This is a genomic window from Nocardia sp. NPDC004860 (assembly GCF_040609015.1).
Classification (GTDB): domain Bacteria; phylum Actinomycetota; class Actinomycetes; order Mycobacteriales; family Mycobacteriaceae; genus Nocardia.
Map to the genome: position 1 here is coordinate 1 of NZ_JBEXJI010000007.1, position 115343 is coordinate 115343.

The 115343-nt window shown below is 66.1% G+C and carries 107 protein-coding genes, 7 tRNA genes and 2 pseudogenes (1 of these 116 running past the window's edge); 44 read left to right on the top strand and 72 right to left on the bottom strand.

All coding sequences use genetic code 11. The features are described from left to right. Positions 1–435, top strand: a 435-nt coding sequence (locus ABZV44_RS15970) for a transposase (protein WP_354836583.1), incomplete at its 5' end; no start/stop codon positions are given. A 105-nt stretch (positions 436–540) separates the two neighbouring features. On the opposite strand, the gene ABZV44_RS15975 is transcribed toward ABZV44_RS15970, so the two are convergent. From ABZV44_RS15975 to ABZV44_RS15990, 4 genes and pseudogenes are all read right to left on the bottom strand, one after another. Beyond that, positions 541–837 carry a transposase gene (locus ABZV44_RS15975; RefSeq protein ID WP_354836585.1) on the bottom strand — a complete coding sequence of 99 codons (297 nt, stop codon included), beginning with the start codon at positions 835–837 and terminating at the stop codon, positions 541–543. Between the two features lie 71 nt (positions 838–908). Further along, positions 909–1182, bottom strand: a pseudogene (locus tag ABZV44_RS15980) (IS3 family transposase); the annotation flags it as partial. 254 nt (positions 1183–1436) lie between these two features. Beyond that, positions 1437–2342, bottom strand: coding sequence for an aminoglycoside phosphotransferase family protein (locus tag ABZV44_RS15985; RefSeq protein WP_354836586.1), 906 nt, complete (start codon positions 2340–2342; stop codon positions 1437–1439). Further along, positions 2339–3655, bottom strand: a complete 1317-nt coding sequence (locus ABZV44_RS15990; RefSeq protein ID WP_354836587.1) for an XRE family transcriptional regulator — start codon at positions 3653–3655, stop codon at positions 2339–2341. The genes ABZV44_RS15985 and ABZV44_RS15990 overlap by 4 nt, the downstream gene beginning before the upstream one ends. Before the next feature lie 215 nt (positions 3656–3870). Here ABZV44_RS15990 and ABZV44_RS15995 point away from each other — a divergent pair, with 215 nt between their 5' ends. The 3 genes from ABZV44_RS15995 to ABZV44_RS16005 are packed head-to-tail and all read left to right on the top strand — an operon-like array spanning position 3871 to position 6439. Then, positions 3871–4626, top strand: a complete 756-nt coding sequence (locus ABZV44_RS15995; RefSeq protein WP_354836588.1) for an AAA family ATPase — start codon at positions 3871–3873, stop codon at positions 4624–4626. Then, positions 4623–5762, top strand: a complete 1140-nt coding sequence (locus tag ABZV44_RS16000) for a radical SAM protein (RefSeq protein ID WP_354836589.1) — start codon at positions 4623–4625, stop codon at positions 5760–5762. Before ABZV44_RS15995 ends, ABZV44_RS16000 begins: the two co-directional genes overlap by 4 nt. Then, on the top strand, positions 5723–6439 hold the full coding sequence (locus ABZV44_RS16005) for a hypothetical protein (RefSeq protein ID WP_354836590.1): 717 nt from the start codon (positions 5723–5725) through the stop codon (positions 6437–6439). The genes ABZV44_RS16000 and ABZV44_RS16005 overlap by 40 nt, the downstream gene beginning before the upstream one ends. On the opposite strand, the gene ABZV44_RS16010 is transcribed toward ABZV44_RS16005, so the two are convergent. The 29 genes from ABZV44_RS16010 to ABZV44_RS16150 all read right to left on the bottom strand — a co-directional run bounded on the left by ABZV44_RS16010 (position 6436) and on the right by ABZV44_RS16150 (position 35678). Continuing rightward, positions 6436–7362, bottom strand: a complete 927-nt coding sequence (locus tag ABZV44_RS16010) for a PfkB family carbohydrate kinase (protein ID WP_354836591.1) — start codon at positions 7360–7362, stop codon at positions 6436–6438. The two genes, ABZV44_RS16005 and ABZV44_RS16010, sit on opposite strands and share 4 nt — an antisense overlap. 5 nt (positions 7363–7367) lie before the next feature. Continuing rightward, entirely contained in the window at positions 7368–7832 is a 465-nt protein-coding gene (locus tag ABZV44_RS16015; protein WP_354836593.1) for an NUDIX domain-containing protein, read from the bottom strand. Positions 7833–8860: 1028 nt separating this feature from the next. Beyond that, positions 8861–9748, bottom strand: a complete 888-nt coding sequence (locus ABZV44_RS16020; RefSeq protein ID WP_354836595.1) for a DUF4913 domain-containing protein — start codon at positions 9746–9748, stop codon at positions 8861–8863. Next, the gene (locus ABZV44_RS16025) at positions 9745–11595 is read right to left on the bottom strand and encodes a TraM recognition domain-containing protein (RefSeq protein ID WP_354836597.1); all 1851 of its coding nucleotides are present in this window, start codon (positions 11593–11595) and stop codon (positions 9745–9747) included. The genes ABZV44_RS16020 and ABZV44_RS16025 overlap by 4 nt, the downstream gene beginning before the upstream one ends. 64 nt (positions 11596–11659) lie before the next feature. Further along, positions 11660–12946, bottom strand: a complete 1287-nt coding sequence (locus ABZV44_RS16030; RefSeq protein WP_354836599.1) for a hypothetical protein — start codon at positions 12944–12946, stop codon at positions 11660–11662. Next, positions 12943–13980 (bottom strand): hypothetical protein, encoded by a 1038-nt coding sequence (locus ABZV44_RS16035; protein WP_354836601.1) that lies wholly within the window; start codon positions 13978–13980, stop codon positions 12943–12945. Before ABZV44_RS16035 ends, ABZV44_RS16030 begins: the two co-directional genes overlap by 4 nt. A gap of 68 nt (positions 13981–14048) precedes the next feature. Beyond that, positions 14049–15008 (bottom strand): hypothetical protein, encoded by a 960-nt coding sequence (locus ABZV44_RS16040; RefSeq protein ID WP_354836603.1) that lies wholly within the window; start codon positions 15006–15008, stop codon positions 14049–14051. A 25-nt stretch (positions 15009–15033) separates the two neighbouring features. After that, positions 15034–15957 (bottom strand): hypothetical protein, encoded by a 924-nt coding sequence (locus ABZV44_RS16045; RefSeq protein WP_354836605.1) that lies wholly within the window; start codon positions 15955–15957, stop codon positions 15034–15036. A 55-nt stretch (positions 15958–16012) separates the two neighbouring features. Then, a complete protein-coding gene (locus tag ABZV44_RS16050) occupies positions 16013–16918 on the bottom strand; it encodes a hypothetical protein (RefSeq protein WP_354836607.1) in 906 nt (301 codons plus the stop codon). A 77-nt stretch (positions 16919–16995) separates the two neighbouring features. After that, positions 16996–17970, bottom strand: a complete 975-nt coding sequence (locus ABZV44_RS16055) for a hypothetical protein (protein WP_354836609.1) — start codon at positions 17968–17970, stop codon at positions 16996–16998. Next, entirely contained in the window at positions 17967–18842 is an 876-nt protein-coding gene (locus ABZV44_RS16060; protein WP_354836611.1) for a hypothetical protein, read from the bottom strand. Before ABZV44_RS16060 ends, ABZV44_RS16055 begins: the two co-directional genes overlap by 4 nt. Before the next feature lie 61 nt (positions 18843–18903). Further along, complete coding sequence (locus ABZV44_RS16065) at positions 18904–19893, bottom strand: hypothetical protein (RefSeq protein ID WP_354836613.1); 990 nt, start codon at positions 19891–19893, stop codon at positions 18904–18906. After that, positions 19890–20423, bottom strand: a complete 534-nt coding sequence (locus ABZV44_RS16070; RefSeq protein WP_354836615.1) for a hypothetical protein — start codon at positions 20421–20423, stop codon at positions 19890–19892. Before ABZV44_RS16070 ends, ABZV44_RS16065 begins: the two co-directional genes overlap by 4 nt. Before the next feature lie 20 nt (positions 20424–20443). Further along, on the bottom strand, positions 20444–20860 hold the full coding sequence (locus ABZV44_RS16075) for a hypothetical protein (protein WP_354836617.1): 417 nt from the start codon (positions 20858–20860) through the stop codon (positions 20444–20446). A gap of 131 nt (positions 20861–20991) precedes the next feature. After that, positions 20992–22110: a C40 family peptidase gene (locus ABZV44_RS16080; RefSeq protein WP_354836619.1), complete on the bottom strand. Its 1119-nt coding sequence runs from the start codon at positions 22108–22110 to the stop codon at positions 20992–20994. A 3-nt stretch (positions 22111–22113) separates the two neighbouring features. Next, positions 22114–23766 carry a hypothetical protein gene (locus ABZV44_RS16085; protein ID WP_354836621.1) on the bottom strand — a complete coding sequence of 551 codons (1653 nt, stop codon included), beginning with the start codon at positions 23764–23766 and terminating at the stop codon, positions 22114–22116. A 53-nt stretch (positions 23767–23819) separates the two neighbouring features. After that, complete coding sequence (locus ABZV44_RS16090) at positions 23820–25292, bottom strand: SCO6880 family protein (protein WP_354836623.1); 1473 nt, start codon at positions 25290–25292, stop codon at positions 23820–23822. Then, the gene (locus ABZV44_RS16095; protein WP_354836625.1) at positions 25289–26725 is read right to left on the bottom strand and encodes a hypothetical protein; all 1437 of its coding nucleotides are present in this window, start codon (positions 26723–26725) and stop codon (positions 25289–25291) included. Before ABZV44_RS16095 ends, ABZV44_RS16090 begins: the two co-directional genes overlap by 4 nt. Next, positions 26722–27528, bottom strand: a complete 807-nt coding sequence (locus tag ABZV44_RS16100; RefSeq protein WP_354836627.1) for a hypothetical protein — start codon at positions 27526–27528, stop codon at positions 26722–26724. Before ABZV44_RS16100 ends, ABZV44_RS16095 begins: the two co-directional genes overlap by 4 nt. A gap of 19 nt (positions 27529–27547) precedes the next feature. Continuing rightward, positions 27548–28189 (bottom strand): hypothetical protein, encoded by a 642-nt coding sequence (locus ABZV44_RS16105; RefSeq protein ID WP_354836629.1) that lies wholly within the window; start codon positions 28187–28189, stop codon positions 27548–27550. Positions 28190–28209: 20 nt separating this feature from the next. Next, on the bottom strand, positions 28210–28446 hold the full coding sequence (locus tag ABZV44_RS16110; protein WP_354836631.1) for a hypothetical protein: 237 nt from the start codon (positions 28444–28446) through the stop codon (positions 28210–28212). Next, on the bottom strand, positions 28440–29366 hold the full coding sequence (locus ABZV44_RS16115) for an alpha/beta hydrolase (protein ID WP_354836633.1): 927 nt from the start codon (positions 29364–29366) through the stop codon (positions 28440–28442). The genes ABZV44_RS16110 and ABZV44_RS16115 overlap by 7 nt, the downstream gene beginning before the upstream one ends. A 128-nt stretch (positions 29367–29494) precedes the next feature. After that, entirely contained in the window at positions 29495–29788 is a 294-nt protein-coding gene (locus ABZV44_RS16120) for a hypothetical protein (protein ID WP_354836635.1), read from the bottom strand. A 2-nt stretch (positions 29789–29790) separates the two neighbouring features. Next, positions 29791–30447, bottom strand: a complete 657-nt coding sequence (locus ABZV44_RS16125) for a hypothetical protein (protein WP_354836637.1) — start codon at positions 30445–30447, stop codon at positions 29791–29793. Positions 30448–30451: 4 nt separating this feature from the next. Then, a complete protein-coding gene (locus ABZV44_RS16130) occupies positions 30452–31078 on the bottom strand; it encodes a hypothetical protein (protein ID WP_354836639.1) in 627 nt (208 codons plus the stop codon). 198 nt (positions 31079–31276) lie between these two features. Further along, on the bottom strand, positions 31277–32815 hold the full coding sequence (locus ABZV44_RS16135) for a cutinase family protein (protein ID WP_354836641.1): 1539 nt from the start codon (positions 32813–32815) through the stop codon (positions 31277–31279). Positions 32816–32890: 75 nt separating this feature from the next. After that, positions 32891–33835: a lipase family protein gene (locus ABZV44_RS16140; RefSeq protein WP_354836643.1), complete on the bottom strand. Its 945-nt coding sequence runs from the start codon at positions 33833–33835 to the stop codon at positions 32891–32893. A 164-nt stretch (positions 33836–33999) separates the two neighbouring features. Further along, positions 34000–35244: a cutinase family protein gene (locus ABZV44_RS16145; RefSeq protein ID WP_354836645.1), complete on the bottom strand. Its 1245-nt coding sequence runs from the start codon at positions 35242–35244 to the stop codon at positions 34000–34002. Further along, positions 35241–35678, bottom strand: a complete 438-nt coding sequence (locus ABZV44_RS16150) for a hypothetical protein (protein ID WP_354836647.1) — start codon at positions 35676–35678, stop codon at positions 35241–35243. The genes ABZV44_RS16145 and ABZV44_RS16150 overlap by 4 nt, the downstream gene beginning before the upstream one ends. 1181 nt (positions 35679–36859) lie before the next feature. On the opposite strand from ABZV44_RS16150, the gene ABZV44_RS16155 reads away from it, so the two are divergent. After that, a complete protein-coding gene (locus tag ABZV44_RS16155) occupies positions 36860–37615 on the top strand; it encodes a helix-turn-helix domain-containing protein (RefSeq protein WP_354836649.1) in 756 nt (251 codons plus the stop codon). Positions 37616–39280: 1665 nt separating this feature from the next. Then, positions 39281–40957: a recombinase family protein gene (locus tag ABZV44_RS16160; protein ID WP_354837064.1), complete on the top strand. Its 1677-nt coding sequence runs from the start codon at positions 39281–39283 to the stop codon at positions 40955–40957. On the opposite strand, the gene ABZV44_RS16165 is transcribed toward ABZV44_RS16160, so the two are convergent. From ABZV44_RS16165 to ABZV44_RS16175, 3 genes are all read right to left on the bottom strand, one after another. After that, positions 40914–40988 (bottom strand) — tRNA-Val (locus ABZV44_RS16165). The two genes, ABZV44_RS16160 and ABZV44_RS16165, sit on opposite strands and share 44 nt — an antisense overlap. Before the next feature lie 62 nt (positions 40989–41050). After that, positions 41051–41206, bottom strand: coding sequence for a hypothetical protein (locus tag ABZV44_RS16170; protein WP_354836651.1), 156 nt, complete (start codon positions 41204–41206; stop codon positions 41051–41053). Positions 41207–41233: 27 nt separating this feature from the next. Beyond that, positions 41234–41698, bottom strand: coding sequence for a hypothetical protein (locus tag ABZV44_RS16175; protein WP_354836653.1), 465 nt, complete (start codon positions 41696–41698; stop codon positions 41234–41236). Positions 41699–42026: 328 nt separating this feature from the next. Between ABZV44_RS16175 and ABZV44_RS16180 the strand changes: the two genes are divergently transcribed. Both ABZV44_RS16180 and ABZV44_RS16185 read left to right on the top strand, forming a co-directional pair. Continuing rightward, positions 42027–42329, top strand: coding sequence for a hypothetical protein (locus ABZV44_RS16180; RefSeq protein WP_354836655.1), 303 nt, complete (start codon positions 42027–42029; stop codon positions 42327–42329). Between the two features lie 52 nt (positions 42330–42381). Continuing rightward, entirely contained in the window at positions 42382–42720 is a 339-nt protein-coding gene (locus ABZV44_RS16185) for a hypothetical protein (protein WP_354836657.1), read from the top strand. A gap of 58 nt (positions 42721–42778) precedes the next feature. On the opposite strand, the gene ABZV44_RS16190 is transcribed toward ABZV44_RS16185, so the two are convergent. Next, positions 42779–43111 carry a hypothetical protein gene (locus ABZV44_RS16190; protein WP_354836659.1) on the bottom strand — a complete coding sequence of 111 codons (333 nt, stop codon included), beginning with the start codon at positions 43109–43111 and terminating at the stop codon, positions 42779–42781. A 121-nt stretch (positions 43112–43232) separates the two neighbouring features. On the opposite strand from ABZV44_RS16190, the gene ABZV44_RS16195 reads away from it, so the two are divergent. Further along, complete coding sequence (locus tag ABZV44_RS16195) at positions 43233–44264, top strand: putative zinc-binding metallopeptidase (RefSeq protein ID WP_354836660.1); 1032 nt, start codon at positions 43233–43235, stop codon at positions 44262–44264. Positions 44265–44347: 83 nt separating this feature from the next. On the opposite strand, the gene ABZV44_RS16200 is transcribed toward ABZV44_RS16195, so the two are convergent. From ABZV44_RS16200 to ABZV44_RS16235, 8 genes and pseudogenes are all read right to left on the bottom strand, one after another. Next, positions 44348–48151 carry an ABC transporter ATP-binding protein gene (locus ABZV44_RS16200; RefSeq protein ID WP_354836662.1) on the bottom strand — a complete coding sequence of 1268 codons (3804 nt, stop codon included), beginning with the start codon at positions 48149–48151 and terminating at the stop codon, positions 44348–44350. After that, positions 48148–49494, bottom strand: coding sequence for an LLM class flavin-dependent oxidoreductase (locus tag ABZV44_RS16205; protein WP_354836664.1), 1347 nt, complete (start codon positions 49492–49494; stop codon positions 48148–48150). The genes ABZV44_RS16200 and ABZV44_RS16205 overlap by 4 nt, the downstream gene beginning before the upstream one ends. A 10-nt stretch (positions 49495–49504) precedes the next feature. After that, positions 49505–50230: an ABC transporter ATP-binding protein gene (locus ABZV44_RS16210; RefSeq protein WP_354836666.1), complete on the bottom strand. Its 726-nt coding sequence runs from the start codon at positions 50228–50230 to the stop codon at positions 49505–49507. Beyond that, on the bottom strand, positions 50206–51054 hold the full coding sequence (locus tag ABZV44_RS16215; RefSeq protein WP_354836668.1) for an ABC transporter permease: 849 nt from the start codon (positions 51052–51054) through the stop codon (positions 50206–50208). Before ABZV44_RS16215 ends, ABZV44_RS16210 begins: the two co-directional genes overlap by 25 nt. Beyond that, positions 51051–52088, bottom strand: a complete 1038-nt coding sequence (locus ABZV44_RS16220; RefSeq protein WP_354836670.1) for an ABC transporter substrate-binding protein — start codon at positions 52086–52088, stop codon at positions 51051–51053. The genes ABZV44_RS16215 and ABZV44_RS16220 overlap by 4 nt, the downstream gene beginning before the upstream one ends. A 165-nt stretch (positions 52089–52253) precedes the next feature. After that, the gene (locus ABZV44_RS16225) at positions 52254–53402 is read right to left on the bottom strand and encodes an ROK family transcriptional regulator (RefSeq protein ID WP_354836672.1); all 1149 of its coding nucleotides are present in this window, start codon (positions 53400–53402) and stop codon (positions 52254–52256) included. Next, positions 53402–54229 (bottom strand): NADPH-dependent oxidoreductase, encoded by an 828-nt coding sequence (locus ABZV44_RS16230; RefSeq protein WP_354836674.1) that lies wholly within the window; start codon positions 54227–54229, stop codon positions 53402–53404. The genes ABZV44_RS16225 and ABZV44_RS16230 overlap by 1 nt, the downstream gene beginning before the upstream one ends. Positions 54230–54291: 62 nt before the next feature. Continuing rightward, positions 54292–54473, bottom strand: a pseudogene (locus ABZV44_RS16235) (hypothetical protein); the annotation flags it as partial. Between the two features lie 147 nt (positions 54474–54620). On the opposite strand from ABZV44_RS16235, the gene ABZV44_RS16240 reads away from it, so the two are divergent. Both ABZV44_RS16240 and ABZV44_RS16245 read left to right on the top strand, forming a co-directional pair. Beyond that, positions 54621–55823, top strand: coding sequence for an LLM class flavin-dependent oxidoreductase (locus ABZV44_RS16240; protein WP_354836676.1), 1203 nt, complete (start codon positions 54621–54623; stop codon positions 55821–55823). A 12-nt stretch (positions 55824–55835) separates the two neighbouring features. Continuing rightward, positions 55836–57206 carry an NtaA/DmoA family FMN-dependent monooxygenase gene (locus tag ABZV44_RS16245; RefSeq protein WP_354836678.1) on the top strand — a complete coding sequence of 457 codons (1371 nt, stop codon included), beginning with the start codon at positions 55836–55838 and terminating at the stop codon, positions 57204–57206. Here the strand turns inward: ABZV44_RS16245 and ABZV44_RS16250 are convergent. Next, positions 57175–58416 (bottom strand): cytochrome P450, encoded by a 1242-nt coding sequence (locus tag ABZV44_RS16250; protein ID WP_354836680.1) that lies wholly within the window; start codon positions 58414–58416, stop codon positions 57175–57177. The genes ABZV44_RS16245 and ABZV44_RS16250 overlap by 32 nt on opposite strands. 366 nt (positions 58417–58782) lie before the next feature. Between ABZV44_RS16250 and ABZV44_RS16255 the strand changes: the two genes are divergently transcribed. Further along, on the top strand, positions 58783–59007 hold the full coding sequence (locus tag ABZV44_RS16255) for a hypothetical protein (RefSeq protein WP_354836682.1): 225 nt from the start codon (positions 58783–58785) through the stop codon (positions 59005–59007). Positions 59008–59130: 123 nt separating this feature from the next. Here ABZV44_RS16255 and ABZV44_RS16260 read toward each other — a convergent pair whose 3' ends face one another. The 5 genes from ABZV44_RS16260 to ABZV44_RS16280 form a co-directional block, all read right to left on the bottom strand. Then, positions 59131–60603 (bottom strand): serine/threonine-protein kinase, encoded by a 1473-nt coding sequence (locus tag ABZV44_RS16260; RefSeq protein WP_354837066.1) that lies wholly within the window; start codon positions 60601–60603, stop codon positions 59131–59133. Between the two features lie 23 nt (positions 60604–60626). After that, positions 60627–62126 (bottom strand): serine/threonine-protein kinase, encoded by a 1500-nt coding sequence (locus ABZV44_RS16265; RefSeq protein WP_354836684.1) that lies wholly within the window; start codon positions 62124–62126, stop codon positions 60627–60629. Next, positions 62123–63727, bottom strand: coding sequence for a serine/threonine-protein kinase (locus tag ABZV44_RS16270; RefSeq protein WP_354836686.1), 1605 nt, complete (start codon positions 63725–63727; stop codon positions 62123–62125). Before ABZV44_RS16270 ends, ABZV44_RS16265 begins: the two co-directional genes overlap by 4 nt. Positions 63728–63961: 234 nt before the next feature. Beyond that, the gene (locus ABZV44_RS16275) at positions 63962–65344 is read right to left on the bottom strand and encodes a wax ester/triacylglycerol synthase domain-containing protein (protein WP_354836688.1); all 1383 of its coding nucleotides are present in this window, start codon (positions 65342–65344) and stop codon (positions 63962–63964) included. A gap of 451 nt (positions 65345–65795) precedes the next feature. Next, positions 65796–66518: a hypothetical protein gene (locus ABZV44_RS16280; protein WP_354836690.1), complete on the bottom strand. Its 723-nt coding sequence runs from the start codon at positions 66516–66518 to the stop codon at positions 65796–65798. A 596-nt stretch (positions 66519–67114) separates the two neighbouring features. On the opposite strand from ABZV44_RS16280, the gene ABZV44_RS16285 reads away from it, so the two are divergent. The 5 genes from ABZV44_RS16285 to ABZV44_RS16305 all read left to right on the top strand — a co-directional run bounded on the left by ABZV44_RS16285 (position 67115) and on the right by ABZV44_RS16305 (position 73984). After that, on the top strand, positions 67115–67357 hold the full coding sequence (locus ABZV44_RS16285; RefSeq protein ID WP_354836692.1) for a hypothetical protein: 243 nt from the start codon (positions 67115–67117) through the stop codon (positions 67355–67357). 2478 nt (positions 67358–69835) lie between these two features. Then, entirely contained in the window at positions 69836–70351 is a 516-nt protein-coding gene (locus ABZV44_RS16290) for a hypothetical protein (protein ID WP_354836694.1), read from the top strand. A gap of 745 nt (positions 70352–71096) precedes the next feature. Continuing rightward, entirely contained in the window at positions 71097–71411 is a 315-nt protein-coding gene (locus ABZV44_RS16295) for a hypothetical protein (RefSeq protein WP_354836696.1), read from the top strand. 84 nt (positions 71412–71495) lie between these two features. Further along, entirely contained in the window at positions 71496–71660 is a 165-nt protein-coding gene (locus tag ABZV44_RS16300) for a hypothetical protein (protein WP_354836698.1), read from the top strand. Positions 71661–71968: 308 nt separating this feature from the next. After that, positions 71969–73984: a serine/threonine-protein kinase gene (locus ABZV44_RS16305; RefSeq protein WP_354836700.1), complete on the top strand. Its 2016-nt coding sequence runs from the start codon at positions 71969–71971 to the stop codon at positions 73982–73984. Between the two features lie 227 nt (positions 73985–74211). On the opposite strand, the gene ABZV44_RS16310 is transcribed toward ABZV44_RS16305, so the two are convergent. After that, positions 74212–74286: transfer RNA gene (locus tag ABZV44_RS16310), tRNA-Val, on the bottom strand. A 371-nt stretch (positions 74287–74657) separates the two neighbouring features. Here ABZV44_RS16310 and ABZV44_RS16315 point away from each other — a divergent pair. The 4 genes from ABZV44_RS16315 (at position 74658) to ABZV44_RS16330 (ending at position 77425) form a co-directional block, all read left to right on the top strand. After that, a tRNA-Gly gene (locus ABZV44_RS16315) sits at positions 74658–74730 on the top strand. Between the two features lie 23 nt (positions 74731–74753). Next, positions 74754–74824 (top strand) — tRNA-Cys (locus ABZV44_RS16320). 25 nt (positions 74825–74849) lie between these two features. After that, positions 74850–74924, top strand: a tRNA-Val gene (locus ABZV44_RS16325). 203 nt (positions 74925–75127) lie between these two features. Continuing rightward, a complete protein-coding gene (locus tag ABZV44_RS16330; protein WP_354836702.1) occupies positions 75128–77425 on the top strand; it encodes an FdhF/YdeP family oxidoreductase in 2298 nt (765 codons plus the stop codon). Between the two features lie 36 nt (positions 77426–77461). Here the strand turns inward: ABZV44_RS16330 and ABZV44_RS16335 are convergent, their stop codons facing one another. Together ABZV44_RS16335 and ABZV44_RS16340 are read right to left on the bottom strand one after the other, a co-directional pair. Continuing rightward, entirely contained in the window at positions 77462–78529 is a 1068-nt protein-coding gene (locus ABZV44_RS16335; protein ID WP_354836704.1) for an FUSC family protein, read from the bottom strand. A 406-nt stretch (positions 78530–78935) separates the two neighbouring features. Further along, a complete protein-coding gene (locus ABZV44_RS16340) occupies positions 78936–79859 on the bottom strand; it encodes a LysR family transcriptional regulator (protein ID WP_354836706.1) in 924 nt (307 codons plus the stop codon). 348 nt (positions 79860–80207) lie between these two features. Here ABZV44_RS16340 and ABZV44_RS16345 point away from each other — a divergent pair, with 348 nt between their 5' ends. Next, entirely contained in the window at positions 80208–81254 is a 1047-nt protein-coding gene (locus tag ABZV44_RS16345; protein ID WP_354836708.1) for a fused (3R)-hydroxyacyl-ACP dehydratase subunits HadA/HadB, read from the top strand. A gap of 39 nt (positions 81255–81293) precedes the next feature. Here ABZV44_RS16345 and ABZV44_RS16350 read toward each other — a convergent pair whose 3' ends face one another. Continuing rightward, entirely contained in the window at positions 81294–83039 is a 1746-nt protein-coding gene (locus ABZV44_RS16350; protein WP_354836710.1) for an amidohydrolase family protein, read from the bottom strand. Positions 83040–83166: 127 nt separating this feature from the next. Between ABZV44_RS16350 and ABZV44_RS16355 the strand changes: the two genes are divergently transcribed. Then, positions 83167–83850 (top strand): CPBP family intramembrane glutamic endopeptidase, encoded by a 684-nt coding sequence (locus ABZV44_RS16355; protein ID WP_354836712.1) that lies wholly within the window; start codon positions 83167–83169, stop codon positions 83848–83850. On the opposite strand, the gene ABZV44_RS16360 is transcribed toward ABZV44_RS16355, so the two are convergent. Next, positions 83823–84317, bottom strand: coding sequence for a DUF1772 domain-containing protein (locus tag ABZV44_RS16360; protein WP_354836714.1), 495 nt, complete (start codon positions 84315–84317; stop codon positions 83823–83825). The genes ABZV44_RS16355 and ABZV44_RS16360 overlap by 28 nt on opposite strands. Positions 84318–84437: 120 nt before the next feature. Here ABZV44_RS16360 and ABZV44_RS16365 point away from each other — a divergent pair, with 120 nt between their 5' ends. The 4 genes from ABZV44_RS16365 to ABZV44_RS16380 all read left to right on the top strand — a co-directional run bounded on the left by ABZV44_RS16365 (position 84438) and on the right by ABZV44_RS16380 (position 86167). Continuing rightward, on the top strand, positions 84438–84929 hold the full coding sequence (locus tag ABZV44_RS16365) for a MarR family transcriptional regulator (RefSeq protein WP_354836716.1): 492 nt from the start codon (positions 84438–84440) through the stop codon (positions 84927–84929). 90 nt (positions 84930–85019) lie between these two features. Further along, positions 85020–85889: a DMT family transporter gene (locus tag ABZV44_RS16370; protein WP_354836718.1), complete on the top strand. Its 870-nt coding sequence runs from the start codon at positions 85020–85022 to the stop codon at positions 85887–85889. Positions 85890–86003: 114 nt separating this feature from the next. Further along, positions 86004–86079 (top strand) — tRNA-Gly (locus ABZV44_RS16375). Between the two features lie 16 nt (positions 86080–86095). Beyond that, positions 86096–86167 (top strand) — tRNA-Val (locus tag ABZV44_RS16380). 358 nt (positions 86168–86525) lie between these two features. Here the strand turns inward: ABZV44_RS16380 and ABZV44_RS16385 are convergent. From ABZV44_RS16385 to ABZV44_RS16430, 10 genes are read right to left on the bottom strand one after another with little or no spacing between them, the layout of a single operon-like run. Then, positions 86526–86837: a gas vesicle protein K gene (locus ABZV44_RS16385; RefSeq protein ID WP_354836720.1), complete on the bottom strand. Its 312-nt coding sequence runs from the start codon at positions 86835–86837 to the stop codon at positions 86526–86528. After that, positions 86830–87063 carry a gas vesicle protein gene (locus ABZV44_RS16390; protein WP_354836722.1) on the bottom strand — a complete coding sequence of 78 codons (234 nt, stop codon included), beginning with the start codon at positions 87061–87063 and terminating at the stop codon, positions 86830–86832. Before ABZV44_RS16390 ends, ABZV44_RS16385 begins: the two co-directional genes overlap by 8 nt. Beyond that, complete coding sequence (locus ABZV44_RS16395; RefSeq protein ID WP_354837068.1) at positions 87060–87830, bottom strand: GvpL/GvpF family gas vesicle protein; 771 nt, start codon at positions 87828–87830, stop codon at positions 87060–87062. The genes ABZV44_RS16390 and ABZV44_RS16395 overlap by 4 nt, the downstream gene beginning before the upstream one ends. Before the next feature lie 20 nt (positions 87831–87850). Next, on the bottom strand, positions 87851–88237 hold the full coding sequence (gene gvpJ, locus ABZV44_RS16400) for a gas vesicle protein GvpJ (RefSeq protein WP_354836724.1): 387 nt from the start codon (positions 88235–88237) through the stop codon (positions 87851–87853). After that, on the bottom strand, positions 88234–88569 hold the full coding sequence (gvpO, locus tag ABZV44_RS16405; RefSeq protein ID WP_354836726.1) for a gas vesicle protein GvpO: 336 nt from the start codon (positions 88567–88569) through the stop codon (positions 88234–88236). The genes gvpJ (ABZV44_RS16400) and gvpO overlap by 4 nt, the downstream gene beginning before the upstream one ends. Positions 88570–88574: 5 nt before the next feature. Next, complete coding sequence (locus ABZV44_RS16410) at positions 88575–88826, bottom strand: gas vesicle protein GvpG (protein ID WP_354836728.1); 252 nt, start codon at positions 88824–88826, stop codon at positions 88575–88577. A gap of 3 nt (positions 88827–88829) precedes the next feature. Next, entirely contained in the window at positions 88830–89591 is a 762-nt protein-coding gene (locus tag ABZV44_RS16415) for a GvpL/GvpF family gas vesicle protein (protein ID WP_354836730.1), read from the bottom strand. After that, positions 89591–89995 carry a gas vesicle protein GvpJ gene (gvpJ, locus tag ABZV44_RS16420; protein ID WP_354836732.1) on the bottom strand — a complete coding sequence of 135 codons (405 nt, stop codon included), beginning with the start codon at positions 89993–89995 and terminating at the stop codon, positions 89591–89593. The genes ABZV44_RS16415 and gvpJ (ABZV44_RS16420) overlap by 1 nt, the downstream gene beginning before the upstream one ends. Then, a complete protein-coding gene (locus ABZV44_RS16425; protein ID WP_354836734.1) occupies positions 89992–91113 on the bottom strand; it encodes an SRPBCC family protein in 1122 nt (373 codons plus the stop codon). Before ABZV44_RS16425 ends, gvpJ (ABZV44_RS16420) begins: the two co-directional genes overlap by 4 nt. Positions 91114–91130: 17 nt before the next feature. Next, on the bottom strand, positions 91131–91736 hold the full coding sequence (locus ABZV44_RS16430) for a hypothetical protein (RefSeq protein ID WP_354836736.1): 606 nt from the start codon (positions 91734–91736) through the stop codon (positions 91131–91133). A gap of 654 nt (positions 91737–92390) precedes the next feature. On the opposite strand from ABZV44_RS16430, the gene ABZV44_RS16435 reads away from it, so the two are divergent. Beyond that, a complete protein-coding gene (locus tag ABZV44_RS16435) occupies positions 92391–92546 on the top strand; it encodes a DUF6131 family protein (RefSeq protein ID WP_354836738.1) in 156 nt (51 codons plus the stop codon). Between the two features lie 304 nt (positions 92547–92850). On the opposite strand, the gene ABZV44_RS16440 is transcribed toward ABZV44_RS16435, so the two are convergent. Then, positions 92851–94104 carry a helix-turn-helix domain-containing protein gene (locus ABZV44_RS16440; protein ID WP_354836740.1) on the bottom strand — a complete coding sequence of 418 codons (1254 nt, stop codon included), beginning with the start codon at positions 94102–94104 and terminating at the stop codon, positions 92851–92853. A 141-nt stretch (positions 94105–94245) separates the two neighbouring features. On the opposite strand from ABZV44_RS16440, the gene ABZV44_RS16445 reads away from it, so the two are divergent. From ABZV44_RS16445 to ABZV44_RS16470, 6 genes are all read left to right on the top strand, one after another. Then, positions 94246–96048, top strand: a complete 1803-nt coding sequence (locus tag ABZV44_RS16445) for a long-chain fatty acid--CoA ligase (protein ID WP_354836742.1) — start codon at positions 94246–94248, stop codon at positions 96046–96048. A gap of 79 nt (positions 96049–96127) precedes the next feature. Beyond that, entirely contained in the window at positions 96128–97348 is a 1221-nt protein-coding gene (locus tag ABZV44_RS16450) for an acetyl-CoA C-acetyltransferase (RefSeq protein WP_354836744.1), read from the top strand. Between the two features lie 31 nt (positions 97349–97379). Further along, positions 97380–99530: a 3-hydroxyacyl-CoA dehydrogenase NAD-binding domain-containing protein gene (locus tag ABZV44_RS16455; protein WP_354836746.1), complete on the top strand. Its 2151-nt coding sequence runs from the start codon at positions 97380–97382 to the stop codon at positions 99528–99530. A 33-nt stretch (positions 99531–99563) separates the two neighbouring features. After that, positions 99564–100703, top strand: coding sequence for an acyl-CoA dehydrogenase family protein (locus ABZV44_RS16460; RefSeq protein WP_354836748.1), 1140 nt, complete (start codon positions 99564–99566; stop codon positions 100701–100703). Between the two features lie 224 nt (positions 100704–100927). After that, positions 100928–101395, top strand: coding sequence for a MaoC/PaaZ C-terminal domain-containing protein (locus tag ABZV44_RS16465; RefSeq protein ID WP_354836750.1), 468 nt, complete (start codon positions 100928–100930; stop codon positions 101393–101395). Positions 101396–101701: 306 nt separating this feature from the next. Continuing rightward, positions 101702–102343 (top strand): alpha/beta hydrolase, encoded by a 642-nt coding sequence (locus tag ABZV44_RS16470; RefSeq protein WP_354836752.1) that lies wholly within the window; start codon positions 101702–101704, stop codon positions 102341–102343. A gap of 28 nt (positions 102344–102371) precedes the next feature. Here the strand turns inward: ABZV44_RS16470 and ABZV44_RS16475 are convergent, their stop codons facing one another. The 3 genes from ABZV44_RS16475 to ABZV44_RS16485 form a co-directional block, all read right to left on the bottom strand. After that, positions 102372–102734 carry a hypothetical protein gene (locus ABZV44_RS16475; protein ID WP_354836754.1) on the bottom strand — a complete coding sequence of 121 codons (363 nt, stop codon included), beginning with the start codon at positions 102732–102734 and terminating at the stop codon, positions 102372–102374. A 133-nt stretch (positions 102735–102867) separates the two neighbouring features. Next, entirely contained in the window at positions 102868–103254 is a 387-nt protein-coding gene (locus ABZV44_RS16480; RefSeq protein WP_354836756.1) for a VOC family protein, read from the bottom strand. Between the two features lie 95 nt (positions 103255–103349). Beyond that, positions 103350–103994: a dihydrofolate reductase family protein gene (locus ABZV44_RS16485; RefSeq protein WP_354836758.1), complete on the bottom strand. Its 645-nt coding sequence runs from the start codon at positions 103992–103994 to the stop codon at positions 103350–103352. Positions 103995–104052: 58 nt separating this feature from the next. On the opposite strand from ABZV44_RS16485, the gene ABZV44_RS16490 reads away from it, so the two are divergent. The 3 genes from ABZV44_RS16490 to ABZV44_RS16500 are packed head-to-tail and all read left to right on the top strand — an operon-like array spanning position 104053 to position 105582. Further along, a complete protein-coding gene (locus tag ABZV44_RS16490; protein ID WP_354836760.1) occupies positions 104053–104589 on the top strand; it encodes a helix-turn-helix domain-containing protein in 537 nt (178 codons plus the stop codon). Between the two features lie 19 nt (positions 104590–104608). Next, on the top strand, positions 104609–104899 hold the full coding sequence (locus ABZV44_RS16495) for a hypothetical protein (RefSeq protein ID WP_354836762.1): 291 nt from the start codon (positions 104609–104611) through the stop codon (positions 104897–104899). Positions 104900–104955: 56 nt separating this feature from the next. Next, positions 104956–105582 (top strand): hypothetical protein, encoded by a 627-nt coding sequence (locus tag ABZV44_RS16500; RefSeq protein WP_354836764.1) that lies wholly within the window; start codon positions 104956–104958, stop codon positions 105580–105582. Between the two features lie 192 nt (positions 105583–105774). Here the strand turns inward: ABZV44_RS16500 and ABZV44_RS16505 are convergent, their stop codons facing one another. Then, positions 105775–106533, bottom strand: coding sequence for a dienelactone hydrolase family protein (locus ABZV44_RS16505; protein ID WP_354836766.1), 759 nt, complete (start codon positions 106531–106533; stop codon positions 105775–105777). Between the two features lie 295 nt (positions 106534–106828). Between ABZV44_RS16505 and ABZV44_RS16510 the strand changes: the two genes are divergently transcribed. The 3 genes from ABZV44_RS16510 (at position 106829) to ABZV44_RS16520 (ending at position 108839) form a co-directional block, all read left to right on the top strand. Further along, on the top strand, positions 106829–107638 hold the full coding sequence (locus tag ABZV44_RS16510) for a PIG-L family deacetylase (RefSeq protein ID WP_354836767.1): 810 nt from the start codon (positions 106829–106831) through the stop codon (positions 107636–107638). Positions 107639–107910: 272 nt separating this feature from the next. Beyond that, positions 107911–108459, top strand: coding sequence for a hypothetical protein (locus tag ABZV44_RS16515; protein ID WP_354836768.1), 549 nt, complete (start codon positions 107911–107913; stop codon positions 108457–108459). Between the two features lie 68 nt (positions 108460–108527). After that, complete coding sequence (locus tag ABZV44_RS16520; protein WP_354836769.1) at positions 108528–108839, top strand: hypothetical protein; 312 nt, start codon at positions 108528–108530, stop codon at positions 108837–108839. 244 nt (positions 108840–109083) lie between these two features. Here the strand turns inward: ABZV44_RS16520 and ABZV44_RS16525 are convergent, their stop codons facing one another. Further along, on the bottom strand, positions 109084–110628 hold the full coding sequence (locus ABZV44_RS16525) for a long-chain fatty acid--CoA ligase (RefSeq protein WP_354837070.1): 1545 nt from the start codon (positions 110626–110628) through the stop codon (positions 109084–109086). 141 nt (positions 110629–110769) lie between these two features. Here ABZV44_RS16525 and ABZV44_RS16530 point away from each other — a divergent pair, with 141 nt between their 5' ends. The 4 genes from ABZV44_RS16530 to ABZV44_RS16545 form a co-directional block, all read left to right on the top strand. Continuing rightward, a complete protein-coding gene (locus tag ABZV44_RS16530) occupies positions 110770–111900 on the top strand; it encodes a helix-turn-helix domain-containing protein (RefSeq protein ID WP_354836771.1) in 1131 nt (376 codons plus the stop codon). Positions 111901–112297: 397 nt separating this feature from the next. Next, positions 112298–112822 carry a MarR family transcriptional regulator gene (locus ABZV44_RS16535; protein ID WP_354836773.1) on the top strand — a complete coding sequence of 175 codons (525 nt, stop codon included), beginning with the start codon at positions 112298–112300 and terminating at the stop codon, positions 112820–112822. Further along, complete coding sequence (locus ABZV44_RS16540) at positions 112819–114741, top strand: MDR family MFS transporter (RefSeq protein WP_354836775.1); 1923 nt, start codon at positions 112819–112821, stop codon at positions 114739–114741. The genes ABZV44_RS16535 and ABZV44_RS16540 overlap by 4 nt, the downstream gene beginning before the upstream one ends. After that, positions 114741–115343 carry the 5' portion of a carboxypeptidase-like regulatory domain-containing protein gene (locus ABZV44_RS16545; protein WP_354837072.1) on the top strand. 165 nt of this gene lie beyond the right edge of the window, so the window shows 603 of its 768 coding nt (coding positions 1–603); it begins with the start codon at positions 114741–114743; the stop codon falls past the right edge of the window. The genes ABZV44_RS16540 and ABZV44_RS16545 overlap by 1 nt, the downstream gene beginning before the upstream one ends.

The following is a 115343-nucleotide window of genomic DNA, read 5'->3' on the forward strand; positions in this document are numbered from 1 at the left end:
GACGCCGCGCAACGGCAACTGGTCACCGCCACTCCGGCCGGCCACGACCTGCTCGCACGGCCCGGCATCGGCCCCGAAACAGCCGCCGCTCTGTTGTGCGCCGTCGGCGACAACCCCGACCGGATGCACTCCGAAGCCTCCTTCGCCGCCCTGTGCGGCGTGTCACCGGTCGAGGCGTCCTCGGGCCGCAGCAACCGCCATCGACTCAATCTCGGCGGCGACCGCCGGGCGAACAATGCCCTGTGGTCGATCGTGATCACCCGCATCCGAACCGACCAGGAAACCAAGTCGTATCTCGAACGCCGCACTGCCACAGGGAAATCCAAGAAGGACACCATCCGTGTCCTCAAACGCTACATCGCCAGAGAGGTCTATCGCACGCTCCGGCGAACTACCGCCGACCCCGCAGCAGAATCCGAGCCCGTGGTGGCTTGACACGACATAGGGGCATCCACGACTCGCTGACCTCGAGAGCGCGGCACGAAACGGCATGCGGCACACCGTGTTCAATCCTCTGGGAGGCGATGAACCCGGCCACACTCACGTGGTCGCCTCCTTCACCCACCCGACCACCGATCGCTCGAGCACATCACGCTCCATCGCCAGCTCGGCATTCTCACGCCGCAGCCGCAACAGCTCCTCACGCTCGGACTCGCTGAGCCGGTCACCGGCACCGCCTTCACGCTGCTGCCGGTCCCGCGCCACCCACGCGGTCAGCGCGCCCTCGTTGACCCCCAGCTCACAGGCAACCTGCGCGAGCGGCCGCCCGGTCTCACGCACGATCCGGACCGCTCCCTCACGGAACTCCGCATCGAACTTGCGTCTCTTCTCCGCCATCTGGCCCTTCCTCTACGGTCCGGCCTCCACGATATGACGGGAATCGCAGCCTGTCGGGCTGCTGGGGACATGATGGTTTCGAATTCGATCGGGGTCAACCGGCCGAGCCTGGCTTGTCGGCGGCGACGGTGGTAGGTGCGTTCGATCCAGGTGACGATCGCGATCCGCAGCTGTTCGCGGGTGTCCCAGCGCTGCCGGTCCAAACGTTGCGCTGCAGCAGGCTGAAGAGCTTTCCATAGCGGCGTTGTGGCCGGCCGCGCCGACGCGGCCCATGGATCCGACCATGCGATGGCGATTGAGCGCGTGGACGAATCTTCTTGAACGAAACTGAGATCCGCTATCACTGGCACCTTGCTACTTGCACCGAGCGATTTTGCGCCGCTTGATACAAACGACCAGGCACGCGATTTCGCTCGAAACTACCTGACTCCAATTCTCGAGACCACCTCGCCCTGAGAAGCCTTACCCTCCAGCATCGACCAAGCTCGATCGCAAAGACGACACGCCGACAATCGATACGATGGCCAAGCGACTGCGAGGTAGTCGGCCAGCGTACCGGCGGCAGTATTGGAAACGATTCACGAGGTGCTGCAGACACTTCATTGCGAGGGGACGGGCCGCCAACCGGACCATGGCCGCGGGCCGAATTTGCCTCGAAGGCAGGCGATTCGGTGATCTGCCTGGGCTCTGTCGGCAGGGATGGTCACGGCGGTTTGCGCTGCCATACTCGTCATGCGGAACTCGCGAAGGTCGCGCAGGAGTTCGTATCCCGCCCAGGCCGTGACGTCGTGCCCGTACACGTCGCAGAAGGCTTGGTAGTCCTGCACGCTGATTTGGCCGAGGGTTTTTAACTTGATGGCGGTGTGGACGGTGTCCCACTCCGGTGGCCCGATGGAGGTCCGCTCCAGGTCGAGCAGGATGGTCTCACCGGCCTCGGTGGCGACGACGTTGCCCACCCATGCATCTCCGTGCACGACGCACCAGGGAAGCCCGTCCGGCAGCCGGGTCCAGCGTTCCTTCAACTCGGCCAGGTGCTCGCGCATCCAAGCCTGGTCGTCCGCGGAGATAGTCGTCGCCCGCTCAATTCGATTGTCCAGCCGCACGAATGGGTCCAGCGTGCCGAGATCCAGATCCACCGGCGGCGACAGGGCGTGGAGCTTGCGTAGCGCGCCGGCCACCTCGGTGGGGGTGCCGTGGCGGTGTGGTGGGAGTTCTACCCAGAACGTCACGGCCCTCTCGTCGACGACGATGGGCTGGTCGATATCGGGAATGACCCGCACAGCAGGCAAGCCTGCGGATTCGAGCCATCGGGCAACTTCGACCTCGCGCCGGGCCGCGGCCTGTTGGCCGGCGCGAGCGACGCGCGCGACAATCCCGCCGGGTAGCTTGTAGATCACGTTCTCGCTGCGGTTGAGGACGACGGCGCCATCGGTTCGGACGCCAGCGAGAGCGCATGCCGCACGAAGAATCGCCCCGGTCGAGTCGGTCAGCGTTTCGGAAGTCATACGGCGACGAGCCCCTCGATGCGGTCGGTCAGCTGGGCTACCTCGGGTTGGCTCTGGCGTGTCGAGGCGAAGCCGTGGAGGTCCCGCAGGTCGTCCTCGGCTCTGCGGCTGCGCAGGTGCACGGCGTCCTTGAGCGCGTGGTCGGCGACGGCTGCGGCTTCTTGCGGGTCACCGACCGCCATGACCAGTGAAGACAACTTGATCCCCGAGATGGCTCGCGACCTGCGGTATGCATCGGTGTGACCGTTGACCGCGGTGGCGAGGCGGTCGCGCGCTTCGCTGGCGAACTTGCCCCGGATGGCGAGGTCGTAGAGGGCGTGGCCGGTGTCGCCGGAGTGCTGCGCCAGGTCGTAGTACTTCATCCAGGCGGGGTCGTTATCTGGGCTGGAACGGGCGAATTCCTCGTCAGCCCTGCCGATCTCCGTGAGCGTTTCCTGGACTCGGCCGAGTTTGGCGTAGGCGCGGGCCTTAGTAGTGTGCAGCATGGCTCGTTCGGTCGCGGTCAGCCCGTCTGAGTTCTCGAACGCTCTCTCCGCCGAGGCCAGTCCCGCTTCCGAGTTGCCACACCAGATTGACTGCCGCGCCAGCGAAGAGAGAACTTTCGCGCGCAGATGTGGCTCGCCCGAGTTCTCCGCACAGCCCAGTGCGAGTTCGAACAAGGTGGTCGCGTCGTCGTGCTCGTACTGATCGAATGCTGTGAATCCGACGCTGTGACTGAGGAATCCGACTGCGGCGCACAGCTCAGCCTTATCCCTGGGGGTGGCGTTCGCGTCGAGCAGGCGCACCGCGTACCGGACCTGCGCGAGCGCGGCTTCTCGGACGAGGCCGCGGCCAGCGGCGGCATCCCACGAACTGATTTGTTTGGCGGCGGTCCGGATCTCCTCGATCTGTTCCTGCCCGACGGTAGCTGGCACGGGGGTTGAGCGGAGCGTGCCGATCAGTTCCAGCAACGGCCCCGGTGTGAGGGCGACCGTCACCGCGGCGCGAAGGAATTCATGCCGGTTCACATCGTCGAGGGTATCGACGTTTTGCTTCGGCAGCTTGAACCAAAGAAGCTCCGCAGGGATCTTCAAGGTCTCGGCCCAGTAAATGAGTTTGCTCAGCTGCTCGGGCGCGATGCCTTTTTCGAGCCTGCTGAGCTGGCTCTGGGTGAGCTTGAGCCATTGGGCCACCGTCTCTTGGGCCAGCGCTCGGCCGTGGAACGGGTGGGTCCTGTATGCGTGGATGACACGGCCCATGTGCCAGGTGGCGAGGGCATCGTGCATCTGGTCGCTGACCCAGAAGTCGGCAGGTAGATCTGGCGGCTCCAGCATGCGGTATGTGCAAGCACCGCAAAGGAATTCGTCGTTGTAATGGCTGAGCCCGGTACCGCATCGCGTGCAATAGCGCCGGGGCTGCGGCGTCCGATTCATGCGACTACTCCGGCCTGATTTTGGGGCGTCGACCCCCTCGATCTCCCTGATCCGCGGAAGTTACCACGCACCCGCACATACCAGTATGCGTTCGATGCATATCTCGGCGGCGGCTTTTGGCATGGTTCCTCCTGTGCGCACATCGGACGCTTGGACCGTCCGAAATCGCGCAGAGAAAGGAGCAGGCCGTGGCGCTTTTGTTGGTAGTTCCGCTGTTCGGACCGCCGGCCGCGGGCAAGACCACGCTAACCATGGTGCTCGGCAGACAAGACGGCAGGCGGGTCTTCCGCCTGCGGGAGCATGTGCCGCGCGAAGTTCTGTCGGCCACCGCTGGCAGCAGCGAGCAACTGGGATGGATTGACGATCACATCGTGGAAGCGGCGCTGCGCGACTACTTCCGACGCGTCGCCGATGACCCTGACGCGCACACCGTGCTGATGGACAACTTCCCGGGATCCGCCAAGCAAGTCGGCCAATTCCTTTCGGTGCTCGAAGAATTCGATCCACTCAGCCGTGTCGAGGCCGTCGAGGTCCACACCGATTCACGGACGTTGAAGCAGCGTGCGCAGAACAGGAAGGTGTGCCACCGCTGCGAACGCGACCCCATCTCCGATCCGCGGCTGCCCGCGATCCCCAAACCCGACGACATCTGGGCCTGCTCGCGCTGCGATGGCGTCCTGCACCCCCGCCGAGGAGATTCACCGAGACTGTTGCGCGCCCGCAGCCAGCGCTACCAGAACGCCGCCATCGGTATTCGTACGGCCTTCGCCGATTGGGGTATCGACGTCACCGATCTGGACACCACCACGACCATCGACGGCGCATCGAATCTCCTTTCTCCCCTGCTCATTTCACGGAGTCCAGTTCAATGACATCGGTTTCCTTACCCACACCCAAAGTCGGCGCCGACAGCTATGGCCACGCCCGGATGCCCCGCCGCGTCCACATGCCCGAGCACGAGCGCATCGACCCCGTCAAGTACGGACGCTTCCGCAACGTCTACCTCTACATCACCGAAGCCTGCCAATTGCGTTGCGAGCACTGCTATATGGGCGAGCGGCTCGAGCGGGCGATGAAGCTCGACCTGCCCCAGATCGTCGACTGGCTCAAGACCTGGCGCAAGCTCGGCGGCAGCAAGGTGACGATCCTCGGCGGCGAGCCGACGCTGCATCCGTACTTCATCGACGCCATCCGCGCGGCCGGCAAGCTCGGATACGAAGACGTCATCACCACCACGAACGCCCAACTGCCAGCGGCCAAGAAGTTCCGTAAGATGGACCCCTCGGACTTCGCATACGTCCAGGTGAGCTTGGACGGCGGCAGCAAGGCCACCCACGACGCGGTCCGAGGCCCGGACACCTTCGACACCGCGATGGCGACGACGACCGAGCTGACCGAGCGCGGATTCGACACCCGGATCATCTGCACGGTCAACAAGGCCAACGAGAACGACGTCCTTCGGCTGCTCGACATCGCCGACAACCTCAACGTCAGCCTGGTCAAGTTCCATGTGTTCAGCACTATCGGAACCGGCCATGGAAATCCCGAGATGGCCATGACACCGCCGGAGTGGGTTACCTTCTGCGACAAGCTCAATCAGGTCGCACCCGAGTTCAAGACCAGGGTGTGGTATCAGCCGACCTACGTGCGCCGCGACCAGATCGACCGGCATGCGCGCGAGGGTTACGCCGGCTGCATCGGCCGCACGCTGGATCGCATCTCGATCTTCCCCGACGGCCGGGCGTACGTGTGCAGCTACCTGTTCGACACGAAGATGAACTACGCCCAGATGACCGACGGGCAGGTCCAACTCAACCACGGCCCCAACGAATTCGAGCTGTTCACCAGCGTGCTCACCGAGTCCAGCTGCGGAGGCTGCAAAGCCAGCGCCTGCATGGGCGGCTGCCCGGCCGAGGAGCTCGTGATGGGCGCGTCCTCGTGCAGCGCCTACCCCGACATAGTCCCGGTGTGCCGGTTGTGGAAATCCAGCGCCAAGCCAGAGGAGTGAACGCCATGTACGAAACTAACACCGCCGAAGGGCTGGACCTGGCCGCGGCCGCCTTGTGCGGCATCGACTGGAACGACATCGACGAAGTCGAAAAGGCCGCGCTCGAGTTCTTCGAAACGGTCGCTGCCGAGCCAGCGATCGTCCGCTCCCGCCTCGATGAACTGCCACGGCGGCCGGAGCTACTGGACCTCTGCGAGCATTACGACATCCTGGACAAGGTGGTGCTGTTCAGCGACGACGTCTCCGGTGTCCGGATCCGGTTGCACCTGTTTCTGCCTGGGTACTACGACCGGCCACACAACCACCGCTGGTCCTACGCCAGCCGGATCCTGCGTGGCCAGTACCGGCACTACCTATTCGGCAACGCCGAGATCGACGACCAGCTCGACCCCACGAAACTGCCTGCGCTGCAAGTGCGCGAGGAACCGGTCGGCGGAACCTACTCGCTGCACCACACGATGGTGCACGCCGTGGTCGCCCAGCCCGACACCGTGAGCCTGGTCGTGCGCGGCCCCGCGGTGAAGGATCGCTTTGTGGTCAGCGACCGCGACACAGGAGAAGCCTGGTGGCAGTACGGCGCCTTCAAGGAATCTCCAGCGGAGGCTGCGAAGAAGCGAATGACGCCCGAGAGGCTTCAGGAAGTCGTCGGGCACTTGAAAGGCTGGGAGCTGTTCTAGTTGAAGGAGGTTCGCGCCAGCGACGCGATCACCGATTCCAACTCCAGCAACGTCGGAAGCGGGGCGTTGTGGTGCCGCACGCACCGGAGCGCTCCGCTGGCCGTCGCCAGCAGCAGGCTCCGCTCGATCGGCATACCGGACCGCATCCCGTAGAGCAGGCCGCCGGAGAACGCGGCGCCGGCGCAGTGGGTATGGTGCACCTGCACGCGAAACGCTGGCGTCGTCACGATCCGCTCCCGGCTGGCGGCGCTCGCGCCATACGCGCCGGCGGTCACCACAACCCAGCGCGCACTGGTCTCGGTCAACAACTGCCTGGTCACTGCTGGCACGTCGCTGCGGGATCCGTCGTCGACGTTGGTTTGTATGATCAGGTTCCGGTAGCCGGCCAACTCGAGGCACAGCGCGTCCGACAGCGGTGATCCGCCTAGATTGACCAGCAGCTCGGTGCCGCAGTCCCGCGCGGCCCTGACCACTCGGATCGCCGCGGCTTCGACGAGCTGATACGCGTCGAGATACACCATCGACGCCGTGCCGATCGGCGAGAGGTCGCAGCGGCTCAACTCGTCGGTGACACCGGGCAGGTGCGCGAACCAGGTCCGCGTATCTCGCCCGTCTGCGACCACGACGATCTTCGGGGTCACGACATCGGTGCTGACTACAGCAGTTGAGGGCACGTGATGCTGCTGTAGCCAGCGACCGACTCTCCCGCCCACGTCATCGTTGCCGATCCGGTTGGCCACCAACAGAGTTGGGACATCCAGCGCAGCGAGAACGGCGGCCGTCATGGGGCCGTCCGCCGCGATCGACTCCTCGGTGGTCAGAATTTCGGCCCCGTGGTTCGGAGCGGGGAACTTCGGCACGCTCCACAGCTCGGCCGCCGCCAGGTAGCTGACGCACACCACCGGTCTGCCTTGCGTGGTCATACGATCTACCAGCCGAATACCGAGAACTGCTCGCCGACGTCGATCTGTTCGAGCGCAGTCCTGCAGTACGCAATCAGGTGCTCAGGCAGAGAGTTGAGCGAAAACCATTCCAGCCCACTGCATTTGTCCGGCTCCCGGTTGACCGGGTCCTGCTCCCACTCGTCGACGACGAAGAAGAAAGCCATCCGGCCGCCCGAGGACGAGTTGTGCATGATGTGGGCGAACTGCACATCTTCGGGCATGATGCGGACGCCTACCTCTTCGTCGGCTTCCCGGATGAGAGCCTCGACAACCGATTCGCCTGCCTCGAGGTGTCCGGACGGGAGATGCCATGCCCCATCCTCATACCCGGTGTTCTGACGCTGACCGAAAAGCACTCGGTCACCGCGGCACAGCAGCAAATGCACATCGCCGGTCACCTTGTGACGCGGCGGCTTTGCGACCTGGCCCGGCTCGATAGCCGTGTCCACAACCACTCCCTTCGAAGGCTCCGCACACGCGGTGAGCCGGATTGTTTCTGGAGGAACTGCGTCGAGCGCACCGAGCCTAGTGCCACTTGAGGTGCTTGATTATGCGTCGGATGCATACCCGGGGGACGCCGCCGTGCATGGAAGCCCGACCAGCTGCGAGCCACGCTGAAAGCAGGGCAAACGCCACCGATGCCACCCGAGGAGAAGATGATGAAGAACCACGCTCTGCCGGAACGAAACCCAGGCACTCACTACCCATTCCCGGTGGCCCCCGTCGCCCCTCGGCCGATCGATGACACGATCCAAGTTGCTCGTGCGGTCCGCCGATGGGCCAACGACGACCTCCGCCCTGGGGGAACACGGGATCCCGGCATGCCTAACGCCACCCGCGGCCGGCAGCGGCGCCTGCGACGTCGATGCTGGTGCTGACGCGACCGAATATTTCGCGTTTAGGTTTTGACTTTGACCTCATCCTCGGCCACGAAGATCTGGTCGAAATCGTCTCTGCCAAGCCACATTTGGCTGTTACTGCTGGTCGTGTTCGCGGTGATCCTCCAGCATGCCAAACAGTTCCTCGGGCGCGGCAATGATGGCGGCGGTGATCGCTTCCTGGATCCGTCGCATGGACCGGTGGACAGAGGCCGCCCAGCTCGAGCAATCCGTCGCCGCCCGGAACGCTGACTGGGACGCTAAGGGTCTCCGTGAAGACATCCCCGTCGAGGTACGGAACGCGCCATGTTCGTCGTGGCGTGGACTTTTCACAGCCATCCTCGGGGCGAGCGCGCCGCTACTGTTACCCTCATCTGCCGCATCTGCGCCGTCGCTAACTGGTCGTCGGATATGAGGCCGGCGCGCTGGTCTTCTTCCTTGGGACTATCTCTGTTGTGGACCTGTTGATTGCCACCGAAAACCGTGACAGTTGGGCATCCCGATTACGTCGTGGCGCTGTGAAGAGACGGTTCTCGTAACCGCTCCAATCGACGGAGGGCCGCTCGCTCATAGCCCGCGCCGACGCGGCTGCCAAACTGTCAGGTCGATGCCGTATGGTGCAGCGCCCGGAAGTCGGGCCCGAATCCGAGTTCGTCAATCGGAGGATTCTCTCCCGGCGTTCCGAACCATGCCGTCGGCACAGCATCGAAGGGAAGTCCGGGCTGGGGAACGTGCCGGGTTGGGGTGCATCGATGTAATGGTCCTTGTGCCGCGTCGAGGGTGACGCGCATGTGTGGGTCGATGTGCGAGACGAACAGTGTGCTCATGGCCGTGCGGTCTTCGGTGACGCGCGTTGCTTCGAACACGGCGTGCAGGGCGGCGAATCGGACTGCCACTCCGTGGTGGGCCCACCATTGCCGACACCACGTGTATTGGCCTTCACGATGATTCGCTGCCACACGTACTGCGGTCACGGGTAGGAGCCATCGGTCGACGAAGGTGGAGTAGTGGGTGAAGCGCGGTGGTTTGGTCTTGCGGTCTGGGCCGTCATCATTCGGGGGCCGGGGACGGCGCGGCGGCCCGAACCATCCTGGCGGTACTGGTTCCGCGGACAGTGACGGCAGTGCGGTGTGTTTGGTTCTGGTGCAGCGGTGTAGGGGGCCGTTGGCGGCGTCGAGGATGACGCGCATGTGGGCGTCGATGTGGCTGAGAAGAAGGCTCGAGATGGCGCCACCTGATTGAGCGCGGCGCGAGGCTTCGAATGCGTTGTGCAGGTGCGCGATTCGCACAGAAACGGGACGATGCCGCCACCACTGCGCACACCACGTATACGTTTGCTCGCGGTTGGCTTCGGCCAGCCGGACAGTGACGAACGGGAACAGCCATTTCTCACCGAATGCGACGAAGTCGGGAAATGCGGGGGGCTTGGGCGCGTTCTTGCCGGATCCGCTCTGAGTTGAGGCCGGCCCGGACGATGTCGTGGTCACTGCGGGGTACCTCCGTGCCGTGCCTGCTCGCTGGGCGTTCGTGGCTTTTTCACCAGTGAAACGGTCGACTCGAACTCGGCCAGGGAGGCGTGGACGATCGGCGCGAATTCTGGGTGGTCCCACCAGAAGATCTTGCGGACGAGGATCGGTTCGTGGCCCGGCAGCCGGATCAGGGCGCGGTTTTTGGGTAGTGCGCCGAGTTTGGCGACGTTGAGGATGGGCTCGGCGCGCCAGGACACGGTGTGGTTGACTCCGCCGGGGCCGATGGAGCGGGAGCGGTCGGCGACGTCGTGTTCGTCGATCATTTTCGACCATTCCTCGAGGTAGTTTACGGCGGCGATGTTGCCGCCGTAGAGTTCGATCGATTGGGCGCGCATGGTTTTCACGCCGTTGACGCCCCAGAGGTCTTCGCCTTGTTCGAGGACTTGGATGATGGTCATGAGGATGATGCCGCAGCCGCCGCAGTAGGTGTAGTAGCTGGGCAGTTCTCCGATGCGGGCGCAGTTGGCGGCTTCGTCGAGGACCGCCAGCAGCGGCACCGCCAGCCGGCCGTCCAACCGTGAACGTGCCACGGCGAGGGCGGCTTCGAGGATCTGTCCCACCAGCGCGGCAGTCAACGGTCCGGCGGAGTCGGGGCCGGTCATCGACAGCGCGTAGAGCGTGTCATTGCTGTGGACGAAGTGGGCGGGTTTGAATTGCGGCAGTGCGTGGGTGGCGGGTTCGTGGGTGATGTCGATGACGATGGTGTCTTCGCCTTCGTAGACGGTGAAGCGTTTGCGGGCCGGTGGGGTGATCATGCGGGCGTAGTCGTCGTCGGAGAGCACGTTGAGGAATCGTCTTCCCATGTCGTACAACCCATCTCGTTGCCGGGCGTAGAGGCTTTGCGCGTCGAGGATCCGTTGGGCGGGCCGGTGGTGGCCGTGGTGGCGCAAGATCAACGCGGGTGCTTGGTCTTGGTCGCCGGAGAGCCATTCGGCGACATGCAGCAGATCGCCGCCGACACACGCCGCAGCGAACATGTACAGGGCCAGTAACTCCTGCGCACCACCATCGAAGTACGAATCGACCTTCGCGTTGGCTTGCTGGGCTGCGGAGCCAGAGGATCCGCTGACGAAGAAGGCCGCCAGCTTCCGCGCTGCGGGCAGGCTTTTGACCTGGGCGAGCAGATCGACCCAGAACTCGCATTCCGCGCGCCCGGTGACAGCTTGCAGGTCACACAGCCACACACGGCCGCGCTGTGCGCGCCCGAATCGGGTGTGCCGGTAGAGATCGGGTTTGTTGCTGGTGGCCAGCGCTGGTCCCCAGGCCGAGAGCAGACCGGGGATGGCCCAGGCCATGGTTTTGCCAGTGCGTTGGCCGGCGGCGATGAACACCCCCAGCTCGGCAGGAACGAACAGATCGACATCGCCGATCACTGTGCGCCCCAGCGGCGGCCCCGGGCGCTGGCGTATGTCCGGGGGTGCGTCCTTGAGCAGGCGGGTCGCGGCAGTGCGGTTGTCTCGAGCTCGGGCGAGCGTGATGGCGCGGGGTGGGGCCATCGTTCGCGCCGCCGAGTCGAGACCGACACGCGCGGGCAGCCGTCTCCGAATCGAGAGGGCTCCGGCCGCCACACCGCCAGTGAAAATGATGGCGACGCAGGTGGATTGCCATGGCCAGGTGCGTCGCCCGAGAGCGACCTCGAGCAGCGCGGCGACCGGATTCGCCGTCACCGGCAGCCCTGCCATCAAGCTCCCGGCGGACAGGGCAGCCCAGCCGAGAAGCGCGACGAAGACAGCAGCGAGGAACAGTAGTAGCAGCCATGCTTCCTCGCCGAGGCCGCCGGTCTTGCGGCGACGAGTCTCTCTCACCGGCATGACACCGGCCCCGCTTCACGCGTCAGGTGCGGTGGGATCGGTTGCTGTGTAGTCGGTCTCATGGCTGCACCCCGAGCTCGGTCTCCGCGCTCGCTGACGCGGGGTCGTGCGTGGCGGGTTCGGTTGCGGTCCAGTTCTCGGTGTCGGCGTCGGCGAGTACGGCGTCGATGGCTTCGACGATCCGAGCGCCGCCCTCAGCGGATGTCGGGGTTGGGGAGTCGGTGGAAACTGTTGTGCCATTGGTTGTTTCAGAGGATGACTGCATGATGACGTCGGGGTGCTGTGGCCGGCTGGTGTGTCGGCTGCGGAGGGCGGCGGCCTCGGCGCGGGCGCGGTCGCGTTCGTCGGACAGTTGCGCGATGCGGCCCAGACGCGGGTGGGAGGGTTCGGTACTCCAGTAGGTGCCGTCGCGGCCGAGGACATAGGCGCGGTCGACATCGGGGGCGGGCACGCCGGCGCGCAGCGCGTCCCGGCGCGCCTCGGCCAGTGCGTCGCGTAGGGCTTCGAGTCTGGTGATGCGGGCTTGATCGTCGTGTCCGTCGAAGGCGTCGGCGAGGCTGCTGTGTTCGCAGGCGAGGTCTTGGACCTCGCGCAGCAGCGCGGCCTGGCGTAGCTCCCACACCTCGGATTGGGCGTAGTTGTAGCTGACCGGCGCCTCACGCACAGCCCTGGGCAGCAGCATGGCGCGGGCGTCACGGCCGGTATCGAGATCACCAGCGTCTTCTTCGACTCCGAGAGCTATGTCGGTGGCGGCGATGATGTCCCGGGTCTGCTCGAGGCTGGCAATGTTCGAGTCGGCGGACCGATCACGGGGTGCGCCGAGGGTGCGCTCCACGGCAGTGCGCGAATCGGTTTCGAGTCCGGCGCGGTGCGTGTGGTCGGTGAGCGCGGGCTCGAGCTCCAGATTCGGGAATCGGTGCACCGCGTCCTGGGCGGAACCGGCGACGGGGAGATCGGTGCCGTGGCCGGTGATCGCGCGGGCCTGCGCAAGGCTGCGCCACAAGGCGTCGTCGACGTCAAGGTCCCCCGCTTGGCGTGCGCGAGCGAGTTGGTCGAAGTTGCGGCGCGCGAGGTCGGGGCGGACTTCCCAGCCCATCACCGCGGCCTGCAGCGTCTCCCACATCCGGCGGCGTTGCGGTGATTCGTGGCGTCCCCACCGCGTCGCGAGATCGTCTGCCTGCTGGGTCATGTCGGCGGTGTCATCGGGTGTGTCACCGAAGGGTGCGATCTCGCGCAACTGGTAGTACTTGGCGAAATCGGCGCGCAGTTGCCGTTCGGTGCGGTCGGCCGAATCGGAGTAGTAGGCGGGATTGGCGTACCCGACCGGTTCAGCGATCCAGGTCATGGCTCGAGCTCCGATTCGGTCGTGGCAGAAGGCTGTGGGGTGACCGGTGGCGACTGGAGGGCCGGATCCTCGCTGGTTGGTGGATCGGTGCCTGCCATGGCGACCTCGACCGCTGTACCGATGTCGGCGCCCGGCGGGCCGCTGTCTCGAGGTTGCGGTAGGTCGAGAGCGTCGACGGTGTTGGCGGCGGCGAGGATCGTGTTGGCGGCACGCAACCTCGCCAGCGATTGCGGCGCATGCACCGTCTCGGGGCGGCTGGTGTTCCAGTGGTGGTCGACGACTTCGCCCAGCAGTTCGCGTAGCGAGACCTCCTGCTGGGCAACGGTGTCGCCGAGGGCGTCGATAGCGGCCTCGGCGGTGTCCAGCCGCTGGGTGAGGTGTCGGATCCGTTCGGCTTGTTCGGCGTTGTGGCTGCCGAGGTGATACAGCTCATGGCTGAGGTCTTCCAGACGGCCCAACAGCCGGTGAGCGGGCTGCTGATCCCAGGCGAGTCCGCTGGCACCGACCTTGTCGGCATGCTCGATGTCGGCGGAATCGACTCCTGCCTGCGCGGCGTCGATGCGTGCCGCGTGCAGGTCTTCGGCGATCCCGTTGACGAACATCGCCCAGCGGGGTCGGGGATCGCCGATGTCGAGATCGTTGGCGACGGCGTTGGTCATCCATGCCGCGCGCAGGAATGCGGCGTTCTGGACTGCTTTGAGTTTCGCGGCGTGGACGGCGTCGATGTCGTCGGCGCCGAATCGGTGAGCGATCGCGCCCTCGCGCAAGGCTTGGGGCACATCGAATTTCGATCCATACATCCGACGCACAGCCGCCAACCGATCCCCCGCCGGCGTACCCGTCGGGGTCGGGTCCTGTGCACGTGATCGCCCGGCCGATCCGGACGTGCGTGGGAGCTTTCCAGATGCTGGCTCGTCAGCAGAATTGTCGAAGTATTTGTCGGACACCATGTTTCCGCCTTCGCGGTCGCCTAATGTCCCTCGCGGAGAAGTTGCTTGGGTAGTTCTCGCAGTGGTCGGCGCCAGCGCCACCACGAGTCCGATATCCTGCGGTGTCCTCATGCGGCGTGCATGGTCACCCGCGGGAGGAGACGACGGTCGAGTCAGGGTTCGGGCCCGGGCGTAGGTGGGGTTTGACCCGCGGCGGTGTCGGGCCCAGGCGGTTGCGGACCCCAATGCCAGTCGACTTCGGCCGGTAGCGCCACGTCGACGGCGATTTCGATGTCCCAGTGTGGGGCCGGCGGCTGGAAGGGGTGCTCGCGCAATGCGTGCGCGGCGTCGGCGATGAGCTGCTCAGGCGTCGGTGGGCTCACGGCGCTGCGCGCGAGCCGACGTCCGGCGTGTTCGTCGCCGAGGTAGGGCGGGACCGCGGAAGCGGGGTTGGGTCGCGTGTACTGCCGCCACGCGAATTCCAGGGTCAGGTTGTCCCAGCTGTTCACCGCGACCGCTGTCACCTGCCGCAGTCCAGCGGTTTCGGTTGCACCCCACAGCTTCTCGGCGTCGTGATGGTTCAGTTGCGCGGCGTCGGCCAGTGCGCGGACCCGCAGGTGCAGCAGGTGCATGTTGTTGCGGTATTCGGTGCCCGAGACCGGGTCTGTCCCGAATTCGTAGGCGCCCTCGCGGGTGCGGAGTTCCCGGGCGGCGGCCACGAACGCCATGCGTTGCAGGTTCCACACCTCGACGCTGAGCATGTCGAGATAGAACTGTTTGGCTTCCCCCACCGGCTCCAGGGACATCTCCGGTGCGGGTGTCGGCGAGTATTCGGCACCGACGGTGCGGGCGCGTTCGATCCAGGGTTGCGGGATCCCCGCCGACAGTGCAATGCGTTCGGTGGCTTCCCGCGCAGCGGACAACGCATCCAGATGGTCGAGCCAATCTTTCTCGGCATCGCCGTCGGTGCCGTCGTAGCCTCGGGGCCCGAGAGCGTCGACCCGCCGGAACTCCGCGGCGAAGTCGTGGACCTGCCGGAGCAGATCGATCTTCCACCGCTCGATCACCACCGCCGGCGGCTCCCGATCGGGGCCGGTCAACGCGAGCACCCCACGCCACCACATCTGTTCCACGACAACATCATTCGCATCACGCAGGTCATGACTCGAGCTCACTGTTCACGTGTGGCTCGCTCCCATGCCCAGACGTGCCCGGCAGTGGGTAGTCCTGGGCAGACCAGTCGGCCGCCACGTCCTCGGGCAGTGCGGCCTCGACGGCGGCGGTGATCACGGTGTTCTCCGCGCTACCCGGGGAGTCGAGGTCGGCGACGGTGGCGTGGGCTTCGTGCAGCATCTGAGGCGGGCGCATCGGCATGTCCGGCAGCGGAATATCGGGGCCGTGTTCGCCCGCGCGCCGCAACTTGCCCAAAGACTTGCGGGCAGCGGTCGCGATGGCGGCATCGCCGTATCGGCGCCACCGCGTGTGGAGCTCACCCAGGTCCTCACCGCCGAGGTAGTGGCCTACCCGCTGCGCCCACTCCTCGGGCGCCACCTTCCACAACACGGCCCGTTCACCTGCGCTCATGCCGATCGATTCGGCAGTACGTCCGGCACGCATCCACAACGCGGCCATGTTGCGATGCAACTGCTGCATCACCGCCTGCTCCATTGGCGAGACAGGCTCACCGACGGGTCGGGTGTGCAGGTAGGCGGTGTGGACGGCCACCATGTCCTTGAGCTGTTCGACATCGTCGGCGACCCGCCGAATCGTGCGCCGCCACCCGCGGGGCGCGGGATCGGGCAAGGGTTGATCGGCGCGCCACGGGTGACCGCGTTGCCCCAGAGTTCGGACTCGATCGATCCATTCGGCGGGGACGCCCGCGGCGCGGGCCTTGATCTCGGTCAGATCCCGGTCACGGTCGAGGGCATTGATTTCCGCGATCGCCCGCATCGATGTTCGCGCGTCACCGCCGCCTTCATACATCGCCTGCAGCAACCGGCCGCTGTGCAGTGCCAGCCCTTGGATGCGTTGCAGCAGCGCGATCTGGTCCCCGGGGATCTCCCGCGGGTTCGGCTCCGTCATCGCTTCCCACCCCCTGCGTTCACAGGCGGTGTGGCCCGGCGCGGGGCGCACTGGCTCATGGCTCGACTCCCGGGGCGGGATCCACAGGTGGCGCCGATCCGCCGGAACCCTCGGCCGGTTCGGTGGTCCACGCCAGTTCGGCCTCGGTGGGCAGGGCCGCGTCGATGGCATGATCGATCACTTGGGCCATGACGGTATGGTCGGCGGCATCGATCGCGGCTGAGGCCTGCTCATACATGGTGTGCGGCAAGGGAATAGGGTCCGGGGCGAACGCCTCGGTGGGGTCGATGCCGAGCGCGCGCAGGTCTCGGTGCGCTTCCTCGCCCAGACCGGGCCAGGCGTAGATTCGCCAGCGTTGTTCCAACCCCGCGTGGTCGTAGGTGTCGACAGTGGCTGCCAGCACCCGCTGCCAGCCGGGCACGTCGGTGGCCCACATTCCCGCGTATTCCTCGGCGGTCAAGCTGATGGCGTGCGAGACCGCGGTCGCGCGCATCCACACCGCCGCCATGTTGCGTTCGAATTGAGCGGCCACCTGCGAATCCGCCCCAGCGCCGATGGGACTGGGCCGCAGCGCACCGACCATGCGGATGGCGGCCATATGCTGCAGCTGCCAGGTATCGCCGACGACACCGTCGATCATCTTGTCACGCACCGGATTTCCGGCACGCGCATCGGAATACACGCGAAACCCTCGATGCCCCAACAACCGGGCATCCTCGATGTGCGCGTCGTCGATGCCCACCGCGCGCGCGTGGGCTTCCACCTCTGCACGGGCGTCGGCCAGCAGGTGCAGCTGGGTCCGCCACGCCAACACGGGAGCATCCCCGTTCATGCCGGTGATCTGATATCCCTGCTGAAGAACACGCGCACGATCCGCGGCAAGGTTCTGAATCCGATCGAGCACACGCAGCCGCCAGCGCGGCTCCCCCGTCATCGCCGTAGGCGGATTCGGTTCGGTCATGAGAAGTCCTCTCGACTTGTACTGCCATGCAATGCACTGGTTTTCATCGATCGATCACCCCAGAGCGCCCGGGAAAGTCAGGGGTCCGGTCCCTGCGTTTCCAGCGATGGGCGCACACACTCACCTGACTGTGTGGCGATCTCGTCGAGCCCCGAGGCCGCGGGCCGTTGCTGATCCAGGGCCGCCGCAGCGACGGCGTCAGCGATGACCTGCCCGTGCACCGATGTGATCGGGCCGGCGTGGCCGGGCCTGTCGGCGGCGAGGTGCTCGGTGGGGTGGCCCAGGCTGCGGTGCGCGGCGCGGGCGAGGTCGGCCAGCTCCGACAAGGGCGCCACGATCAGCTCGTGGTCGGTCAACGCCGACCCGGCCAGGTCCGGGATACGCGTTGGTTGCTTTGAAGCCGTTGCCCTGCTGAATTCGGTGTCACGCCAGTGCTCGAGTGATCGGTCGTCCCAGTCGTGTACTGCGGCGACGGTGGTGTATGCCCAGTCAGGGCCGCTCGGCCAGATATGTTCTCGTTCGGCCGCGCTGGGATCGAGCAGCAACCCGACACCGGCGATGCGTTCCCAGGACGCGGCCATCACGTGGCTCAATTGACCGACAGGCCAGAGCCGTTCACCGCTGGCACCGAAAATCTTGCCCGTGGCCGCGACCGCGAGCGCGGTCTGCAATGCCCGCGCCTCCGCGCTCAGCGCGGCGATCAACGCATCGCGGTCGACAGACTGCGGGGCCGGCCAGTACTTGCGGCCATCGTGCCAGCTGATCGATTGTTCGCCCTTGCCGCGCACATGCGCGATCCAGTTCGCCGGCACGCCACCGGCCCGCGCGATGGCCTCCAGTTCCCGGCCACGTTCCACGTGACGCTGATAGACGGAGTAGAAGGATTGGGGTGCGAGCGTGCCGGTGACCTCACCGACGATGCGATGGGCCTCGAGCATGTCCGCGCACTGTTTGGCGGTGTTCTGAATTTCCCGCAACAGCACCTTCTGCGCGGCACTCGGAGCAGCCAGTTCCGCTGGCGCCGTGTGGATCTGGCCTGGACGCTCGTTCATGGTTCGATTCCCGGCGTTGTTTCGGCCGCCGGGGCAGGCGCCGGGATGGTGTCGAGTTCGAGCGAGGCGTTCGCGTCGCTACCGATTCCCGCGGCGTCGATCGCTCCGCCGATCTGCGCGCCGGGTTGCGGATCCGCCCCCGGCTCGCGGGGAGTCGCTGACAGCCGTGTTCGGACTTCCTCGATCATGTGGGCCGGAGTCAGCCGCTCCCACACGCCGCGCTCCGGTGGCAGGCCGGCGTCACCGAGCGCTTTGACCTGCAGGGCGAAATCGGTCGTGTCGGCAATGACATGGGCCCGCCACCGCTTCACCAGCGCGGCGGCATCGACATCCCGCACAGCTGCGGTGGCCGATTCCCAGGTGCGTTCTCCCCACAGCCGATCGGCTTCCTCGGCTGAAAGGTCGAGCACGCTGGCCATGGCGCGGGCGTGCTGGGCCAGCACTCGCAACTTGCGGTCGAACAGTTGCGCGGTGCCGACCTCGGCGCCCGCACCACGCTCCCCGTACATGGCAGCCACAGCCGCCATCTCCTGTACATACCGGACCTGCCCTTCGAGCTCGGCCAACGACTGTTCCCGGTCGACCCGCCCCGGGTCACGCCAGTGCACATCGGCTCGCCAACGCATCCCGAGATCACCACGATGGCGGCACTGCTCGACCCACGCCGTCGGGATCGCCGCTGCTGCAGCGGCATTTTCGAGTTGTTGACGCAGCAACGCATGTCCGTGGAAATCCTCATACCACGAACTCGGCGGCGGGTGGCCCGTCACCTGCTGCCGGGCCTTCGCGCGATCCTGCATCACACGCGCCATCGCGGCCTGACCGTGAACGGCCTTGAGGACTTTCATCTGCATCCGGGTCGGCTTGCTCATCGCCTGCTCCCGACCGACGATGTCCTCGCATACCGCTGGCGCGCGGCCCTTGGACTCGTGGTCATGGCTCGATCCCCTGGTCCGGCGCTGTCGGCGGCGTCGCCGTCACCTCGGGCGGCCTGACCGGGTCCGGGTCCGCACCGGGTTCTTCGACGACCTCGACATCGATGACGTCGGCCAGGTCGATCGCTGCTCCGATCACGCTGCCGTCCACGATCTCGTCGGCCGGACTGTTGGTGTCGGGTTGCGCGGCGTGGTTGACGACGATGTAGAAGTTCAGTTCGTCGGTCAGGCCGCGAGTCGCCTGCAAAACCGCAGGGGTCATCTCGGTACCCGGACCGATATCGTCTGGCTGTGCGTCGAGGATGTCGGTCGCGCTCACGCCGGTGTCTTCGGTGAGTCGCTCGTCGAAGGCGTCGGCATGCGAGCGGTGTGTCTCGGACAGATCGGCGGTGCTGTGGGCGGCGGCGTAAGCCGCGGCCGAACGCATTCCGGCCGCGTGGTCACGGTCCTGGGCGTTGAGGGTCTCGGTGAAACCCGCTGCGCGACGCCGGATCTCGATCAGCAGCTGCTTGTACTCGACGTCGAGGTCGTGGCGTTGTTCTTCCCAGGCGCCGCGGTTGATCAGATTCTGGCGCTGGAGTTGATGGAGTTCATCCATGTTCGCGCGTTCGGACGCGCTGTCTGCCGTGCGGCGGTCCAGGTCGGCGTCTCCGCGTTCGATGATCCGCTCCTTGATCCGGCGTTCCAGGATGTGGAGTTCTTCGGCGCGTTCGATCTGGCGTGTCTTGAATTGTGTTTCCAGCGTGTGGAGTTCGGACTCGTTGGTGTGGCGAGTCTGGTAGCCGGCCACCTTCAGGTCATGGACCTCCCGGTTCTGCTGCAGCCGGGTGTCAGTTTCCTCAGCACGGCGCTCGAACTCGGCGGCCGATCGCGATTCGGCGCCTCGGCGCTGCAGCAGGTTCATCGTCATCGCCGCGGTTTGCATGGCTTGCACGAATCCGGTCCGGACCGCCTGCCCGCTCTCCTCGACCGGGTCGCCGCCGCTCATGTCCTGACCTCCAATGCCGAAATGCGCCATCCTGCTGAGGAATCCGGTCGACTGGCTCGTACGAAGGCTGCGAGCAGGATCGTTTCGGTCTCGTCTCCGGGATGCAGGGTGACGGCGGCTACCCTCGTGAACGTGGTGTGGGTATCGATCGGGTGGTCGTCCTCGCCGAGTCGGGCCGAGGCGACGACCGAGATGCCCTGGCTGCGCCACCGTTGCCATTGGGAGCCGGTGATCGGGGTCAGGACCGTACCGCTGGTCTCCGAGCGGGCCGCGAGTCCGACGTCCAACAGCGGTGCCGCCGCCTTGACAGAAGAACTCTGGTCGGCCTGTTCGCTGGGCCGGTAGGTGAATACCGTTTCCACCGCGGCAACGGCCACCTGCTCCGCGGAGCACGGATCCACATGATCGAACGGCGGATCGAAAGGTGTTGCTGTACAGGGCAGATCGCCTGATTCATGGTCGGCGAATGGGCTCTGTCCGCACGCCTCGAGCGCAACGAGAAGGATGCATCCACCTGCGGTGACCGCCACCCTGCCAGCGGTCCCGGGCATCATGTGAGCCCCTGTGGATTGTGGATGAGCGTGCCGAGATCGCGGGTCCACCAGTTGACCCAGCGTTCGGGCGGGTGACCCAGCGCGGGGTTACCGATCGTGTCAACGGCGAGATCCAGAATCAGCCCGCTACCGATCGCCGCGGCTTCCACCGCACTACGGTCGATGCCGGCCCGCGCCACGGTGAGCCGCAGCGTGGCGACGTCCGCACCCCACTCCTCACGGGCCCGCGCTGCGATCCAGATAGCTTGTAGTGCCCCCACTTTCGCTGCCTCGACTTCGCTGTCGATGACCAGATCGGTGTGGAATCGGGAATGCCAGATGACCGTTCTGTCCGGTCGGCACACTGTGAAGGTTCGCAGTGTTGCCGCGGTCCAGAGCACCAGATACGGTCCCCGGGCAGCGAGGGCCGCCATTCGATCTTCGGGGGTGGTGATCTTTCCTCCCCGAACGACCTGGTTGCCGTCCCCCATGTCAGCAGACCCAGGTCCAACCTGTTCGACTCGGCTGGGGTCGGATCCGTTGGGGCCGGGTGTGTTGTCTTCTGTCACAGGCTTTTCCCTACTTCGCTAGTGCTGGGCTCGGCTGGGAGCGAGTAGCGGCGGACGTCGAGGTGATCGCCGTCCCACAGCGGCGCGATGGTGACGGTCTGCCCGCTTTGCGGTGCGTGCAGAACGAGGTCTTGGCCTTGGTTGTTGCGGCCGTAGTAGATGGCGACGTGGTGAGAACTGGTCTCGCCCGGCGAGGTGAAGAAGATCAGGTCTCCGGGCTGTCGCTGGTCGAACGGCACAATGTGCGCGTCGGGGTGATCTTGCTGCGCTTGGGTGAAGTGCGGCAGCCGCACTCGGCCGCCGGATGCCTGATAGACGGCGTAGAGCGTCAGTCCGGAACAGTCGAATCCGCCCTCGGTCGGCCCGGCTTGGTCGCCACCACCCCACACATACGGTGTGCCGATCCACTTCTCCGCCGCCCGGATGATCGCTGCACCGAATTCGCTGGCTCCAGCGGTGAGTGGGGCGCCGGCTCCATTCGATCCGCATCCTGTGTCTGGTTGCCCGGCCTGAGCTGCTGGCATCGATGCCGGGTCGATGTTCGCGAATTCCGTGTAGAGCCGTCGGGCGAGATCCAGTTGTCCGGCGTAGGCGTTGACTTTGGCCACCTCGACGGCCTGCGCCAGGTCGGCGGGCGAGATCCGGTCGCGGTCGGTGATTCGGTCGGTCTGGTCGTAGAACCAGTTGATTTGGTAGATCGGGTTCATCAGCGTCGCGATCCCGACCGATCCCCAGACGCTGACGCGAAGCTGGTGTGGGCCTACTGAGTCGCCGTCGTGTCCGAGCCCGTCGTTGCTGTAATTCAACGATTCCGGTACTGCCGGATTCGCCAGATTGCGCAGCGTCGACTCGGTCGCCTGGGCCGCCAGTTCGGCGAGGATGACCGTGTCCGGCTCGCCGCGTTGTGTGCCGATCGCGACGCCGTTGCGCGCCAATTGCAGCTGTGCTTCGGTCAGTCCGTCGATCGAGGCACCGGTCGCACCCTGCAACCCACTCCCTGACAGCGAGCCAGCACACGTCGACGTGGGTACCGCGCCGATCAGCACCACGAACAACAGGATCAGGAACACAGGAAGCGAAAGAACCACCGCTACTGTTAATTTCGACAGGTTCATAAATCACTGCCCAACCTCCCGGGATTCGGTGGTGAGGTGGTCGAAACGCTTGTTGGTGTTGTGGATGTCGGATTGTCGTTCGGTCGGGGTGAAGGTCATCCGGAACGCGATGCCCGGTTCGGCGGCCTCGCCTGTCTTGAGCAGGAAACAGCCAGTGCCCGGCGGTGTTTCGCGCACTGTCGAACCGTCGAGGCCGTCGTCGGTCGGTGGTCGCGGCGCGGCCCAGGAGGTGACCAGCAGCTTCTCGGTTTCGGTGATCGATACCGTGGATCGGATGCGTTCGATTTCGTCGGGGCCGACGGGTCCGATGATCTTGGCGCGTGCGCGTTCGAAGAACCCGAGGGCTTTCAAACTGGCAAGGTCTTTGATGGTGTGGCTGCACATGATCAGCCAGCAGGCCAGGACACGGTTGAGTCTGGTGAGTGCGTCGACCCGGTCGACCATGAATTCACCGACGCCCAGCACCCGCCAGATCTCGTCCATCACGACGCCGAAGGTGCGCGCCGGCGCCAGCCCGGCGTCTGCGAGGGCGTGCGCGGCGGCGACCGCGCCGAATCCTTCGCTCCAGCACGTCATGAGCACGGCGGCAAGGAGTTTGGTGTCGCCTTCCGGGATGCGCGATACGTCCACGCACACCGCTGGGCTGTTCAGGTTGATCGGCGTGCTGGTGTGGCGATCGAAGATCTCGCCCCATGGCCCCTCGATCAGGGCACGCAGCGAACGCCTCAGCATCTTGGTACTCGCCCGGTAGGAGGCGTTGTCGTCCTCCTCGGCGAACTGCCGTAGTCGATCGGCTCCGTCGGAGATGACAGCCAGCAAATCCGACAGCAAAGGCGGATGCGCGGCTGTGAATCCTCCTGCAGGGCTATAAAGTTCGCGCAGTCCCGCGGCGATGAGGGTCTCCTCGTAGTCCGCGATTCGGGAGCCGCGGACGAGTTCGACGAGGCCTGCGACGATGGTGATCTGGCCTGCCTCGACGCGGGCGGCGACGCGGCGACGCAAGTCGGTGGCAGGTAGGCGATCGATCACCGACCCGAGTGCGCCGACCGCGAGGGGGTTGATGCTGCCGTATCCGTAGCCGAGTTCGATGATCTGTCCGCCGAGCCTTTCGACGAGGTCGCGGTAGTCGGGCTTTGTGTCGCCCATGCACAGCACGGTCTCCCCCGTTGCGACCGACCCGGTGACGAGTCGGCGGATGAGGGAGCTTTTTCCGAATCCGTTGAGCGCCAGCACGAATGCGATGGGGGCGGTGATGTAGCCGCGCAGGAACCAGGACATCGGGTCGAAATGCACTGGGGCGCCGGTGATGTAATGCGTGCCGACCGGTGTGCCCACGGTGGGTGCGGCGGCACCGACGGAGAACGGCCACAGCCCAGCGACCTGCACGGTAGTGGACCGCCATTCGGGCATCGCAGGCACCACCGACGCCCGTCCACCACCAAGACCCTCATAGCCGCGATCGGTGAGGGTCGCCAATGGCCGGTGGTAGTCGGTGTCCTGCTCATCGCTGATGCGGCGTTCGGCGTTCGCGCGGCGGTGGTCGTCGGACGAGAGCGCCCATCGTGCCGGTAGTCCGCGCAATCCGCGCTGCGCTGCAGCAGCTTCGGCACGCAGCCGGGCCTGCGGTGTCAGGACCCGGATCCCAGCTATCGTCATCGTCCTCGGGGCACGGACTGTCCGGGTTGTTGTGTCGGTGTGTTTGCGTGGGGTCATGCCATCCGTTTGGAGATGGAGACGTGTTCGGGAAGGATCAGGCCGATGCCCAGGCTGGCGGCGAAGGTGGCGGCTTGGGCTGCGTAGCAGCGGCGCACTCGCAGGCGAGCCGCTGCCGACATCGCTCGCACCGACGCCTCGATGCCAGGCAGATCGCCGTCGAGTGAATCGGTGATGGTGATCAGGGCACCGAATCTGGTCAGGCCGGCGCCTCGGGCCTGTTCTTGGCGTGCGGCGCGGGTGTTGTCGACCCGGATCGACGCTGACGCCGAAGCGATCCCGCGTTCGGTCTGCTCGGCGGCCAGCGCGTCCTTGTAGTCGGAGTCGACGAGGTCTGCCGCTTCGGCTGCCGAGTGCAGCCGGTAGATGACCGCGACGCGTTTGCGTGGCACGTCGGGGCGCGGACGCAGAAGTTCCTCGAGACCGGTCTCCAACACGGCACCACGAGGCGGTGCGTCCATTTCCCAGGTGATCGACCGGGCACCGTCGTGCACGTAATGGTCCCAACGGTCGGCGTGGGCGACGGGCCCGACACTGTCCCATGATTGGGTTCGCAGGATCTCACGCCCGGCGGCCTCGATATCGCGTTGCGAGGCCACGTCGTAGCGTGACCGCACCAGGCCAAGGACCTCCCACCCTTCCAGTGGTGTCGCGGGAAGGCCGGCGCGTGCGAGTTGGGACAGCACTCCTTGCAGGCGTTGCCCGATCTCACGAGCTTGTTCGGCCGTGTCGCGCCGGATGCGGCCTTTGCCGATGGCGCGGTAGGTGATCGCGATCCTGGCTTCGATGCGGACTCCCAGACCACCGATATCGGTAGCGGCTTCACGCATCACCGTTTTCGCGAACTCGGGTGCTCCGGGGCGCACCAGTCGAGCGACTTCACGCCGTTGTTTGAGCCGGGTTTCGACGATGTTGTCCAGCACGGAGGTCACCGCCACGACTTCCCCGCCGCGCGACTGGGCAGCCAGGAATTGCCCGTAGTCCTCGACCCACGAGTCGATCTGGGCTTGATCGACCAGTTCTTTGCCGCGCGGCAGGACCCGCAGCACCACGCAGTAGTGATCGGTGCGGCGAATATGAATCAGCGCAAACCGTCGACCACCCGGGGTCTCATACTCCGATAACCGCGAGTCGGCCAGCAAGCCAGGTAATTTCGCGATCCCCGGAATCCGAGAGAATCGACCCGCCCGGTACTCCAGCTCACCGCGCATGCGTGCCCGAGCCAACTGCGCACGCAGAACGACGAATTCCCAGCCGGTCCGACCCTTGATCGTTATCACCAGCGGAGTGAACACGGCTGCGCTGCAACCGATAACTACACCGGTGAGGGCCAGTGAGCGGGTGAGCATGAAGGTCAGCATGATCACGATCACCAATCCGAGGCCCAGCATGCTCACCCCCCACGTCATCCCGAAGAATCCGGCCGAGCGGGGCTTCTCCCACCGCCCATACATGCGCGCGGACGTCATCGCCGCACCTCCTGGGGCCCTGGCACATCCACATCCCAACCGGACTCGGTGGCCTCACGAAACGTGTCCTCGACAGCCGAACCCGCTTGCTGCACGGCCTGTTTCACTCCCTGCGCCGCAATCACCGCCGCTCCGGCGGGACCTGCCGCGGCGGCACCCCCAGCCACGGTCGAACCGCCGGTTTGGCCAGCGGCTGGCCCCTGGCCTCCGGATACTCCGGTCGAGGCCCCACCAGTAGGCGACGCACCCGCTCCATCTCCGCCCCCGGACCCTCCCCCGCCTGCTGCCATCGGCCTACCGCCTCCACCGCCGGGCGGAGATGGGGGCGGTGGTCCGCCACCGCGACCACCTCCGGGTCCGCCACCGGCGTCGTTGTCTCCTTCGGAGACCTTGCGGGCGTTCGATCCCCCGCCACCGAGCGACCCCATCGCCATGCCGAACGCGCCGCCGGCCAGCGCAGCCGCCGCGCCTCCGCCGCCTCCCAAGGTCGCTACCGCGGGCGCGATCAGCCGCATCAGCGCGGGCAACACGATAGGTACCGACAGCAGCAGAAGCATGCCCAGCAGAACCAGCTGCGTGTCCTGCTGATCGCCGTTACCGCTGCCCGCGGCGGTGAAAGCGATGGCATAGACCAGCGCCCCTACCGGCTTCCACAGCACAAATGCCAACGCCCAGGACAACATTCGCTTGTATGCCTGCGAGCCCGGACCAGTTCCAGCGGCCGCGCCGGCCAACGGGATAGCCGCCACCACGAGGATCAGGACGGCTTGCCGGACGACCAACATCACCAGCTGTGCGAGCATGCTGATCAAACCCAGAAGACCGAGCAACAGCAGTACGGCAGAACCCAATCCGGTATCAGTGCGAAGGTCGTGGTCCACCAGCCGCGACACCGCACCATTGAGGTCGTTCCTGGTCGCGTCGAAGATCACCCAATTACTGAACGCATCACCTGCCTTGGTCCCCATGGTGATCAGGGCCGAGAACATCATCGACGCGAACACTGCGCGGGCGAAGATCAAGAAGCTCTCTTGAGCTTCACCGGCCACTCCGCCCCGCTTGGCCATCGCCAGTCGCGCGGCGGCGAAAAGGATTCCCGCAATCATCAACAAAACTTGCAGTCCGCTGGTGTAGTCGCGGATCGAAGTCAGTGCCGGTCCCGGTTCACCAGTGCTCGACGCCAGTTGCGGCGAAGGCAGATTGACCCACCAGGTCAGCGCCATTCGGATAAAAAGGGCCAGCGCATCGCCGAAGTTGTTGGCGATGTTGTCGAATACCGAGTTCGCCGCCGACCCTGCGGCCTTCTCTCCAAGGTTCTTCAGCTGGCATACTGCGCCGATTACGTTCGGCAGGTTGCACAGGATCTGACCGGGTGAATCATGCACCGGCCCGGTCTCGGCGGCGGGTGCCGCGAGGGTGACCGAGTGGTTCACGACGGCGTTCCTTTCCAGTTTCCGAACTCGGTGAGTGAGCTGATGGGAACCGCTGACTGCCAGAGGGATTCGATGTCATCAGGCACCCGAATTCGCCAGTCGCCGTCGCGCCACACCATGGGCCAGTTGGCATATACCCAGCCGGTGCTGGCTCGGACCGCGATTTGCACCACCGCGAAATCCGAGCGATAGCCCGGCAGAACACGTATGCCCTCGGGGACGACGAGATAGGTGGCCGCGTTCAGTGCTTCGAGGCGACTGTTGCCGATTCGGGCGGTCAAGGCGGCCCCGCCGCCGCGGAAGCGGAATCGAATGACGTTTTGCCACACACCATCTGGCGCAGCGAACGCGCGAGCAATTGCGTCGCAGGCCGAGAGGGCGGCACCTTGCGGCGTTTGGGCAAACCCTGACGCGACGCCGTCATCGATGGTGACAGGGCCATCGCTACCTGAAACCGGCAGCGCTGCGCCTCCCCACCCACGCTGCCATTGCAAGCGAGTGGGCGCGACCGTGAGATAGTCGCTTTGGCCTGGGTTTGGCCGCGACATCGGGTCCTGCGCGAGCGGCACGCCCGAGGGGTCGGTGGGCACCTCGAGTCGGTTTCCGAAAATGTCGGTTGTCGGCAGACCCGGGACGTTTGATGTCGTGACAGCGCTGCCTGCTGACGGCGCGACCACCTCGCCTGGAGGTGAGGAGGTGTGGCTGGCGGTGCTGCGGTGGCCGGTAGCGGCGAGAACAGTGACGGTGACGATTACGACGGCGATGCCGATCGGTAGCAGCGGCCCGAAGCGTTGGAGGTTCACGGTAGGCGCGTCCTGTATGTCATTGGAGCGACAGGGGAATGAGATTGGTTGGCAGATCCGTGACGGTCGCCACGGGCGACGATTGGGGCTGCGTGGGAAGTAGCAGCTTCCAGTCGTCGGCCTGCCAGATGACGGTGGCGCTGTTGCGGGTTATCGATCCGTCCGACTGGACGGTGTAGATAGCGACGTCAGCGCGATCTGGCGTGTAGTTCACGACGCGGTAGCCCGCGATCTTCGGCGCGTTGACGGCGATGGGGTCGGTCACGGAGATTTGGGATCGCGCTGTGGCCCAGGCGTCACGTCCGAGGCCCGGCGCCAGCATCTGCTGGCCGACAAGAACCCATTGGCTGTCGGTCGCTACCGACATTCGAACTGTCGCCTGGACGGCCGCGAGGGAAGCCCCGATCGGATTGCGATCGAATCCGCTTACCACCGCGCCTGACGCACTATGCGGCCCCTGATCGGCAACGGGCAGTGAAATACCCTGGAACAGAGTTGTTTTGAGATTGGTTGGCCACGATTCCAGATCAACGATCTCAGACGGGGGTTGAACGACACTGGTCGTCGTGGGCTGGCTGCAACCTGCCAGCAGGATGCACCATCCGAAGAGTCCCGCCCAAAGGGCGGCCCCAAATGTAAGCGTCGATCGTGGAGGGTTCACCCGAACTCCCTGTGGTGAGATCAATGTGTCGGGAAGAGCGCCGCGGCGATCCCGCTGGCCGAGCCGACCAGGACTGCGGCGAGCAGGGAGCCCGCCAGTCCTTCGGTCGCTTCGTCGCGATACACGCGGACTCCCAGCAAGCCGGCGAGGAAGATGGTGCGGGCGATGCACACCAACAGCACCATCCACGCGAGCCAGCCCAACATCGGATAGAGATACTGAGTGACTTGCGGGGGAAGAGATTTCGCGTTCACCACGCCCCGTCAACTCCTTGGGTTGCGGCTCCACTGATGGTTCGGTCGATCTCGTTTCGGTAGGCGATCTCGAGGGCATGCAGGATTGCCGGCGCAGCGTGGTCCGGCTCTGCATGCGGGAAGGAGTGCCCTGCGCCCGGCACGAGTTCGTAATCGGCCCAGATCTTGTCGGCCAGGCGTACCGACTGGGCCGGTGGCACGATTCGATCGCGCTCGCCGGCGATCACGAATGTTGGAATGCTCCGCAGAACTGCAGCAGCCTCGCTGTCGAGAGCAAAGCTTTTGTAGGCGGCCATTACATCGGCGATCACTCGCGGATCACCGCGGCGCGCACCGCACATCAGGTGCGCCCTGGATCCGAGACGTCGGCTCAGTGTCCGGAATCGCCGCTCCGCGACGGCAACCGTTGCCGCGACGACGCTGTCGAAGCGGGTGTGCCGGATCCGCTGCATCTGCGTCGGTAGATTGCGGTAACGGCTTGGCAGACTGGGGAATTCGGGAAACTCCGCAGCCCCGCCGAAGATAACCAGCGCGGACAGGGCCGCGGCCTGGGTGGGTCGGTGCTCGGCGTAGGCGGCGGCGACGAGTGAGCCCGCCGAATGGGTGACCAAGACGACTTCGCCGGTGGCGTGAGCGAGGACGGCGTCGAGGTCGTCGACCAGGTGGTGCAGGGTGGTGGCGGTGCGGCGGTCGGGTCGGCCCGAGTCGCCGTGGCCGCGCTGGTCGTAGGTGATCTGCATGATTTCGCCGCCCAGCAGGCTGTGCAGGCGTTCGTTCACCGGCGCCCAGTAGCTGCCGTCACACAGCAGCCCGTGAACGTAGACAACAGTCGCTGGCGCGCTCGGCGCACCCATCCGAGTGGCAGCAAGTCGCAAGTCGTCGAATGTCAAGACGGTGAGAGCGCAGGGATCGAATGCAGTCATAGGGGTTGGTCCTCATGAATCGGAATCGAGAAGAAGGCTGATCGGGTGTGAAGGTTTTGTGCGGCACAGACCAGACGAAGGCTCGCCAGCGAAAGACGCAGGCCACCAGTTTGTTTCGCGGGTCCTCGTCATTTGGCGCTGGTGATCTGAGTCATGATCGTTCCAGCGCTGGTGGCGATGATGCCGCCGACCAGGGCACCGAGAACGATCTTGGGAGCTTCCACTGCACCGCCATGCCAGCGCTCCCATGCGAATTTGCCGCCCGCGTAGATGAGCGCCGCGATTCCGGCCAGCATCACGAACCACGACAGCCAGTTGACGATCTTGATCAGACCATTGGCGCCGGGTGGCTGCTCTGGGGTGATCTGAACCTGCTGCGCGAGTATGACGACGGTATCGGCGAGCAATTGCGAACCCGTCATAGTCACGTTCCCGACGCTTTGGGCGAGATCTGCTGCCGGGACGCTGCGATCCGAGCCGTGATCGCGGTGCCCGCTCGGTGCACGTCCATCGGTACGGCTGTGCTCAGCGCAACTCGTCGAGGCGGTGGAGAGTCATTCGGCGCGAATTGCGCGAGGTCGTCGAGTTCGCAGACGATGAGTTCCTCGTGCCACTCGATCGACCAAATTGCGCCGTCAACCAGATCCTCGACGATGCGCCGGTAGCGGCGGACCGCAGCAGGAACTCTGCCAGGACGAGCGGCACTCACCACCAGGCCCACGACGGTGACCCCAGCTGGAGCCAATCCCCCGTGCCATTCGCGTAGTCGGTCCGCGGCCGCAGTCAGCCCCGGAATGCAGTCGCGCGCAGCGATGACCACGCGCTGGGTGGTGCGCGTCGACGCGGGCCACGCCATACCGGTATCGGCGGAGTGTGCCCACCAGCGTGTCAGCGTGGAGGTGCCGGCGCCGCCGTGCGCGCCGAGCACGGCGAACAATGGCGGGTACGGCCCCGTTGTGGGCAGTGGGGTCAGACGGGTCGGCGCCCGATGTTCGGGGGCAGGGGTGGTGATCGTTTCCGGATCCAGTCGGCCGGGTGCCACGCGGTCGGTGTCGTGTAGGCGAATAACATTGGCGTGCATGGGATTATCCCTGCTTTTGGATGTTGGAGATCAGCAGTCCGGTCCCGACGCGGCGGAGGTTGATCACCTGTAGGTAGTCGGTGCGGGTCCGGTCGAGGTGAAGTTCGACCAGGTGGACGTTGGCCGTGTTGTCGGTGATCGGTGTGATTGCCACGCAGTGCGTGGTTCCGGCAGGGATCGACGCGATGCCAGCGGTCAGCGGCTCGAGCGCGATCCCGGCGTCCGATGCCAGCAGCCGCATTGCGGCGTCGGGTGAACGCTGTTGGTAGTACGCGTATTCGAAGGCCGCGATGACTCCAGCGACGCTGGTTGTGTCCCCCGCTCCGTCGGTGATGGTGGTCGCGGACAGTCCGGCGCACGCCGCGCTGCGCAGCGGGGCTCGGGTCGTGGCTGACGCGACTGTCTGTGAAACCGCCACTGACTGCTGCGCATTGGAGCGCATCGCGAGGACTGCCGTGGTGATCACGACCGCTGCGACAGCTGTGGTCAGAACTGGTCCGATCCACCGGCAAGCCGATCTGTTCGGCCTTGCTCGCCCCGTCGCACCGGGGGTTCGGTGACGAGCGTCACGATCGAGCCGGCTCCATTCAGCCTCGCTGTCGGATCGTTGAGTCTCGGTGGTGGTGAGCAAGGGGAGGGGTGGTTGGTCGTCGAGCCAGCCCCACTCGTCGTCGACGCGGTTGGGAGTGTCGGTGGAATTGTCGTGGGGCATCGATTCACCTCCTGCAGGTCAGAAGAGTGGAGTAGGTGGGCCCTTCGGGGAGACGGCCCGCGAGGGACGGATCTGGTGTCTCTCTGGCGCAGAGACCGCCGTCCGCCCCGAAGGGGTCTAAGGAACCGGCGTGCCAGTTCGGGTCGGTGGGGTCGTCGACACGGTCGAAGAGCCGGAGAACGGGGCAGGTCCGGGCGACAGCGGTCCAGGTGAAGGAGTGGTCGCGCTAGTAGTCGGCCTTGGTAGCGAGGTAGCGGGGTTCGTCGCGGCGATATCGCGGGCTAGCGCTGTGAACCATGTGGCGGCAGCTGAGAGCGGAGCGGTGCCAGAAGAATCGGTGGAGGCACTGGTGCTGGTGTAGGAGTTGTGACGTCCGGTGGTGTCGCTGTACTGGGTATAGGTCGCCAAGTTGTACAGATCGCTGTTGTTGGTGACGGTGGAGGTGATGGCGGTGAACGCCTGGTTCACCCAACCCAATGCGGTCTGTGGAGGGATCAGCTCCGCGACGGCGCCGACGATCTTGGTACCCAGGGTTGCCAGGGCGGCGACCGGATCGGTCAGCCCTACGGTGGCCAGTTCGCTGACAGTTGTTGTGGTGAATACCTTCTGCGCGATCGACACCACGGTGTTGAGCCCGATCGTGCCCAGCCGGAACAGAACCGACAGCACGTCGCTGATTCCCGGCATCGGCGTGCTGGGGTCGGATGCTTCGGACAGCCGCTGCCCCAAGGTTTTCGTCGGCTGGTAGGACAGTTGGTCCAGGCTGGTGCCGGACAGATCTTCGGTGACCACACCGACCGTCGTTTTCCAGATCGTTGCGGCCAGCGCTTGCGCGATCGTGGAGATCGCCGCAATGGGATCTTTCGTATCCGACTGTGCTGCAATATTTTTCACGATCTTCGTCAACGGCGTATCTGTCGAGGAGTCGCACGTGAGATCGCCTGGTGTGCAGAAGTCGGCGACCCGGCCGGCCAGTGCGCCGTAATCGACTGCAGTGCTGCTATCGATGCCCGATCCCCCGCTGCCGGTGTTGGTCAGCGCGATCTTGGAGACAGCGGCACCCGATGTACCGGGTGCGGCAGTGGGCGTGGACTGCCCCGGACGGCCAGGGAGCACGGATTGGTCGCCGCGGGTGGGATCAGCGAACAGAGCGATCCCGGCCACCTTGTCCGCGTCCACGGTGCCCGTGCCGGTGCCGACGGTGTGCGCGAAGGCCGAGACTACCGCGGCACCTTGCCCGTACCCGGCGGCGGCCACGCGTGTGGCTGGGCATCGCGCGATGACTTCTGCGGCATCCTTGTCGAGAAGTTGTGTCGCATCAGCCACGGCCTGCGGGTAGGCGATTTCGGTACCGTTGTCGGCGAAGCCGTATCGGATGTACGCGCGCTGCACGGTGTCTCCGGCCTGGGCCAGTAGCGGAGTGAAGAACTGCCCGAGTGCTCCGGTGTCGGTGGTGGGCGCAGCATCGGCGGGGCCTTCGTCGGTTCCTTGGACGCCGAATACGTACAAGGCCGGGCAGTCGCCGTTCAGTGGCACGTCGGCTTGCGATGTCGTCATCTCACCGCGGGTCCCACACAGCGCCGCCAGCAGGAATGCGACTGCGGTTGTAGCCACACTCCGACACGGAGTCGGCAAGAGGCGCGTCTTGTGCGGCATGGCAATTCACCTCGGTTCTTGGTCTATCGGCGGGTTGCTGGGCGGCTCTCGGTGTCAGCGAAGATCGGTCGACGATCAGTCGGGTGGATTGGCGTGTCGACTCGGCGCAGGGCGCCCCAGGAATCCGCTGAGATGTGCGATCACCTCGGTCGTGCTGTCGGTGGCTGCGCGGAAGTGGTTGGTGTCGTATTCGCGCCAGGTGATGTCCACGCCGCGCCTGCGGTATTCGGTGAACAGTCCAATGCCCGATTCGACCGGGACCACCCGATCGTGGGTGCCGTGATAGAGGTGAACCGGCACCGAGGGCGCCGCGGCGTGGGCTCGGCTTTCGCGTGTCAGGACGTAGCGCCAGATGGCGTCGTTCCAGGGATCCGCACGCTGACACCAGCGTTCCAATGGCTGTCGATACTGTTCGAGAAGCTGTGCTGCGCTGAGGTTTTCAGCGTGCCGTACAACATGGAGGCCCTCTTCTGTAAGCACATGGCGCAGCGGCAGATGGTGATAGGCCCGCGAGAGCCCGATCAGCCCGGCCAATGTGAGCGCCGACCACGGACCACGGTGCGCGGATCGGACCAGCGCGCCCGGATCGGTCACCACGGCACCGGCTGCGATTCCGCGCAGGTCGAGCTCCGGCGCGTACTCCTGGTGCAGTTCTGCTGCCCACACCGCACCACGCCCACCATCGGCATAACCCCATAAGACGATCGATGCTTGTCCCGGATTCAATTGCGCCACTTCTGGTATCGCCTGCGATGCGCGTGCCAGATCGAGAGTCACCTGAGCGGCTGCGCGGGCGGCAAGGAAGGTGTGCGGTCCGAGCCCGGTCATGCCGAGGTTCTCGCCATCGGGGACGGCCACCGTCCACCCGCGATCCAGAGCTGCCTGAATTTGGTCGAGGGGTTCCTCCCCGGTCAACAATTGTTGCGACGGCGCGCACTCGCCGCCGAGTCCGTGGAAGCTGGGGCAATACACCACCAGCGGCTGCGAAGTCGACGAGGCGGCCGTGCCCGCCGCGATCACAGTCCCCGAGACCGGGATGGGCTCACCGCGAGAGTCGCTGGACACGTAGACGATTCGCCAGGCGTTCGTCGCACCGGGCAGGTTTCGAATGGTAGTCCTCTCGGTCCGTACGAGCTCACCCGGGCGTCGATCGCCCGCCACTACCAGCGGTGCATAGAACTCGGTCATGACCGGCTCCCCGCGATGTCGCGGGCGAGAGCAATGAACCAGGCGATGCCCGAGGTCATCTGGCCGGTCACGGCGTAACCGTTGTGACGAGAGACAGTGTCGCCGAATCGAATCCACACAGCCGGGTTCACCAGGTCGCTGCTATCAGCTATCAACTGCCCCCAGGCCGCTGATAGCTGAGCTGCCAGCTTCGGCAAGACGGCAGCCGGGTCCACCGTGACAGCCGTCGTGATCTCACGCCAGCGCCCGGCAGCTGCTGCGACATCGTCGGATGATGGGCGGGGAACGCGTGGGTCGGCCGCGTCGATCAGCCGTTGGGACAAACTCTCGGCCGGCAGGTAGTCGACGTCATCGGGCTGGACACGAAAGTCGTTGAGTACAAATTCTGTCCAGGCATCTCCAAGGGCTGCCGAGAGCAGAGAGTGAATCGACCCGACTGCTGCGATCGGATCGCGAAGGTCGGCCTGGGCGGCGAGTTCGGCACCGGCATGAAGTACGGCCGCGTTATCCGGTGCCGAGCACGCCAAGTCACCGTCGACGCAGATGTCAGCGACACGGCCTGTCAGCGCGCCATAGGTCGCGTCATCAGCGGCAATCCCCCCACCGACAGAGGCGGAACTGGTGACTTGGACTCCAGACACTGCCGCACCGCTGCTGCCAGGGGCAGGGTCCGGAACCGATTGCCCTGGTCGCCCAGGGAACACGGGAGCGCCGGAAGGGCGAGTCGGGTTGGAGTACAGCGCGATTCCAGCGATCCGCTCCGCCGGGACAGGACCATTGCCTGAACCGACCGATCGCGCAAACTCTGCGACAGCCTGCGCGCCTTGTGAATACCCGACCGCTGCCAGCAGCGTATCCGGGCACGTCGCCACGACCTGGACTGCGGCACTATCAAGCCCAGCCAGCGCATCGTTGACCGAAGTCACGTAGGGGTCCACGCCGCCGCCGGGCACCGCACCACCGAAAGCCGCGTCGTACGGAATGTAACTGCGCTGCACCAGCGTTGGAACCGTCGCAATCACCGGCCTGAGTAACGCACCGATCACTCCACTGTCCGCGGTCGGATCCGCGGTTGGCGACGATTGGCCTGTCCCCTGGATGCCGAGCATGTACAGGGCCGGGCAACCAGGTCCTATCGGGACTGCCTGCACCACTGCGGTTTCCGATCCACCGACCAGCACGGCGCCACACACCAAGGTCATTGCTGCGCCGCCTGCCATGCGCAATGCGCGTTTGCTCATGGCTGCCCCACTCCGACTCCGGCCCCGAATCCCGCTCCGACGCTGCCGCCGGCGATCGCCGCGACCACGGCCACAGGGATGCCCGCCACGGCGGCACCGACTGCGGCACCCGCCGCCGCTCCGATCGCGGTCCCGAAAACACCGGAAGTGACCGTTCCCACGACGGGAACCGGCACGAGGGTTCCGACTGCGGCACCAGCGATTCCGCCGACTGTGCCACCGACCAGGCCACCCACGACCGCGCCGATCGCGGCAACTGGGCCTCCGGCAATGACCGCCCCTGCCGCACCCCCGATGCCCGCACCGGCCAGTGTTGCGCCGCTGACCCGGTCGGAGCGTCCGGCAGGCACTCCGATGGAGTCCAAAGCTGTCGCGACTTGCGCCTCGGCATCAGCGGCTGTCGTGTTGATCCAGTCCCGCACGTCTGTGGGCATCCAGTCGGGCGAAGGGGTCTGCCACTCACCGACACGAATTGTGTTGTCCGGCGGCTGAATAGGCGCTACCGGCGGTACCGGCTCCGGCAGGTGCAGATCCTGCAGATCAACCTGCGGCGCAGGGTCCGAGGACGGCTGAGGCCTCGGCGACGGACCATTGCGCACCTCTGGAGGTTGCTCAGGATATTGCTGGGCGCCCTGGTCGGGCTGGGCCTGCTGGTCACTGGATGGTGCGGGTGGGGCGGCCGGGGCCACCGTCCCGGGCTGCGAAGGACTGGTGACACCGGGTTGATCAGAGATTTGTTCGGGCGCGGCGCCGACGGCGTGGCTGGACCCAGTCAGCATTATCGAGACCGGTACGACGCCTGCGATAACGATGTGCCCGCAGCGGACGATGATCGGCCTCGCCGACGTAGACACCGCACGGATGCGCTCCCCACGGGCTCGGCGCATCCTTGACCACCGATCGCACGCGTCGTGATTCTCGGGAATTTGCATTCCGAATAGACCCTTCATCAGGAGAAGACATGACTTCGCGCCAAATCGCGCATTGCTCGAAATCCCTCATGCCGGGCATCCTGGCTGCAGCTTTGCAGCCAGGACCGCCGTCAGGCAGAGTCGGGAATTACAGGAACGACGCCACGATCGAAACGAGCTGAGTCAAGAGGCTCAGACCATTCGACGCGATCGACGAGCCGAGATTCAGATAGGACAGAATAGACATCGGATCCACAAGGTTCCCTTTCTCAACGGTTGCACTTGCAACCTCATCAAAACCTCGAAAACAGCGTCGCGCCACACCTGAAGGTGGTAAGGGATTTACCAAATAACATTCTTACCATCGAGCTCGCGACCAATACGCAGGCAATGTTGATCCAACTGGTAAGGAAATTATTCGTTCGACGCAACGGATGGATCGGGCACGGTTAGACGACCTCCAACACTGCTGCCACAATCGCAAACGTCCCGCAATCCAGATGGCGAAATCCTCGTTGCCGGGACCATCCCGCCCTGGTAGGAACGGTCCCGACTCAAGGGGGAGTTGAGCCATTCAAAACGCAGTTCGCCTTGCGATGAACCACGACCGCAGAACGGGGGGAGAGGACATGAGTCCAGCTCCTGGAAGAAATCTCCGCCGGCAACCGCCTACCACACACGACAAGAAGCCAGTCGACATCCAGATGCCCAGCCTGGGCGCCTGGCTACAACGGGTCAGGGAAGACCGCCACCTCACCCGAGAGGAAGCGGCAGAACTCACCCACATCAGCAAGGACTACATCGCCAAGATCGATCGCGGGTACATCCCCGGACGAGACATGATTCATCGATTGATCGCCGGCTACGGCATGAACGCCATGCAGGCTCGCCACACCCTCGAGCTCTGGCAGCCTCCAGCTACGCTCCCCTCAGTAGGTGAGCTCCGCGACCGAGTCAACACGCCAAGTAGGATCAAGACGCTCGACCAGCTGGATAGAACAGGTGTGATCTGCGTTTACACAGATCCGCTATGGAATGTCCTGTCCGCCAACGAATCATTCCGTCGCGCCCTGCCGGGTGTCGATCAGGCGAATAGCAACGTCGCCCAGTGGTTCTTCGGCACCCACAAGAATGCCCGCCCGGCGATGAACGTGACACTCCAATGGGAGCAGGAGGCTCTCTTCCACGTCGCGATGCTCCGCGGCGCCTTCGGCCGCTACCGCACCAACCCCCGTGTCAAAGCTTTCTTCGACTACCTCAAACGCGATCGCGACTTCCGTCGTATCTGGAGCAGCAGTATCCGTGTCGACTACGCGCGCCATCCCAACGAACTGGCCCACCTGCGCGACCCCGACACAGGCGATCCGTACTCCATCAGTATCGATATCGCCGAGGTCTCAGACACCCGCGATATCCGCGTCTGCTATGCGTACAGGCAAAACGTCACCGACCCGCTTTAGCCCATCCCGCGATAGCGCCCGATGCACACCAGACATTAATGTGCCGAGCGCCACAAGGGCTACCCCGGGCTCGGGGGCTGCCGGACTTTTATGCCGCTAGCAAAACCTCGCGATAACAAACTTCGCAAGGGCGATTCGCACCCGAACTCGGGTAACCGTCGCTTGGGTGCGACTTGATCAGCCTGCGGTGGATCCCCACCCCAATCGCAGGCGATTCCCAGTACGCTATCAACCGGCTGAGACAATTGTGTCGGGATTTTGCCGACCGGCACGTCGGTCGTGACCACTATTGCCGACGTGCTGGTCGACCCGGTGCAGCGCCGCCGAGGGGCAGACCCGATACCGGAACTGCCCACGGAACCCCGCGCCGAATTGCTGACCAGCACAACCGAGGACGAGATCGTGCACCCCAACCGGTTCGTCCTCGGTCGCGGGCGTCTCGTCCCGACCTTCCGGTACGAGCCACAACAGGACGATCCCCGGCCATCGTCTCCCGTGGTGACAATGCGACCCAGCGCGACCTTGTCAAGCGATCGACGATTCGACGAGAACCGTTGCACACCACCAAGCACCGTCTGACACGCGGAGCGACCCGGCCCGTTGGAACCCCCGTTCGCTGTCGCGTCACATACCCAATCGAGCCCCAGGACCGAAGTACATCAGCCTGGGGCTCGCTCGGGGGTAATCGCCCATGTTGATCGCTCAGCATGTTTGACGGCCAGACACTACATGCGCCACCCCGGTCGTGGCGCCAGCAGTGATCTGCGACACGCATACCGTTCAGTGTCGATTGGCGGCTGCCGGCGTACACCCCGCAGGCATGGCCACATGGGCGATGCATCCCATCGAGCGAAGGAATCCGTCACGCCCGCGGATTGAGGCCTGCGGGAGGGATTTTGGCCAGGAAGCCCGCCAGCGCTCGCAACAGGTTCCCGTCGCATAGCTGAGTCACCCAGAGCCTGCGGTCAGATCGCTGTGGGACTGGACAATGCCGATCCCGAATCGAAGGGCGATTTCGGACGATCAATCAGCGCAGCCTTCTGAGGTTCCTGAAGCTGGAAGAGAAGAACCTACAACCAACTTCAACATGCACAACACAGTTCAGCATACGGCTGGCGCATCAAGTCCTCAGCTCTGTTGCATAAACCCATGACAATCAAGCCTGGTACGCCCAACATCTATTCCACCGGCGGTCGTCGCAGGCTCGGGTTTCGCGCATACGAGCGTCACCAAGAAGGCGGAGGACAGACCAACGCCGCCAGAATGTGTCCGTGGCACAGCAAATGCAATGCATGGCAAGTGATCCCATGGCCAGGCTTGCCCTTTCCCGACACCGCCACCGCTGGGCGTTCGTGCGCAGGCCGTGAACCCCATTGCCATCAATGGCTATCTTTTAGCGAACCGAATCCTCTTGCAATGCAAGGCGAAAACAAGAATCTTGGAGGGCGCTCCGGTCAACAGCTAGGCCGTAGCAACACCAAAGCGCCCAGCAGGCGAGTACGGGATGTCTAGCCGCGGTGAGACGCCGATCGGCGACAGACGTGAGCACCGCCTGGTCGTGGACAGCGACAGGCGTGAGCCACCGGATCTTCGCAGGCTCAGCCGCGCCGTCATCGCGCTGGCGAAGGAATCCGAATCAGCTGAGGAGGAACAGTGAAAGCTGCCGTGACCGCCGATCCGGCCGTCGCGTACCTGCGAGTCTCGGACAAGAAACAGTTGAACACCGCCATCGACATCGACCCGGACGGCAATTCGATTGCGACCCAACGCAGCGTCGTCGAACAGCGTGCCGACAACCTTCCTACCCGGATCGTCAAGGAGTTCGTCGAGCCAGGAGTATCGGCCAAGTCCGTCGAGAACCGGCCCGTGTTCCAAGAGATGCTGGCCTACCTTAACGAGCACCCCGAGATCAAGTACGTCATCGTCTATGCCCGGTCCCGCGCCTTCCGCAACTACATCGACGCCGCGGTCACCAAGCGCCAGCTCGACAAGATGGGCGTGAAGCTGATCTCGGCTCGGGAAGACTTCGGCGAAGGTATCTACGCCGACATGATGGCCGCCATCACTGACATCTTCAACGACACCCAGAACAGGCTGTCCGGCCAGGACATCAGCATCAAAATGCTGAACAAGGCCATGAGCGGCGGCACCTGCAGCCGAGCCAAACTCGGATACGTCAACACCCGCATACTGTTCGAAGGCCGCCAGGTCAACACCATCAAGATCGACGAAGACCGTGCACCGCTCGTCGTGCAGGCCTGGGAACTCTACGCAACCGGCGAGCACGGCCTCGACGATCTCGAAGCGGCGATGGCCGACCTGGGGCTGACTTCTCCTCCGACCAGCCGCTACCCGGCACAACGACCAGTATCGGCCTCAACCCTGCACAACATGCTGCGCGACCCGTACTACGTCGGCTACGTCACGTGGAAGGGCCAGATCTATCCCGGGCGCCACGAACCGCTGATCAGCCATGAACTGTTCGACCGCGTTCAGGATGTGCTCCGCCAGCGCAGCGCCAATGGGAACCGCGACCGGGTTCACAACCACTACCTCAAAGGGTTCCTGTTCTGCACTCGCTGCCGCGACCAGGGGCATACCTCACGGCTGGTGTTCAACCAGTCGACCAGCCGCAACGGCAGCAAGTACACATACTTCAAGTGCCGCAGAAGCAAAGAGGGGTTATGCGATCTCCCCTACCTCCCAGTCGAAATGGTCGAAGAGGCCGTGGCCGAGCACTATCGCACACTGCAGCTCTCGACATCCTTCGCCACCGAGACCCGAAGGCTCCTCGAAGAAGTCGTCGCCGATGAACACACCACCGTCCGTGACCGGCACGCCAGCCTCAACCGTCAACTGAAACAGCTCGACGCCAAGGAAAACCGCCTGATCGACCTGCTCGCCGACGGCTCGATGCCCCAAGCAAAAGTCCGCATGAAGCTGATCGACATCAAGACCCAACGCAAACGGCTCGAAGCCGGGCTCACGAACACCTCTGAAGAGCTCACCATCGGCGCTGGAGTGCTCCGGCACGCCTTGGACCTCGTTGCCGACCCTTACGTCCTCTACCGCGACGCCAGCACCGACGTCCGCCGCCTGCTCAACGAAACCTTCTACCAACGCTTCTACATCGACGATCATCAGGACACCATCGAACCGACGATCAGCGACGAGAAAACCGACCTGTTCGCCGCCCTCCATCAAGCCGGCCACGCCTGCACCAGCCCCTCACCGCACAGAAAGCAGAAAGGGGCTTACTCGAACCAGCGAGCGGACGCTGGTTGGAATAAGCCCCTTATGGTGGTTCTAGCTGGGATCGAACCAGCGACCCCTCGCGTGTGAAGCGAGTGCTCTCCCGCTGAGCTATAGAACCGTAGCTCGTCGCTCGAGGCGACTGCCCGGGTCGGGGTCTCCCCCGCTCCGGCTGAGAGAACATTAGCGCGTCCACCCACTGTCATGCCAAATCGGGTGCACCATCGCTCGCTGCGGCGCATGGTAGCCGACTCGGGCGGTGTCGGCCAGGGCATCGAATTCTGCTGCGGTGAAGGCGATTTCAGCGGCAGCGACGTTGCCTTCGACATGGGCGACCATGGCCGGATCCGCAGGAGCGAGCCGGCGCTACGGCGAATCGAACAGCTCGGCCACCGCGGCCACCGTGACAGCCCGGGTCAGCCAATCCGACAGCCGCTCCAGATCAGCGCATGCCAGAATCCGCTCACGAGCGGCTCCGTCGACCTCGATCCCCCGAGCGGCCAGAACCGTGAGAATCGCCGAAGCCTCCCCCTCGGCCCGGCCTTCGGCCACGCCCTCGGCCTTGCCTTCCGCTCGACCTTCCGCCACGCCTTCGGCGTGTCCGATCGCCTGGTGGCGCCGAGCGAATTCGCTCTCCCACTGGTAGTTCTCGACCGAAATCGACATGATGGCCTCCAGCTCGATGCGGGCTGCCTCGGGCAGTCGCGCGCTGATGTAGTCATAGTAGATCAGGCCCCTCTCGGGCCCGAAGGTCTCGAGCGCCCGCAGCACCATCTCGAGTACTGGGCGCCGCGACTCGTCTTCCACATGACCGGGAGCCGACAGCAGCACCAGCTCGGGCCATTCTCGCGCTTGGTCCGGGTCGGTGACCGGTCCCAACCGCCCCGGCCAGTACGTGATCGGCGTGAAGACGAAACCCGGATGACCGGTCTGGATCGGTTGTCCGACAGCCGCCGCGACTCGCTCGATCGGACAGTAATTGAAAAGACCGGCGCCAAGGTAATCGTCTGCAGTGGTGGGGCATTCGCGGGCGGCGATCCGGGCGCATGCCGAAACACGGCCGTATTTTTCTGGATACATGGCGGCGCCTTCGGCCGGTGTAGTTTGCCAGGGTTACGGTGCCCGGGCGATCGGGTGCAGATTCACCACGGAGGATCCAATGAAGTTGCGTATTGCTGGAGTATTCGGCGCTGCCGCGGTGGCCGGGATGGTGGCGGTGCTGGTGCCCGCGACCGCGGGCGCGTCGACCGGCACCCTGGTCTCGAACGGCAGGGTTCTCGTGAACCCGTCCGGTTGCGTCCGGATCCTGCTCACCGACCTGGACACGACCACCGTGACGAACTCGACCGACCAGGACGCCACCTTCTACGCCAGCATCGACTGCTCGGGCGATCCGATCGGCACCGTGGCGGCCGGAGCGGCCGGCACGCCCCCGATGGCGGGCAGTTTCTCCATCAACTGACGACTGCGCACCTGGCCAGAGTGCATCGCGCCTGGCCAGGCTGCGGTTTCCCATGACCCTCACCGCTCGAGCAGGGGCGCCGAGGCGTGAAGACGAGCTGGTGCCGTTTGACCGACGCCGAGGCGGGTACGCGAATACGAAACAGATCGCGGCATACACCCGGAGGTCGAGAACCGTGGAAATCGCAAAAGGAACGCGTCTGGTCCCCATCCACGACACCGCGCTCGGTGCTTCCCAGGTCACAGCGGTGCGACACAACCCGATTCCGTACGCGGAGGTTCGACCTGTCGGCGGCGGCCGGGTGTGTGCGGTATCGCTCACCGACCTGCAGCGGGATTTCCGCATCCTGCGCAAAAGCGCGTCAGCCGAAGATGATTCGACCGAGGGGTAGCTTCTCGCCTCCGGATCAGCCCGCCATCTCGACACCACATCACTGCGCCGGGTCGGGCTCAATACCGCGGCGGCCCGGCTGGACGCCAGACGATCGGCTCGTCGATGTCGGTCGTCACCGTCGTTCGCCGGCGTCGTTCCAGGACGATGAGCGCGGCGCCGCCGGCGAGGCCGACGGCGGCCAGGATCGTGCCGACCAGGCCCAGGGCCGGCTGATGCAGCCAGAGAGCCAGGAACGCGACGGCAGTGGCGAGGACGCCGCAGAACATCAACGCGAAGCCCGCCCAGTTCCGGCTGTCGGCCAGCACCTCTCCCTGCTGCACCTGCGTTGCGCGGGAAAGATCCGCGGCGCCATCGAGCGGCGGAAACTCCGACGCTCCTTCCGTGGTCATTATCGATACCTCACATCCGGCCCGGGCGACGCGCCCGACGCCTGCTCTTCGGGGGTACCCGCAGCCAGGGATCCAAACGATGAACGCGGGAATCGCGGGAAGTACGACAGGAAGGAATCCCTTGCGAGACTTCACGTGCGGTCGGTGCGGACAGCGATTGTCGTTCGAGAATTCGGTCTGCCTGAAATGCGGTGGAGCGCTGGGGTTTCACCTGCCCAGTCGCACCCTGCTCGTCCTCGATACGCGCGGGACGACCACTGTCGACGGTCAGCGTTGGCGGACATGCGGCAATCTGCAGCGCGCCCAGTGCAATTGGCTGGTCCCAGCGACAACCGGGGCCGGCGGTGAATTATGCCGTTCGTGCCGGTTGACCCGAACCCGGCCCGCGGACGACAACTCCCCGGCGCTGGCCCAATTCGCCGAAGCCGAGACGAGCAAGCGGCGGGTGATCCTCGAGCTGAACGAACTCGGGTTGCCGATCGTCGGGCGAGACGAGGATCCCCACCATGGCCTGGCTTTCGATCTGTTGTCCAGCGCGTGTGAGGCGGTGACGACCGGCCACCACAGCGGGCTGATCACGCTGGACCTCGCCGAAAGCGACGATGTGCACCGCGAACGACTCCGCGTATCGATGGACGAGCCATACCGGACACTCGTGGGCCACTTCCGCCACGAGCTCGGCCACCACTACCAGCAGGTCCTGGTGGGCGACGGCCTGCGGGAGCCGAGATTCCGGGCACTGTTCGGCGACCCCGACGAGGACTATGCGGCCGCACTGGACCGGAACTATCGGATCGGCCCGCCACCGGACTGGCCGGATCGGTTCGTGTCCGCCTATGCCGCAACGCATCCCGTCGAGGATTGGGCCGAGACCTTCGCCCACTACCTCCATATCCGTGAAACCCTCGACACCGCAGCAGCATTCGCGATGACCCCGGCAAGCACCCGATCCGAAGTGCGGCTGCGCGCCGACACCGGTTTCGATCGCCTCATCGAGCAGTGGCTGCCACTGTCATGGGCCCTCAACCAGGTCAACCGGTCGATGGGCCACCCCGACCTCTATCCCTTCGTCCTGGCCCCGGCGGCATTGGACAAGATGCGATTCATCCACGAGCTGATCGGCCGCGCAACAGCTTCGGCAACGCGGAGATAGCCGTTCAGTCGCGAACACGGCACCACAGGTAGGACCGGTCCCGGCTGGTCTGTGAAGAAACCGCAACTCGCGGGCACCCGTACTCATGATGATTCGGCAGCGAAGTGGTCCGCGGGGGCTTCGTCGCCGACATAGGCCGACCACAACCGGCGGTAGGGGCCGTCGATCTCGAGCAGCTCGGCGTGGCGGCCGGTTTGCAGCAGACGGCCGTCGCCCATCACGATGATCAGATCGGCATCGGCGGCGGTGGCCAGGCGGTGGGCCACGACGATGGTGGTGCGGCCCGCGGTGAGGACCTCGACGGCCGCGCGGACGCGGGCGTCGGTCGCCAGGTCCAGGGAAGCGGTGGCCTCGTCGAGGATGAGTATGTCGGGCTCCACCAGTTGAGCGCGGGCCAGCGCCAGCAGTTGGCGCTGACCGGCGGACAGAGCGGCGCCGTGCGCGCCGATCGGCTGCCGGTAACCGTGCTCGAGAGCGGCGATCATCTCGTGGGCGCCGACCGCGCGTGCCGCCCATTCGATGTCGGCGGGTGTGGCATCGGGTTTTCCGTAGGCGATGGTGGCATGCACCGTGTCGCCGAACAGGAACGGTTCCTGCGGCACCACGCCCAGCCGTTTGCGGTAGTCGCGCAACCGGTAGCGGCGGATGTCGACGCCGTCGACGAGCACGGCTCCGTCGGTCGTGTCGTACAGGCGCGCAAGCAGTTTCACCAGGGTGGATTTGCCGGCTCCGGTTTCGCCGACGACGGCGACCTGCTGGCCGGGCGCGATTCGCAGATCGATGCCGGACAGCACTCGCCGATCGGCCCCCTGGTAGGCGAAACCCACACCGCGGAACTCGATCTCGCCCGCGAGCCGCTCGACCGGACGCGCATCCGGCGCGTCCGGGGTGGACACGGGCTCGCGCATCAGCACACCGAGGCGCTCGATGCCGACGACCGCCTGCTGGTAGCTGTCGAAAACCTGCGACAACTGCTGGATGGGGGCGAACAGCAGATCGATGTAGAGCAGAAACGCGATCAATGTCCCTGCGGTGAGCGCACTCTCGCGCACCTGGTGCACCCCGACCGCCAGCACGGCGGCCGTGGCGATCACCGACATGATCTCGATGAACGGGAAGAACAGCGCCATCAGCGTCTGACTGCGCAGCCGCGCATCGCGGTAACCCCATGAGCGACGCTCGAATTCGCGCTGATTGATCGCCTCGCGGCGGTAGGCCTGGGTCACCGCGATGGTGTCGACGTTCTCCTGCAGGTAGGCGTTCGCGGCGCTGACCTGCTCGCGCGCCAGGTTGTAGGCGGGCACCGACGCCCGGCGGAACGCGACCGTCGCGATCACCAGCACCGGCAGTAGCGCGAGCACCACCAGCGCCAGGCGGCCGTCGATCACGATCAGCGCCACCACCACGCCGCTGATGGTCAGCGTGCTGGTCAGCGCGACCGCCAGTCCCGTCTGCAGGAAGGTCGACAACCCGTCCACGTCGGTGATCATCCGGGTCATGATGCGGCCCGCCAGTTCCCGCTCGTAGAACTGCAATCCCAGCCGTTGCAGCTGGGCGAAGACCTTCACCCGCAGGCCGTAGAGCAGCCGCTCCCCCGCCCGTCCGGTCACGCGGACCTGGGCGACGGTGATCACCCAGTCCACGACCACCACGACCAGCGCGGACGCGGCGGCCAGCAGCAGCACGTCGCGGGCTCCGGCCAGCACGCCGTGGTCGATGCCGTAGCGCACCAGGAACGGAATCAGGATCTGTGCCAGGGCGTCCAGGGCGACCAGCCCCAGTCCGGCCAGCAGCGGCAACGCGAACGGCCGCAGCAAGCGCGTCAAATCGAAGTTCGGGTCCGGTGTGTGCGAAAAATGCTCGGGCACATCGGGTTCACCGGTGGCTGCGGGCAACCGCCCGATCAGGGCGCGCACGTCGCCGCTCGGCGGGGCGCTCGACATCATGCCCCCGCCCAGGTGACCGCCCATCGCCCCCGGCGAGCCGGCGGCACGCCGGGCGAACGCTCTGGCCATCTGCTCCAGCGCACGTGACTCGTCACCGTCGGTCTCGGTGCCCGTCCACAGTCCGGCGGTGGGCACGGTGTCGGTCACCGCGCTCAGATCGGCGGCGATACTCACCGGGTCCGGCGCGGTGAACAGGGCGTGGAACAGCTCTCCGGAGGTCTGCAGATCGTGCAGAGTGCCGAGTTCGGCGACCCGGCCGCCGTCCAGCACGGCCACCCGATCGGCCAGTGCGAGAGTGGAGATCCGGTGCGCCACCACGATGGTGGTGCGCCGGCGCACCTCGGCGGCGACGCGGGCGAAGATCTCCTCCTCCACCTGTGCGTCGATGGCGGAGGTAGCGTCGTCGAGCACCAGGATCGGGGCGTCGGTGATCAAGGCGCGGGCCAGGGCCAGGCGCTGACGCTGTCCGCCGGACAACCGCTGTCCACGCTCGCCGATGTGCGTGTCCAGGCCCCCGGGCAGCGCGGCGACGAATTCGTCGGCGGCAGCCAGATACAGTGCGTGCCACACCTGTTCGTCGGTGGCGTCACGACGGCCGTAGGACACATTGGCCCGCACCGTGTCCGCCATCAGCGAGGTGTCCTCGAAGACCATCGCGATCCGGCCGCGCAGGTCCGGTAGATCCCGGATATCGATGCCGTCCACCAGAATTCGGCCCGCATCGGGATCGAACAGGCGGGGCAGCAGTTGCACCAGAATCGATTTGCCCGAACCGGCCGCACCGGCAACGGCCACCGTCTCCCCCGGCCCGACAATGAGGTCGAGCCCGTTCAACACCGGTGGCTGCGCCTCGAAAGCGAAACGCACGCCATGGAACTCGATCCGAGGCGCACTGCCGGAGTCGCCCGCCACCTCGGCGGCCGACTGCGCCGCGGCCGCCTCACGCGGTACGGGCGTCTCGATCACCTCACGGACCCGCTCGAGCGAGGCCCTGCCCTGCTGGCTCACCGTGAGCAGCATGGAGAACATGCGGATCGGGGTGACGAACGAGCCCAGGTACGTCATGAAGGCCAGGAAGGTGCCCAGCGTGATGGACTGCCGAAGCGCCAGCAGCCCGCCCACGACCAGAATCAGCGCCTGCCCCGCGGCCGGCACCGCCTGCATGGCGGGGGTGAACCGGCTGGTGATCCGCGTGATGCGCAACCGCGACCGGTACAGGTCCCGGGCCGAGCCCGCCAGTTCCTCGAGCTCGTGCGATTCCTGCCCGAAACCCTTCACCACCCGCACGCCCGTCACCGCCGCCTCCACTCGCATGGCGACCTCGGCGGCGCGGGCCTGCGCGTCCCAGTTGGCGGGGAACAGCTCTCGCTGACTGCGGGAGGTGATCAGCCACAGCGCCGGAACCACCAGCAGCGCAATGACACTCAGCATCGGCGACATCGACGCCATCAGGATCAGTGAAACGGCCAGCAGCACCACATTGCCGGCGACCAGCGGAAGCAGTTGCAGGAACATCTGAATCAGCGTCACGTCGGTGATGGCACGGCTCACGACCTGTCCGGTGTAGAGCCCCGACCGCTGCCGGCCGTTCAGCCGCAGCAACGCCGCGAACAGGTCACGCCGCAGATCGTGCTGCACGTCCAGCGACAGCCGTGAGGACCCGGTGCGCCGCCCGTACCCCGCCACGAACCGGGTGGCCCCGACCGTGAGCAGCACCAGCACCCACGGCAGCACCGAGGCTGCCGTGGTGGTCACGGTGTCGACCACATGCCGTACCAGCAGCGGCAGCACGGCCGTGCAGACGTTGGATACCAACGCACCGGCGCACGCGAGCAATACGGTGCGGCGATGCTGTGCGCAACGCCGCAGCAGATAGCGAATCCACCCGTCGGCGCGGGTATTCGAGGCCGCGTCCGCGGAACAGCCGGAGCCCCAGCTCATCCCGCGACCACGAGCGCGCCGGCTCCGGAGAACTGATTGGCGGGCCGCTGCAGACCGTAGTGCCCACGCAGCGTCGTCTCGGTGTACTCGGCGCGGAACAGCCCGCGCCGCTGCAGGATCGGCACCACCTCGTCCACGAAACGCTCCAGACCCGAGGGCAGCACGGCGGGCATGATGTTGAACCCGTCCGCGGCGCCGCGAGTGAACCACTCCTCGATGGTGTCGGCGACCTGATCAGCGGTGCCGGCGAAGGTGTGGTGGCCACGTCCGCCCCCGAGCCGGGCGATCAGCTGGCGCAGCGTGAGCCGTTCGCGCCGAGCGAGATTCACGATGAGGGTGAATCGGCTCTTGGCGCCCTGGATCTCGTCCTCGGTGGGCAGGTCGTCGGGCAGTTCGCTGTCCAGGTCGAGGTCCTCCACCGGAATGCCCCAGGTACGGGCCAGCTGGCGCTTGGCGTACTCGGGTGAGATCAGCCGCTCCAGTTCGGCATCCAATTCCCTGGCGTGCTCCTCGGTATCGCCGATGACGGGCACGATGCCCGGCAGGATCTTGATGGTCTCCGGGTCGCGGCCGAGAGCGATCGCGCGACCCTTCAGATCGGTGTAGAACGCGAGCCCGTCCTCGATGGTCTGCTGTGCGGTGAACACCGCCTCGGCGTAGCGGGCGGCGAAGTCCTTGCCGTCCTCGGAGGAACCGGCCTGCACCAGCACCGGATACCCCTGCGGCGGCCGCGCCACGTTCAGCGGACCCGCGACCTTGAAGAACCGGCCCTCGTGGTCGATCCTGCGGACCCGGTCCGGATCCGTGTGAATACCCGATTCCTTGTCCGCCAGCACGGCGTCGTCCTGCCAGCTGTCCCACAGTTTCGTTGCCACATCGACGAATTCGGCGGCCTTCGCATAGCGCAGCCTGTGGTCGGGGACGTCGTCGAGTCCGAAGTTGCGTGCGGCGTCGGCGCCGGCGGTGGTGACGATGTTCCAGCCGACGCGCCCGCCCGATACCCAGTCCACCGAGGCGAAACGGCGCGCCAGGTTGAACGGCGAGTTGTAGCTGGTGGACGCGGTGGCGATGAGACCGATCCGCGAGGTCTGCACCGCGATGGCCGTGAGCAGGACCGTCGGCTCCAGCTTGCCGGCCGGGCGGCGCCCGGTATCGCCGTAGAGCACCGGACTGTCGGCGAAGAAGATCGAGTCCAGCTTCCCGCGTTCGGCGATGCGGGCCAGCTGCACATAGTGATCGATCTTGGTGTTCGCGTACGGATCGGATTCCGGCAGCCGCCACGAGGCCTCGTGGTGTCCGGTCGACATGAGAAATGCGTTGAGGTGCAGCTGTTTCGATGGCATGAAGGGTTCCTTATCGGATTGCGGCGGGGACGACGCCCAGCGCGGACAACAGGGTGCGGCGGATGCGCTGGAACTCCGGTTCGCCCGGATCGCGCTCGGCCGGCAGGTCGATGGGCAGGTCGAGGGTGAGGCGGCCGGCATCGAGCACCAGCACGCGCTGCGCCAGGGTGATCGCCTCGTCCACATCGTGGGTGACCAGCAGGACGGTCGGGGTGTGCCGCTGGACCAGATCACGGAGCAACGCGTGCATCCTGATCCGGGTGAGCGCGTCCAGCGCGCCGAACGGCTCATCGGCCAGCAGCAGATCGGGAGCTCCGACCAGGGCCCGCGCCAGCGCCACCCGCTGTTGCTCGCCGCCGGACAGTTCCGAGGGCCACGCGCGCTCCCGCCCGGCCAGTCCGACCTCCGACAGCAGGGCCCGGCCCGCCGCGCCGCGGGCGCGCGGCTGCCCGTACAGCACGTTGGTCAGCACCCGCTGCCAGGGCAGCAGTCTCGAATCCTGGAAGACCACGGCGGTTTTCGCCGGCACCCGCAGCACACCGGAACCCTCGACATCGTGATCGAGCCCGGCCAGCGCCCGCAGCAGGGTGCTCTTGCCGGAGCCGCTGCGGCCGAGCAGGGCGACGAACTGGCCCGGCGGGATGGTCAGCGTTATGCGGTCCAGGATGGTCCGCTCCCCGAACGACCGGACCAGGTCCCGGGTCCGGACGCCTAGGTCGAGATCGTTCGACGCCATGACAGCACCTTGCGTTCGAGCAGCCGGATTCCCGCATCGGAGACGAGCCCGAAGACGCCGTAGATGACCAGGCAGACCAGGATGACATCGGCCTGCCCATAGTTCTGGGCGCTGGTCATGAGCTTGCCCAATCCATCTGTGGCATTGACGGATTCGACGACGACCAGAGAGAGCCAGGCGCCGGTGACCGACAATCGCAGCCCGAGGAAGAAGCCCGGCAGCGAGCCCGGCATCACCACGCGGGCGATGAACTCCCAGCGCGAAACACCCTGCACCTCCGACAGTTCCACGAACCGCTTGTCGATGGCGGTGAGCGAGGCGTGCGTCTGCAGGTACATGGCCAGCGCCACGCCCAGAGTGATCAGCACGATCTTGAACGTCTCACCGATGCCCAGCCACAGGATCATCAGCGGAATCAGCCCGAGGCTGGGAACAGCGCGCTTGACCTGCACCGGTCCGTCGATCAGCGATTCACCCAGACGCGAAAGTCCCGCCACCAGAGCGAGTGTCGTGCCGATCAGGATGCCCAGCCCGAGACCGATCGCCGCCCGGTGCAGCGAGGCGAGCACGTTGTCCCCGAGCGTGCCGTCGCGGACGAGGTCCCAGCCGGTGCCGAGCACGGTCCATGGCGCGGACAGCTTGCGGTGGTCCAGCAGCCCGTAATAGCTGCCCGCCGACCAGGCCGCGAGCACGACGACCACACCGAGCAGGCGTGCGAACGGCACCGGTTTCCGCAGTCCGAGGCGACGCAGGCGAGGCCGGTCCACGAACTCCTCGCCCGTCCGGGGCGCGGGCACCACGATACGGGGCAGCGCGAGTGTCATTGTGACTCCTTGATCCGGTACTGCGCGGGCACCGCGTCCGAGGCCAGCGATTCGAAACGACGGTCGAACAGTTCACCGGCATCGAAGCTCTTACCGAAGTAGCCGGAGCGGGTCACGAGGTCGATGGTTTCCTGTTCCCATTTGATGGCGTCATCCCATTTCGCCGGGTAATAGGGCTTGTCGACGGTGCCCTGAATCCGGCGGGCGTCCTCCGCCGAAACCTTCTGATCCTTCACGTAATACGCGTCGAGCCATTGATCCTGATGCTCCCAGGACCAGATGTCGGCCCGCGCCCAGACCTTCACGAATGCCGTGACCGCGGCCAGTTTCGCGGAATCCTGCAGCACCGCGGTCGGCGTCCACAGGATGGTCAGGGCGTCCACGGCCGGCGTTGCCACCGCACGTGCACCCTGATCGCCGTACTGGGCCAGGTATTTGGTGGTCTGCGGCTCGGCGAGCGGAGCGACATCGATTTGCCTGCCCTGCAATGCGGTGAGGAATTGCGGACTGTTCAACTCGACGAGTTCGACCTCTTTCAGGCCGATGCCGGCGGCCTGCAGAGTGCGCAGCACCACCACGCCCTGCGCCTGACCGGGCGAAAAGCCGATCCGCTTGCCGCGCAGGTCGGCCAGGCTGTTGATGCTCGAGTTCGGTGCCGTCGCCAGTTGATACAGCGGCGTCGAGCGCATCTTGACACCGACGATCTTCGCGTCCACACCCGTGGCATGGGCGTGGATCGGCGGAATTCCCGCATTGCTCGCCACATCCAGGGCGCCGCCGCGAAAAGCTTGAATCACATCCGGCCCGGCGGAGACCACCGGCCAGTCGGAAACGGTGAACGGCAAGGTGTTCAACTGCCCGGCGGCATCCAGCGCGACCCGGGTCGTATTCACCGAAATGGACAGTTTGGTGTTCGGCGGCACACTGGTCGGCAGCGCCGCCGAGAGATCGGTATCCCCGGCGCGGGTGGCGCAGCCGGCCACCAGTACAACGGCCGCTACGGCAACGCCTAACCCGGATATCGCGTATCGCATTCTTTTCTCCTGATTCGACTGCGGCGGAGAGCATCAGGGAAATCCGGGCAGCGATGACAAGCGAGATTCTCGGACCGGTCCGCGAGGACGTAACTTTCCATGTACAGACTCTCGCCGAAACCATTGCGACCGAGCAACATTCGTTCGACTTAAAATAAATGCGAATCAAACTCGGGCATCTGTCGCGGCCGGCTCGGCGGTGGACACCACCGACAATGGATCGGTGAACAGCCGCTGCAGCACCACGGCGCCGGCGGCGGTCTCCAGCACGCGCCCGAAGAACGACGATCCCGTGATGACCTCCTCGGGCCGTTCACAGGCCGAGAACCGGCGCACCACATCGAGATACGCCGCACGCACGCCCGGCACCCTGACCAGCGCCTGATCCACGATCACCACCGCGTCCGGATCCAGTAGGTCGATCACGACCGCGACCACCCGTCCCAGTACCCGGGCACGCTCCGCGAACAACATCTGCGCCGTCGTGTCCTGACCCGCGAGGGCGATGAGATCCGGAATCCGCTGTACCGGCAGCCCTGCCCGCCGGGCATGAGCCACCATCGCACGGTCGGTGCACTCGGCCAGCGCCGACTCCGCCGCGTCGCCCCCGACCAGACGCGTGATCGCACCCGCCGCCGACCGTGGGCCGTAGTGCACCCGCCCGTGCACAGCGAACGCCACATCGATCACATTGCCCGCGAACAGCAGCACCGTCGCCGCCGCACTCCGCGCATGCCCGAACAACTGCTCCGCGTGCACGAGCGCCCGGCTGTGACTGTCCAGCGTCACCGGCAGCCCGGTCTGCTCCGAGAGATACTGCCGCACAGCCACATTGCGCCAGGGCAGGGTGCCGTGCTCGACCACGGACCCGGCGGAGCTGTCCACCCAGCCGCCGATCGCGACGCCCAGCCCGATGACGCGTTCGGTCAGCTCACCCCGCAGCCGCCGCACCTCGGCGGCGGCGGACGCCAGGATCACATCTGGATCCAGGCCGAGGTGCGGCACCCGATGCGAAAGCCGCACGGTTCCGGCGATATCCAGCACCGCGACCGTGCAATGGTCCGCGGCGATGTGCAGCCCGATCACCACATTGCCCGCGACGTTCAGCACCAGCGGCGAATGTGGGCGGCCCATCCCGCCCGGCCCGGCCGTCTCCGGCAGTTCGGTCAGCAATCCCGCCGCGGCCAGCGCCCGCACCTGCGAGGTCACGGTCGCCGGCGACAATCCGGCCACGCGCGCGATGACGCTGCGCGGCGCCGTGCCCTCGGCGAGCACGGCACGCAGCACCGCCCCCGCGCTCTTGTCCCCGGCCATCAGCGCAGCGGGAAACCCTGCGCCGCAAGCTGGTCACGCAGCCGGTCGCGGCCTTTGAGCGCGGCGGCCGAGCCGAGCCGGGTCAGTACCCGGTCGATCCAGGAGTGCTCGAGGTTCTGCTCGGCGTAGAACGCTGCGATCCGGCTCTCGTACTCGGCCAGATGCGCGCCGAGCCCGGTCGCGTCGTAGGTCTCCTCGTGCAGCACCGCGGCCTGTGGCAGCCGCGGCTTGACGCGGGCATCCTCGCTCGGGTCCGGGGTGCCGACCACGAGGCCGACGACCGCGAACACGCCTGGTGGCAGGGATAATTCAGCCGCAATCTGCTCGGGGTTGTTGCGGATGGCGCCGATGTAGACGGTGCCCAGGCCCAGTGATTCGGCCGCTGTCGCCGCGTTCTGCGCGGCCAGCGCCGCGTCCAGGAACGCCACATAGCTGGACTCCAGGTAGTCGGCTCCATCGAGCGGGGCTCCGCGCTCGGCGGCCAGTGCTCGCAGCCGGGCCAGATCCGCCGTCCAGACCAGCAGTACCGGCGCCTGCCGGATATGGTCCTGATCCCCGGCGAGCGTGGCCAGTCGTGCCTTGCGTTCCGGATCCCGGACCGCGATCACGCTCCACGCTTGGAGATTGGAGGATGTCGGCGCCGACTGGGCTGCCGAGACGAGCAGGCGCAAGATGGCGTCCGGCACCGGATCGGCCAGATAGCGACGGATCGAGCGGTGCTCGTGCAGCACCTGCAGTACCGGGTTCCATTCCGGCGCCGGGGTCGGCGCGGGGTCGCGGTAGCGCTGTGCCACCAGCTGATCCGCAACAGCAGAGATCTGGGTCATGGACCGTATCGTGACCGCCGCGCGGGGCCAAGTCAGGTATTGACCGCAGCTCGAGCCGAATACTACGCAACCGGCGACGAGGATTGAACGATCGTCGTATCCCCCGGTAGCGGCAACAGCTGATTGCCCTGACGTTCGATCTCGGACCGATACGGGTATCGGAGAGCACGAAGTGCGTGATGCCGAGATCACGGTATTTGCGCAGCGATTTGGCGACAGCCTCCGGTGAGCCGACCGGCCACGACACCCAATTTCATTGTGCTCCAAAGTATTTCCGAAGGATCAGCCTGATCTCAACCATTGACCACCGTGACCGCGAAGGACGAAGGTGCCCGAGAGGAGCGCACGCCGATCCGGCGTGACACGAGGGCAGGAACGGAAACCGAGGATTATGGCATCGACACCATTGCACCTGGGCGCGGCGCTGGACGGTGCGGGCTGGCATCCGGCGGCCTGGCGGGAACCGAACTCCCGGCCCGCGGAGCTCTTCGGAGCCCGCTACTGGACCGATCTCGCCGCCACAGCCGAACGGGGACTGCTGGATTTCGTGACCATCGAGGACAGTCTGACGGTACCGCAGGCTCCCGACCGCGCCGTCGACCGGGTGCGTGCCCGGCTCGACGCCGAATTGATCGCCGCACGCCTCGCACCGGTCACCCGCCACCTCGGACTCGTCCCGGTGGTGACCGCCACCCACACCGAGCCGTTCCATGTCGCCACGGCGATAGCCACGCTCGACTACACCTCGCATGGCCGGGCCGGCTGGCAGACCCGGGTGTCGGGAACTGCCTCCGAGGCGGCCCATTTCGGACGGCGCACCATCGATGAACTCACCACCGCGGAGTTGGCCGAAGCCGTGACCTCGGGCCGATTCCCGCCCGCCGCGCACGAGTTGTTCGACGAGGCCGCCGATGCCGTCGAGGTGGTGCGCCGATTGTGGGACAGCTGGGAGGATGACGCCGAGATTCGCGACGTCGCCACCCGGCGCTTCATCGATCGAGACAAGTTGCACTACATCGACTTCCGGGGGCGCTTCTTCAGCGTGCGCGGCCCGTCCATCACTCCGCGCCCACCACAGGGGCAGCCGGTGGTGACGGCGCTGGCACACGCGCCGCTGATCTACGAATTCGCCGCCCGTGGTGCGGATCTGGTGTTCGTCACCCCGACGCACGACGAGGGTCCCGCACCGATCGTGCGCAGGGTGGCGGAGGCGGCCGACCGGGTCGGGCGGGTCGGCGAACCGCTGCGGGTCTACGCCGACCTGGTCGTCTTCCTCGACACCGCCGACGCCACCGGAGCGAAGCGTCTGGCCCGCCTCAACGATCTCGCCGGTGCCGAATTCGTCTCCGACGCAGCAATTTTCACCGGCAGCGCGGATGCCCTGGCCGATCTGCTCGCCGCCTGGCACGACGCCGGGGTCGATGGCGTGCGCTTGCGGCCGGGTGTGGCCGTCGACGACCTGAGCGCCATCGCCGATGTCCTGGTGCCGGTCCTGCAACGCCGCGGCCTGTTCCGAACCGGCTACGCCGAGACCACCCTGCGTGGGCTGCTCGGCCTGCCCACCGCCGTCCCCAATCGATACGCGAACGCCTGAGCGAGGCCACCCATGAGCACATCCCGTAAGCAGGTCATCCTGGGCGCCTACCTCGGCGGCGTGAACCATCACACCGCCTGGTGGCATCCGCGAGCCGGCAGCCAGATCGATTTCGGCACCTTCGAACACACCGCACGCACCGCCGAGCGGGGAAAGTTCGACTTCTTCTTCCTCGCAGAGGGACTCATCCTGCGCGAGCGCGCCGGTCGGATCTTCGATCAGGACATCATCGGCCGCCCCGACACGTTCACCGTGCTGGCCTCGATCGCCGCGGTCACCGAGCACCTCGGGCTGGCGGGCACGATCAACGCCACCTTCAACGAGCCCTATGAACTGGCCCGCCGGTTCGCCAGCCTGGATCACCTCTCCGGCGGCCGCGCCGCCTGGAATGTGGTCACCTCCTTCGACGCGTTCACCGGGCAGAACTTCCGGCGCAGCGGTTTCCTCGATCCCGCCGACCGCTATGCGCGTGCCGAGGAAACCCTGAATGTGGTGCGCGCACTGTGGGATTCGTGGGACGAGGACGACCTGGTGGCGGACAAGAGCACCGGCCGGTTCCTGGGCCGCGCCGACGCCGGGACGTTCTCCTTCCACGGCAGCCAGTTCGACATCGAAGGCCGGTTCACCGTTCCGCGCAGCCCCCAGGGGCGGCCGGTGATCCTGCAGGCGGGTGTCTCACCGCAGGGCCGGGCCTTCGCCGCCGCGAACGCCGACGCCATCTTCTCCCCCTACGGCAAGCTGCCGGAGGCGGCCGAGTTCTATCGCGACATCAAGGCACGCGCCGTGGCCGCCGGCCGCTCGGCCGACGACATCAAGATCCTGCCGTCGGCGAGCTTCGTGCTCGGCGACACCGAGGCCGAGGCGGTCGAGAAGTATCACGCCATCCGGAACGAACAGGTCACCGGTCAGACCGCACTGATCCTGCTGGAACAGATCTGGAACCGCGACCTGTCCGGCTACGATCCGGACGGCCCGGTGCCCGCCATCGATCCGGATCCCGATGCCCCGCCGATCATCCAGGGCCGCGCGTTCGTTCATCAGGACCGTTTCGCGACCGTACGACGACTGCGCGAGGTCGCCGAGACGAAGAAGCTGAGCCTGCGCGAGGTGGTCATCGACCAGTTCGAACGCGGACCGCTGGTCGGCACCCCGGCACAGGTGGCACAGCAGATCGATGATTTCGTGAGCAACGACGGCTCCGACGGGTTCATCCTCGGTTCGCATCTGGTGCCGTGGGGCCTCGACGAATTCGTCGACCGGGTGGTGCCCCTGCTGCAGGACCGCGGCGTGCTGCGCGCCGACTACACCGGAACCACCCTGCGCGACAACCTCGGTCTCGCACCCGCAGCTCTCACACCTCGGGCAGCGGCGGCGAAGGGGTGAAGACGACCGGGAGGGCGGCCAGGGCGCGATGGAAAGGTCCTGGCCGCCAGGACAATTCGGGGCTCGGGATCGCCAGCTGGATTTCCGGGAGGGCGTCGAGCAACTGGTCGACGGCCTCCTGGGCGATCAGATAGGCCAGCGAATTGGCGGGGCAGGAGTGCGGGCCCGCACCCCAGGCGAGATGCGAGCGGTTGCCGGCCAGCTCCTTGTCGCGGATGGCCGGATCGGTGTTGCAGGCCGCCATGCTGATGACGACCGGTTGGTGCGCGGGGAGCCAGTAGTCGTCCAGGAGAACGGGCCGGGGCGGAAAGCTGATGCAGAAGTTCGCCATCGGGGGATCGTCGAAGAGCACCGCGTCGAGCGCGTCCCGGGTGGACAGACTGCCGCCCAGCGCGCTGCCACGGAACCGGTCGTCCACCAGGAGCAGCAGCAGCGTATTGGCGATCAGATTCTGCTGCGGCTCGATACCCGCGCCGTAGAGCGTGGCCAGCTGGTGCACCATTTCGGTCTCGCTCAGCTCGGCGGGATGGCGGAGCATGCGGGTGGTGACGTCGTCGCCCGGGTGCGCTCGTTTGTACAGGGTCAGCCGCAGCAGCGCGTCCACGAGCAGCTTGTTGCCCTGCTCCGCGCCGACACCCTCGAAGATGGCGCGAAAACCCTCCGCCGCCTGCCCCGCGATGTCCACCGGACAGCCGAGCAGGTGGTTGAGCACCCGGAATGCCAGCGGAAAAGCGTAGTCGCGCACCAGATCTGCCGACCCGGACGTACAGAACGTATTGATCAGCGACACCGCGACCCGCTCCACCGTGACCTGCAGACCGTACTGATCGATTCCGGCCAGCCCCGCGGTATTGATCCGCCGGTACCGCGCGTGCTCGATTCCCGCACTACGCAAGGCATTCGGCCGCCACTGCATCATCGGCAGAACCGGACAGTCGGCGGGAACCCCTGCCTGCCACTCCCGCGGATCGGCGGGAAAACGGTCCGGATCGTTGAGAATCCTTACCGCCGTGCGATATCCGAGCACCAGTGTGGCCGGCACCCCGGGCGCCAACTCCACCGGGGCCAACGCCCCGAACTTGTCTCGCATCTCCCGATAGACCCGGTGTGGATCGGCCGCGAACTCCGGCGTGTAGATGGGCACCCGCGCACCGGCGGCATCGACCGCCGCGGCATACCGGCCGCCGGCGATCGGCACTGACTCTGACATCGAACCCACTCCACATACTGCGCAGCACTCCACCGACGCCCGACACCGCACGTCCCGGACCCGGACCGAGGTGTCACCCTACCGACGCGCGCGCTCCCCCGTGTGCCCATCGCGATCTTTTCCGCACGGCGTGTGCGACCGGGGGAATCCGGCCGGGTTCGACGAAATCATTGACAAGGGTGATCCGGCGTCGCAGGCTTTACGAGGCGCAATTGTTGTCTCGACAGTTGCTGCCGTTATCCGGTTGTCGGTGATCGTCGCCGAAGCGGCGGGGAGCGCCGCACAGCGCACGGAGATTCGGCGGACGCGGTGTCATCCGCGTCCGATCTCATAGTTCGGACGGAACCTACCGATGCGGAGGTTGAAATGTCTGATCGCAAGGGCCGAAAACCCAGCCAGATGGCAAACAAGGCCAAGCAGGGCATGAAGGACCAGGGCCAGCGCATGGAACGTGACGTGGACCGGCTGGCCGACGACGCCAAGCGCGATATGGACCGGGTGGGTGACGGCATGAAGCGAGAGGGCCAGCGGGCGCGGTCGGACATGGAGGACCGAACCAAGGAGATGAAGCGGAAGCTGCAGCACCACTAGCTCTTCCGTTCGGCGATGGCCGGTCCATCGGAGATCTCCGATGGACCGGCTGTTCCACCAGCTGACCGCCGCGGGCAGCGGCTCCTGCCGGAGCCGACTTCTTACGAAGTTCTCCGGGCTCGATCACCTCGAGGAGACCTGCTGCCACCAGGCGAACAACTGCTGCGCCCGGTCGGAGTGACCAACCGCGAATCCCAGGACGCGATCGGGCTCCGAGGTCCAGAAAACTCCGGCCATCGGCGGATTGTCGGTGGATAGGTAGCATCCGACCTGTCCTGTCGGCTCGGCTCGACCGGGCGCCGTAAAGGAGTGCGGCCGACTGCCGTCCGGGCAATCGACGATCTGAAGATGGTCGGCGTACAACGTATAGGCGTCGCGCAGCGAGGTGACATCGGCGAAGGAAAGATAGCGAGCCGACGGGACCGATCCCGGAGGATCGCCGCCCGCACAATGCAACTGCGCCAAGGCTATCCGGGGAGTCGGCGGCCATTCGGGCGTGCACGTTTCCTGGGAATACCCGGGAGGCAACAGCTTCAGCAAAGCGACCTCCGCGGCGGACAGCTTCGAAGTCCCCGCCCACGGGGGGCTCGGCGGGCGAGCGGCGATCCACACCCCGAGGCCGGCCGCCGATACGACCACGGCCGCGGAAACCATCAACCACCTGCGCCGTTTCGATCGACCGCGCCGGGCGGGCAGATTGCTACCCATGGGTGGAGCCGCGGTACTGTCCGCGACCGTGCACTCCTTTCGCTGATCCCCGCCGTGCAATGCGCGCCGAGCAGCGTGCGCCAATTCCGCGGCCGTCTCGAAACGATCGTCGGGATCCTTCGCCATGCCCCGCGCGATCACCTCGTCGAATGCAATCGGAACCCCTGGATACACCACGCTGGGACGCGGAATCCGGCCGAACAAATGGGCGCTGATCACCCTTTCGATAACGTCGCCGGCGTAAGGGCAAGTGCCGGTGAGGCACTCGTACAGAACACACGCGAGCGAATAGATATCCGTCCGGGGGGTGACCTCTTCACTCTGGAATCGTTCGGGTGCCATGTAGGCGCAGGTCCCGATCGCGGTGCCGGTGCTGGTCAATCCGGGACCGGTCGGCGAGCGGGCGATACCGAAGTCGACGAGGTAAGCGAAGTCGTCGTCGGTGACGAGAATATTGGCCGGCTTGATATCTCGGTGGATCAGTCCGTCGGCGTGCGCGGCGTCCAATGCCGCCGCGATCTGGCTGATGATGGTCACTGCCCGTTCCGGTGGCAGCGGACCGTCATCGGATAGCAAACCGCCGAGGTCCGCACCGCGGATGAGGCGCATATCGATGTAGAGCAGCCCGTCGATCTCGCCGTAGTCGTGGATCGGAATGATATGCGGCTCCGACAACCTTGCGGCAGTGTGCGATTCGCGGCGGAACCGCTGCCGGAAGCGGTTGTCCGCCGCGAGATCTTCGGGCAGCAACTTGAGTGCCACCGTGCGGTCCTTGATCGTGTCGTAGGCCTCGTAGACCTCGCCCATACCGCCGCGGCCGAGCAACTTCACGAGCCGGTAGTGCCCGAATACCGTGCCCACCCGCGAATTTCGCGCCGCCTGGTTCATGTCTCCGCTCACCGGTGTCTCCGCTACGTGGATCCGACCTGCTGTTGCCACCAGGTGAACAGCTGCGGCAGGTCCCCGGTGTCGTTGCCGAAGACGATGCTCAGGACGAGATCGGGCTCAGTGGTCCAGACGATTGCGGCGAGTGTCGGCAGACAAGCGACCTGACCGGTCGCCTGGTCCTGGCCGTGCGCCGTGTACGGGCCCGGTGTGCTTCCGTCCGGGCACTTTTCGTCTCCGGCGGAGTACCCGGAGGTCCATTGGGTATAGCCGTCGCGAAGCGCGCCGACGGTGCCGTACTGGGAGAAGAAGGCGTCTCGGATAAACGGTTTCCCGCCCGGCACGCAATACAGCTTGGCTGTGCCGCCCGGAGGCGGATCGACGTGCGAGCAGGTGTGCTCGTCGTTTCCCGGCGGCACGAGCTTCACCAGCGCGAGCTCCGCAGGCGTGAACTGCTTGGCCGATGTAGGTGGCCCGGACCCGGTGATCGCTGCCGTGGGGCCGTTTCGGTTCGAACGATTCGCCAGCCATATCCCGGCCGCGACGGAAACCACCAGCAGCACCGCCACCACGGCCGTCCCGATGCGCCACCGCTTCCGCGGCCGCAGCGGTTCGGACGGCTGTCGCGGGGCGCTGAGGATCGGGGCACGGTTCCTGCCCAGGATGGTGGCCGCAGTGTGCCGGTCGGTGTCACCGAGAGCGTCATGTGCGGCGCGGAACAGGTCCCCGGCGCGGGCGTAACGATCGGCGGGGTCTTTGGCCATGCCCCGCGCGATCACGTCATCGAAAGCGGCGGGGATGCCCCGGCGGGCCCGGCTGGGATGCGGGATCGGATCGAACAGATGGGCCTTGATCACGACCTGGACGCTGTTTCCTGGGAAAGGCCTTGTCCCGGTGATACATTCGTGCAGCACACAGGCCAGTGAATAGACATCGGTGCGAGAAGTGATCTCCCCTTTACGGAATCGTTCGGGCGCCATGTAGGCATAGGTTCCGATCGCGGTGCCCGTGCTGGTCAAACCCGGACCGGTCGCGGAGCGGGCGATACCGAAGTCGACGAGATAAGAAAAGTCGTCGTCGGCGACGAGAATGTTGGCCGGCTTGATATCCCGATGGATCAGTCCGTCGGCGTGCGCGGCGTCCAATGCCGCCGCGATCTGGCCGATGATGCCCACCGCCCGGCTCGGCGGCAGCGGTCCATCGCGGGACAAGATGCTGCCGAGATCCTCGCCACGGATCAAGCGCATATCGATATAGAGCAGCCCGTCGATCTCGCCGAAGTCGTGGATCGGAATGATATGCGGCTCCAACAACCGTGCGGCGGTGTGAGATTCGCGGCGAAACCGTTCCCGATAGCGGGCATCGGCCGCCAGGTTTTCCGGCAGGAGCTTGAGCGCCACCGTGCGGTCCTTGGTCGTGTCGTAGGCCTCGTAGACCTCGCCCATACCGCCCCGGCCGAGCAACTTCACAAGCTGGTAGTGCCCGAATACCGTGCCTACCCGCGAATTTCGCGCCGTCTCGCTCATTGGAAGCCACCCCGGCTCTTCCACCAGCCGAGCAATTCCTGCGCGTCGCCCGGCTTGTCCGCGTACGCGATCCCCACGGCGAGATCGGGTTCGTTGCTCCAGATGATCCCCGGAACCGGGGGATCGTCATCGGAGGCGAAGCAGCCGAACTGGCCGACGACGTCGCGCTCGGGTCGGGTGCCGTTGTAGTAGTCGCCCCCTTGCGAACCATCCGCGCACCGCGCGGGATGTACTTGCTGATTGACGACCTTGTAGAACGCGCGAACGAGATCCACGGTGGGAAACAGAAAGAATCGGGCCGCCGGGACTCCGGCCGCCGGTTGGCAATTCAAGGCATCCATCTGTACCGAAGCATTCGAATGCCCGGCATCGTGTAGACAATTCGCTCGGGTGTATCCGGTGGGGACGAGCTCGAGCAGCCGCAGGTCCGCGGCCGAGTATCGATTCGGTACTGGCGCACCGTCTCCCGCCAGCGCTAGGGCGACAGCCACCACGACCGCCGCCAGAACGACGATCGCCGCGCGCCGTTTCGACAGAGCGGGCCGGGCCGGTGACTGCGGCTGCGGCTGCGGCTGCGGCTGCGGCTGCGGAGCTAGGGTCACTGATGGACCGCCCACTTCGGTCGCCTCGAACTCCGGCGCCCGTGTCGCGTCGGTGGTGATGGGCGCGGCCGCGGTGGCGGTGGCAGCGGGCATTGTTTCGGTAGCGATGGGCGGCCCGGCCTCGGTATCGCCCAGGATCGTGGCTGCCGACTGCTGCTCGGTGCTGTCGAGCGCATCGCGGGCGGCGCGGGCCAGCTCGCCCGCTGTCCGGTAACGGTCGGCAGGCTCCGCAGCCATGCCGCGCGCGATCACCGCATCGAACGCCGCCGGAGTTCCCGGATGCACCACTGTGGGACGCGGAATCGGTTCGAGCAGATCGTCACTGATCCCGGCCTCGGCACTGCCACCGGGGTGCGGGCGGGTGCCGGTGAGGCATTCGTGGAGAACACATGCCAGTGAATAGATGTCCGCTCGGCTGGTGATCTCTTTGTCCTGCAAGACTTCTGGAGCCGCGTAAGCAGAGACCCCTGCCTGGGCGTCCCTATCGGTCGATCCGGAACCACCGACCGAGCGGCCGATACCGAAGTCGACCAGATAGGCGAAGTCGTCGTCACCGACGAGGATATTGGCGGGCTCGACGTCGCCGTGGATCAGCCCGTCGGCATGCGCCGCATCCAGCGCCGCCGCAACCTGACCGACCACGGCCACCGCGGTGGCCGCATCCATCGGGCCGTGCCGGGCGAGCAGCGTTCCGAGGTCATCACCGCGAACCAGCCGCCGGTCGATGTAGAGCAATCCGTCGATCTCGCCGAAGTCGTGAATCGGGACGATATGCGGTTCCTGCAAACGCGCCGCGAGACGTGATTCGCGGCGGAATTGCTCCCGGTAGTGGGAATCGGCGGCCAGGTCTCCAGGCACCAGCTCGAGCGCAACCGTGCGGTCTTTGACCGTGTCATACGCCTCGTAGACGTCCCCTACACCACCGAGCCCGAGCAGCCTTTTCAGCTGGTAGTGCCCGAATGTCGTGCCTACCCGCGAGTCCGCCGCCGACTGGCTCATGCCGGTATACCTGCCTCCCGGAAGGTTGCAGGGACGTCACCGCTTCTTGCAATACCCGACGATAGCCCGCCGACGCCGCCTGAGGCGACGATCCGTACAGCCGGGGGAACGTCCCTTCCAGCCGCTTTCGGATGCCTGACCTCCGCTCACCAGCGATGCGCGGACGCGCGCATCGCCGTCGCCGACTCGCCCCAGTTCCACCTCCGGTATCGGCGGGCTCGATCGGGCCCGCGGCTAGCGGTCGGGCGGGTCCGCGTCGAGGTCGGCGACCGTCCGGAACCCGGTCGCGATGCAGTCGGTCAGGACCTCCGGATCGGGGACAGCCCCGATGTCGAAGTTGATTCCGATGCAGCAGGTGGCAACGTGGGAGATCAGGGTGATATTGAACGCGGTGCCGGTGGTGGGGCCGAAGGGATAGATCCGATCGACCTTCGCGCCGGCGAGGTAGAGGTCCACCGGGGAGCCCCGGACGTCGGAGGCGACGAAGTCGACGTGTTTGAACATTTCGGTGAGCAATCCGACCGGTAGCCGGTTGAAGGTCGCCGCGACGGCATTCGAGAACGGGATCGCCGGTTCGTGCTTCCACCCCTCGACCGTGGCGTCGAGCGCGTGTATGAGGTCGAGGGCCGCGGCCTTGTCGACCGGAACAGCGAAGCGCGCCAGAGTGATCCGGTTTCCACCGATCGGATCCGCAGCCCGCCGCAGACTGATCGGCATGGCCACCCGCAGTTGGTCCACCTTCGCGCCGTGGCGGTCGTGATAGGCGCGCAGACCGATCAGCACTCCGGCCAGGAAGGCATCGTTGACCGTGCAGCCGGCAAGGTGCGCGCCGTGCCGCAGGGCATCGAGCGGCACATCCAATACCGTCAGCTTCCGGCCCAGGGTTCGTTCGGTCATCAGTGGCGACAGGGTGCTGGTGATGGGGTACGCGAGACGCAGCAGCGAACCCGCCAGCGCCGCACCGTCTTTGATCGCAGCGACCGGTTCGGTGACCGTCCGCCGGAGTGCCGGTAGGACGATCGACAGCCCACCGCGCACCAGCTCCGCGCCAACCGTCCAGTTCCATGCCACGATATCGCCGAGAACACCGCGCCCGTTCGCATGCACGGTCTCCGGAATCTGCGCGCGCTCGGTGCCCGCGCGGTCGAAATCGAGTATCTCGCCGGCGATCTGGATACCACCGAGACCATCGGTGAGGCTGTGGTGCACCTTCAGGACAACGGCGCTCTTGCCACCGGCGAGACCGCTGAGCACAGTGAATCGCCACAGCGGCCGAGCGGGATCGAACGCTGCCATCGCCTCGGTGCGCGCGAACTCCAGCACCGACGACAGATCAGCGGGGGCCGCAACGTCGAAATGCCGCACATGCCACGACAGGTCGAAATCCGGATCCAGCGTCCACCGCGGGGGTGCGAGACCAAACGGCACCGAAACCAACCGATGCCGGAATCGCGGTACCGCGCGCGTCCCCCGATCGATCATGCACAGCAACCGATTCCAGTCCGGTTCGGTGTCCAGCAACAGCACCGACACGATCGTGGAACGAAGGCTCGGGTCCTGCTCCATGCTCCACGTGAAGAGGTCCGACTGTGTCATATGGGAGTCGAGTGAAGCCATTGTCCGCGCCATCCGTAGTAACTGCCCGCGCCGTCGGCCGGTCCTTCCGATCCGAGACCCTGGAACCGCTCGGCGCACCCGAATCCCGTACCCGCAGAGCATGTCCTCAGTTCACTGTGACTCCACCGAACTGGTGATCGGGAGGGCAGAAGGTCACCGGACCGTCCTCGAACTGCAGAGAGCCGAATCGCCGCGCCCCGCCGGCGGCCTGGTTGCGCGTATGTTGCGCGAAAAACGGCCGGTCATCGACAAACATCGATGACCGGCCGTCTTCTGCGGACCTGGCTGGGCGTTATTCAAACCGCACTGAACTGCTAAAACAGTGCCTCTGCCCACGATGGCCGAAGAACTCGTCCACGCCTACCGCGGCGGGGAAGTTGCGGCGCTGAGCCCGCTTGCCTGATGCCCGGTGTGTCGTCCGGCAGTCGGCAGTCGGACCATGCGATACCGGCTATGCCTGCAGCGCCGGCTGATCGGCGGGCAGGTTCGGTGTCGCGGGCTCCAGCGCGCCTACAACGGCACCCACCCCCGCCCCGATTGCGGAACCGACCACGGCCGCGGGGATCGCGAACACTGCGGCACCGATGGCAGCGCCGATTACCGGTACGACCACCAAGCCCGCCGGGAGGAAGGGAATACCGGCAATGAAACCGGCGACGGCACCGACCATCGCACCGGTCGAGGTCAACGGGCTGGAAACGATCCCCGCCACCACATTGCCCGCAAGTGCACCGGCGAGAGCGTCGGCGGCCATGCGGTCCGACCGCGTCGGCGAGAATCCGACCGAGTCGAATCCCTGGGCCAGCATGGCCTCCGTCTGCCCGTAGGAGTCGTTGATCCCGTCGACGAACCCGGGGTCGACCCAGTCCGGCCGTCCGACCGAAACAGAGCCGATGCGAATGGTCCCGTCCGGCGCCTGGATCGGCGCGACAGGCGGGGCGAGGGCCGTTGGCAGGTGCAGACTGGACGGATCGACCGGGGCGAGGCGACCGTCAGGAGCGGGCCGCTTCCCGCTCATATCGTTGCGACTGGTCGCCGTTGGAGGATTGGCCGCATCCGCCAACGCCGGGGAGACCTCCAACAGCGTCACCGACAACGGAACCGTCGCGAGGACCAGTAGTGATCCAGCACGCCCGAACCGCCTGGTCGAACGAGCGAGATGCTGTCCTGCCATGAATGACCTCTCTGTCGACTTCTGATGAGTTGTGCAAGAGATTCGAACGGCACGCCGGGCGGATACGGACGCCCACGAGCTGCTTGCGCCGATCGGCCATGCCTTGATCCCGCTTCATCACCAGAACGGGGCATGACTATGGCGAATTGGCGACGCAGGACTCCCGTGGCCTGCGCCGACTGCCATGGCGCTATCGCCTTATCGCACGTATGCGCTGATTCGACCTCAGGTCAAGCCTCGGCGACCCGAGCTGCTGCGGAATTGGCAGATATCGACTGTCTCAGGGATTTCGGACGCATATCAGTCCAGTTCGTCGTTGATCAGAACGGAGAACCGGCCGTCTTCGTCATCGAATGGGTTAGTGCTCATACTCGCCTCACAATTGCAGCATTGATTGCGTCGTGTAGCAGGTGGCCAGGAGCAAGACAATCATCCCTGGCGCGTACATGGCCTGTACGCACCAGGGATGACTAGATCAACACCATCGTCATCTCTGTCCGCGCGAGTCGATACTTCCCGCAGATCTTGCCTGCGAACTGCACGGTGTTCCGTACCGCGCGATGCACGGATGGGAACCGACCGGAAACCTAACCACCGTGGGCCAGGACGTCAAGTACTTCCACACGGCTGGCGTGTCACCTGGCTTGTTCGTGCAAAACGGACAAAATCCGAACATTGGACATAGGGTGCGCGCCAGGGGGATTGGCGCGACGAGAATCGCCACCAACCGCGAAGCCGGCCACGCTGTGTTCAACGCACTCCTTGCGATGACCGGGGCCGATGAAGCTGGTTCACCGAGAGCGCGCAGCAATATGGCCACCATTCAGCTAACACAATGAGATGGGCCTGACACTTGTCGATCCACCCCGGACGCAGGGCGACTGGCAGGTTTGCCGGAATCCCAGGACCGAGGCTGTGGGTGTTTCGTCCGAATAGAGACGGTCACCAATCCGGCAAACAGGAAAGCTTTCCTCTTTATCCATCGATTATCGCCCAATAGCTGTAATGTGGCGAACGATCCGCTACCCCCTCAGGCGGATCCTGATGTTGTGGAACGAACGCCCTTCTGCGCTCCGCAACGCCGCGGTGGTGTCGTCTATCCACGACACCACCGCTCGGGGGAAAACATGTTCACCGATCGGGAGGCGTTGGACTTGGGAGGCGTTGGACTGCCGCAATGGGAGAGTGGCGGCCGAGGCTCGAGTCGCCTGCTCCACCGATTCACACGTCAACTCGAGGGTAAATGTTTGGGCAAGTCTAGGTGCCGATTGCATGGATGGAGCGCAGTGTACGCCGAGCACGTAACATTCAACGATTTTCGGGTTGTCTGGGTTACCGAAAGATCTACCTTCATTGCCTACTGTGAACGCTATCCGGGATTGTTCGCCAAAGACCCCTGGTCAGCGGTGCGCGCTAGACGGAGCCTGGAGGACCTGGCGCGCAATGTGCTGGTGTGCAGCGACCTTTCGTGAGTTCCGCAGGGTAGTGCGCTCGAGTCCGTAGAAATACACCGAAGGGCACTTCATGCGGAAAAGGATTCCGATGCCACACCGTCGAAGTCGTCGACATATCCCCTGGTCAGCTTCGGCTCGTGTTCGAAGATCGCTCGATGAAAGCTGTGATCGCATGAGCATCGTGATGATCGTCGAGGTGATTTCCATCTGGACGCTTCTAGGCCTGTTTTTCGGCTGGGTCATGATGGGTGGCAAACGCTGACCGCTTCGAGGACGGTCCTCAATCGGACAATTCGATCGAAACAACCAGGATGGGTCGGATTCGCATCGAGATCGCATCAGCCGCCGCCTCGAGGTTCTGCCACAGAGCGCCGAGGCGGCGGCTGGCCCAGTCGGCCTGCTCCCGAGTCCCGCCAGGAATTTCAAGGATTTGATGCGGCTTAATCCTGCAAACCCATGGCCGGCCACGACCGAACGGCTAGAGTCACCTGCTATGAATCCTGAGGGTGCGAACACGCGGGCCCGGCGACGTGCGCGGACTGACCGGGGGAACGGCAGCACGTGGGTGACAGCTAGGACACAGACGGTCACAGATCTGATGTCGGCGCGCCTGCGGAAGCGCCAGAGCTACCCGTCAGCCACCATGGTGATCTGCGACGGGTGTTGGTATTGCTCGGCGAGATCCGAGGCATCGGGGCGCGTGCGGTCCGGATCCGTGACAGAGCTGAACACACTCGACGATTCCCGGTGGCCTGGTGAACTCGCCACAGTAATACCCTTTCGTCGCCCGATGCCGATGAACAATTGCCGATGAACGACGGGGCAGCAGAGGGGTCGCCACCGCCGGCCGTGGCAGCGCACAGCTCACCTGGTACACGCGAGCATCAGCGAACTCCGGTATCTACGCAGATCGACAAGCCGACGATCGGGCCACCGAACGATCGAACAACCGCCCGGCCCGAATTTGTGACCTTCCAGGTTCGAAGGGATTTCTCATACAAGGATGTCAAGATCAGATCCTGACTGGAACCGAATTGCATGAGGTCTTCGAGGTCAGAGATTGCCTTTGAACTTCGCAATCGGGTGGTGGCAACCCTAGCCGAATCGCCCCCTGGCGTCATCCTGACCAATATTCGCATTTTGCCCGTTTTGCACGAATAAGCCAGGTGACACGCCAGCATGTGGCAATGCTTGACGTCCTAGTCTGCGGTGGATAGGTTTCCGGTCGGTTCCCACCCGCGCGTCGCTTACGGCCGCGATTTCAGCGGTTACCGAATCGCGCGGTTCGCGGGCCTGATCTGCGGGGGTGTCGACTCACACAGTCTGAACTTCCATAGCACAGAGCGGATGTAGGTATTCCATACAGGCGTTTCGGCCGTCCTCGCCGAGCGCTCGCAAGTTAATGAGGCTCGACTCGAGATCGAATTAGAACGTACGCGCGAGAATTACACCGGCAGTTGTGGCGTAGCAGCTGAAATTCTCTTTCCATATGAAAGGCGTTCAATGAGCACAGGCAAACATAGAGTTCCCCACCAGCCCCGATACAAATTGGCGTCGTTGGCCGTCGTGGGGGTAGTTCCAGTGACGTTAGGGCTGGCGGGAACCGAGCCTGCGAACGCCGCGTCGACTGACAGCACCGAAGTGTCACAGTCCGACCGGTCTCAACGGGACCAGCGTCTGGCCGACCCGTCTGGGCCCGGCCGAACTCAGCCTGACGGATCGCAGCCTGACCGGCTCCAGGGCGACCAGCCTCGATCCGACCAGCCCGTGCAGTGGCCCGCGGCTGAAGCACCCAATGTGCATCCGTACCAAGGCCTTCGGATTCCAGATGACACGCTGAGCTCGCTGCAGTGGGCGCGTCCGATGCCGGAAAACAAGTACCTCGCTCCCTTGGGAGAATTGCATGCGCCCGTGCCGGTAGCCCCGGTGCCGCCAATTGCGCCCCCGCCTGGCAAATTGCGCTTCGGTGACGTGCAAGTCGATTCACCGGAGTGGCTGAATCGTGAACAGGCAATCCAGCTGAACGATGGCGCCGCCCAGGCCGAGGCGGCCACGGCAACCTTCCTCGACTCGATCGGAATGGAGCGCAGCCGGTCCGACCGCGTCGCAGGAGAAATTATTGGCGGCGCTGCGGTCGGCGTAACGGCAGGGGCAGTGGCGGCGAGCCCATTCGGGCTGTTCGGTGGGGTCGTCGGCGGCATGATGGGCACGGCGATCGGCCTGCCGTTCGCGCCCATCGGCCTTGCGGCGGTTCCCGTAGGCGCTGCTTACGGTATGGCCCTCATGGAGGTTCCCATTGCGGCCATCGGTGCCGGCATCGGCGCATCTCTCGGTGCGATGCACGCCCTCAGCGCACCGCCGCGGGCGGTCGGCGATTGACACTCGGTAGACGGCCCGTGGGACGGATGTCATACGAGGATCGAACCGCCTCGAGCACGGCCTGGTAGGGATAGGCCACCGTCGAAACCGCACCCGCGGATGCATTCACACCGTCCTGGCCTCCCGAAACTGGGGCCCGACCTCGGGCGGGTCGGCATTCGCGGGTGACGTTTCGGTGCGCCTGCGTGCGCAGCAAGTTCACGAACCGAACGTTCGAGGCACCAGTGTCCTCACTCGCGCCGCCCACGACGCGGCCGCCTACGGCTCGCACTTCAGGGCGAAGCCGTCACCGCCGCGAAATTCCTGATCACCGCATACGACCTGCGTGCAGGATCTCCAATCCGCAATCGACGCATCGCGAGCAGTTCGTGCACGGTCGATCACGTAGCTAATTCCGAGGTATCGGTGACCTTCCGTGCCTGAGCACTCTCGATTCGTGCCACCAGTGCGGCATTTGGGCCGCTCCAGCACAGGATCTCGATACGGTGCGGTGCGGGTGAGCCGATCGTGGAGTGTGGCGAGAATCAGGGTGCGGTTATCGCGCCGCATTCTCACTTCGGATCATCCGACCGGGGTCACAGTGGACGACTCCGGAATCGATGCCCCGCTTCGCCGACTCCGAGCGGTGCATCGTGCTCGGCGGCCGGGTGGATCGGCCCGCAGACTCTTTCGATTCACTCGGCCTGAGCAGCAATTGGACAGTCACGGTGGAAATGGTCGTTCGAGGGGAAGTGCTGGAGTGCAGATGTTCATCACCGGCCGGGTCAGCCGCCGCGGCGGTGAGGCCCACATCGTCATCGGTGCACCGCGGCCGGTCGCGGGGTCCGCCCACGGTGACAAGGTCTGCCGCGTCGAAATCCGCCACGCGGGCACCACTGTCCGGCTGCACCCCCAGCCGGGATCCATGCGGGCGGCACTCGACAACGCGCTGTGTGAAGTCACCCAGCATCTGGGCATCGACCTACCGGTGTTGCTCGCACACGTCGCGATCGGGCCCGCGGTGCCCGAGCCCCAGGTCGCACGGCGCCGGCACGGACAGCGTCGAAGCACGTCTGCATGAACCTTTCGAACACCTCGGACGATTCCAGTCGATGACCACCACCGACCACATGGAACGGCTGAGGGTGCGTTGAACGCAGTCTGTGTGAGGTCGGGTCGGCTCGACCAGGCCGAGATCATCGTGTTTCGTCGTGCCGGACTGCTGCCGAAACTCCTCGATACAGTCCGAGCCGCCGGCGCCGAGGCCGTATTCGTGCCCGGCGCAGTGCATTTCGACGGCGGCAAGGTGCCTGCACGGCATGTCCGGTGACAACCGCCCGATACGCTCTGGCAGGGCAGGCCGCTGAGAGCGGTAGCCGCATCTCGGCGCTGACCCGAAGTCGCGTTTGGGTTTGCTGGACAGGTTGTCCGAAGCGTCGCCCGGTGCAGTGAATCGTGACATGCTTGCTTACGAGGCTTCGTATCGGTGACCCTCGTCGACGGGAATTCCGGAAGTCGGTGCGGTAATGCGATATCCGATCGGACGATCCTGGGAGCCGGGCACATGCCCGACCGCGCCCGGCACGGTGCCGCAGCAACCGATCTGCCCAGGTCACCTGCAATACATACGGGGCGGGCGTGAATAGCCCACGGCTACCGCTGACGCCCGGGTCGGCGTTCGGGAAGTATCGGCTGCGGCGGTTGATCGGTTCCGGCGGAATGGGCAGAGTGTTCGAGGCGCTCGATACCACCAAGGGCCGGGTGGTTGCCTTGAAAGTGCTGCCCGAACAACTGGCCGACGACCCGGTCTATCGGGCCCGGTTCCGGCGCGAATCCCACATCGCCGCAGTGCTGCAGGAGCCTCACGTCATCCCTATCCATGACTACGGCGAGATCGACGGGCTGCTCTACATCGACATGCGGCTGGTGCGCGGCGAAAGCCTGGGCACCGTGCTGAGAACCGCAGGCCCCCTGCCACCCGAGCAAGCCGTCGCGGTGATCGGACAGATCGCCGCCGCGCTCGATGCCGCACACCACGAAGGCCTGATCCACCGCGACGTCAAGCCCGACAACATCCTGCTCACCCACGACGGGTTCGCCTACCTGGTCGACTTCGGCCTGGCCAACACGAACACCGACGAACGCCTGACCAAGACCGGTTCGGCGATCGGGTCGTTCAACTACATGGCACCCGAGCGTTTCCAATCCGGCCCGACCACAGCGGCTGTCGACGTGTATGCGCTGGCGTGCGTGTTGCACGAATGCCTGACCGGCACCCACCCCTACCCGAACGACGGCAGCGACGCCGCTGTCATGCACGCACACATATTCGAACCTCCACCCCGACCGAGCACCCGCGCACCGGGAGTACCGGTCGCGATCGACGCTGTCGTTGCTCGCGGCATGGCGAAGTCAGCCGATCAGCGCTACGCCGACGCCGGCGAACTCGCCGCCGACGCCCGCGCCGCACTGGCATCCCCGCCCAGCGACGCCGAAGACGGCAGTCCCACTGTCACAGTCGACGGCGAGCCCACCGTTACAGCGCGTTCCGCACCTGTCGCGACATCCACACCCGAGGCCCGAGCCGCGCCGGCGGGCAGGCGCCGACCACGCCGCCTCTGGATCGCCGCTGCCGCTGCCGCGGTCGCGGTCGTGGCCGCCGCGGCCGTCGGCGCCTGGCCGCTGCTCCACAAGTCCGGACCAGGGACAGGGCCGGCCAAAGCCGAATTCACCGACGACGATGTCACCCTGCTGAAATTCCTGCCTGCGGCGTACAGCCGCAGCACTTGTCATCACCAGAACCCGGGGACCTACGGGGACAAAGCCCATCTCGCATGCGACGGGATTGCCGAAATCAGTTCGGCCAGCGGCGATTTCCATCTGTTTCCCAATACCGATGCATTACACCTGACCTACCGCCGCGTGACCCGCGATCTACACGCCAGCAGCTGTCCGGGCGATCCACCCGGCCCCGACGGCCCTGCGACGAAGGCCGGCAGGGAGGTCGGGCGGATGGCCTGCTTCACGAGTGCGACGACGACCCCGCCGACACCGGCGCTGATCCAAACAGACGAGGCGGCCTTCGTCATAGCGGTTTTCTTCTTCGACGAGTCGGCCGGTGGCAGCGCCGCATTGGCCTATCAGGTGCGCGACAAGGGAGACGGGAATTCGCTCTTCAAGACCACTCCGGCGGACCCTGACTTCTACACTCCGGCCGACCGCGTTCTGCTCGCCAAACTCCCCGCCTCCTACAACCCACGGTACTGCCGACACGTCGAACCGCCCTCCAACAATGTGACCGCGGCCGCTTTCTGCTTCGGTAACGAGTCCGGTGCACCGTTTGCAGCTTTCTCGCAGTCTCCCGACCATGCGGCCGCGAGCCGGGTTTTCGATTTCTTCAGGACCCTGCTCGACGGCCACGCGTGCGACGATGCGACGGTTCCCGACCAATCGTGGATTCGAAAGGGCACGACGGTCGGCCGGTTCGCCTGCGCCACCGATCGATCTACCGGGCAGCCCTTTCCTTCGCTCCTCGCTGTGGATCAGAGCGCTGATACCGTCGTCGGCTTCCTATCCGACCGGCCCGATTCTCCCTACAACCGTCCCAAGTCCGAACAGGAATTGGTCGACTGGTTCAAGAGGAGCTTTCAGTAGACGCCGGTGTCCGGGGCCGCAGCATGACGGCTCCCGATCCCGGTCCGTTCCGCCCGGCGGCCGGCGGCCGGCGGCCGGCGACACGATGCACGCGTGTCCGGTTCGCGTGCCAGCAGATCCTCGATCACCTCACGTCGCAGGGGCTGCTCGTGCACCGTATCGGTCTCGACATGCCAAAGGGGCCTATCCGAACCAGCGAGCGGACGTCGGTTGGAATAAGCCCCTTATGGTGGTTCTAGCTGGGATCGAACCAGCGACCCCTCGCGTGTGAAGCGAGTGCTCTCCCGCTGAGCTATAGAACCGCGGGCGTCGCCGAGGCGACTGTCCGGACCGGCGTTTGCGGTGCCGCTCGAACGAGAATGAAGACTACACACCCGGTTGCTGTCACACCAAATCGCGTGCACAACAGCGTAAAACTGAGGTTTCTGAGGGTGGTGTGGTGAGTGAGGCTTCACCGGCACGTTGCCGAAGCGACACGGGCCCGTCGCCCGGGCGCGGTGGGATGGATCGCGATTCGCGCTCTCCCGGTCTTCTCCGCCCCGGACGACCGGCGGAACTACATGCCTGTAGTTCAGATTTACCCCCTCCTACCAGGCGATTTGTTACCTGCGCAGATCGTCGGCTAATGTTCTCTCTCGTCAGCGGGACAGCCGAAAGGCGCCCGGGACGAAATGCGGATGTAGCGCAGCTGGTAGCGCATCACCTTGCCAAGGTGAGGGTCGCGGGTTCGAATCCCGTCATCCGCTCGAGAGGCCAACACGGCCTGCTTGGCGGTGTGGCCGAGTGGTGAGGCAACGGCCTGCAAAGCCGTGCACACGGGTTCGATTCCCGTCGCCGCCTCTTCTTTTTGAAGAGCAAAAGACCCGCGCGATTAGCTCAGCGGGAGAGCGCTTCCCTGACACGGAAGAGGTCACTGGTTCAATCCCAGTATCGCGCACCATGTTTCATACAGATCAGGCCCGGCTCACGCCGGGCCTTTCTGCTGTCTCGGGCAAGATCGGCGGGGCGCCCGCGCGCGGTGATCGGCGAGATCTATCGTTGGTTTGTTGATGCGTCTTGGACGTCATCGGCGAGCAGTGGCGAGGATGAGGACAGTTTCGGGCCCGGCCCGGTCGGATCATCGAATCGTCGAAGGGATACGTGATGGCCACGGTTTCACCCGAGAGCGTCGGCGCGAGCGACGAGCACGAACCCGTTTTCCACCCCTACCATCACCCCGCGGCCGGCTGGGGTGCGGCCAAGAGCGTGACCGGTTTCCTGGCCCGCGAGGGCGAGCCCATCATCGGGCCGCGCGCGATCCTGAAAATGAACCACGAGAACGGCGGCTTCGACTGTCCCGGGTGCGCATGGCCCGACGACATGAAGGGCCTGCATCTCGACATCTGCGAGAACGGCATCAAGCACGTCACCTGGGAGATGACCCACAAGCGCGTCGGGCGCGAATTCTTTGCGGCCCATACCGTCACGGAGCTGTCGAGGTGGAGCGAGTTCGACCTGGAGAATCAGGGCCGGCTGACGGAACCGATGAGCTACGACCCCGATACCGACCGCTACGTCCCCATCTCCTGGCCGGACGCGTTCGAGATGGCCGGGCGGGCGCTGCGAGAACTGGACGACCCGAATCGGGCGGCGTTCTACACGTCCGGCCGGCTCGGTAACGAGGCCACGTTCCTGTATCAGCTGCTCGCGCGGGAGCTCGGCACCAACAATCTGCCGGACTGCTCGAACATGTGCCACGAAGCCAGTGGCCGCGCATTGCAGGCCTCGCTCGGAACCGGCAAGGGCACAGTCGATCTGAAGGATTGGGAAGCAGCGGACGCGCTGTTCATCCTGGGGGTCAACGCGGCCTCGAACGCGCCGCGCATGCTGACGGCGCTGGTCGAGGCCCACAAGCGGGGCGCGCGGATCGTGCACATCAATCCGCTGGTCGAGGCCGCGGCGCGCAAGGCGATCATCCCGCACGAATTCCTCGCGATGGCCACCTTCCGGGCGACGCCGACCAGCAACCTGAACCTGCAGCCCCACATCGGCGGCGATATGGCCCTGCTGCGGGGCATGGCCAAAGCCGTTCTGGAGCAATCGAAGTCGGACCCGAAGGCGCTGGACCACGAATTCATCGACCGCTACACCAGCGGGTTCGACGCCTATTGCGCGGTGTGCGAGGCGACCTCGTGGGCCGAGATCGAACAGCTGTCCGGAGTCAGCGAAGCGCGAATCCGCGCGGCGGTGGACATCTACCGTGCCGCCGACCGCACCATCGTCAGCTGGTGTCTGGGAGTCACGCAGCACGAACACGGCGTCGATACGGTGCGCGAGATCGTGAACCTGCTGCTGCTCCGCGGCAATCTGGGCCGCGAGGGCGCGGGTCCGTCCCCGGTGCGCGGGCACAGCAATGTGCAGGGCAACCGCACCTGCGGCATCGACCACCGGCCCACCGAGGCGTTCCTGGAACGGCTCGGCCAGGTGTGCGGCATCGAGCCGCCGCGCGCGCACGGCCTGGACACGGTCGCCACCATCGAGGCGATGACGGCCGGGCGGGTGAAGGTGTTCATCGGGATGGGCGGGAATTTCGCACTCGCCGCGCCGGACACCGCCTACACCTTCGAGGCATTGCGCAACTGCGAGTTGACGGTTCACGTCAGCACCAAACTCAATCGCAGCCATCTGGTGCACGGACGCCGTGCGCTCATCCTGCCCTGCCTGGGCCGCACCGAGAAGGACATGCAGCGCAACGGGATCCAGTCCACCTCGGTGGAGGACTCGATGAGCATGGTGCACCTGTCGACCGGCATGAAGAAGCCCGCGTCCCCGCATCTGCTCTCAGAGCCGGCGATCATCGCCGGGATCGCGCGGGCCGCGCTGCCCGACAGCCGCACCCCCTGGCAGGACTACGTCGGCGACTATGACCGCATCCGCGACACCATGGCCGCCGTCCTGGACGGATTCGAGGACTTCAACCGCCGGGTGCGGTTGCCGCTCGGGTTCCGGATCCGCCAGCCCGCACGCGAACTCGTCTTCCGCACGCCGTCGGGGCGCGCGGAGTTCTCCGCGGCCCCGCTGCCGCAACTGGCACAGAACGCGGATGTGCTGACGCTGGCGACCATGCGCTCACACGACCAGTGGAACACCACCATCTATTCGGACAACGATCGCTACCGGGGCATCAAGAATCTGCGCACCCTGATCTTCATGAACACCGACGATATGCGCGAGCGTGGGCTCGGCGAGTTCGACGAGGTCGACATCACCAGCATCGCCCGGGACGGCAGCACGCGGAAGCTGAGCGGCTACAAGGTCATTCCCTATGACATTCCGCGAGGTTGCGCGGCCGGGTACATGCCGGAGATGAATGTGCTGTGCGCGATCGGCGACTACAGCACCCAGAGCGACCAGCCGATCATGAAGAACGTCAATGTACGGGTCGAGGCCTCGGGTCGCTGACCGGGCGTCGCGAATACAGAGCTTTCGACACTCGGCTCACGGGCGAGGTTCGGGCGTCGGCGCGACGCCGCCCCGATCCTCGGCCGGGAGCTCGGGCTGCGACGGCCCGGGAGTCGTCCGCGGCCGGGTGGCGACGGCTACACAGATACCGACGCCCACCCCGAGGATGGTGTCCGTGCCGCGGTCGAGCAGTAGCCGAACCGGGTCGGCGGGCGCGGCGAGGTCGGTCATCACCATGATCAGCGGGGTGAAGAAGCCCAGTGCGAGAGCGTAATTGCGGGCCATGAACAGTTCGGTGGGAAACAGCAGCAGTAAGACCAGCACCCCGAGCAGAGCCGCGGGCAGATGCGGCAACAGCAGGACCGCGGTGGCAGCCAGGCCGACGAAAGTCCCCAGTACGCGGTGTATCCCGCGCAGCACGTGGCCGCGCGCACCCTGGGCCGCCAGGGGTACCGCAGCCGCGGCCATCGCCCAATTGGCATGGGCCACACCCCACCCGACCCCGATCGCACCGGCGAGCGCGACCGCGAGGACATAGCGGCCGGCGTGACGCACCGACTCCCCCGGCTCGAACGCCCGGACCTCCGCGGTCGGCGCGACGGTGTCGGCGTGGAGCGTCCCGAGCAGGACGCAGAGCAGCGCGGTGGCGGCGAACAGCGACAGTCCCGGCAGTGGTGCGGCCGCACACGCGGGAACCGACGCCAGCGCACCGAGCGCGAACAACCCGAAGAAGGGCCCGCCGGGCCGCAGTCCGGCGCGGTCGGCGAACAACGAACCGGCAGCGGCGAATCCGGTCTCGACGGCGACCAGGAGCACCGGACGGGCATGGATCGCCGCCAGCAGGACGCCGATCGCCGCGCCCGCACCGATCAGCGCGGTCGCGAACAGTTGGTGCCGAAGGCGTGACCAGCGCGTGCGGCCACGCCCGTACATGCCGATGAAGGAGCCGAATACCGCGAACACCAGCAGATCCGTCCGGCCCGCCAGCACCAGCACGGTGCCCGGGATCGCCAGCCCGGACGCGACGCGCACCGCATGGTGGTGGTCGTCGCCGCGGGGACCGACCACCAGCAGGTCCCGTGTCAGTCCGCGTATCAGGTGCACAGCCGGTCTCCGATCGTCGTACGAGCAGCTCCGCATCGCCTGCCGGTGACGCCACCGGGCATAGAGACGCGGCACGCCCACCGACGGTGTGAGCCGGAGTTCGCGCGCGAGGTGGTGACGGACGAGCGGACCGACGCTCACGATCCGACAATGGGAGGGGACACCGATCCGCGGGTATTCGTCCGCGAACCCATTGTCGTCGATCATGAATGCCCAGTTCAAACGGCAATTCTTATCCCCCGATAAACAGCGCCGATCAACGCCGGTCGACCCGGCCCGGCGACCACCGGATCTCGGCGAGGCGGTGCACCGCCCGGCAATCAGCGCACTTGAATGACCACCGCAGTCCCCGGAGATCAGCCCACCGCGAACCACCGCGCTCCCCGGAGATCAACACGCTGCTGAACTACGCTGGGCGATCTGTGGGCTCGTGCTCGACGACATCGGGGCGCGCGGCGCGGGCGGTTTCGATCAGGGCCCGGGCCAGCGTAGAGACCGGTTCGTCCGACTGGATGACCAGCGCGATCATCGAGCCGACGGCAGGATCTCGCAGGGGCACGACCCGGGCTCCGGCGGGTGGCGACGTAGTGCGCAGCCACGTCGAGGGGATGACCGTGGCCCAGCGACCGGTGGCGACATGCGCGAAAAGGGTTGCGACCGAGTCGGTTTCGAGACGCGGGTGCGCGACCAGATTGCGGGCGGCAAGGGCGGCGTCGACCAGCTGGCGGCCTCGCATTCCGGGATTCAGCAGGCACAGCGGCAATTCCACGATGTCGATCCAGTCGAGGGGGCTCGTCCGCTCGGCGACCAGGTCGGCGCCGACGAGCAGCACCTGCTCTTCGCGGTACAGGGGCGTGACGGTCAGTCCGGAGGTGTCCTGCCCGTCGGGGTAGATGACGCCCGCGTCGAGTTCGAACCGGCGCAACCGATCGACGATGTCCGCGGAGGCCAGGCTCGTCTCGACGTGGACCCGCACCAGGGGATGCGCGGCGCAGAACGGGTCGGTGAGCAGCGCGATGGTCGCGGCGGAAGCGGGGATGACACCCAGCCGCAGCTCGCCGGACAGACCGGTTCGCAGCGCGGTGACCTCCTGTTTGAGCGCATCGTGGTCGGCCAGGATGCGGCGCGCCCACAGCACCAGCCGCTCCCCCTCGGGTGTCAGCCCCTCGAAGGTGCGGCCGCGCTTCACGAGCGGCACCTTCAATTCGTTCTCCAGTTTGCGTATCGCCTCCGACAACGCCGGTTGCGACACGTAGCAGGCGGCCGCCGCCCGTGCGAAATGACGCTCCCGCGCGAGCGCGACGAAATACTCGAGCTGGCGGAACAACATGACCCTATTCGATCACGCCGATCCTGCGGTGCCCGCGACCGATTCGCTTCATGGGCCGCCGCCGCGCGGATTCCGGTCGCGGTGATCGGTCGGAGGCTCGCTTCCCTCGCTGGGCATCGATTCGGGATCCCCGCCGTCGCCGAGCTGTCTACTCACTCGGTGGTCTTTGTCCGCTTCGGGGTCGCTGCGACAGAAATGGGCGTGAGTTGGTTACTCTGCCTTGTCACGCCGTTACGGGTTTCGCTCGACTCACGTTCGATCGACCCGGGGTTCGCTGGACCACGCGGCTGTTGCCCTACATCGATGACTCGAGATCGTTCGCTTTCGGTTCGTGGAGGAGGTGGGGTAATGGAGGCCGGGGTCGGCGTGGATACCCGAGACGGGTTCGATGCGGTCGAACACGCACGGGAGATGGCGGGGCGGCGCTTCCGGCTGGACGGGTACTACGAGGTCGGGCGCGAGAAGGTGCTGGAGTTCGCGGCAGCGGTTCAGGACGAGCATGCGGCGCACTGGGATGACGAGGTCGCGGCCGCGCTGGGGTATTCGGCATTGCCGGCTTCGCCGACGTTCGTGGCGCTGCTGGGCGGCCCGGTGCTGCACGGGGTGAGCGAGCTGCTGATGGGTTATGACCTGCGGGCTTCGGTGCACACGGATCAGGTGCTGGAGTTCCATCGGCCGGTTCTGGTCGGGGATCGATTGACCAGCAATGTGGTGCTGCAGTCGTTCCGGCAGGCGTTCGGCGGGGACATGCTGGTGTTCGAGAATGTCGTCACCGATCAGTGCGGCGAGGCGGTGGTCACGGGGACGACCAGCATGATCTCGCGGTCGGACCGGTCGGCACAGACCGCGGAGTTGGCGCAGCGGATCGGGGCGCTGGTGCACCGCGGCCTGGACACGTTCGTGCGGCATTCGCCCGAACGGGTCGAGCTCGTCGATTGGATCCCCACGCCGGCCACCTACCGGAGCACCCACTCGCGGGCGGTCGGCTCGCTCCGCGAATGCGATGAGTTGCCCAGTCGCACAGTCTTTCTCACCATCGGCGATCTGGTCCGCTACGCGGGGGTGGCGGGCGACGCGAATCCGATCCATTGGCACCCCGACGCCGCCCGCATGGTGGGTCTGGAGCGTGGCGTAGTCGCGCACGGCATGCTCACCATGGCCTACGCCGGCGCCTTCGTCACATCCTGGCTGGGTGATCCGGGCGCGCTGAAGCGGCTGAGTGTGCGCATGAGCAATCCGGTCTACGTGGGCAGCGAGGGGCCGACCGCGATCGAATTCACCGGCAAGGTCAAGTCGATCGATCCGGTGGCCGGCACCGCCGCGGTCGCGATCACCGCAATGCACGAGGGCCGCAAGGTATTCGGCCGCGCCACCGCCGTGATCCAGCTGAGCTGATCCGCCCCGGCCGACGTCACCGGCGGTCACGTCCGGCAATCAATGTGAACGCTGGGAGCGGATGAGGGCTCCTGGCCGGGCGCCGGTGTCCTCGCCGTCGCGGAGCACGACCTCGCCGGAGACGATGGTCGCGCGGTAGCCTTCGGCGCGCTGCAACAATCGGCGAGCACCACCGGGCAGGTCGTAGGCCATGGCGGGCGGCAGCAGGCGCAGCGCCTCGAAGTCGATCACATTGAGGTCGGCCTTCTTACCGACGGCGATGACGCCGCGGTCGTCCAGGCCGTACATCTGGGCGGTGTCGTAGGTCATCTTCCGGATCGCCAGGGGCAGCGGAATGCGTTCGCCCCGCGCACGATCGCGCGCCCAGTGGGTGAGCAGGTAGGTGGTGTTGGAGGCGTCGCAGATCGCGCCGACGTGCGCGCCGCCGTCGCCGAGACCCACCGCGGTGGCCGGATGCAGGAGCATCTCGCGGATCGGATCCTGCGTGAAGCGGGAGTAGTTGAGCAGCGGGCGGTAGAACAGCGCCCGGCCGTCGCGGGAGAGCAGCTGGTCGTAGATGTAGTGGAACGGTTCGACTCCGGCGCGGGCGGCGTCGCCGGCCAGGCTGGTTTCCGGGTCCGGTTCGTAGTCGGGCGGGTCGCCGAGGGTGAATGTGCGGTCGAGTCCCATGCTGATGAAGGCCATCGGATTGTCGGGGAGATCGGCCTCGGTCAGGATCGTCTCGCGCAGCGCGGGATCGCGGAGTTCGGCGACGAGGGCGTCCAGATTCTGGCCCGCGCGCTCGACCGCGGCCTGGTAGGAGGGCCGGAACGAGAACGGGTTGAAGGTCTGCAGGCCGATCAGCAGGCCCAGCGGCCGTGCGGAAACCTGTGGGCGCACCGGGATTCCGGAGTCGAAGGCGGCGGCGGCCGCGTCCAGCAGGCGTTTCCAGTCGTCGGGTGCGCCGTCGTGCTGCAGCAGGCCGAAACTCACTGTGCGGCCGGTCTGTTCGGCGAGGCGCAGCATCCAGGCCAGTTCGCGATCGGGGGCGGCGAGATCTTCGCCCATGATGCCGGCGGGGGCGAGTTCGAACACGCCCGCCCCCGCGTCGGCCAGCGCCTGACCGATGCCGAACAGTTCCTCCTCGGCGGCGAAGGTGCCGGGCACGGGTTCGCCGTCGATGGCGCGGTGCACGATCGTGCGTGAGGTCGAGAAGCCCAGTGCCCCGGCCTCGATGCCCTCGCGCACCAGTTTGGCCATCATGGCGATGTCCTCGGGCGAGGCCGGGTCGTTCTTCGCGCCCCGCTCCCCCATCACGTACGCGCGCACCGCGCCGTGTGGCACCTGTGTGCCGACATCGATGGCCAGCGGCAGCCGGTCCAACGCGTCGAGGAATTGCGGGAAAGACTGCCAGTCCCAGCGGATTCCGGTCGACAGCGCCGCGCCCGGAATGTCCTCGACGCCCTCCATCAGCCCGATCAGCCATTCCCGCTTCTCGGGAGTGACCGGGGCGAACCCGACTCCGCAGTTCCCCATCACCACGGTCGTCACGCCGTGCCAGCAGCTGGGCGTGAGCTGCGGGTCCCAGGTGATCTGCCCGTCGTAATGCGTGTGGATGTCCACGAAGCCCGGGGTGACCAGCAGCCCCGTCGCGTCGATCCGGTTCTGCGCCACCGCGTTCGCGAGCGCCCCGGGCGCGGCGATCACCGCGATCCGTCCGTTCTCCACCGCGATGTCGGCCGGATACGGTTCCGCTCCGGTCCCGTCGACGATCGTGCCGTTGCCGATGATGAGTGAGTAGCTCACGAGAGGTCCTAGCAATCCAGATTCGCTAACACAGCACAGACTAACTAGACATGACGTCAGCGAAGTGGGAATCGGGAGAATCGGTTCTGATCAGCGCGTTCACGCGCGGGAAATTATGGTGGAGCCCATGAGAATTCGGCGGTGGCGGCGGGTTTATCTGGCCGCCGAGTACGCGGCGTTGTTCTTCGGCGGGACGACCCTCTACAACGCGGTACTGCGGGGGAAGCCGCCGATTCCGGCGCTGCTGGTGCTGGGGACCGGGGCGACGGTGTATCTGCGGCGGTCGAAGGGATTCGATCGCGGGTCGCTGTGGCGGGCGGAGGCGTTCCCGGAGCAGGCGCGGTCGATGGCGGTGACCGGCGCAGCGAACGCGGCGGCGCTGACCGCCGTGACCGCGGCACTGCGCCGGGAGGATCTGTTCGATCTGCCGCGGCGGAATCCGCTGATCTGGCTGGCGGTGATGGTGCTGTATCCCGCCCTGAGCGTGTATCCGCAAGAGTTGATCTTCCGGTCGTTCCTGTTCCACCGCTACCAGCCGGTGTTCGGTGACGGACGGGCGATGGTGGCGGCCAGCGCCGCGGCATTCGGCTACGTGCACATCGTGTTCGGAAGCTGGTTCTCGGTGGCGGCGAGCAGCGTCGGCGGGTGGTTGTTCGCCGCGCGGTACATGCGGACGCAGTCGCTGTTCACCGCCTCCGTCGAGCACGCGCTGTACGGGATGCTGGTGTTCTCGGTCGGGCTGGGACGGCACTTCTATCACGGCGCCGCTCCGGCCGCCCGAATTCAGTTGGGGGCCACCAGAACCGCCTGACGCGACGGTGCGGACTGAGCGAAGACCGCCACGGTGACGATGAGCACGAAGGCCAGCAGTGCCGTCGTGGTGCGGGCGAGGTGGAACAGCTCCCAGCGGTGCAGCAGCTGGGCATAGTCGGCGGGAACCGGGCCGACCGCCCACTGCTTGATCTTCCCGTTGATGGGGACGTTGCCGAATCGCGTGATGACGAAGCTCGTCACCTCGAGGCCGAACGAGGTGGCGGCCAAACGGCGCACGAGACCGCCGCTGTAGACGGCCAGCAGCAGTGAGGTCAGCGCGGCCAGCGCCATGGTCGATTGCATGACGGGACCGTTGACCTTCATGAGGGCGGTGTGGAAGGTGAAGCGGACGTCCAGGGGGACGGTCTTGAATGCCTGGGCGACATTGATCAAGCCGTAACCGAATGCGCCGCACAGGTATCCGGTGGTGAGCAGAGCGGCTGCGGTGAGCAGGCGGGTGCGCATGGGGCGAGCCTTTCGAGAGGTCAGTGGTGCGCAGATAGTTCATATTTCTGAACAGTTCTGATTTTTGAACCTGTATCCTGACTCTGTCAAGACAGCGGTTCGACATCGATCGGAGGGTTCGTGCCTCGTTCACCGCGAGCGGCGGACACCGCGGGCGCACCGGTGAGCGCCGAGGAGCGGCGGCGGCTCGAGGCGCTGGCGCCGCTCATCGCCACGCATTTCCGCCGCGCCCACGGCGATATGCCCTCGACCCTGCGCACGTCCTTCGAGGCGGACGGGCTGGGCAATCGCCACGGCGCGGCCCTGGCCCAGGTGCTGGCCGCGGGCAGCATCAGCGTGAGCGAGCTGGCCCGTCGCCTCGGCATCAGCCTCACCAACGCGAGTCAGCTTGCGGGAGAACTGAATCGGGCCGGCTGGCTGCAACGCCACAACGACCCGGACGACAATCGCCGCACCCTGCTGTCGCTCCCCGACGACCGCCGCGACGATGTGGCCACCTTCATCAACCGGCGCTCCGACGCCCTGCTGCGCGCGATGTCCCGGCTCGGCGCCGAGGAACGCCGGGGCTTCCTGGCCGGCCTGCAAGCCTGGGCCGAGGAAATCGACCGCTGACGGCTGCCCTGCTTATCGACCGCCTCACATTCCGCTGGTAGCGGGGCCCTGGCGGCCGACCAGCATAGGCTGATCGGGCAGACTGGCCGGGTGGGAAACCTACCTGTGGCAGCGATGATCTGCGCGTTCATCGGTGCGATCTTGTTCGCGGTGTCGGCGGTGGCGCAGCAGCGGGCCGCGGCGGATGTGCCCGAAGGGGATGCGCTGGTCGCCAAGTTGATTCGGAATCCGCGGTGGCTGGCGGGTTTGATCGGGGACGCGGGCGGTTTCGCGTTCCAGGTGGCGGCGCTGGCGCTGGGCTCGGTGCTGGTGGTCCAGCCGATCCTGGTGACGGCGCTGGTGTTCGCGTTGCCGCTGGCCGCGCACTACAGCGGCCGTCGGGTGACGGCGGTGATGTGGATGCAGGCGGCGGCGCTGTCGATCGCGCTGGCCTGCTTCCTGGTGGTCGGGGACCCGACCCAGGGGGTGACCGAGGCGCCCTGGCATCGATGGATGCTGCCGCTGGGGTTGACGCTGGGTGCGATTGTCGCCGGCATCGCGGTGGCAACCACCGTGCGGGTGCCGACCCTGCAAGCCTTGCTGCTGGGCACGGCCGCGGGTCTGCTCTTCGGCATCTCCGCCGCTCTCACCGAGAATGTCACCCAGCTGTTCCGGGTCGGCATCGGCACCGCACTGACCAGCTGGGAGCTCTACGTGCTGGCCGGGTGCGGCATGCTCGGCCTGTACGTGCAACAGCGCGGCTATCAGGTCGGCCCACTGTCGGCCTCGCTGCCCGCCTTCACCGTGGCCGAACCGCTGGGCGCGGCCTTCCTCGGCATGACGGTCCTCGGCGAGCGGCTGCGCTCCGGCCCCGTCGGCACCGCCTTCGTCGCCGCGTCGGTCGTCGTCATGTGCGTTGCGGCGGTGCGCCTCTCCCGCGCCCAGGCCGTCCCCGCCCAACCCCGGCCCGCCACCGACTGACCATCGCCGCCACGCCCGAAATCCCCCGTTTTCCTGGCGATTTGCATTGACCACCCACCCATAGGCTAATGTTCTGTCCCGCAAGCCAATCGGCCCACAAGGCCGGGCGAGCACGCGGATGTAGCGCAGCTGGTAGCGCATCACCTTGCCAAGGTGAGGGTCGCGGGTTCGAATCCCGTCATCCGCTCCACGGGGGATTTTTTTCGGCGCGATTAGCTCAGCGGGAGAGCGCTTCCCTGACACGGAAGAGGTCACTGGTTCAATCCCAGTATCGCGCACGCACCAGAGTTCGACCAGATCAGGCCCGGTTCCCGCCGGGCCTCTCTGCTGTCGTGAACTCAATATGAACCGAGGTCGGTGAGCTCGATCTGAACTGAGGGCCCGGCTCTCAGGTTCGCCCGTCACTGCCACCATCGAGCCGGACCCCACTACCGGCACGACGTCGGGCACATCGGGATGGTGGGATCGGATTGTCGCCCATACGTTCTCCAGCGCCGAGACGAGCAGTCCGGTGATGGTGCCGGAGTCGGTCCTGGGCGCGCAGGCCAACTTCGGCACCCCAATCTTCCAGTGACGCTCGAGCCCAAGTCCTGTTCGACTGCGTCACAGGGCATTTCACGGCTTAGCCCATCGAGGTCACTCGAAAGAGCGATCGGGGTGGTCCGGCAGAAGCGGGCCGAGGGGGCCGAGGTCGATATTGAGATCTTCCGGGGTGAGTCCGAAGTGATCGCGTAGTTCGTCCATACGTTGTTCGAGCAGCATCAGGGTGGTGCCGATGCGTTCGATCTGGGCATCGGTGAGGTCGCCCGCATCGACACGGCGTAGCGCTTGCCGCTCCATCAGTTGCCGCAGTAGCTCCACCAAGGTGAGGACCAGGGTGACCAGCCCGCGCTCGACCGATTCCGGATCGGTGTCGATTCGCGGTGGGATGCCGCCGAATTCAGTCATCGCCGGCCGGTCCTTCCAGTACCTCGCGCGTCACGGCACCGACCGGCGCGTACAGGGTGCTGATGGAGGAGATGAGGGCTCGTAGTGAGATCTGAACCAGATCGACGTCGGCGATAGCGAGTTTGATGTCGCCGGAAATGACCACGCCACCAGCCAACACTCGGTCCAGCAGGTCGACGAGTGCGACGCGGCGCTCGGCGTCGACGGTGGAGTCGGCCCGAGTCATGTCGGCCCTCGCGTCAGGCCTGCGAACGAATACGGCGGCCAGGGGCCCGTGAGTTCGAGCCGGATGCCTGGGAATTCGGCGCCGAGCGTCGTGACGGTTGTGGTGAAGTCGTCGGTGCGGTCGTCGTCTACGAGGTATGTCCCGTTGAGTAGCATCCAGTCCCGGCGGCCGCTTACCGCCGGATCGGTCAGCGGCTGGCGTCGTCCCGCCGCAGCGTGGTGAACCAAGCGCACGTGAATCTCCTCGGCGCGCTCTGCCGCATCGCGTTCCACGCTCTCCTGCGCGGACAATTGCGCGCGTCGCCGGGCCAGATACGCGGCCCCTGGCGTCATTGTGCCGACCTCTTCCGCGGACCTGGCCTCGGCAACAGCAGCGGTGAGGGCAGCACGATCGCCATAGGCCCTGACACCCCACTCGGTACGGCCGCTCACCAGCTGCAGGGCGGCGTCGAAGTCCGCTTGCCGCTCATCGAGCAGCTCACGCACGCGATTGTCGTCGCGGAAGACGGTGGCGAGCCGGAGCGGGACGGCCGGACCTCGGCGCACCATGGCGGATACGACCGCGTCGTGTGCTCGTGCTGTCGCCGCCAGCCAGTCGAGATCCTCGAAGTTGCGGCGTAGTGGTTGCTCCCCGAAAACGTCCAGCGGCACCGAGCCGACGACTGCTGTCAGGTCCCCCGCGGCGACCGTCCGCACCGGTTCGCCCGCGACTCCGGTCAGTGCGCTCGGTTCCGCCACGCCGTCGCGGCGGGGTGCCACCACGTACAGCCAGACTGCGAAATCACCGGTCACGATCGTTCTTTTTTCCGCTCGCGGCCGCGTTCGATGGGTTGACGGTGTTCATTTGCCGCCTCCAGTTCGGCGATCCGGTCTCGGAGTTCCCGGTTCTCGAGTTCGAGGTCGGGTTCCTTCCGTTCCAGCGCGTGGGCCTTGCTGTTGAGCCAGGGGTCGGTCTCCCACCAGTCGATGCCCACTGCCCTGGCCGTCTCCAGGGATGCGATCACCAACCGTAGTTTGATGGTGAGCAGTTCGATATCGAGGAGGTTGACCTGGATGTCGCCTGCGATCACCAGACCCTTGTCGAGGACCCGTTCCAGGATGTCGGCAAGGTTGGTCGACTGGTGCCCACCCCCGTAGGGCTGGGGCGCGTAGGAGCCGCCTCCGACGACCGTCATCGCTGATTCCCGAGTTCGATGTCGGTGCTGCCGCGCGTGTAGCGTTTGATTCTGCGGCTGGCCAGCAGATTCTCGTCGAAATCGATCTCCACCTCGTAGAGTGCCATGATGTCCGCCGAGGGCGGGATGCGGCGATCCTCCAGTGCCTCGATCTCCACGAGCCAACCATCCGCCGTCGGTTCCACGCGCGTGACGCCCTGGAGGTCGTGGGAAGTCAGTTCTGCGAGGCGTTCGATGGCCACCGCGGCGGCTTGCGCCGCGGTGAGGGCCGGTTGTTCATTCGATGCCGAGTGAACATTGTCCGAGTCGTTGGAAGTGGTGTCGCGGGCCACGTGAGTCACTCCTTCCGGTCGATGGGGCCTGCCCCGGAGCCGGTCATGCGATCCAGGGCCGCTCGCTGCGCCTGCTCGGCCTCTTCTGCGGACAAGTCACCGCGCGCCGCGGCGCTGTCGATCTCCTCGAGTTCGCTCCGTAGTGCCGCGGGATCGTGTAGCTGCCGTTCGACCTGGTCCTGGATCAGCTCGCCCACCCAGATCACACCGCGAACCGGCGCGAGGGGCAGCGAGAAAATCGATGAGAACAGACCCATATCTCAGTCCTCGGGGGCTCGTTTCGTGACGAAGTCGTAGGCCGCCATCGGTCCGAGCAAGTTCAGCTCCACCCGGCCGTCCCAGTCCGCGATGAGCCGGCGCACCATTTCCTCCAGCTCTTTTCGCCGGGCCGATTCGACCAGTACCGCTAGGTGGACGGCGTCCTCTTCATGGCTGGGTTGACGCTGGTTGACCAGTGCTTCGAGTTTCTCGAGTTCGGAAATTACCTTTCCGGTGTCCTCGGCTCGCTTGGCCTCGATGGCATGATTGATCAGCTCGCCCAACGCGATTCGCGCGTCGCGGGTGGCGTCTTCGGGTTTGCCGCGGATCTCGTCTTTCAGTTGCGCGGCCTGGGCGTTCTCGTCGAGGAGTTCTCGCAAGATCGCGTCTTCGATGTAGCGTCCTCTGATCACGAACTGGACCCGGCCCTCGAGTTCCTCGAGGGCGGCGCGGAATTCGTCCTCGTTGGCCTCGAGCAGTTCGTTCTCCACCGCGTCGGTGTCGGTCATGACCGCCCCGAACCGCAGCGGCAACACCGGACTGACGGCGGCCGATCCGTCCAGCAGTTTTTCATGGGCGGTGAGGTCTGCGGGTGTGCCCAGTGGCCGGTCGGACTCGAGTGTGCTGACCAGCGCGGCGATCGCGCCGTGCCGCACCACCGTGACTTCACTCGGTGGATCGCCGACACCGGTGGCGTGTGGTTCGGCCTCGACGTCGGCGGGCACGATGCCGTAGACGTATACGGCTGTTGATCCGGGAGCCATCACTCCTCCTCACGTTCGGATGGCCTGCGCGCTGTCTGACGCTGCTTGTTCACATCGCCGAGGAAGTCCGCGACCTTCTCGCCGGCCGCCTCGAGTGCGCCCTTCGTCTTGTGTTTCGAGGCGCCTTCGGTGACGTCGCCGACGATGTCGGTCAGGCCCTTGGGCTCACTGCTCGAGATCTCGAGCCGGTTGACCGCTTCGGCGAAACGCAGATACGTGTCGACGCTGGCCACCACGACGCGCGCGTCGATGGTCACCAGTTCGATGCCGACCAGCGACACGCGGGCGAAGGCATCGATGACCAGGCCTTTGTCGAGGATGGTGTCGACGACATCAGCCAGGCTGGAAGAGTTCGGCCGAGCCAACGTGCTGGTTGCGCCGCCGCCTGCGGGTTCGATAGTCATCTGTTTGCTCCTTCACGCTCACGCGACCGGCGGGCCGCCGGACTCTTGCGGCGGGCGGCCGAACGATTGGGAGGCGGCTCTGGTTCTTCTTCCTCGTCCGTGGCGCGCTGATCCTCGTCGTGCTCGTCGGCCTCGTCGTCCTCGGCCTGTTCCGTTTCTTCATCTTCTTCATCGGCGCGATCTTCTTCGGATTCCTTGCGCCGTGCGGTTTCGTCGTCTTCGACGACCTGGCTGTCGTGGATCTCGCCGTGCCAGCCCACGATGTCGTCACTGTGCAGCACAGCCTCGGTCATGACATGGCGCTGGAAGTGCTTGAGTTCCAGCCGGCATCGGCGGCCTGCCGCGCGCCACAGATTGGCGGTCTTCTCGAACACTCCCCCGGGGTGGTAGGCGAGCACGACGAGGATGCGGGTGAGATCCGGGGTGATCTCGTGGAAGGTGACCGCACCGTCGATATAGCCCTTGGCACCTTTGGAACGCCACACGATCCGCTCGAACGGCACCTGCTCGAGGATCGTGGACTCCCAGGTTCGTCTTGACCAGAACACCTTGCCGGTCCAGCTGAGCTTCTCGTCGGAGACCTGTTCGACCTGTTCGAGCTTCTTGGTGAATTTCGGGAAGTCCGCGAACTGGGTCCACTGGTCGTAGGCCAGATCGATCGGCACGCCGACGTCGATGTGCTCGACGATATTGGTCAGCTTCAGCTTCGTGGTGCCGCCCTTGCCCTTGCCGCCGGTCAGCGACTCCTTGACGCCCTCGAACGTCTCCCGGACCGTGTGCCCGAGCTTGCTCACGCCTCCGCTCATCGCCGCTTGCCACGGCGACGCGCCCCCGGCCAGTTTCTCCACCCCGGTCACCGCCGCCAGCAGATTGCCTCCGCTACCTTCTGCGTAGTCGGTGAGCCGCTCCGCGGTTCGCGATGCCCGGTCCGACAACCCGGCTACCGCGCGTTCGGCCAGGGTTCCGGCAAGGTTCTGCACGGATTGTTGCAGCAACCCCGTCGGGGTGGACGATCGAGCGGTTTTCCCGGCCTTCGCCCCCGCATGGGTCGCGGTGTCCGCAATTTTGCCGACAGCGTCGGCAGCGAGCTTGCCGACTCCATTGGTCTTGTCGTGCAACGTCTTCGGCATCGATCTCATCTCCTCGTGCGGCGCACGGGCGCTTCGTCGGCATCGGCGCGACTACGGCGTCGCGTGGACGAGGCAGGCTGACGATCCGAAGATCCGGACCTACGAACCGGGGTCCGGGAGCCGGATTTACGCGCGCGGGTGGTTCTCGGGCTGCTCGACCGCGCCCGCGCCGCGGGCTGCTTCCTGCGCTCCTCGTCGTCGTGGTCTGTTCCGGACTCGGTGCGGTCCTCGAGATCCTCGTCCTCGCCGGCGGACGATTCCCCGGCGTCTCGGGAGGTATCGTCGGCGTCCTGGTCTTCGTCGGAATCCGTTTCGTGCGAACGGTCCCGGTCTGTATCCGAGACGATGGTTGAGCCCTGCTGTAGCCGTGTGTTGAGTGCGTCGATACGGTTGCTCGCGGCGGTCACCGCGGCCGACCGGACCGCACCCACCAACTCGCCGCGAACGGTGTCGGTGAGCTCCGCCAGCTCAGGTGACGATTTGAGCAATTCAGTTCCTCGCCCCAGCAGCTCCCCGGACAATCCCGAAGATCGTTTCGCCAGCGCCGCACCCGCCAGCGACAACGCAAAACGCATCTTGCGTGTGCGGCCGAGTACGTAGCCGATTCCCACGCCTATCGCAATTCTTGTGCCACCTTGCATGGCTTACTCCTTGCTTGCTCGACTCCCGCTGCACCGATGCGGCCCCGGATCGGTCGAGACCCCGATGAGCGGGGTAGGCCATATTGCGAATGGCCTTACCTGGCGTATACCCAGCAATCTCCGCCTTATCGGCCAAGATCTGGATGGCTTCAATCGAGTTCGGCCAGCGTGAGAGTGCGGGGGCAGGCGGGAGCCGGGCAGCAAGGGCAGAAGACGGGTCGAGACGGCGCAGGCCGAGCAAATTGCCCAGCGGGAGGGTCCATCCCGCGAGGCGGATTCACGAACCGACAAAGACTGGGAGCTCGCGGACAAGGTCGATCCGGACTGACGGTCCGGACTCGGAGTCCGATGACAAGAAGCAGGAGACAGGTGCGCCCTATCAACGGCGTTGTTTAACTGTCCGAATCCGGGTTATCCGCCAGGAGACCGCTGAAGTAGGCCGGGAGCCTTCGAGAAGAGGGGCCGTGATCACGGCCGCTCCTGGGCCTGAGGCGCCTACTGGAACAGCGGGATTGGGTGGGCGCGGTGACGCATGCCGGCATTGCGCACACGATCGATACCAGCATCAGCAACGGAGGGTTTCAAAGGCCCTTCCAGTACAGCAGCGAAACCAGGTAGCTGACCATGATCGTTCTCGGAATCATCCTTCTTATCGTCGGGTTCATTTTCAGCGTCCCGATCCTCTGGACCATCGGAATCGTTGTCCTCCTCATCGGCCTCGCGTTGATGCTGTTGGGGATGGCGGGTCACGCCGTCGGCGGCCGAAGTCACTATTACTGACCCCTGGATCGCGTTTGCGCTCTGATCCGGTGGCCGTCACCGCCGTCGACTCACACTCTCAGGGTCGACGGCACTCGGCCTCGTGCACAGATCGGTCCATCACTGGAAGATGCCCGGTTGATCCCGGGCCGGTGCGGACCGGGACGCCGTGGCGCGACCGGCGTGCGCGTCACTGGTTCAATCTCGGTATCGCGCACCAGAATTCGACCGGATCAGGCCCGGTTCCCGCCGGGCCCTTCTACCGTCGTGAACTCAACATGAACTATTGACGGCCATCGGCTTTCGTACCGAAGCCGATCGGTCTTCAGTGCGGGAGCACCCGTTCACCGAGGGTGGCCACTACCCGGAGAGCGACCTCCAAGGCCATCTTGTGTTCGTCGAGCGGCTGCGGCAGTAATTCCTCGACCTGCTGCATCCGGTAGAGCACTGTGTTCTTGTGCACGCCCAGTGATTCGGCGGCCTTGGCCATACTGCCTTGTTCGAGGTAGACCAGGGCGGTATCGCGCAGCCGTGCGGTGGCCTCGCCCCGCTCTGCGAGGCCGCCCAGTTCGCGGCGCACCAACCGCGACAGCGCGGCGATGTCGGCGGCCAGACAGCTGACGAGTTCGACATCGCGGTACAGGGTGACCGGCGCGGGCTCGGTCTCCGCCGCGATCCGGTAGGCCCGCAGGGCTTCCTGGTGGCTGACACGGAATCCTTCCACTCCGGTCGCGGGGACCCCGGCGGCCAGCTGAACGATCGGTTGACGCTGCTGAAATGCCTTCAGGTGAGCGATCTTCCGGAGGTCGGGCACTTCCGGTGTGGCCAGCCAGGCCCAGAGCATCCGGCCGCCGGCGGGCAGCATCAGCGGACGTGGAGCGCCGAGGCCGGTCGCGATGTCGATCGCCAGTGTCTCCAGCATCGCGGTGACGTCGTCCTCGGTGCGGTCCAGAGTCCAGATGATCAGGCCGGTCTGCTGGATGTAGAGGTTGTGCCCGAGTTGCCGTGTGCTGCGCTCGATATCGACCCTGTCCTCGTGCAGGATTGCCTCGACGAGCTCGCGCCTGCGGGTCAGCGCGCTGCTCGCTTGCCGCCGCGTCTCGTCCAGAAAGGCCATTTCAGCGCGCTCGGTAGCACCGGATATGGTGCGACTCAAGTGATCCCACCGTAGATCCAGCACCACCGGCAACAACTCCGGATCGGTGATCTCACGGCAGGCGGAGGTCATGATCTCGGCCCAGCTGATGCGTTGCAGGGTCCGGTAGCAGCGTTGCAGCAGTGCGATGTCGTAGCCGCGCTGGGCCAGTGCGCGGCCCAGGGCCTTGGCGGCGTTGGGCAGGTGGATATCGCCGGGACGTTCGTGCGGCCCCTGGCTGAAGTACGCGCCGACTCCGTCGTGCACGGCGACCCGAAGTTCCTGTCGGAGCGCGGCGTCGGATCCGATCTCGGGCACGTCGGCGGCGATGGCATCGATCATTCGCCCGGACAGGGTGCTCAACTCCGGCTCGGCCACCTCACGGTCGGCGAAGGATTCGAACCAGGCTCTGGCCTCCGCAACGAGGTCACGGGGTTGACGCATATCAATTTCTCCCGGCGTACGTCGATGTACAGATGGCGGCCGTGGCACATTACAGACTGCGGCGGCGGCACAACTGCGGCCGGTCGCTTTGTGATCCACGGTACAAGCGTCCCATTCGCGCATGACAGCACACTGACCGTCATGAGCACTACAGACACCCTTTCGCGGCTGTCGCAGGCGAAGTCGCTGTGCGAACTGTTCCAGCACACCTGCGCGACTCGGGCCGGAGATCTCGCGCTGCGCACACTCGACGGCAAGACCGCGTTGACGTGGGGTGAATACGGTGCTCGAGTGCGCCGGCTCGCCGCAGGGCTGGCGGCCCTCGGTGTCGGACGCGGTGACACGGTCGCGATCATGCTCACCAACCGCCCCGAGTTCCATCTGATCGATACCGCCGCGTACCACCTGGGCGCGATCCCGTTCTCGGTCTACAACACCAGCGCCCCGGCGCAGATCGCCTACCTGTTCGACAATGCGGGCAATCGCGTCGTCGTGTGCGAGTCCCAGCTCCTGGCACGTGTGCTCGAAGCCCAAGAGGGTGGCCGGGTCGAGCACGTGATCTGCCTCGATGACGCCCCGGCGGGCGCCATGACGCTCGCCGAACTCGAAGCCCTGGGCGATCCCGAGTTCGATTTCGAATCCCGTTGGCGTGCTGTTGAAGCCGATGACACGATCACCATCATCTACACCTCCGGCACCACCGGGGCGCCGAAGGGCGTGGAGATGTCGCATCGCAACGCCATGTTCGGCACCGAAGCGATGCTGGGAATCCCGGAGTTCGCTGTGGGTTGCGGTGGGCGGGTGGTGTCCTATCTTCCCGATGCGCACGCCCTCAACCGGTGGCTTGCCCACTACATGCCCGCCGTCACCGGTGCGGCGGTGTACACGGTGGCCGACGGCAAGAACCTCGCGGCCGCGCTGCCGGTGGTGCGGCCGACGGTGTTCGTCACCGTGCCGATGCTCTGGTACAAGATCGAGGCGGCGGTGCGTACCGCGCTCGCCGAGCAGACCGGCGGGCGCGGTGCGGTGGCCGCGTGGGCGCTCGAGGTCGGCCGTCGCAAGGTCGCCGCGGATCTCGCGGGCCGATCGATCTCCGTGGCGCTGCGGCTGCGGTATCTGCTGGCCGAGCGCCTCGTGTTGGCGCGGCTGCGGGAACGAATCGGTCTGGACCAGACGAGTATTGCCTACAGCGGCGCCGCGCCGATCACTCCCGAGACCCTGGAATTCCTGCTGGCACTGGGGATTCCGGTGGCCGAGGCGTGGGGTATGTCCGAGATCGGTCTGGCGACGTCCAATCGTCCGGGTGCGCAGCGGGTGGGCACCGTCGGCACGGTGCTGAACCGGGTCGAGATTCGCTGTCTCGAGGACGGTGAATTGGTGGTCCGCACCCCGGGATCGATGAAGGGTTACCGCAACGACCCGGTCCGCACCGCCGAGGCCGTCGACGCCGGCGGCTGGGTGTACACCGGCGATGTCGGGGTCATCGATGCCGACGGTTATGTCACCATCGTCGATCGCAAGAAGGAATTGATCATCAATTCCGCGGGCAAGAACATGTCCCCCGCCAATATCGAGAGCACGATCCGCGCGGCCAGCCCGCTGGTCGGATCCGTGGTGGCCATCGGTGATCGGCGCAAGTACGTGACCGCGCTGATCACCCTGGAGCCCGAGGCGGCGGCCGAGTTCGCCGCCGAGCACGGCATCGAGGGATCGCCGCAGGTGCTGGCGGCCCACCCGGCCATTCGACGCCGGCTCGACGCGGCCGTCGCCGCCGCCAACGCTCGACTGTCGCGTGTCGAGCAGGTGAAGGCATACACCGTGCTGCCGGTCGTCTGGGAACCCGGCAGCGACGAGATCACTCCCACGATGAAGCTGCGCCGCAACGTCATCGCCGAGAAATTCGCGGGCGAGATCGATGCGCTCTACACGCGCGACCGGGCCTGAACGCACTGCCGCTCAGGCATTTCCAATCGTATGAACCGTCGCGTCGAATCCGAAGCGACAGAACGGAAGACAGAGAGCAATGACGACAGAAGCATTCGTGTACGACGCGATTCGCACCCCGCGAGGTCTGGGCAAGCCGACCGGTGGGCTGTACACGATCGCGCCGGTCGAGCTCGCCACCGGCCTGATCCGGGAACTGCTGCGGCGCAACAAGGGCATCGACCCGAACCGGATCGACGACGTGATCCTGGGCTGTGTCAGCGCGGTCGGTGAACAGGGCTTCGGCATCGCCGAAATGGCGGTACTGCGTGCGGGATTGGGCGAGACCGCCGTGGGCGTGCAGCTCAACCGGTACTGCGCTTCGGGACTCGAAGCGGTGAACACCGCGGCCCAGAAGATCGCCTCGGGGTGGGAGGACCTCATCCTCGCCGGTGGCGTCGAATCCATGTCCCGGGTTCCGATGGGCTCCGACGGCGGCATGGTCGTCGCCTCGGATCCCAATGCCTACCAGCGCACCCCGATCATTCCGCAGGGACCGGCCTCGGATCTGCTGGCCGCCAAGTACGGGTTCAGCCGCACCGATCTCGACGCATTCGCCGCGCGCTCGCACCAGAACGCCGCCCGAGCGTGGGCCGAAGGCCGGTTCAAGGATTCCGTGATGCCCGTCCCGGATCTCAACGGCGTCGTCGTGCTCGACCACGACGAACTGGTTCGCCCGGACGCCACCGTGGAGTCGCTGGGCGCGTTGCGGCCGTCGTTCGCGGCGATCGGTGAGCACGGCGGCTTCGACGCCGTCGCGCTGCAGCGCTATCACGAGCTCGAGCGCATCGAGCACGTGCACACCGCGGGCAATTCTTCGGGCATCGTGGACGGTGCGTCGCTGCTCGCCATCGGAAACGCCCGTGTCGGTGCGGAATTCGGGCTCACCCCACGCGCCCGGATCGTGGTCACCGCGGTCACGGGATCCGACACGTCGATCGGATTCACCGGCCCCTACCCGGCCTGCCGCAAGGCGCTGGACAAGGCCGGACTGAGCATCGACGACATCGACCTGATCGAGGTCAACGAGGCGTTCGCGGCCGTGGTGCTGACCTTCGCCCGGCAGTTCGACATCGACGTGGACAAGATCAACGTCAATGGCGGCGCCATCGCCATGGGGCACCCGCTGGGCGCGACCGGCGGCATGCTGCTCGGCACCGTCATCGACGAACTCGAGCGCACCGGCAAACGCTACGGGATGGTCACGCTCTGCGCGGTCGGCGGCATCGGCATCGCCACCATCGTCGAGCGCCTGAGCTGATCCGCCCACACCAGAGAGGACTGGAAAGACTATGAGCGAGAACATCATCGGCTGGGAACTCGGCGCGGACGGCATCGTGGTACTGACCATCGACGACCCCTCCCAGACCGCCAACACCTGGAATGCCGCCTTCCGGCAGTCGCTGGCCGTCACCGTGGACCGCCTGGAGGCCGAACGGGAGACCTACGCGGGTGTCGTGATCACCTCCGGTAAGGAAATCTTCAGCGCCGGAGCGGATCTCAAGGAGGTCGGGCCACTGTTCCAGAGCGCGGACGCGGTACAGATCGCCGCCTTCTTCGACGGGGCGAAGGCGCTGCTGCGTCGGCTGGAGCGCCTGGGCAAGCCCGTCGTGACCGCGATCAACGGCACCGCGCTCGGCGGTGGCCTCGAACTCGCGTTGGCCACACATCACCGAATTGCTGTGGACCGTCCAGGAATTCAGATCGGCTTGCCCGAAGTGAACCTCGGTGTGATTCCCGGCGCGGGCGGCGTGGTGCGCACCGTGCGCATGTTCGGCTTGGCCGGCGCGTTGACGAACGTTCTGTTGAAGGGCACCAAGTTCAGCCCACACGAAGCGCTCGCGGCCGGGCTGGTCGACGAGGTGGTCGACACCGACGCCGAACTGCTGCCCGCCGCACGGGCGTGGATCGCAGCCAACCCGGCTCCGGTCCAGCCGTGGGACCGCAAGGGCTACACGCTGCCGGGCGGCCTGCCCAACGGAGCCGAACTGTCGCAGCAGGTACTGGCCCTGACGGCGAGCGTGCGCAAGCAGCTCAAGGGAGCCGATCTGCCGGCCCCGCGCAACCTGATCGCCGCCGCGGTCGAGGGCAGCCTCGTCGACTTCACCGCAGCGTCCGCGATCGAGACCCGGTATGTGGCCAACCTGGCGTTGAACCCGCTGACCGCCAACGGGATTCAGGCGTTCTTCGACCTGCAGCAGGCGAACCGGAACACCGACCGGCCCGCCGGGCTGGCGCCTTTCCGTCCGACCAAGGTGGCGGTGATCGGTGCGGGCATGATGGGCGCGGGTATCGCCTACGAATACGCCAGAGCCGGTGTGGCCGTAGCCCTCAAGGACATCTCGCTGGAGGCCGCCGAACACGGCAAAGCGTACTCGCACACGCTGGTCGAGGCCGCGGTCGCCAAGGGCCGCTGGACCCAGCAGCGCGCCGACGATCTGCTCGCCCGCATCACCCCGACGGCCGACGACGCCGACCTCGCCGGTGCGGATCTGATGATCGAGGCCGTGTTCGAGGACCCCGAACTGAAGAAGAAGACCTACGCGCAGGTCGAGCCGGTCCTCGACGGCAGCGCGCTGCTCGCGTCGAACACCTCGCAGATCCCGATCTCCGGACTCGCCGAGGGAGTCACCCGGCCGGAGGCGTTCATCGGCATGCACTTCTCCTCACCGGTGGACAGGATGCCGATGGTCGAGGTGGTCAAAGGTGCTCTGACCAACCGGGAAACGGTGTCGCGCGCCATCGACGCGGTCCGGCTGATCAACAAGACGCCGATCGTGGTCAACGATGGTCGCGGCTTCTACCTGACGCGCTTGTTCATGGCGGCCACGTTCGAGGCGTGCGAGATGGTGGCCGACGGCGTGCCCGCCACTTCCATCGAACAGGCGGCGCTGCAGAACGGCATGCTGACCCAGCCGCTGCTGGTGCTCGACCAGGTAAGCCTGTCGCTGTCGCGGCAGATCATCGCCGACCGGGAAGCCGCGGCGGGTAGCGCGGACAAACGCACCGCCGGCCAGGGCGTCGTGGTCCGCATGGTCGACGAATTCGGGCGCCTGGGCCGCGCCGCCGGCGCGGGCTTCTACGACTACGCCGACGGCAAGCGCCTCGGGCTGTGGCCGGGCTTGCGCGAGGCGTTCGGAGCTGCCCGGCACATTCCGTTCCAGGATCTGCGCGACCGCTACCTGTTCCGGATCGCGCTGGAGGTGGCCGCCTGCCTCGAGGAAGGCATCGTCGAATCCGCGACCACGGCCAACGTCGGGTCGGTGATGGGTGGATTCCCGGCCGGGACCGGCGGCGCATTGTCGTTCATCAACACCTACCCCGGCGGCCCCGCCGGATTCGTCGCCCGCGCCCGTGAACTCGCCTGGGCTTACGGCCCCCGCTTCGCCCCGTCCGCCTCGCTGGTCGCCGCCGCCGAGACCGGCAGCCTCGTCGGCCGCTGAATCACCTACTTCCGCAACCAGATCGGACCCATCATGAACGCGTTCATCCTCGACGAGGATCACCTCGTCTTCCGCGACAACATCCGCAAATTCGCCCGCGAGAAGTTCATTCCCGGCCAGCTGCAACGGGCCGCGAGCACGGAATACCCGCGCGCGGAGCTGCGGGAGCTGGCCGCCGCGGGTCTCACCGCATTGGCGGTGCCGGAGGAGTACGGCGGACAGGGCGCGGACCTGCTCGCCCTCGGGATCGCCGCCGAAGAAATCGGCTACGCCTGCTCGACCATGGCCTTGGCGTACTTCTTCGTCAATGTGCAGACCAGCTTCTTCGCCGCACACGCCCCGGCGGCGGTGCGCGAGGAGTGGCTGCCCAAACTCATCTCCGGCGAGGCCATCGGCTGCACCGCGCTCACCGAACCCGGCACCGGTTCCGACGCCTCCGCGTTGACCTGCCGCGCCGAGCGGGTGGAGGGCGGCTGGAAACTGTACGGGGAGAAGTCCTCCATCACCCAGGCCCCGCACGCCGACGTCGCCGTTGTCATCGCGCAGACCGATCCGGGCAAGCGCGCCAAGGGAATCGGCGCCTTCGTGGTGCCGCTCGACGATCCGACGATCGCACGCCAGGCCTTCCACGACCCGGGCTGCAAGGCCATCGGCCGCGGCGCGCTCACCTTCGACGGCACCTTCGTGCCCGACTCCGCCGTGATGATGGAACCGGGCACCGGCTTCCACGGGATCATGCGCGAATTCGACCTCACCAGGACCCTGATCGGGCTCATGGTGATCGGCACCGCGCAGCGCGCCCTCGACATGACCGTGGAATACACCCAGCAGCGCACCACCTTCGGGCAGCCGTTGGCCGTGAACCAGGGTGTGCAGTTCCCGCTGGCCGAGCACAACACCTACATCACCGCGGTCCGGGCGCTGGCCTACCAGACCCTCGGCTTGCGCATGGCCGGCCAGCCGCACACCGCTCAGGCGGCGATGCTCAAATGGTGGGCTCCACAGGTCGCGATGGCCGCCATCAACGACTGTGTCGTCCTGCACGGCCACATCGGCTGGTCCGAGGAAATGCCGTTGCAGGCCATGCTGCGCGACGTGTCGGGCTACCAGATCGGTGACGGCACACCGCAGATCCAGAAGATGATCATCGCCCGCGATCTGTACACCCGGTGACGACGCCTGACGCATAGGCCGGCGAGGACCATCTGGTTGGCGTCATCAGTGGTCCGCCAACCAAGTGATCCTCGCCGTCGTGCGCCAACTCGGCGCGCTGTTGCTCGAACAGCTGGTCGAGCGGTCTCAGCGGCACCTCGGGCACCAGTCGGAGCATGCGCCTGCCGTCGGGGCACCGCTGCCCACCGAGTCTCCTCACCTGAGCCACTCCAAGGAGATATCCCATGAACGGAAACCAGTCCACAGGCGCGCGCCTCTACGCCGAGGACCTCACCGAGATAATCGGTGTCACACAGGAACTCGGCCGATACAGCCTGACCGAGGAGGCCATCCGCGCGTTCGCGCAGCAATGGGATCCGCTGGCGATCCATGTCGGCGATGGTGAACACTTCGGCGGTGTGATCGCCAGCGGACTACACACTCTGTGCGTGTTCCAACGACTCGCGGTGGCCGGCGTCTACTCGCGATGGGCCATCGTCGCCGGACGCGACGTCAAGGGCATGACGCTGCCGAAACCGGTCCACCCCGGAGACACCCTTACGGGCCGGGTCACGATCGCCGAGGTCGCGCCGGCGCGGCGCGGGCGAGCGAAAGTCCGCGTCCAGGGCGAACTCTCGAACCAGCACGACGAGCGCGTCATGATCATCGAACTCGATGGCTACGTCCACTGCCGAGGCAACGCCGCTACATGACACCCGCGCTGGTATTGCTGTCGGCCCTGCTTATGGTGGCCTGGCGTGCCGCGCTCAGGATCTCGGCGACCGATTGGACCGCCAGGTCGATGCCAGGCTCTGAAGCCACGCCGTCGCGAACCACCGCAACGCCCTCGAGAAATTCGGATCGGCTGCACCGACTCGGCACGCTGATAACTGCGGTGGTAGAACGGCAGTCGGATCTTCAACGAAAGCGGGCCGATGCACTCCCTCAGGCAGATCGCACGCATAGGAATCGTCCTGCTATGCGCGGCAACAGGATTGGTCACGGGGCAGGTCGGGGCAGTGGCAGCGGAAGGCGGTGACCGGGACCCGGTCCTGGTGATCGGCGGCATCTATGCGGATCAGGCGCGGTTGGAGAGCCTCCAAGGTTGGCTCGATGCACGCGGATATTCCACCTTTTCGATGGTGCTGGCCGGGAATCCTACGGGGACAGCACCGATCTCGGAGTCAGCGCAGGCCGTCGCCGACAAGGTCGCCGATATCCGTCGACAGACCGGGGCGCGACGGGTGGATCTGGTCGGTCACTCCATGGGCGGTCTCGCACAGCGGACCTATGTGAAATTCCTCGGCGGAATCGATTCGGTCGGAACCTACATCGACTACGGCACACCCGAACAAGGTGACGACCTCGGAACCCTATGCTCCGGGGTGTCCCCGGGTTGCCAAGATCTGGTGCCGGGTTCGGCATTCCTGACTCGGCTCAATGCGGATCCCGCGGTGCCGTCGGGCCTGATCGCCTACCACTTCTCCTCCGACAACGCCGGGGCGGAGAAGAGCCCGCTGCCGGGTGCGACCAATGTCAGTATCCAATCGTTCTGCCCCGGCCGTACGGTCTCCCACGGTCAAGAGCCGATCGACGGTGCATTGCAGCAGTTGATCGATTCCGCGCTGCGTGGTGCGCCATTGGCCACCGGCTGCCCCTGACCTGATTCACCGGCGTTTCGAGGGTGGATCACACACCGGATCGGTGCATGTAGCAGTTGGTTTCGATCACTGAACCGGGGTCGAGGTGTTCGGTCCAGCCGCCGGGTCCGACCACGTGGAGCGTGTCCGTCCACGGCGAATAGGGCTTGCCCCGGGCGTCATAGCCGGGGTACGGCACGTAACCCCAGTAGCAGGCGAGTCCGGCGGCCGGGGGCGAGAAGACCCACGTGTCGGAGGGGATATCCACTCCGACCGACACGTGCCGGATCTGCTGCTGTGCAAGCACATTCGGGTCGCCGTTGCTCACATCGCCGGGGGTTGCGCCCGCTACACCGACTGCCATCGCGAACGCCGCCGCGGCGGCCGAGCCCACCCCGAACACACGCTTCATCCCCAACCCATTCCTCTTGTCGAATCCCCGCCGAGCCCGAAACAAAGACGGCGGCGAACTCTAACAGGGACTGGGCATCTCGCAGTAGGGCATTGAATTGGTCATCGAATCCGTCATCGGTGGGATGATCCGTTCAACCGCGCTCGGTCGGGTCTGCTCCGAACAGCGAGCGGTACTGAACAAGACAGAATTCGTGCTCCTCGGGGTCAGACATCACGACGACCACGCCCTCGTCATAGTCGTGCCGCTCCCCCGTCCACCGTCCGCCGAGCGCGACAACCTGGGCGATCCCCTGATCGATATCGTCCACTGCGACATCAAGATGCACCCGTACCTTGCCACGCTTGGGCTCGGCCACCGGCTGGAAGACAAGGCGAGGCTGCTGATCCCCGGGATCCCCGAGATAGACCCAGCCGGGTTCGGAAGGCCCCCGCGGCCGGTCCAGCAACGCGCTCCAAAAGCCCGCCACCCGTTCGACGTCGACGCAGTCGATGGTCACCCCGACCCAGCGATTAGCCATTATTTCAGTGTCCTGCAACGTCACCGCTGCCGGCGAGACCGCATCGGACTCGGTGCCGCCCCGCGCGCCCGGGCGGCACCGCCAGATGATCCGAGCTATCGGCGCCAGAAGAAGTGGTGCGTCACGCCGCTCGGGCTCGGGATCTGCTCCAGGTGGAAGCGGTCGGTGAGTTCGCCGGGGCTTGTCCACAGTCTTTCGCCGTGGCCGAATTCGACTGGCGCGACGGCGAAATGGAGGGTGTCGATGAGGTCGGCGTCGAGGAATTGGCGGACCGTGGCCACGCCGCCGCCGATGCGGACGTCCTTACCTTCGGCGGCCTCGAAAGCCTGTTCCAGGGCGTCCTTCGGGGATGTGTTCAGGAAATGGAATGTGGTGGCGCCCCGGGTGATCGACGGCCGTACATGGTGGGTGAGGACGAATACCGGTGTGCGGAAGGGCGGTTCCTCTCCCCACCAGCCTTCCCACTCGTAGTTCTCCCACGGGCCGCGTTGGGGACCGAATTTGTTGCGGCCCATGATTTCCGCGCCGATGTTGCGGTGCCATTCCCGGGTGCAGTAGTCGTCGAGGCCGTAGCTGCCGCCGGGCTCGGTCCGGGTGGGCGCGTGGGCGGTGGCGCCGGACCAGGAGAACAGCGCGGTCGCGTCGGCATCACCGAACGGGTGCGCGAGACTTTGCCCCTCCCCGGCGCCGTAGCCATCGGTGGAGAGATTGAAATTGTGAACCCGAACCATCTGCGCCATCGACAATCCCTTCTGGTTGCAATATGCAATCAGTTTGGACTGTACCTAGACTGATCTCATGGTGCAACCAGTTGCTCATGACAAGCTGACGACGCCCCCGGGCAAGTCGGGCTGCCCGATCAATATGACGGTCGAGCTGCTCGGGGACCGGTGGAGTCTGATCGTCCTGCGCGACATCATGTTCAGCGGCGCCACCCACTTCCGCGAACTACTCTCCGGATCCATCGAGGGCATCGCCTCGAACATCCTCGCGGCTCGCCTGTCGAAACTCGTCGACGCGGGCCTGCTCACCCGCGACGACGATCCGAGCCACCGGCAGAAGGTGGAATACCATCTCACCGAAGCGGCGATCCAGCTCGTGCCGGTCATGGCTCAGCTCGGCGCATGGGGCGCACGCTGGCTCGATACGACCCCGGAGCTGACCGTGCGAGCCGAACTCCTCGCCGCCGGCGGCCCCGCACTGTGGGAGCGATTCATGGCCGAACTCCGTGCCATCCACCTACACGGCGCACCGCCCCCGACCGATGGCGTCCTGTCGGAACTCACTGCCGCTTACGAAGCCGCAGTCCGCCGAGAGCAGTACGCCACCGGATAACGGCCGCGGATCTTCGGCGGTGACCGGCAAGCAAGAACTGCCTCACCAGCCGGCCGCGGTGCGGCCCGGAGTACACCATGTCGGTTTGCACGAGAACCGTTCGCTCTCTGCCGATTTCCAGGTCTCGCAGCTGCATTCGCCATATCGGTGGTACTCCTACCACGCCGCCGCCGGCCCGCATGCGCGGGAAGTCGAGATATCCGCTCAGGCATCGGGGCGGCGCCGGGTGATCTGTTTCCGCTGTTCACCCATGGCTGCCGGGCGTTTGCCGGCAGGCTATTGCCACAGCGATCTTGCCGGGGCAGGCTGAGGGGCGTCGGTGGCGTCACCGAGGCGCTGCCCCCGCTCAGAGGAGGTGGATCGAACGTGTTCGCACGCTCTAGCACGATTCAGGCGCAGCTGTCCTCTATTGATGCCGGGATTGCCTACATGCGCGATGAAGTGATGTCCGAATTGGCGGACATGCCCGGTTGGGTGGGCCTGTCGCTCATGGTCGACCGACGCTCCGGCCGGTGCATCGCCACGACCGCGTGGGAAACCGAAGACGCGATGCGTGACAGTCAGGGTCGAGTTCGCCCGATTCGCGATCGCGCGGCCGAAATGTTCGGGGGTGGCGGACCGCTGGTCGAGGAATGGGATATCGCCGTTCTGCATCGGGACCACCGCGCACAGGAGGGTGCCTGCGTGCGTGCGATCTGGACCCGGACCACACCGGATCGGCTCGACTCGGCCATCAATGTCTACCGATCTGCTGCCCTGCCGGGCATGGAAGGGCTGGAAGGCTTCTGCAGTGCCAGTCTCATGGTCAATCGGACGACCGGGACCGCTGTCTCGAGCGCCTCGTTCGACAGCGCCGAGGCCATGGCTCGCAACAGCATGGAGGCCGCGGATCTCCGGGCATCCACGACCCAGCAGGCCGGCGTCGAAGTGACCGACGTCGGTGAGTTCGAACTCGCGCTCGCACACCTGCGCGTCCCCGAGTTGGTGGGTTAACCCGCACCGGGCGGCGCCGGCACTCCGGCGCCGCCCGTCCGAGCGGTCGAGACCCACAGCAGCGCAAGCGCATCGCTCGCCATGATGTTCGCAGCGACGACCGGGGTTGCGGTTCCAGGACGCGGATGTGGCGAATCGTGGGACGCTGCGCGTGTACGGGACCGAGGGTCTTGGGCTCAGCCGAATTGGGTGTCAGCGCAGGTTGCGGTCGAACAGGTTCAGTAGTTCGCGGTAGTGGCGTTCGTCGGCCTCGGCGTCGTAGGCGGAGGTGTCGGCTTGGGTGTAGCCGTGTTGCGCGCCTTCGTAGACCTCGGTGCGGTGGCGGATACCGGCGGCATCGAGTGCCTTGTCGAACTGGGCAATGTGCTCCGGAGTCATGTGGTGGTCCTCGCCGGCGTGGGCGAAATACAGCTCCCCCGTGATGTTTCCGACGGTCAGGTGCGGACTTTCCGGGCTGTCGGTGACGAGCGGTCCGCCGTGGAATCCGGCCACCGCCGCGACCCGGTCGGGGAACATGGCGGCGATGATCACCGCCAGCCGGGCACCCATGCAGTAGCCGGTGAGACCGACCTTGCCCGGGGCGACCCGCGGCGACGCTGCCAGCCAGTCGAGGTAGGCGCCCGCATCGGAACGCATTCGCTCCGGTGTCAGCTCGCGGATCATCGGGAAGACCTGCTCGAAGATCTCCGGCCGCTCCGACGGGTCGATGAAGTCCGGCAGCTCGACCACCGGTGCGCGCCCGTGCCGGTAGAAGGCGTTGGGCAGCAGGACGGTGTAGCCGTGGGCGGCAATACGATCGGCCAGCGCCCGCAGGCTCGGCCGCAGCCCGAACCCGTCCTGGATCACCAGCACTCCCGGATGGGGCGCGCCATCGTCGGGATGGACGACGTACGCGTCCGCGACTCCGTCCGGTGTCCGAATGTCGACCGACATCCCGTGCACAGCAGTCATCGTTGAATCCTCCTGTCGCGTGGCCCTTTCGAACGTACCTCATGCAAGATCGGCCGATTCGACTCGGCGGCGGACAGACGCGAATGGCGCGGCGCGCACATCGACAACAAGCATCCATCCCCGCCTCGGCACCATCTCATGACTTCGAACACCCGGTGATACCCGCGCGGTATACGTGCCGATCACAGCGCTGGTCGCCGTGCGATCTCGAGACACGGGAATCACCGCTCCGAGTCGCGATGTTGGTTCGTAGAGTGAATGCACCGAATCGCCGAGCACACACGGATGGGGACTCATGACCGACCAACTGACGATCATGGCCGTACATGCCCATCCGGACGACGAAGTCCTCAGCACCGGTGGGGTTTTCGCACAGTATGCCGCCGAAGGAATCCGGACCGTCCTGGTGACCTGCACCAATGGCGAGCAGGGCGATGCGCCCGGCGGGATCAAGCCGGGCGCGCCCGGCCACGATCCGAATGCGGTACGGGCACAACGACTTTCCGAACTTCAGGAGTCTGCCGCGCTGCTGGACATCCAGCACGTCGAGCTGCTCGGCTACCGCGATTCGGGGATGGACGGCTGGGACGCCAACCACGACCCCGAGGCCTTCTGGAATATTCCGGTCGATCAGGCGGCCGCACGACTCGCGGACCTCATGCGGCGCTACCGTCCACAGGTGGTCGTCACCTATGACGAAAACGGCAACTATGGCCACCCTGACCACATCCAGGCCAACCGTGTCGCGGTGGCGGCGGCAGCGGCGACCGATATCCCGGACAAGCTCTACTACACGGCGCTTCCGCGCGAATCCTCCAGCGAAATGTTCGCGGATCTGCGGGTGAGAGGCCTCATCGACTTCGAGCCGCCGGACAACTTCGGCACGCCCATGGATCAGATCACCACCGTCATGGACGTAGCCCCCTATACCCGGCGCAAGATCAAGGCGCTCGAGGCCCACGCCAGTCAGAGCGACAGCGTGCCGTTCCTTCAACTGCCCGCCGAACTACAGCACACGATCTTCGCCACCGAATCCTTCGTCCGCCACTTCAACCGTGTCGCCGTACCCACCCGCGAAACCGACCTCTTCGCCGGCCTCCGCTGACCGGCGCAGTCCCCGCTCCACACCGTCACGGCGGGTTGTTCCGCCCGTCGTGACCTGGTGGACTCGGCGACATAGGCAGACGCTGTGCCCAGTACCCGCCTCACATCATTCGTCTTTTACGCATCGGCCGCGTGCAAGTAATCTTGATCCAGGGGAACGCACGCTACCGCAGGCCGGAGGACACCTTCGGTTGTAATGCGGGGCAAGCAATTCGATAGAGATCTTCAAGGCTGCACCCGTAGATTTCGAGGGGATCGAGAGGGTGAAAGGCTATGGCGCTCCGCATATCCGGTCGCGCGATTACCAGCAATGTGACGCCCGAGACCGCGCATCTGGTGTTCGGTTCCGGCGGTGGTACGTGGGTGTTGAGCTGGCTGCCGGGGTGGGATCTGACCCGGGAGCAGGCCATCGACGGGATGGCGCTGGACGAGATCCTGAGCGATCCGTCCCCCGCCGACCGGGAGTTCGCGTTGGAGATGGCCGCGCTGCGGGCCGAATCGCTCGGCCTGCGGCTCGAGGAGGTCGTGGTGCGGCTGTTCGCACGGATCGCCGAACGGGATCGGCAGCAGCAGACGAGAACGGACGGGGCGGACGGTCCGCCGGGGAACGCTGAGGGACCGTGCCGCACCCGCCGCCTCGAGACGATCCGCCCCGGTGCGCTTCGGCGACACGCCGAGCCCACGCTATGCGGGGAGCGGCCGACAGTGCGCATCGCGGATTCACGGCGGCGAGCCGCCTATCCGATGCCTGGGAACTGCACACCATTGGGGGATTTCTCCCTAATCAGCCCCGATGGTGGGTCGTTGACCAGATGTCGATGATCGATTTTCGGCGGGCATCGGGCAAACTCGGAGGCGCCAACCGCACACGATCTCTTGGGAGTGAATGAATGCGCAAGATCCTGCCTTCCGCCCTGCTGGCCGCCAGCGCCGTGGGCGCCCTGCTGGTGCTGCCCGCCGGCACCGCCAACGCCCTCACCCCGGCCTGCCAGGCCGCCAACGACATCCTCGCCAGCTACGGTTCGCTCGGCCCGAGCCCGCAGCAGAAGCAGGAAGCCGCCGACCGCCTGCACGCCATCGACGCCGGCGGCCAGGAGCGGTGGGCGATCGACAACTACGCCGACGCGCTGGCCAAGGGCGACGTCGCGCTGGTCGGTAACAACGCGGCGATCCTGAACGGCGTCTGCCAGACCGGCCAGTAGTTCTTTCTGCTCCGCAGCACACTTCGGGCCGGGACACGCTGGGTGTCCCGGCCCGAAGTGTGAGGGCCGGCCGGCAACGATGCCCCGTCCACTGAAGGCTCGAATTCGGTTGGTTCCCAATACACCTCCGCGATACGTTCGAACCTTCGCTCGGACGGGGAGGTCGAAGGTGCGGATCGGGCTTTCACAGCGGTGCGAAGCCGTCCGGGTGGCGGCCGCGATTCTCCGATAGGGCTTCGGCTCGTCAGTTGACCAGGCGCGCGTGGTCTCCCCAATACCGTTCGCGCAGGTCGCGTTTCAGGATCTTTCCGGCTCCCGACACCGGCATGGCGTCGACGATCTCGACGCTGCGCGGGGCCTTGTAGCCGGCGATCAGTTGCCGCGTGTGATCGCGGATCTCACCCGGGGTCACCGAATGGCCGGGCTTGCAGACGATGACCGCGTGGACTCGTTCACCCCATTCGTCGTCGGGGACGCCGATGACGGCGACCGCGGCCACGGCGGGGTGCGCGGCGACGGCGTTCTCCACCTCGGCGGAGTAGACGTTCTCACCGCCGGACACGATCATGTCCTTCAACCGGTCGACGATGTGCAGGAAGCCCTCGGCGTCGAGGTAGCCGCCGTCGCCGGTGTGCAGCCAGCCCGCGCGGAGGGCGGCGGCGGTCTCGTCGGGCTTGTTCCAGTAGCCGAGCATGACGTGGCCGCCGCGGGTCACCACCTCGCCGACCGCACCCGCCGGCACATCCTGCCCGTCGGCGTCGACAATGCGGATTTCGCTGTGCGGCACCGCCTTTCCCGCCGAACGCAATCGGCCGGCCCGGTGCTCGCCGGGGCCGAGCAGGGTGATGATGGGCGAGGCCTCGGTCTGGCCATAGGCCTGGGTGAATCCGGCGCGGGGGAACAGCCGCATGGCCCGTTCGAGCACCGCCTCCGAGATCGGGGACGCACCGTACATGAGGTGCTCGACGCTGGACAGGTCGAATTCGGCCGCCTGTGGGTGATCGGCGAGCAGCTGGATCATGACCGGCACCAGCACGCTCGAGGTGACCCGGTGCTGCCGAATGGAACTCAGCACCGCCACGGGTTCGAAGGCCGGAACCGTCACATGGGTGCCACCGACGATGAGCACACCCAGCCAACCGGCCAGATCCGCCAGGTGGAACATGGGCGCGGCGTGCAGGAACACCGTGTCCTGGGACATCAGGTAGCCGGTGGCGACGCCGCCGAGCGCGGAGGTCATCAGATTCGCGTGACTGAGCATGACGCCCTTGGGGAATCCGGTGGTGCCGCCGGTGTAGAAGATTCCGGCCAGCGCGCCACCGCCGCGGCGGGCGTCGGCGATGGGCTCGGCCGCGGCGATCAGCGTCTCGTAGGCCTCCATGCCCTCGGGCGTCGCACCGTCACCGCAGTGGATCACCGTGGCCAGTCCGTCGTACCGCTCCCGCAATGCGGGCACCAGAGCCGCGAAGGCGTCGTCCACCAGGAGGACGCGGCTGTCGGAATCAGCGAGGCTGTAGGCGATTTCGGCGGCGCTCCAGCGGATATTGACCGGGTTGAGCACCGCGTCCGCCCAGGGCACCGCGAGCAGGTACTCGTGGTACCGGTCCGAGTTCAGCGACAGCATGGCCACCCGGTCCCCCGGCGCGACCCCCAGCCCGCGCAGCGCCCCGGCCAGCCGGGACACACGATCGAGCACCTCCCGATTGGTGCGGGTCCGCTCGCCGCAGATGGTCATGACGCCGTCGGGCCGCTGCTGGGCGGCGCGGTGCAGCCCCTGGGTCAGGTACATCGGGTAACCCTTCGTCGAACAACTGTGGTCGGTGTCACGAGTATTCGCGGGCACTGTGACGTGCGCCATGGAGATGGGGTTCAATTCCAGGTCGCCGGATTGTTGATTTCTCCAAGACACCGGTCGTAGGGTCGGGGCACCATGAGTTCGAGTCGCGTGAGCGCGAAACAACGGATGATCACCGGGGTCCTGGACCGGGTCCCCGAGGCGTCCGAGCGCGTGGTCGCCCGCGCCCGCGCCGAGATGCCCGACTACGCCCGCCTGTCCGCGACGACCGTTGTGCGCAGCACCGAATCCATCCTGGAGCGGCTCGCGCGGGCCCTGCACGAATCCCGACCACTCCTCGCCGACGATCTGAACGCCATTCGGGATTTCGGTGAAACCCGTGCTCGCCAGGGCATTTCACTGGCCGATGTGCAGAATGGCTGGCGCATCGCGGTGCGCGAGATCCTGGCCGAGCTGACCGCGGCCGCCCATGCCGGCAAGGTTCCCGACCGCGTGCTGCTGGAGTCCATCACCGACCTCCTCGACCTCGTCGACCAGGCCTCCATCGCCTTCAGTTCCGCCCATCGCGAGGTCGAGATCGCGCTGGCCCGCCATGACGAGCAGTTCCGCGCCGAGATCACCCGCGCCCTGCTGCTGGGCACGATCGGCCCCGCGGAGCTGCAGATTCGCGCCCAGCAGCTCGGCCTCGACGTCGACGGCGAGTATCGCGCGTACCGGTCCCGCCCAGACGAGGGACCGACAGTGCCTGCCCTGCAAGGTATTTCGACCATGCGCGGGTTCGCCACCACCGTGGACGGCGATCTCGCGGGCTTTGTGGAAAACTCCAGCAGGCTCGAGGGGTCCCGCCTGATCGCCTACGGCCCAGCCACGCGCATCGCGGACCTGGACCGCTCCTTCCGCCTGGCCACCCGGGTCCTCGCCACCGCCCAGCTGTTCGACCTCACCGGCCCGCTGGACCTCGATCGCGTCGGCCTGCTGCCCGCCATTGCCGCCGACACCGAGCTGGGCGCCGAACTCGTGCGCCGCTACCTCGACCCGCTCGGCCCCGGCGAGGCCGCCCGCACCCTGATCGACACCGCCGAGTGCTTCCTCGACACCGGCATGCGGGTCGACGCCACCGCCGAGCGACTCATCGTGCACCCCAACACCGTTCGCTATCGCCTGTCCCGTTTCGAGGAACTCGCCGCGACCGATCTGCGCGGTGCGGGCACCGCGCTACAGGTCTGGTGGGCGATCCAGCACCGCCGCGCCACCGGTCACGACTGAGCCCGCAACCGGGGACGCGGGAGCCATCGCGCCCGCCGCAGGGGCGGTTCCCGCGGTGCTGGATACAGGCGCCTCGCATCGAGACCACCGGACTGGGCGAATGGGTGCACAGGTGCCGGCCTCACGGCGTGGTGAGGCTGCACCGGGAGCGACGCAGCCTGCCGCTCCGATCATCGAGACCATCGGACAGGCGAGTTGGATGCACAGGTGCCGGCCTCACGGCGTGGTGAGGCAGCGCTGGGAGCGACGCAGCCTGCCGGTATGAATTTCCCGGCCGCGCTTCTGGTTCGCGGCGATGGCCGCCTGACCCGGGACTGGAATCCGGCGGGCGAACGTGGGTATAGTTGGCACACGCAAGTAGTTGCACGTGCTAACTAAGTGTGAGAAGGAACCGATAATGGCTCACACCACCCACGATCCCGATACCAGCACCGACCTGTCGGACGCCGGGGCTCTGGGGGATGCCGACGCGCTAGGGGCGCAACTGGTTCGGCTCCTGCGAGCCGTCGGCAGGGCCAAGCATCGGGTGATCAAACACGGTCCCGAAGGACTCGAACAGCTGGCCTACGCCATGCTGTTCACCCTGGTCCACGACGGGCCGCAACGCACCGGGAAACTCGCCGAAATGCTGCACGCCGAGATCTCCAGCATCAGCCGGCAGAGCCGGAACCTGGTGCGCCACGGACTGGTCGAGCGCGGCGCCGATCCGATCGACGGACGCGCGTGCGTGCTCAAGGCCACCGCCGACGGGGAGCGCGTCTTCGCCGAGAACCGGCGGCTGCGCAATCTCTGGATCGCCGAAATGGTGGCCGACTGGTCCACCGCCGACCGGGCAGCGTTGACCGGTCTGCTGGCGCGACTCGTGGACGGCATCGAAAAGACCACCGCAACAATCGATTCGAAACAGGGCATCGACACATGACAACAGCGACGACCGACGCGCACGCAGGCGCACCGGCAGGCGCTCCACCCCAACTGTCGCATCGACAGATCCTCACCATCCTGTCCGGCCTGCTGCTGGGTATGTTCCTGGCCGCGCTGGACCAGAACATCGTCAGCGTGGCGATCGTCAAGATCGCCAACAGCCTGCACGGGTTCGACCAGCAGGCCTGGGCCACCACCGCCTACCTGATCACGGCCACCATCAGCACCCCGCTCTACGGCAAGCTGGCCGACATCTACGGGCGAAAGTCCTTCTACCTCACCGCGATCGGGCTGTTCGTCATCGGCTCCGCGGCCTGCACGTTCGCCACCTCCATGTACGAGCTGGCGGGGTATCGAGCCTTCCAGGGCCTGGGCGCGGGCGGGCTCATGTCACTGGCCATGACGATCATCGGCGATATCGTTCCGCCCCGCGAAAGAGCCCGCTACCAGGGCTATTTCATGATGACCTTCGGTATCGCCACCGTGCTCGGGCCGGTGCTGGGCGGCTGGTTCTCCGGCTTCGACCACCTGTGGGGGATCGAGGGCTGGCGCTGGGTGTTCCTGGTGAACGTGCCGATCGGCGTGCTCGCGCTCGGTGTGGTGGCGCGTGTGCTCAATGTGCCGCACCAGCGGCGTGACCTGCGGGTGGACTGGGGCGGCGCGGTGGCGCTGGCCATCTGTGTGGTGCCGTTGCTCATCGTCGCCGAACAGGGCCGCAGCTGGGGCTGGGGTTCGGGCAGGGCGATGGTCTGCTACGGCATCGGGCTCGTCGGCCTGGTGTTGTTCCTCATCGTCGAGCATCTGATGGCGGACGCCGCGCTGATTCCCTTGCGGCTGTTCAAGAATTCCACCTTCACGGTGTGCATCGTGGGCGGTTTCATCGTCGGTATCGCCATGTTCGGCGCGATCTCCATGGTCCCGCTGTACATGCAGGTGGTGCGCGGCTTCTCGCCCACCAAGGCGGGTCTGCTCATGCTGCCGCTGGTGGCGGGCATCATGATCGGATCGCTGGTCTCCGGTCAGGTCACCAAGCGCACCGGGCGGTACAAGATCCTGCCGGTGCTGGGCACGTTCATCATCGCCTGCGGCGGTGCGCTGTACGCGACCGTGCAGTACGACAGCGCGCTGTGGCAGCCGCTGGTCTACGGCGGCATCATCGGTCTCGGCCTGGGTGGCTGCATGCAGACGCTGATCATCGCGGTGCAGAATGCCGGGCCGCGTTCGGATATGGGTGTGTCGACCGCGGCGGCGACCTTCTTCCGGCAGGTCGGCGGCACGCTGGGCGTCGCGGTCTTCCTGACGATCCTGTTCAACCTGTTGCCGCACAAGATCACCGACGCGTTCGGCGGACACCTGCCGCCCGGATTCTCAGCCGACAAGCTCTCCAGCGTGCAGTCCAATACCGCGGGCATCGCGGCGCTGCCGGCGCAGGTGCGCGACCCCATTCTGATCGGGTTCACCAACTCGATGCACGGAGTGTTCTGGGCGGCGGCGGGAGTGGCGCTGGTGGCGTGCATCGTGCTGCTGTTCATGAAGGAGATCCCGCTCCAGGAGGCCCCGGCCGCTCCGGCCCGTGCCACCGATCCCCTGGCCGCGCAGTCCGATCCGGCGGTCGCGGCGCGCGAGGCCGAGGCCGAGTGGGCCGATGACCAGGTATGGGAGGGTGCGGCCCAGGCGATCTCCCAGCCCGAGCCGGTGCTGGCCGCGGCCGCGGCGGCGCACAGCTCGATTGCCAACGGGCACAGCGTCATCGCGAACGGCCACACCCTGCTCGCCGGTGAGCAGGCGGCGACGGCCGACGACCCGATGGCGCAGCGGATCGCGACCGCCGCACTCGGCGGAGCGGACGGCTCGTCGATCGGCGGCCGGATCCAGCGGACGGACGGCAGCCCCGTCCGGCCGCGGCGCTCACCCTGATCGATCAACGCGGGCATCAGGTTTCGCGCGCCACCGGCGGTGACAACGGCCGCTATCGCATCGACTCGCCCGCTACCGGCAGCTATGTGCTCATCGCTTCGGCCAACGGGCACATGCCGACCGCGGTGAATGTGTCGATGAACGGGCGGTCGCCGGAACTGGACCTCACGCTGGAGGGTTCGGGCGAACTGTCCGGCACCGTGCGCACCGCGGGCGGCGAACTGCTTGCGGGCGTGACCATTACGGTGACCGATCTGCACGGCGAGGTGGTCGGCGCGGCCATCTCCGGTGACGACGGTGGTTATGTCTGCCACGGCGTCGGAGCCGGTACGTACACCCTGGTGGCCGCGGCCGAACGCCTGCGCCCGACCGCCACGGCACTGGTGGTGCCCGCCGGTGGCCTGCTGCGCTACGACATCGCACTGACCCCGACGGCGGCGCTCACCGGCACGGTCCGGGGCGATGGCCGGGCGGTGGCGAACGCCGAGGTCACCGTGCTGGACGCGGCGGGCACGCCGGTCGGAACCACCCGCACCGACACGGACGGCCACTACACGCTCACCGATCTGGACGCGGGCGCGTACACCGTCGTCGCCCGCGGC

What these genes read in the sequence shown, in the direction of transcription:
- ABZV44_RS15975 (WP_354836585.1), bottom strand. Translation starts at nt 837, where the DNA reads ATGGCGGAGAAGAGACGCAAGTTCGATGCGGAGTTCCGTGAGGGAGCG.
- ABZV44_RS15985 (WP_354836586.1), bottom strand. Translation starts at nt 2,342, where the DNA reads ATGACTTCCGAAACGCTGACCGACTCGACCGGGGCGATTCTTCGTGCG.
- ABZV44_RS15990 (WP_354836587.1), bottom strand. Translation starts at nt 3,655, where the DNA reads ATGCTGGAGCCGCCAGATCTACCTGCCGACTTCTGGGTCAGCGACCAG.
- ABZV44_RS16000 (WP_354836589.1), top strand. Translation starts at nt 4,623, where the DNA reads ATGACATCGGTTTCCTTACCCACACCCAAAGTCGGCGCCGACAGCTAT.
- ABZV44_RS16010 (WP_354836591.1), bottom strand. Translation starts at nt 7,362, where the DNA reads ATGACCACGCAAGGCAGACCGGTGGTGTGCGTCAGCTACCTGGCGGCG.
- ABZV44_RS16030 (WP_354836599.1), bottom strand. Translation starts at nt 12,946, where the DNA reads ATGACCTGGATCGCTGAACCGGTCGGGTACGCCAATCCCGCCTACTAC.
- ABZV44_RS16045 (WP_354836605.1), bottom strand. Translation starts at nt 15,957, where the DNA reads ATGACGGAGCCGAACCCGCGGGAGATCCCCGGGGACCAGATCGCGCTG.
- ABZV44_RS16050 (WP_354836607.1), bottom strand. Translation starts at nt 16,918, where the DNA reads ATGACCGAACCGAATCCGCCTACGGCGATGACGGGGGAGCCGCGCTGG.
- ABZV44_RS16055 (WP_354836609.1), bottom strand. Translation starts at nt 17,970, where the DNA reads ATGAACGAGCGTCCAGGCCAGATCCACACGGCGCCAGCGGAACTGGCT.
- ABZV44_RS16060 (WP_354836611.1), bottom strand. Translation starts at nt 18,842, where the DNA reads ATGAGCAAGCCGACCCGGATGCAGATGAAAGTCCTCAAGGCCGTTCAC.
- ABZV44_RS16065 (WP_354836613.1), bottom strand. Translation starts at nt 19,893, where the DNA reads ATGAGCGGCGGCGACCCGGTCGAGGAGAGCGGGCAGGCGGTCCGGACC.
- ABZV44_RS16075 (WP_354836617.1), bottom strand. Translation starts at nt 20,860, where the DNA reads ATGGCGGCCCTCGCTGCCCGGGGACCGTATCTGGTGCTCTGGACCGCG.
- ABZV44_RS16080 (WP_354836619.1), bottom strand. Translation starts at nt 22,110, where the DNA reads ATGAACCTGTCGAAATTAACAGTAGCGGTGGTTCTTTCGCTTCCTGTG.
- ABZV44_RS16085 (WP_354836621.1), bottom strand. Translation starts at nt 23,766, where the DNA reads ATGACGATAGCTGGGATCCGGGTCCTGACACCGCAGGCCCGGCTGCGT.
- ABZV44_RS16090 (WP_354836623.1), bottom strand. Translation starts at nt 25,292, where the DNA reads ATGACGTCCGCGCGCATGTATGGGCGGTGGGAGAAGCCCCGCTCGGCC.
- ABZV44_RS16115 (WP_354836633.1), bottom strand. Translation starts at nt 29,366, where the DNA reads ATGACTGCATTCGATCCCTGCGCTCTCACCGTCTTGACATTCGACGAC.
- ABZV44_RS16120 (WP_354836635.1), bottom strand. Translation starts at nt 29,788, where the DNA reads ATGACGGGTTCGCAATTGCTCGCCGATACCGTCGTCATACTCGCGCAG.
- ABZV44_RS16125 (WP_354836637.1), bottom strand. Translation starts at nt 30,447, where the DNA reads ATGCACGCCAATGTTATTCGCCTACACGACACCGACCGCGTGGCACCC.
- ABZV44_RS16135 (WP_354836641.1), bottom strand. Translation starts at nt 32,815, where the DNA reads ATGCCGCACAAGACGCGCCTCTTGCCGACTCCGTGTCGGAGTGTGGCT.
- ABZV44_RS16145 (WP_354836645.1), bottom strand. Translation starts at nt 35,244, where the DNA reads ATGAGCAAACGCGCATTGCGCATGGCAGGCGGCGCAGCAATGACCTTG.
- ABZV44_RS16150 (WP_354836647.1), bottom strand. Translation starts at nt 35,678, where the DNA reads ATGCCCACAGACGTGCGGGACTGGATCAACACGACAGCCGCTGATGCC.
- ABZV44_RS16155 (WP_354836649.1), top strand. Translation starts at nt 36,860, where the DNA reads ATGCCCAGCCTGGGCGCCTGGCTACAACGGGTCAGGGAAGACCGCCAC.
- ABZV44_RS16170 (WP_354836651.1), bottom strand. Translation starts at nt 41,206, where the DNA reads ATGGTCGCCCATGTCGAAGGCAACGTCGCTGCCGCTGAAATCGCCTTC.
- ABZV44_RS16180 (WP_354836655.1), top strand. Translation starts at nt 42,027, where the DNA reads ATGAAGTTGCGTATTGCTGGAGTATTCGGCGCTGCCGCGGTGGCCGGG.
- ABZV44_RS16185 (WP_354836657.1), top strand. Translation starts at nt 42,382, where the DNA reads ATGACCCTCACCGCTCGAGCAGGGGCGCCGAGGCGTGAAGACGAGCTG.
- ABZV44_RS16190 (WP_354836659.1), bottom strand. Translation starts at nt 43,111, where the DNA reads ATGACCACGGAAGGAGCGTCGGAGTTTCCGCCGCTCGATGGCGCCGCG.
- ABZV44_RS16200 (WP_354836662.1), bottom strand. Translation starts at nt 48,151, where the DNA reads ATGAGCTGGGGCTCCGGCTGTTCCGCGGACGCGGCCTCGAATACCCGC.
- ABZV44_RS16205 (WP_354836664.1), bottom strand. Translation starts at nt 49,494, where the DNA reads ATGCCATCGAAACAGCTGCACCTCAACGCATTTCTCATGTCGACCGGA.
- ABZV44_RS16210 (WP_354836666.1), bottom strand. Translation starts at nt 50,230, where the DNA reads ATGGCGTCGAACGATCTCGACCTAGGCGTCCGGACCCGGGACCTGGTC.
- ABZV44_RS16215 (WP_354836668.1), bottom strand. Translation starts at nt 51,054, where the DNA reads ATGACACTCGCGCTGCCCCGTATCGTGGTGCCCGCGCCCCGGACGGGC.
- ABZV44_RS16220 (WP_354836670.1), bottom strand. Translation starts at nt 52,088, where the DNA reads ATGCGATACGCGATATCCGGGTTAGGCGTTGCCGTAGCGGCCGTTGTA.
- ABZV44_RS16225 (WP_354836672.1), bottom strand. Translation starts at nt 53,402, where the DNA reads ATGGCCGGGGACAAGAGCGCGGGGGCGGTGCTGCGTGCCGTGCTCGCC.
- ABZV44_RS16230 (WP_354836674.1), bottom strand. Translation starts at nt 54,229, where the DNA reads ATGACCCAGATCTCTGCTGTTGCGGATCAGCTGGTGGCACAGCGCTAC.
- ABZV44_RS16240 (WP_354836676.1), top strand. Translation starts at nt 54,621, where the DNA reads ATGGCATCGACACCATTGCACCTGGGCGCGGCGCTGGACGGTGCGGGC.
- ABZV44_RS16245 (WP_354836678.1), top strand. Translation starts at nt 55,836, where the DNA reads ATGAGCACATCCCGTAAGCAGGTCATCCTGGGCGCCTACCTCGGCGGC.
- ABZV44_RS16250 (WP_354836680.1), bottom strand. Translation starts at nt 58,416, where the DNA reads ATGTCAGAGTCAGTGCCGATCGCCGGCGGCCGGTATGCCGCGGCGGTC.
- ABZV44_RS16255 (WP_354836682.1), top strand. Translation starts at nt 58,783, where the DNA reads ATGTCTGATCGCAAGGGCCGAAAACCCAGCCAGATGGCAAACAAGGCC.
- ABZV44_RS16260 (WP_354837066.1), bottom strand. Translation starts at nt 60,603, where the DNA reads ATGAACCAGGCGGCGCGAAATTCGCGGGTGGGCACGGTATTCGGGCAC.
- ABZV44_RS16265 (WP_354836684.1), bottom strand. Translation starts at nt 62,126, where the DNA reads ATGAGCGAGACGGCGCGAAATTCGCGGGTAGGCACGGTATTCGGGCAC.
- ABZV44_RS16270 (WP_354836686.1), bottom strand. Translation starts at nt 63,727, where the DNA reads ATGAGCCAGTCGGCGGCGGACTCGCGGGTAGGCACGACATTCGGGCAC.
- ABZV44_RS16275 (WP_354836688.1), bottom strand. Translation starts at nt 65,344, where the DNA reads ATGGCTTCACTCGACTCCCATATGACACAGTCGGACCTCTTCACGTGG.
- ABZV44_RS16280 (WP_354836690.1), bottom strand. Translation starts at nt 66,518, where the DNA reads ATGGCAGGACAGCATCTCGCTCGTTCGACCAGGCGGTTCGGGCGTGCT.
- ABZV44_RS16290 (WP_354836694.1), top strand. Translation starts at nt 69,836, where the DNA reads ATGCCGGAAAACAAGTACCTCGCTCCCTTGGGAGAATTGCATGCGCCC.
- ABZV44_RS16295 (WP_354836696.1), top strand. Translation starts at nt 71,097, where the DNA reads ATGTTCATCACCGGCCGGGTCAGCCGCCGCGGCGGTGAGGCCCACATC.
- ABZV44_RS16330 (WP_354836702.1), top strand. Translation starts at nt 75,128, where the DNA reads ATGGCCACGGTTTCACCCGAGAGCGTCGGCGCGAGCGACGAGCACGAA.
- ABZV44_RS16340 (WP_354836706.1), bottom strand. Translation starts at nt 79,859, where the DNA reads ATGTTGTTCCGCCAGCTCGAGTATTTCGTCGCGCTCGCGCGGGAGCGT.
- ABZV44_RS16345 (WP_354836708.1), top strand. Translation starts at nt 80,208, where the DNA reads ATGGAGGCCGGGGTCGGCGTGGATACCCGAGACGGGTTCGATGCGGTC.
- ABZV44_RS16355 (WP_354836712.1), top strand. Translation starts at nt 83,167, where the DNA reads ATGAGAATTCGGCGGTGGCGGCGGGTTTATCTGGCCGCCGAGTACGCG.
- ABZV44_RS16360 (WP_354836714.1), bottom strand. Translation starts at nt 84,317, where the DNA reads ATGCGCACCCGCCTGCTCACCGCAGCCGCTCTGCTCACCACCGGATAC.
- ABZV44_RS16385 (WP_354836720.1), bottom strand. Translation starts at nt 86,837, where the DNA reads ATGACTGAATTCGGCGGCATCCCACCGCGAATCGACACCGATCCGGAA.
- ABZV44_RS16390 (WP_354836722.1), bottom strand. Translation starts at nt 87,063, where the DNA reads ATGACTCGGGCCGACTCCACCGTCGACGCCGAGCGCCGCGTCGCACTC.
- gvpJ (WP_354836724.1), bottom strand. Translation starts at nt 88,237, where the DNA reads ATGACGGTCGTCGGAGGCGGCTCCTACGCGCCCCAGCCCTACGGGGGT.
- ABZV44_RS16410 (WP_354836728.1), bottom strand. Translation starts at nt 88,826, where the DNA reads ATGGGTCTGTTCTCATCGATTTTCTCGCTGCCCCTCGCGCCGGTTCGC.
- ABZV44_RS16415 (WP_354836730.1), bottom strand. Translation starts at nt 89,591, where the DNA reads ATGGCTCCCGGATCAACAGCCGTATACGTCTACGGCATCGTGCCCGCC.
- gvpJ (WP_354836732.1), bottom strand. Translation starts at nt 89,995, where the DNA reads ATGACTATCGAACCCGCAGGCGGCGGCGCAACCAGCACGTTGGCTCGG.
- ABZV44_RS16435 (WP_354836738.1), top strand. Translation starts at nt 92,391, where the DNA reads ATGATCGTTCTCGGAATCATCCTTCTTATCGTCGGGTTCATTTTCAGC.
- ABZV44_RS16440 (WP_354836740.1), bottom strand. Translation starts at nt 94,104, where the DNA reads ATGCGTCAACCCCGTGACCTCGTTGCGGAGGCCAGAGCCTGGTTCGAA.
- ABZV44_RS16445 (WP_354836742.1), top strand. Translation starts at nt 94,246, where the DNA reads ATGAGCACTACAGACACCCTTTCGCGGCTGTCGCAGGCGAAGTCGCTG.
- ABZV44_RS16450 (WP_354836744.1), top strand. Translation starts at nt 96,128, where the DNA reads ATGACGACAGAAGCATTCGTGTACGACGCGATTCGCACCCCGCGAGGT.
- ABZV44_RS16455 (WP_354836746.1), top strand. Translation starts at nt 97,380, where the DNA reads ATGAGCGAGAACATCATCGGCTGGGAACTCGGCGCGGACGGCATCGTG.
- ABZV44_RS16460 (WP_354836748.1), top strand. Translation starts at nt 99,564, where the DNA reads ATGAACGCGTTCATCCTCGACGAGGATCACCTCGTCTTCCGCGACAAC.
- ABZV44_RS16465 (WP_354836750.1), top strand. Translation starts at nt 100,928, where the DNA reads ATGAACGGAAACCAGTCCACAGGCGCGCGCCTCTACGCCGAGGACCTC.
- ABZV44_RS16475 (WP_354836754.1), bottom strand. Translation starts at nt 102,734, where the DNA reads ATGAAGCGTGTGTTCGGGGTGGGCTCGGCCGCCGCGGCGGCGTTCGCG.
- ABZV44_RS16480 (WP_354836756.1), bottom strand. Translation starts at nt 103,254, where the DNA reads ATGGCTAATCGCTGGGTCGGGGTGACCATCGACTGCGTCGACGTCGAA.
- ABZV44_RS16485 (WP_354836758.1), bottom strand. Translation starts at nt 103,994, where the DNA reads ATGGCGCAGATGGTTCGGGTTCACAATTTCAATCTCTCCACCGATGGC.
- ABZV44_RS16490 (WP_354836760.1), top strand. Translation starts at nt 104,053, where the DNA reads ATGGTGCAACCAGTTGCTCATGACAAGCTGACGACGCCCCCGGGCAAG.
- ABZV44_RS16505 (WP_354836766.1), bottom strand. Translation starts at nt 106,533, where the DNA reads ATGACTGCTGTGCACGGGATGTCGGTCGACATTCGGACACCGGACGGA.
- ABZV44_RS16510 (WP_354836767.1), top strand. Translation starts at nt 106,829, where the DNA reads ATGACCGACCAACTGACGATCATGGCCGTACATGCCCATCCGGACGAC.
- ABZV44_RS16515 (WP_354836768.1), top strand. Translation starts at nt 107,911, where the DNA reads ATGGCGCTCCGCATATCCGGTCGCGCGATTACCAGCAATGTGACGCCC.
- ABZV44_RS16520 (WP_354836769.1), top strand. Translation starts at nt 108,528, where the DNA reads ATGCGCAAGATCCTGCCTTCCGCCCTGCTGGCCGCCAGCGCCGTGGGC.
- ABZV44_RS16525 (WP_354837070.1), bottom strand. Translation starts at nt 110,628, where the DNA reads ATGTACCTGACCCAGGGGCTGCACCGCGCCGCCCAGCAGCGGCCCGAC.
- ABZV44_RS16530 (WP_354836771.1), top strand. Translation starts at nt 110,770, where the DNA reads ATGAGTTCGAGTCGCGTGAGCGCGAAACAACGGATGATCACCGGGGTC.
- ABZV44_RS16535 (WP_354836773.1), top strand. Translation starts at nt 112,298, where the DNA reads ATGGCTCACACCACCCACGATCCCGATACCAGCACCGACCTGTCGGAC.
- ABZV44_RS16540 (WP_354836775.1), top strand. Translation starts at nt 112,819, where the DNA reads ATGACAACAGCGACGACCGACGCGCACGCAGGCGCACCGGCAGGCGCT.